Source organism: Roseomonas chloroacetimidivorans, assembly GCF_049629625.1.
In the GTDB taxonomy this organism is placed as follows: Bacteria; Pseudomonadota; Alphaproteobacteria; order Acetobacterales; family Acetobacteraceae; genus Roseomonas; species Roseomonas chloroacetimidivorans.
Genome location: NZ_JBNBZS010000001.1, coordinates 1 through 113786, shown reverse-complemented (window position 1 = coordinate 113786; position 113786 = coordinate 1). Strand labels below are relative to the sequence as shown.

Annotated in this window: 104 protein-coding genes (1 of these 104 running past the window's edge); 62 read left to right on the top strand and 42 right to left on the bottom strand. The window is 67.4% G+C overall.

Features of this window, described 5'->3' with window-relative positions:
* On the bottom strand, positions 1 to 621 hold the 5' portion of the coding sequence (locus ACO1BU_RS00520; protein ID WP_424133935.1) for a nitroreductase family protein. Its footprint begins 213 nt before the window's first position; only the first 621 of its 834 coding nucleotides appear in the window; the start codon lies at positions 619 to 621; the stop codon falls past the left edge of the window.
* 165 nt (positions 622 to 786) lie between these two features.
* Between ACO1BU_RS00520 and ACO1BU_RS00515 the strand changes: the two genes are divergently transcribed.
* From ACO1BU_RS00515 to ACO1BU_RS00425, 19 genes are all read left to right on the top strand, one after another.
* Positions 787 to 1344 (top strand): hypothetical protein, encoded by a 558-nt coding sequence (locus ACO1BU_RS00515; protein WP_424133934.1) that lies wholly within the window; start codon positions 787 to 789, stop codon positions 1342 to 1344.
* A 231-nt stretch (positions 1345 to 1575) separates the two neighbouring features.
* On the top strand, positions 1576 to 2502 hold the full coding sequence (gene rpsB, locus ACO1BU_RS00510; protein WP_424133933.1) for a 30S ribosomal protein S2: 927 nt from the start codon (positions 1576 to 1578) through the stop codon (positions 2500 to 2502).
* Between the two features lie 159 nt (positions 2503 to 2661).
* Positions 2662 to 3576, top strand: a complete 915-nt coding sequence (gene tsf / locus ACO1BU_RS00505) for a translation elongation factor Ts (RefSeq protein ID WP_424133932.1) — start codon at positions 2662 to 2664, stop codon at positions 3574 to 3576.
* A gap of 225 nt (positions 3577 to 3801) precedes the next feature.
* Positions 3802 to 4521, top strand: coding sequence for a UMP kinase (gene pyrH, locus ACO1BU_RS00500; RefSeq protein WP_424133931.1), 720 nt, complete (start codon positions 3802 to 3804; stop codon positions 4519 to 4521).
* A gap of 10 nt (positions 4522 to 4531) precedes the next feature.
* Entirely contained in the window at positions 4532 to 5104 is a 573-nt protein-coding gene (gene frr / locus ACO1BU_RS00495; RefSeq protein WP_424133930.1) for a ribosome recycling factor, read from the top strand.
* Positions 5105 to 5117: 13 nt separating this feature from the next.
* Complete coding sequence (uppS, locus tag ACO1BU_RS00490) at positions 5118 to 5867, top strand: polyprenyl diphosphate synthase (RefSeq protein ID WP_424133929.1); 750 nt, start codon at positions 5118 to 5120, stop codon at positions 5865 to 5867.
* Between the two features lie 5 nt (positions 5868 to 5872).
* A complete protein-coding gene (locus ACO1BU_RS00485) occupies positions 5873 to 6730 on the top strand; it encodes a phosphatidate cytidylyltransferase (protein WP_424133928.1) in 858 nt (285 codons plus the stop codon).
* A gap of 16 nt (positions 6731 to 6746) precedes the next feature.
* Positions 6747 to 7916 carry a 1-deoxy-D-xylulose-5-phosphate reductoisomerase gene (gene dxr / locus ACO1BU_RS00480; RefSeq protein ID WP_424133927.1) on the top strand — a complete coding sequence of 390 codons (1170 nt, stop codon included), beginning with the start codon at positions 6747 to 6749 and terminating at the stop codon, positions 7914 to 7916.
* Positions 7917 to 7954: 38 nt separating this feature from the next.
* Positions 7955 to 9082 (top strand): RIP metalloprotease RseP, encoded by a 1128-nt coding sequence (gene rseP, locus ACO1BU_RS00475; protein WP_424133926.1) that lies wholly within the window; start codon positions 7955 to 7957, stop codon positions 9080 to 9082.
* Between the two features lie 114 nt (positions 9083 to 9196).
* A complete protein-coding gene (gene bamA, locus ACO1BU_RS00470; protein WP_424133925.1) occupies positions 9197 to 11545 on the top strand; it encodes an outer membrane protein assembly factor BamA in 2349 nt (782 codons plus the stop codon).
* Between the two features lie 26 nt (positions 11546 to 11571).
* Entirely contained in the window at positions 11572 to 12348 is a 777-nt protein-coding gene (locus ACO1BU_RS00465; protein ID WP_424133924.1) for an OmpH/Skp family outer membrane protein, read from the top strand.
* Positions 12349 to 12352: 4 nt separating this feature from the next.
* A complete protein-coding gene (lpxD, locus tag ACO1BU_RS00460; RefSeq protein WP_424133923.1) occupies positions 12353 to 13432 on the top strand; it encodes a UDP-3-O-(3-hydroxymyristoyl)glucosamine N-acyltransferase in 1080 nt (359 codons plus the stop codon).
* 2 nt (positions 13433 to 13434) lie between these two features.
* On the top strand, positions 13435 to 13935 hold the full coding sequence (gene fabZ, locus ACO1BU_RS00455) for a 3-hydroxyacyl-ACP dehydratase FabZ (RefSeq protein WP_424133922.1): 501 nt from the start codon (positions 13435 to 13437) through the stop codon (positions 13933 to 13935).
* Positions 13936 to 13937: 2 nt separating this feature from the next.
* Complete coding sequence (lpxA, locus tag ACO1BU_RS00450; protein WP_424133921.1) at positions 13938 to 14756, top strand: acyl-ACP--UDP-N-acetylglucosamine O-acyltransferase; 819 nt, start codon at positions 13938 to 13940, stop codon at positions 14754 to 14756.
* Positions 14757 to 14763: 7 nt separating this feature from the next.
* On the top strand, positions 14764 to 15630 hold the full coding sequence (locus tag ACO1BU_RS00445) for an LpxI family protein (protein WP_424133920.1): 867 nt from the start codon (positions 14764 to 14766) through the stop codon (positions 15628 to 15630).
* Positions 15627 to 16028 carry a lactoylglutathione lyase gene (gloA, locus tag ACO1BU_RS00440; protein WP_424133919.1) on the top strand — a complete coding sequence of 134 codons (402 nt, stop codon included), beginning with the start codon at positions 15627 to 15629 and terminating at the stop codon, positions 16026 to 16028. Before ACO1BU_RS00445 ends, gloA begins: the two co-directional genes overlap by 4 nt.
* Before the next feature lies 1 nt (position 16029).
* Positions 16030 to 17427 carry a YcjX family protein gene (locus tag ACO1BU_RS00435; RefSeq protein WP_424133918.1) on the top strand — a complete coding sequence of 466 codons (1398 nt, stop codon included), beginning with the start codon at positions 16030 to 16032 and terminating at the stop codon, positions 17425 to 17427.
* Positions 17428 to 17459: 32 nt separating this feature from the next.
* Positions 17460 to 18329: a DUF697 domain-containing protein gene (locus ACO1BU_RS00430; protein WP_424133917.1), complete on the top strand. Its 870-nt coding sequence runs from the start codon at positions 17460 to 17462 to the stop codon at positions 18327 to 18329.
* A 79-nt stretch (positions 18330 to 18408) separates the two neighbouring features.
* Positions 18409 to 20475: a methyl-accepting chemotaxis protein gene (locus tag ACO1BU_RS00425; RefSeq protein ID WP_424133916.1), complete on the top strand. Its 2067-nt coding sequence runs from the start codon at positions 18409 to 18411 to the stop codon at positions 20473 to 20475.
* Positions 20476 to 20487: 12 nt separating this feature from the next.
* Here ACO1BU_RS00425 and gltX read toward each other — a convergent pair whose 3' ends face one another.
* Entirely contained in the window at positions 20488 to 21894 is a 1407-nt protein-coding gene (gene gltX, locus ACO1BU_RS00420; RefSeq protein ID WP_424133915.1) for a glutamate--tRNA ligase, read from the bottom strand.
* A gap of 81 nt (positions 21895 to 21975) precedes the next feature.
* On the opposite strand from gltX, the gene ACO1BU_RS00415 reads away from it, so the two are divergent.
* Positions 21976 to 24165, top strand: a complete 2190-nt coding sequence (locus ACO1BU_RS00415; protein WP_424133914.1) for a ComEC/Rec2 family competence protein — start codon at positions 21976 to 21978, stop codon at positions 24163 to 24165.
* A 56-nt stretch (positions 24166 to 24221) separates the two neighbouring features.
* Here the strand turns inward: ACO1BU_RS00415 and lexA are convergent, their stop codons facing one another.
* The 9 genes from lexA to ACO1BU_RS00370 all read right to left on the bottom strand — a co-directional run bounded on the left by lexA (position 24222) and on the right by ACO1BU_RS00370 (position 33673).
* Positions 24222 to 24956, bottom strand: a complete 735-nt coding sequence (gene lexA, locus ACO1BU_RS00410; RefSeq protein ID WP_424133913.1) for a transcriptional repressor LexA — start codon at positions 24954 to 24956, stop codon at positions 24222 to 24224.
* 106 nt (positions 24957 to 25062) lie between these two features.
* Positions 25063 to 26268 (bottom strand): molybdopterin molybdotransferase MoeA, encoded by a 1206-nt coding sequence (locus ACO1BU_RS00405; RefSeq protein WP_424133912.1) that lies wholly within the window; start codon positions 26266 to 26268, stop codon positions 25063 to 25065.
* Positions 26268 to 26744, bottom strand: a complete 477-nt coding sequence (gene moaC, locus ACO1BU_RS00400; protein WP_424133911.1) for a cyclic pyranopterin monophosphate synthase MoaC — start codon at positions 26742 to 26744, stop codon at positions 26268 to 26270. Before moaC ends, ACO1BU_RS00405 begins: the two co-directional genes overlap by 1 nt.
* Positions 26741 to 27568, bottom strand: a complete 828-nt coding sequence (gene trpC, locus ACO1BU_RS00395; protein ID WP_424133910.1) for an indole-3-glycerol phosphate synthase TrpC — start codon at positions 27566 to 27568, stop codon at positions 26741 to 26743. The genes moaC and trpC overlap by 4 nt, the downstream gene beginning before the upstream one ends.
* Before the next feature lie 239 nt (positions 27569 to 27807).
* Positions 27808 to 28812, bottom strand: a complete 1005-nt coding sequence (gene trpD / locus ACO1BU_RS00390) for an anthranilate phosphoribosyltransferase (RefSeq protein WP_424133909.1) — start codon at positions 28810 to 28812, stop codon at positions 27808 to 27810.
* A gap of 2 nt (positions 28813 to 28814) precedes the next feature.
* The gene (locus tag ACO1BU_RS00385) at positions 28815 to 29441 is read right to left on the bottom strand and encodes an anthranilate synthase component II (RefSeq protein WP_424133908.1); all 627 of its coding nucleotides are present in this window, start codon (positions 29439 to 29441) and stop codon (positions 28815 to 28817) included.
* 77 nt (positions 29442 to 29518) lie between these two features.
* Positions 29519 to 30247, bottom strand: coding sequence for an FkbM family methyltransferase (locus ACO1BU_RS00380; protein WP_424133907.1), 729 nt, complete (start codon positions 30245 to 30247; stop codon positions 29519 to 29521).
* A gap of 10 nt (positions 30248 to 30257) precedes the next feature.
* A complete protein-coding gene (gene trpE, locus ACO1BU_RS00375) occupies positions 30258 to 31778 on the bottom strand; it encodes an anthranilate synthase component I (protein WP_424133906.1) in 1521 nt (506 codons plus the stop codon).
* The gene (locus ACO1BU_RS00370; RefSeq protein WP_424133905.1) at positions 31775 to 33673 is read right to left on the bottom strand and encodes a peptidylprolyl isomerase; all 1899 of its coding nucleotides are present in this window, start codon (positions 33671 to 33673) and stop codon (positions 31775 to 31777) included. The genes trpE and ACO1BU_RS00370 overlap by 4 nt, the downstream gene beginning before the upstream one ends.
* Positions 33674 to 33804: 131 nt before the next feature.
* Here ACO1BU_RS00370 and tpiA point away from each other — a divergent pair, with 131 nt between their 5' ends.
* The 16 genes from tpiA to ACO1BU_RS00290 all read left to right on the top strand — a co-directional run bounded on the left by tpiA (position 33805) and on the right by ACO1BU_RS00290 (position 51845).
* Positions 33805 to 34563, top strand: a complete 759-nt coding sequence (gene tpiA / locus ACO1BU_RS00365) for a triose-phosphate isomerase (RefSeq protein WP_424133904.1) — start codon at positions 33805 to 33807, stop codon at positions 34561 to 34563.
* 86 nt (positions 34564 to 34649) lie between these two features.
* Positions 34650 to 35030 carry a preprotein translocase subunit SecG gene (gene secG, locus ACO1BU_RS00360; RefSeq protein ID WP_424133903.1) on the top strand — a complete coding sequence of 127 codons (381 nt, stop codon included), beginning with the start codon at positions 34650 to 34652 and terminating at the stop codon, positions 35028 to 35030.
* 106 nt (positions 35031 to 35136) lie between these two features.
* Entirely contained in the window at positions 35137 to 36768 is a 1632-nt protein-coding gene (locus tag ACO1BU_RS00355; protein ID WP_424133902.1) for a CTP synthase, read from the top strand.
* Positions 36765 to 37586 carry a 3-deoxy-8-phosphooctulonate synthase gene (gene kdsA / locus ACO1BU_RS00350; protein WP_424133901.1) on the top strand — a complete coding sequence of 274 codons (822 nt, stop codon included), beginning with the start codon at positions 36765 to 36767 and terminating at the stop codon, positions 37584 to 37586. Before ACO1BU_RS00355 ends, kdsA begins: the two co-directional genes overlap by 4 nt.
* A 137-nt stretch (positions 37587 to 37723) precedes the next feature.
* The gene (gene wrbA / locus ACO1BU_RS00345; protein WP_424133900.1) at positions 37724 to 38326 is read left to right on the top strand and encodes an NAD(P)H:quinone oxidoreductase; all 603 of its coding nucleotides are present in this window, start codon (positions 37724 to 37726) and stop codon (positions 38324 to 38326) included.
* A 184-nt stretch (positions 38327 to 38510) separates the two neighbouring features.
* A complete protein-coding gene (locus tag ACO1BU_RS00340; protein WP_424133899.1) occupies positions 38511 to 40454 on the top strand; it encodes a hybrid sensor histidine kinase/response regulator in 1944 nt (647 codons plus the stop codon).
* Between the two features lie 157 nt (positions 40455 to 40611).
* On the top strand, positions 40612 to 41895 hold the full coding sequence (gene eno / locus ACO1BU_RS00335; RefSeq protein ID WP_424133898.1) for a phosphopyruvate hydratase: 1284 nt from the start codon (positions 40612 to 40614) through the stop codon (positions 41893 to 41895).
* Positions 41896 to 42050: 155 nt separating this feature from the next.
* Positions 42051 to 42380: an FtsB family cell division protein gene (locus tag ACO1BU_RS00330; protein ID WP_424133897.1), complete on the top strand. Its 330-nt coding sequence runs from the start codon at positions 42051 to 42053 to the stop codon at positions 42378 to 42380.
* A 770-nt stretch (positions 42381 to 43150) separates the two neighbouring features.
* Positions 43151 to 44185 (top strand): pyruvate dehydrogenase (acetyl-transferring) E1 component subunit alpha, encoded by a 1035-nt coding sequence (gene pdhA, locus ACO1BU_RS00325; protein ID WP_424133896.1) that lies wholly within the window; start codon positions 43151 to 43153, stop codon positions 44183 to 44185.
* Positions 44186 to 44187: 2 nt separating this feature from the next.
* Positions 44188 to 45642 carry a pyruvate dehydrogenase complex E1 component subunit beta gene (locus ACO1BU_RS00320; RefSeq protein WP_424133895.1) on the top strand — a complete coding sequence of 485 codons (1455 nt, stop codon included), beginning with the start codon at positions 44188 to 44190 and terminating at the stop codon, positions 45640 to 45642.
* Positions 45643 to 45654: 12 nt separating this feature from the next.
* On the top strand, positions 45655 to 47034 hold the full coding sequence (locus tag ACO1BU_RS00315) for a pyruvate dehydrogenase complex dihydrolipoamide acetyltransferase (protein WP_424133894.1): 1380 nt from the start codon (positions 45655 to 45657) through the stop codon (positions 47032 to 47034).
* Positions 47031 to 47522, top strand: a complete 492-nt coding sequence (locus ACO1BU_RS00310) for a GNAT family N-acetyltransferase (RefSeq protein ID WP_424133893.1) — start codon at positions 47031 to 47033, stop codon at positions 47520 to 47522. Before ACO1BU_RS00315 ends, ACO1BU_RS00310 begins: the two co-directional genes overlap by 4 nt.
* Positions 47523 to 47657: 135 nt before the next feature.
* Entirely contained in the window at positions 47658 to 49052 is a 1395-nt protein-coding gene (gene lpdA / locus ACO1BU_RS00305) for a dihydrolipoyl dehydrogenase (RefSeq protein ID WP_424133892.1), read from the top strand.
* Positions 49053 to 49116: 64 nt separating this feature from the next.
* On the top strand, positions 49117 to 50196 hold the full coding sequence (gene lipA / locus ACO1BU_RS00300; RefSeq protein WP_424133891.1) for a lipoyl synthase: 1080 nt from the start codon (positions 49117 to 49119) through the stop codon (positions 50194 to 50196).
* A 10-nt stretch (positions 50197 to 50206) separates the two neighbouring features.
* Entirely contained in the window at positions 50207 to 50698 is a 492-nt protein-coding gene (locus ACO1BU_RS00295; RefSeq protein WP_424133890.1) for a type II toxin-antitoxin system RatA family toxin, read from the top strand.
* Between the two features lie 82 nt (positions 50699 to 50780).
* Complete coding sequence (locus ACO1BU_RS00290) at positions 50781 to 51845, top strand: threonine aldolase family protein (RefSeq protein ID WP_424133889.1); 1065 nt, start codon at positions 50781 to 50783, stop codon at positions 51843 to 51845.
* Between the two features lie 52 nt (positions 51846 to 51897).
* On the opposite strand, the gene ACO1BU_RS00285 is transcribed toward ACO1BU_RS00290, so the two are convergent.
* Genes ACO1BU_RS00285 through ACO1BU_RS00270 form a run of 4 tightly spaced genes read right to left on the bottom strand, consistent with a single transcriptional unit; the run spans position 51898 to position 55656 of the window.
* Positions 51898 to 52392, bottom strand: a complete 495-nt coding sequence (locus ACO1BU_RS00285) for a CinA family protein (RefSeq protein WP_424133888.1) — start codon at positions 52390 to 52392, stop codon at positions 51898 to 51900.
* Entirely contained in the window at positions 52392 to 52826 is a 435-nt protein-coding gene (locus ACO1BU_RS00280) for a phosphatidylglycerophosphatase A family protein (RefSeq protein WP_424133887.1), read from the bottom strand. Before ACO1BU_RS00280 ends, ACO1BU_RS00285 begins: the two co-directional genes overlap by 1 nt.
* Entirely contained in the window at positions 52826 to 53686 is an 861-nt protein-coding gene (locus ACO1BU_RS00275; RefSeq protein WP_424133886.1) for an alpha/beta fold hydrolase, read from the bottom strand. Before ACO1BU_RS00275 ends, ACO1BU_RS00280 begins: the two co-directional genes overlap by 1 nt.
* Positions 53683 to 55656, bottom strand: coding sequence for a lytic transglycosylase domain-containing protein (locus ACO1BU_RS00270; RefSeq protein ID WP_424133885.1), 1974 nt, complete (start codon positions 55654 to 55656; stop codon positions 53683 to 53685). Before ACO1BU_RS00270 ends, ACO1BU_RS00275 begins: the two co-directional genes overlap by 4 nt.
* Before the next feature lie 148 nt (positions 55657 to 55804).
* Here ACO1BU_RS00270 and dapA point away from each other — a divergent pair, with 148 nt between their 5' ends.
* Both dapA and smpB read left to right on the top strand, forming a co-directional pair.
* Entirely contained in the window at positions 55805 to 56683 is an 879-nt protein-coding gene (gene dapA, locus ACO1BU_RS00265) for a 4-hydroxy-tetrahydrodipicolinate synthase (protein WP_424133884.1), read from the top strand.
* A gap of 7 nt (positions 56684 to 56690) precedes the next feature.
* Entirely contained in the window at positions 56691 to 57176 is a 486-nt protein-coding gene (gene smpB / locus ACO1BU_RS00260) for an SsrA-binding protein SmpB (protein WP_424133883.1), read from the top strand.
* Between the two features lie 16 nt (positions 57177 to 57192).
* Here smpB and ACO1BU_RS00255 read toward each other — a convergent pair whose 3' ends face one another.
* The 5 genes from ACO1BU_RS00255 to ACO1BU_RS00235 all read right to left on the bottom strand — a co-directional run bounded on the left by ACO1BU_RS00255 (position 57193) and on the right by ACO1BU_RS00235 (position 67001).
* Positions 57193 to 57957: a hypothetical protein gene (locus ACO1BU_RS00255; RefSeq protein ID WP_424133882.1), complete on the bottom strand. Its 765-nt coding sequence runs from the start codon at positions 57955 to 57957 to the stop codon at positions 57193 to 57195.
* Between the two features lie 62 nt (positions 57958 to 58019).
* Entirely contained in the window at positions 58020 to 61112 is a 3093-nt protein-coding gene (locus tag ACO1BU_RS00250) for an efflux RND transporter permease subunit (protein ID WP_424133881.1), read from the bottom strand.
* A complete protein-coding gene (locus ACO1BU_RS00245; RefSeq protein WP_424133880.1) occupies positions 61109 to 64213 on the bottom strand; it encodes an efflux RND transporter permease subunit in 3105 nt (1034 codons plus the stop codon). The genes ACO1BU_RS00250 and ACO1BU_RS00245 overlap by 4 nt, the downstream gene beginning before the upstream one ends.
* Positions 64210 to 65520, bottom strand: coding sequence for an efflux RND transporter periplasmic adaptor subunit (locus ACO1BU_RS00240; RefSeq protein WP_424133879.1), 1311 nt, complete (start codon positions 65518 to 65520; stop codon positions 64210 to 64212). The genes ACO1BU_RS00245 and ACO1BU_RS00240 overlap by 4 nt, the downstream gene beginning before the upstream one ends.
* Positions 65517 to 67001, bottom strand: a complete 1485-nt coding sequence (locus ACO1BU_RS00235) for an efflux transporter outer membrane subunit (protein ID WP_424134184.1) — start codon at positions 66999 to 67001, stop codon at positions 65517 to 65519. Before ACO1BU_RS00235 ends, ACO1BU_RS00240 begins: the two co-directional genes overlap by 4 nt.
* A 176-nt stretch (positions 67002 to 67177) precedes the next feature.
* Here ACO1BU_RS00235 and ACO1BU_RS00230 point away from each other — a divergent pair, with 176 nt between their 5' ends.
* The 10 genes from ACO1BU_RS00230 to recO all read left to right on the top strand — a co-directional run bounded on the left by ACO1BU_RS00230 (position 67178) and on the right by recO (position 75932).
* A complete protein-coding gene (locus ACO1BU_RS00230) occupies positions 67178 to 68098 on the top strand; it encodes an alpha/beta hydrolase family protein (protein ID WP_424133878.1) in 921 nt (306 codons plus the stop codon).
* A gap of 42 nt (positions 68099 to 68140) precedes the next feature.
* Positions 68141 to 68803 carry a sulfite oxidase-like oxidoreductase gene (locus ACO1BU_RS00225; protein ID WP_424133877.1) on the top strand — a complete coding sequence of 221 codons (663 nt, stop codon included), beginning with the start codon at positions 68141 to 68143 and terminating at the stop codon, positions 68801 to 68803.
* Positions 68763 to 69314 carry a 2-amino-4-hydroxy-6-hydroxymethyldihydropteridine diphosphokinase gene (folK, locus tag ACO1BU_RS00220; RefSeq protein ID WP_424133876.1) on the top strand — a complete coding sequence of 184 codons (552 nt, stop codon included), beginning with the start codon at positions 68763 to 68765 and terminating at the stop codon, positions 69312 to 69314. The genes ACO1BU_RS00225 and folK overlap by 41 nt, the downstream gene beginning before the upstream one ends.
* Positions 69315 to 69396: 82 nt before the next feature.
* Positions 69397 to 69795, top strand: coding sequence for a DNA-directed RNA polymerase subunit omega (gene rpoZ / locus ACO1BU_RS00215; RefSeq protein ID WP_424133875.1), 399 nt, complete (start codon positions 69397 to 69399; stop codon positions 69793 to 69795).
* Positions 69796 to 69814: 19 nt separating this feature from the next.
* Positions 69815 to 72148: a RelA/SpoT family protein gene (locus ACO1BU_RS00210; RefSeq protein WP_424133874.1), complete on the top strand. Its 2334-nt coding sequence runs from the start codon at positions 69815 to 69817 to the stop codon at positions 72146 to 72148.
* The gene (acpS, locus tag ACO1BU_RS00205) at positions 72145 to 72564 is read left to right on the top strand and encodes a holo-ACP synthase (protein WP_424133873.1); all 420 of its coding nucleotides are present in this window, start codon (positions 72145 to 72147) and stop codon (positions 72562 to 72564) included. The genes ACO1BU_RS00210 and acpS overlap by 4 nt, the downstream gene beginning before the upstream one ends.
* A 112-nt stretch (positions 72565 to 72676) precedes the next feature.
* Positions 72677 to 73429, top strand: coding sequence for a signal peptidase I (gene lepB, locus ACO1BU_RS00200; RefSeq protein ID WP_424133872.1), 753 nt, complete (start codon positions 72677 to 72679; stop codon positions 73427 to 73429).
* Between the two features lie 36 nt (positions 73430 to 73465).
* Positions 73466 to 74149 carry a ribonuclease III gene (gene rnc, locus ACO1BU_RS00195; protein WP_424133871.1) on the top strand — a complete coding sequence of 228 codons (684 nt, stop codon included), beginning with the start codon at positions 73466 to 73468 and terminating at the stop codon, positions 74147 to 74149.
* Positions 74150 to 74210: 61 nt separating this feature from the next.
* A complete protein-coding gene (era, locus tag ACO1BU_RS00190; RefSeq protein ID WP_424134183.1) occupies positions 74211 to 75113 on the top strand; it encodes a GTPase Era in 903 nt (300 codons plus the stop codon).
* Between the two features lie 30 nt (positions 75114 to 75143).
* Positions 75144 to 75932, top strand: coding sequence for a DNA repair protein RecO (gene recO / locus ACO1BU_RS00185; protein WP_424133870.1), 789 nt, complete (start codon positions 75144 to 75146; stop codon positions 75930 to 75932).
* A 12-nt stretch (positions 75933 to 75944) separates the two neighbouring features.
* On the opposite strand, the gene ACO1BU_RS00180 is transcribed toward recO, so the two are convergent.
* Entirely contained in the window at positions 75945 to 77573 is a 1629-nt protein-coding gene (locus tag ACO1BU_RS00180; RefSeq protein ID WP_424133869.1) for a hypothetical protein, read from the bottom strand.
* 157 nt (positions 77574 to 77730) lie between these two features.
* On the opposite strand from ACO1BU_RS00180, the gene parC reads away from it, so the two are divergent.
* Positions 77731 to 79962, top strand: coding sequence for a DNA topoisomerase IV subunit A (parC, locus tag ACO1BU_RS00175; protein ID WP_424133868.1), 2232 nt, complete (start codon positions 77731 to 77733; stop codon positions 79960 to 79962).
* A gap of 25 nt (positions 79963 to 79987) precedes the next feature.
* Here parC and ACO1BU_RS00170 read toward each other — a convergent pair whose 3' ends face one another.
* The 4 genes from ACO1BU_RS00170 to ACO1BU_RS00155 form a co-directional block, all read right to left on the bottom strand.
* Complete coding sequence (locus tag ACO1BU_RS00170; RefSeq protein ID WP_424134182.1) at positions 79988 to 80752, bottom strand: arginyltransferase; 765 nt, start codon at positions 80750 to 80752, stop codon at positions 79988 to 79990.
* Between the two features lie 111 nt (positions 80753 to 80863).
* Positions 80864 to 83200 (bottom strand): penicillin acylase family protein, encoded by a 2337-nt coding sequence (locus tag ACO1BU_RS00165; RefSeq protein WP_424133867.1) that lies wholly within the window; start codon positions 83198 to 83200, stop codon positions 80864 to 80866.
* 60 nt (positions 83201 to 83260) lie between these two features.
* Positions 83261 to 85141 (bottom strand): ATP-binding protein, encoded by a 1881-nt coding sequence (locus tag ACO1BU_RS00160; RefSeq protein ID WP_424133866.1) that lies wholly within the window; start codon positions 85139 to 85141, stop codon positions 83261 to 83263.
* A 78-nt stretch (positions 85142 to 85219) separates the two neighbouring features.
* Entirely contained in the window at positions 85220 to 86020 is an 801-nt protein-coding gene (locus tag ACO1BU_RS00155) for an IclR family transcriptional regulator domain-containing protein (RefSeq protein ID WP_424133865.1), read from the bottom strand.
* A 108-nt stretch (positions 86021 to 86128) separates the two neighbouring features.
* Here ACO1BU_RS00155 and ACO1BU_RS00150 point away from each other — a divergent pair, with 108 nt between their 5' ends.
* The 8 genes from ACO1BU_RS00150 (at position 86129) to ACO1BU_RS00115 (ending at position 94728) form a co-directional block, all read left to right on the top strand.
* Positions 86129 to 87454, top strand: coding sequence for a Rieske 2Fe-2S domain-containing protein (locus ACO1BU_RS00150; protein ID WP_424133864.1), 1326 nt, complete (start codon positions 86129 to 86131; stop codon positions 87452 to 87454).
* A 13-nt stretch (positions 87455 to 87467) separates the two neighbouring features.
* On the top strand, positions 87468 to 88901 hold the full coding sequence (locus ACO1BU_RS00145; RefSeq protein ID WP_424133863.1) for a glutamine synthetase family protein: 1434 nt from the start codon (positions 87468 to 87470) through the stop codon (positions 88899 to 88901).
* 22 nt (positions 88902 to 88923) lie between these two features.
* Entirely contained in the window at positions 88924 to 89709 is a 786-nt protein-coding gene (locus ACO1BU_RS00140; RefSeq protein ID WP_424133862.1) for an ABC transporter ATP-binding protein, read from the top strand.
* On the top strand, positions 89699 to 90463 hold the full coding sequence (locus ACO1BU_RS00135) for an ABC transporter permease (protein WP_424133861.1): 765 nt from the start codon (positions 89699 to 89701) through the stop codon (positions 90461 to 90463). The genes ACO1BU_RS00140 and ACO1BU_RS00135 overlap by 11 nt, the downstream gene beginning before the upstream one ends.
* 28 nt (positions 90464 to 90491) lie before the next feature.
* A complete protein-coding gene (locus ACO1BU_RS00130) occupies positions 90492 to 91460 on the top strand; it encodes an ABC transporter substrate-binding protein (protein ID WP_424133860.1) in 969 nt (322 codons plus the stop codon).
* Positions 91461 to 91476: 16 nt separating this feature from the next.
* Complete coding sequence (locus ACO1BU_RS00125) at positions 91477 to 92301, top strand: ABC transporter permease (RefSeq protein WP_424133859.1); 825 nt, start codon at positions 91477 to 91479, stop codon at positions 92299 to 92301.
* Between the two features lie 153 nt (positions 92302 to 92454).
* Positions 92455 to 93702: an NAD(P)/FAD-dependent oxidoreductase gene (locus ACO1BU_RS00120; RefSeq protein ID WP_424133858.1), complete on the top strand. Its 1248-nt coding sequence runs from the start codon at positions 92455 to 92457 to the stop codon at positions 93700 to 93702.
* 48 nt (positions 93703 to 93750) lie between these two features.
* Positions 93751 to 94728 (top strand): Bug family tripartite tricarboxylate transporter substrate binding protein, encoded by a 978-nt coding sequence (locus ACO1BU_RS00115; RefSeq protein WP_424133857.1) that lies wholly within the window; start codon positions 93751 to 93753, stop codon positions 94726 to 94728.
* 28 nt (positions 94729 to 94756) lie between these two features.
* Here ACO1BU_RS00115 and ACO1BU_RS00110 read toward each other — a convergent pair whose 3' ends face one another.
* Positions 94757 to 95530: an enoyl-CoA hydratase/isomerase family protein gene (locus ACO1BU_RS00110; RefSeq protein ID WP_424133856.1), complete on the bottom strand. Its 774-nt coding sequence runs from the start codon at positions 95528 to 95530 to the stop codon at positions 94757 to 94759.
* Positions 95531 to 95924: 394 nt separating this feature from the next.
* On the opposite strand from ACO1BU_RS00110, the gene ACO1BU_RS00105 reads away from it, so the two are divergent.
* Positions 95925 to 97163 (top strand): hypothetical protein, encoded by a 1239-nt coding sequence (locus ACO1BU_RS00105; protein ID WP_424133855.1) that lies wholly within the window; start codon positions 95925 to 95927, stop codon positions 97161 to 97163.
* Here the strand turns inward: ACO1BU_RS00105 and ACO1BU_RS00100 are convergent.
* Positions 97130 to 97393: a hypothetical protein gene (locus tag ACO1BU_RS00100; RefSeq protein ID WP_424133854.1), complete on the bottom strand. Its 264-nt coding sequence runs from the start codon at positions 97391 to 97393 to the stop codon at positions 97130 to 97132. The two genes, ACO1BU_RS00105 and ACO1BU_RS00100, sit on opposite strands and share 34 nt — an antisense overlap.
* A gap of 48 nt (positions 97394 to 97441) precedes the next feature.
* Here ACO1BU_RS00100 and ACO1BU_RS00095 point away from each other — a divergent pair, with 48 nt between their 5' ends.
* Positions 97442 to 98065, top strand: coding sequence for a hypothetical protein (locus ACO1BU_RS00095; protein ID WP_424133853.1), 624 nt, complete (start codon positions 97442 to 97444; stop codon positions 98063 to 98065).
* 55 nt (positions 98066 to 98120) lie between these two features.
* Here the strand turns inward: ACO1BU_RS00095 and ACO1BU_RS00090 are convergent, their stop codons facing one another.
* The gene (locus ACO1BU_RS00090; protein ID WP_424133852.1) at positions 98121 to 98591 is read right to left on the bottom strand and encodes a hypothetical protein; all 471 of its coding nucleotides are present in this window, start codon (positions 98589 to 98591) and stop codon (positions 98121 to 98123) included.
* Between the two features lie 159 nt (positions 98592 to 98750).
* On the opposite strand from ACO1BU_RS00090, the gene ACO1BU_RS00085 reads away from it, so the two are divergent.
* Positions 98751 to 98906 (top strand): hypothetical protein, encoded by a 156-nt coding sequence (locus ACO1BU_RS00085; RefSeq protein ID WP_424133851.1) that lies wholly within the window; start codon positions 98751 to 98753, stop codon positions 98904 to 98906.
* Positions 98907 to 99030: 124 nt separating this feature from the next.
* Here ACO1BU_RS00085 and ACO1BU_RS00080 read toward each other — a convergent pair whose 3' ends face one another.
* The 3 genes from ACO1BU_RS00080 to ACO1BU_RS00070 form a co-directional block, all read right to left on the bottom strand.
* Positions 99031 to 99660, bottom strand: coding sequence for a hypothetical protein (locus tag ACO1BU_RS00080; RefSeq protein WP_424133850.1), 630 nt, complete (start codon positions 99658 to 99660; stop codon positions 99031 to 99033).
* 72 nt (positions 99661 to 99732) lie between these two features.
* A complete protein-coding gene (locus ACO1BU_RS00075; RefSeq protein WP_424133849.1) occupies positions 99733 to 100083 on the bottom strand; it encodes a hypothetical protein in 351 nt (116 codons plus the stop codon).
* The gene (locus tag ACO1BU_RS00070; RefSeq protein WP_424133848.1) at positions 100076 to 100264 is read right to left on the bottom strand and encodes a hypothetical protein; all 189 of its coding nucleotides are present in this window, start codon (positions 100262 to 100264) and stop codon (positions 100076 to 100078) included. Before ACO1BU_RS00070 ends, ACO1BU_RS00075 begins: the two co-directional genes overlap by 8 nt.
* A gap of 121 nt (positions 100265 to 100385) precedes the next feature.
* Here ACO1BU_RS00070 and ACO1BU_RS00065 point away from each other — a divergent pair, with 121 nt between their 5' ends.
* Together ACO1BU_RS00065 and ACO1BU_RS00060 are read left to right on the top strand one after the other, a co-directional pair.
* Entirely contained in the window at positions 100386 to 100742 is a 357-nt protein-coding gene (locus ACO1BU_RS00065) for a hypothetical protein (RefSeq protein ID WP_424133847.1), read from the top strand.
* Positions 100743 to 100763: 21 nt separating this feature from the next.
* Complete coding sequence (locus ACO1BU_RS00060; RefSeq protein ID WP_424133846.1) at positions 100764 to 101984, top strand: hypothetical protein; 1221 nt, start codon at positions 100764 to 100766, stop codon at positions 101982 to 101984.
* Positions 101985 to 101988: 4 nt separating this feature from the next.
* On the opposite strand, the gene ACO1BU_RS00055 is transcribed toward ACO1BU_RS00060, so the two are convergent.
* The 11 genes from ACO1BU_RS00055 to ACO1BU_RS00005 all read right to left on the bottom strand — a co-directional run bounded on the left by ACO1BU_RS00055 (position 101989) and on the right by ACO1BU_RS00005 (position 113432).
* A complete protein-coding gene (locus ACO1BU_RS00055; protein WP_424133845.1) occupies positions 101989 to 103992 on the bottom strand; it encodes a tail fiber domain-containing protein in 2004 nt (667 codons plus the stop codon).
* Between the two features lies 1 nt (position 103993).
* Positions 103994 to 104602 (bottom strand): phage adaptor protein, encoded by a 609-nt coding sequence (locus tag ACO1BU_RS00050; protein WP_424133844.1) that lies wholly within the window; start codon positions 104600 to 104602, stop codon positions 103994 to 103996.
* A gap of 15 nt (positions 104603 to 104617) precedes the next feature.
* The gene (locus ACO1BU_RS00045) at positions 104618 to 104908 is read right to left on the bottom strand and encodes a hypothetical protein (protein WP_424133843.1); all 291 of its coding nucleotides are present in this window, start codon (positions 104906 to 104908) and stop codon (positions 104618 to 104620) included.
* Positions 104909 to 104982: 74 nt separating this feature from the next.
* Positions 104983 to 105870, bottom strand: coding sequence for an SU10 major capsid protein (locus ACO1BU_RS00040; RefSeq protein ID WP_424133842.1), 888 nt, complete (start codon positions 105868 to 105870; stop codon positions 104983 to 104985).
* 29 nt (positions 105871 to 105899) lie between these two features.
* Entirely contained in the window at positions 105900 to 106913 is a 1014-nt protein-coding gene (locus ACO1BU_RS00035) for a hypothetical protein (RefSeq protein WP_424133841.1), read from the bottom strand.
* Positions 106914 to 106951: 38 nt separating this feature from the next.
* Positions 106952 to 107224, bottom strand: coding sequence for a hypothetical protein (locus tag ACO1BU_RS00030; RefSeq protein WP_424133840.1), 273 nt, complete (start codon positions 107222 to 107224; stop codon positions 106952 to 106954).
* A gap of 3 nt (positions 107225 to 107227) precedes the next feature.
* Positions 107228 to 109291 (bottom strand): portal protein, encoded by a 2064-nt coding sequence (locus ACO1BU_RS00025; protein WP_424133839.1) that lies wholly within the window; start codon positions 109289 to 109291, stop codon positions 107228 to 107230.
* Between the two features lie 8 nt (positions 109292 to 109299).
* Positions 109300 to 110883, bottom strand: coding sequence for a phage terminase large subunit family protein (locus ACO1BU_RS00020; protein ID WP_424133838.1), 1584 nt, complete (start codon positions 110881 to 110883; stop codon positions 109300 to 109302).
* Positions 110883 to 111428 (bottom strand): hypothetical protein, encoded by a 546-nt coding sequence (locus tag ACO1BU_RS00015; protein ID WP_424133837.1) that lies wholly within the window; start codon positions 111426 to 111428, stop codon positions 110883 to 110885. The genes ACO1BU_RS00020 and ACO1BU_RS00015 overlap by 1 nt, the downstream gene beginning before the upstream one ends.
* Complete coding sequence (locus ACO1BU_RS00010) at positions 111421 to 113154, bottom strand: hypothetical protein (protein ID WP_424133836.1); 1734 nt, start codon at positions 113152 to 113154, stop codon at positions 111421 to 111423. Before ACO1BU_RS00010 ends, ACO1BU_RS00015 begins: the two co-directional genes overlap by 8 nt.
* Positions 113154 to 113432 carry a hypothetical protein gene (locus ACO1BU_RS00005; protein WP_424133835.1) on the bottom strand — a complete coding sequence of 93 codons (279 nt, stop codon included), beginning with the start codon at positions 113430 to 113432 and terminating at the stop codon, positions 113154 to 113156. Before ACO1BU_RS00005 ends, ACO1BU_RS00010 begins: the two co-directional genes overlap by 1 nt.
* Between the last annotated feature and the right edge of the window lie 354 nt (positions 113433 to 113786).

Genomic DNA, 113786 nt, shown 5'->3' with positions numbered 1-113786 from the left:
TGACTGTGGCAGGCGGGGCTTCACTTCAGCCCGGGCAGCGGGGTCGGGCCAGCCAATTGCCAGCCCGAAGGCCGCGAAGGCGTTGGGCGGGAGCTTCAACTCCGCCGCCACCTCCAGCGGGCGGTTACGCAGCCCGCCGACATAGACGCCGCCCAGCCCGATTGATTCCGCCGCCACCAGCGCGTTCTGGGCCGCCAGCGCGGCATCCACGAGCGCCACCATGTAGCATTCGAGATAGGCGATACCTTCCAGCTTCTGCTGATGCGCCTCGCCCAGCCGCTCCAGGCGCGAGAGGTCGGCGATCCAGCAAAGAAAGAGCGGCGCCTGACGGATGAATCCCTGGTTACCCGAGAGGACGGAGAGCCGGGCCTTCCGCTCGGGATCCTCCACCGCGACCACGCTCCAGGTCTGCATATTGGAGGAGGAGGGGGCGGAGGAGGCCGCGGCGACCAGGGTCTCGAGCGTGCCGGGCTCCAGCTTCCGGTCAAGGAAGTTCCGGTAGGAGCGGTGGGCGAGGATGCTCTCGACAACCGTATTGGTCGGACCGGCGGGCAGGCCGGGCACGCCGTAACGCAGGTCGAGGGCGGTGGCAGGGGCATTCATCGGGGCGGGCATGGTCATGCAGCGTGGTCCTGTCTGGACGGGTTGCGGCGCAGACTGCCATCGTGGCGCATGGCAGCCCAGGCGTGCCTGCGGGCTGGCGAGTTGGAAGGGCGGACGGGCAGTCCCAACCTCTCCCTTGTCAAGGGCGCGCGACCAGAGCGCCTGTCACAGTGGGAGAATTCAATGAGCAAGGATTTCCTCGACGAACGCCGGCGGGCGCTGGAGGAGGCGTTCTTCGCCCGGCACAATGAGGAGCTGATCCGGCGCCTGCGTGCCGCCGATCCTGCCCGCCCGGAGCGGGAGCGGCTGGCGGAGGCCTCGGGCCTGCGGGACGAAGCGCTGCTGGAGCGGCTGATCGCCCTGGGTATCAGCCCCCATACTGTCGCCGCCCTGTCCATCGTACCGCTGGTGATCGTCGCCTGGGCCGATGGGGTGATGGGTGAGAAGGAGCGGAAAGCCGTGCTGGACGCGGCCCATGGGGTGGGGCTGGATGCCGAGAGCGACGGTCGCGCCCTGCTGGCGCAGTGGCTGGCCAAGCCGCCACCCCCGAGCCTGCTGGCTGCCTGGACCGACTATGTTCATGCCCTGGCACCCGAAGCGCGCGTCGCGCTGCGCCGGCGCGTGATGGACCGGGCAGTGCAACTGGCTGAGATAAAGGGCGGCTTCCTCGGGCTGCTGACTGGGATCTCGCCGCCGGAAAGGGCTGCCCTGGAGAAGCTGGACGCCGCGCTGGCCGCCTGACGGCCTCCGGATCGGGGCGGAGTGGGGAAACTCTTGCCCCGCCCCCGCCCACATGCCATATCGCGCCGGCCGGACGCGGACCCCCGCGCCTGGCAAATCCGCACGCGGCGCGCCCTTCCGAGATACGCGGCAGGGTCCGGTCCCCAGGTTTTTCCCGCAGGGAAAGGGCCATATGGGGTTCAGCGCCGCGGAGGCCCAACCGGATCTGATCGGAAGGAAGGAACCGCCACCATGGCGATGCCCGAGGTTACCCTGCGCGGCCTGCTCGAGGCCGGCGTACATTTCGGCCACCATACCCGCCGCTGGAACCCGAAGATGGCTCCGTACATCTTCGGCGTGCGCAACCAGGTGCACATCCTGGACCTGCAGCAGACCGTGCCCCTGATGGACCGCGCGCTGCGCGCCGTCCGTGACATCGTGGCCGGCGGCGGCCGCGTGCTCTTCGTGGGCACCAAGAAGGCGGCGGCCGACTATGTGGCCGAGGCGGCGACCCGCTGCGGCCAGTACTACGTGAACCACCGTTGGCTGGGCGGCATGCTCACCAACTGGAAGACCATCACCGGCTCCATCAAGCGCCTGAAGCAGATGGACGAGCAGCTGGCCGGCAACACCCAGGGTCTCACCAAGAAGGAGATCCTGATGCTGACCCGCGAGCGCGAGAAGCTGAACCGCGCGCTGGGCGGCATCCGTGAGATGGGCGGCCTGCCGGACATCATCTTCGTGATCGACACGATCAAGGAGAAGCTGGCGATCGAGGAGGCCAACAAGCTCGGCATCCCCGTGATCGCCGTCTGCGACTCCAACGCCGATCCCTCGGGCGTCGCCTTCCCGATCCCGGGCAATGACGACGCAATCCGCGCCATCAACCTGTATTGCGACATGATGGCTGGCGCCGTGTTCGACGGCATCTCCGCCGAGCTGCAGGCCTCCGGCGTCGATATCGGCGCGCAGTCCGACCTGCCGACCGACGCGCTGCCGGACGAGGACATTGTCCTGCCTGGCGCCGGGGCGATCCCCGAGACGCTCGGCGGCGCCGAGGTGGCGGACGGCCCGGCTCTGGGCGGTGGCGCCCAGTCCAGCCCGGATGTGGGTGTGGACACGGAAAGCCTGGAGCAGATGGTCCAGAACAACCGCGACGACGGCAACCGCGCCGGCTGATCGCCCGCGGGCCGGGGCGGGGCCTGACCCCGCCGGGCTCGCAATGACCTGAACGCGCCGGGGTGGCATCGCTGCCCCGGCGTGTCGCATACACGGCACCGCGTGCCCGCCGGCCCCGAACCGGAGGGCCTGGTGCGCCAGAAGACGGGAAGACGAGAGATGGCCGAGATCACGGCAGCCATGGTCCGCGACCTGCGCGAGAAGACCGGCGCGGGCATGATGGACGTCAAGAAGGCCCTGGTTGAGAGCAACGGCGACGCGGAGGCCGCGATTGACTGGCTGCGCAAGAAGGGCTTGGCCGCCGCTGCCAAGAAGTCCGGCCGCGTGGCCGCTGAGGGCCTGATCGGCGTCGCCTCCTCCGGCACCAAGGCCGCCATGGTCGAGGTGAATGCCGAAACCGACTTCGTGGCCCGCAACGAGCAGTTCCAGGGCTTTGTCGAGACGGTCGCCAAGATCGCGCTCGATGCCGGTGAGGATGTGGAGGCCCTGAAGGCCGCCCAGTACCCCGGCGCCGGCCACTCGGTGGCCGAGGAGCTGACGCGCATGATCGCCACCATCGGCGAGAACATGACGATCCGCCGTGCCAAGGTGCTATCGGTCGGCTCCGGCGTCGTCGCCACCTATGTCCACAGCGCGGTGAAGCCGGGCCTGGGCAAGATCGGTGTGCTGGCCGCCCTGGAAGCCCCGAACGGCGACGACGCGATCCTGACGCTGGGCCGGCAGATCGGCATGCATGTTGCCGCTGCCCGCCCGGAGGCGCTGGACATCTCCGTTGTCGACAACGCGGCGCTGGAGCGCGAGCGCAACGTGCTGACCGAGCAGGCCCAGGCCTCCGGCAAGCCGCCGGCGGTGATCGAGAAGATGGTCGAGGGCCGCATCCGCAAGTACTACGAGGAAGTGGTGCTGCTGGAGCAGGTCTGGGTGCATGACGGCGAGAGCCGCGTGAAGGCCGTGGTCCAGAAGGCCGGCGCCAAGCTGACGGGCTTCGCTCGCTTCCAGCTGGGCGAGGGCATCGAGAAGGAGACCTCGGACTTCGCGGCCGAGGTGGCCGCCGCCGCCGGCACGGGCGGCTGATCTGCCATCCCCGGTGGCTCTGCCCCGGGTGGCACTGCCGTCTCTGAAGGCCTGGCCGGGCGTCATCGCGCGCCCGGCAAGCCCTCGCCTCCCACGGAGGCCTCGACTGTCGCCGGACGCCTGCCGCCCGGCTACGCCTGCAGAACCTGCGCCTCCGGGGCCGGCGCCTTGCCGGAACCGGCGGGTGCGTTTACCCTCGCCAGCCTTCCCGGACCGCCGCACAGAATGACCTCCCTCCGCTACAAGCGTGTCCTGCTCAAGGTGTCGGGGGAAGCCCTGATGGGTAACGGGTCCTATGGCCTGGACGGCACCACGGTGAACGCAATCGCCGAGGATGTCGCCGCTGTCACCCGGCTCGGCATCCAGGTCTCCCTCGTGATCGGCGGCGGCAACATCTTCCGCGGCGTCTCGGGCGCCGCTGCAGGAATGGACCGTGCCCAGGCCGACGGCATGGGCATGCTGGCCACGGTCATCAACGCCCTGGCCATGCAGAACGCGCTGGAAAAGGCCGGCGTGCCGGTCCGCGTGCAATCCGCCATTCCCATGGCCAGCCTGTGCGAGCCCTTCATCCGCCGCCGTGCCGAACGCCATATGGAGAAGGGCCGGGTGGTGATCTTCGCCGCCGGCACGGGCAATCCCTTCTTCACCACGGACACTGCCGCCGCCCTCCGCGCCGCGGAGATGGGCTGCGATGCGTTGCTCAAGGGCACGCAGGTCGATGGCGTCTACACGGCCGACCCGCGCAAGGACCCGACGGCCGAGCGCTATGAGGTCCTGACCTATCTGGACATGCTGGCGCGCGACCTCGCGGTGATGGATGCCGCCGCCATCTCGCTGGCGCGTGAGAACAAGTTGCCCATCATCGTCTTCAACATCCACGAGCCGGGTGCCTTCACCGCCGTCATGAAGGGCGAGGGGAAGTTCACCACGGTCCACGAGAGCTGAGGGACACCCCATGGCCGCCCCGCCGAACTTCCCCGACCTGCGCAAGGACCTGGTGCGCCGCATGGACGGCGCCATGGAGACGTTGCGCAAGGAGTTTTCCGGCCTCCGCACTGGTCGGGCGAGCCCGGCGCTGCTGGAGCCGATCCGCGTTGAGGCCTATGGCACGAACCAGCCGCTGAGCCAGGTCGCGAACATCTCCGTTGCCGGCCCGGGGCTGCTCTCCGTCCAGGTCTGGGACAAGTCGGTCACCAAGGCCGTGGAGGTCGCCATCCGCGACGCCAATCTCGGCCTGAATCCGCAAGCCGAGGGCCAGGTGATCCGCGTGCCCCTGCCGCCGCTGACGCAGGAGCGCCGCAACGACCTGGCCAAGCAGGCCGCTAAATATGCCGAGGCGACGAAGGTCGCGGTCCGCGGCGTGCGCCGCGACGGCATGGAGACGATCAAGGGCTGGGAGACCAAGTCCGAGATCTCGAAGGACGACGCGAAGCGCTGGTCGGACGACGTGCAGAAGCTGACGGACGAGTACGTCAAGAAGGTGGATGCCGCGCTGGCCGAGAAGGAAAAGGACATCAAGGCCGTCTAAGGCCGTCTGCCCGATGAGCGCCGTAACCCAGCCGATTCGGAAGACGGGGGACCTGACTCCGCCCGCTCCCGTCCATGTCGGGATCATCATGGATGGCAACGGACGCTGGGCGGCCGCCCGGGGTCTGCCGCGCGCGCTTGGCCACAAGGCCGGTGCGGAGGCAACGCGTCGCGTCATCGAGGCTGCTGGCGAACTGGGCGTCTCCTGGCTTACCCTTTTCGCCTTCAGCAGCGAGAACTGGCGCCGACCCGCTGATGAGGTGCGCGACCTGACCGGCCTGATGCGCCACTATCTCCGCCACGAGGTCGGGCAGTTGGTCGAGCGGGGTGTCTGCCTGCGTGTTATCGGCGACCGCTCGGCCTTCGGGGCCAGCATGCAGGCCGAGATCGAGCGGGCCGAGGCCGCGACCGCAGGAAATCAGCGGCTGAATCTCAACGTCGCCCTCTCCTATGGCGGGCGGGCGGAGATCGCGAAGGCAGCCCGCGCCCTGGCGCGCCGGGCGGCCGCCGGGGAGATCGATCCCTCCGCGATCGACGAAGCCATGCTGGCCGGCGATCTCGACACGGCAGGGATGCCGGACCCGGACCTCATCATCCGGACCTCAGGCGAGCATCGCATCTCGAACTTCCTGCTCTGGCAGAGTGCTTACGCCGAGCTCGTTTTTCAGTCCGTGCTCTGGCCCGATTACGACGCGCACCATTTCGCTGAGGCGGTCGCCGAGTTCCAACGCCGCGACCGCCGTTTCGGCGCCCGGGCCGGCTGACCGCGGTGCCGGACGCCCTGGCCGCCCCGAAGCCCGGCAAGAACTGGCGGGACCTCCGTAAGCGGGCGCTCTCTGCCATCCTGCTCGCCCCCGCCGCCCTGCTCTGCGTCTGGCTGGGCGCCGATGCCTACACGGCGCTGCTGGCCCTGGGGGCGGCCATCCTGACCTGGGAGTGGGTGCATCTCTGTGGCTTGCGGACGGCGAAGCTGCCCGGGGCCGGAGTGCCCGTGGCGGTGTTCCTCGCCGGCACCCTGGCAGTGCTGGAGCATCCGTTCGCCTCCTGGGCCCTGCTGATCCTCGGTTTCCTGCTCACCTGGGCCTGGGCGGAGCGGCTGCGCGGGCGGGACCGGCCAGATCAGCCGGCGCTCCGGCTGGCCCTGGGCGTGCTTTATATTGGCGTGGCCATGCTCTGCCTGATCGAGTTGCGGCATGAGAACGCGGCCGGGCGGGCGAACCTGATCTTCCTGCTCATCGTGGTCTGGGCCAGCGATATCGGCGCCTATCTGGCAGGCCGTGCCTTCGGCGGGCCATTGCTCTGGCCGCAGGTCTCGCCGGCCAAGACCTGGTCAGGGGCAGCGGGTGGGTTGCTGCTCGCCATGGGAATTGGCGCGGCCGTCGCCCCCCAGCTCGCCACCGGCAGCCCGTGGCGGGCCGCCGCGGTGGCGGCCGTCCTCGCGGTGGCCACCCAGGCTGGCGACCTGCTTGAGTCCGCCATCAAGCGGCATTTCAAGGTGAAGGACACGTCCAGCCTCATCCCGGGGCATGGCGGGCTGCTGGACCGGCTGGACGGGCTGCTCGCCGCCGCCCCGGCCGCAATGCTCCTCGCCCTGATGATTGGTTATGGCGGCGCGCTCTGGCGCTAGGAATACTGATTTCAAGATGACCCGCAGCATCACCATCCTTGGCGCCACCGGTTCGGTGGGGCGCAGCACCATGGCCCTGCTGGAGGCCGCGCCGGAGGGTGCCTTCGCGGTGGAGGCGCTGGTCGCCGGCCGGGATGCCGTGGCCCTGGCCGGGGCTGCCCGGCGCCTGCGGGCTCGCGTGGCCGTCCTCGCCGATCCCGCGGGCTTGCCGGCCCTGCGCGACGCCCTTGCCGGCACCGGCATCGAGGCGGCGGCGGGGGAGGCGGCGGTGATCGAGGCGGCGTCCCGTCCGGCTGACTGGACCATGGCCGCGATTGTTGGCGCGGCCGGGCTGAAGCCCACCCTGGCCGCCCTTGGCCGTGGCGGCACCCTGGCCCTGGCGAACAAGGAGGCGCTGGTCTGCGCCGGCGACATTGTGCTGCGGGCCGTGAAGGCGGCCGGCGCCACGCTTCTGCCCGTGGACTCCGAGCATAACGCGATCTTTCAGGCGCTCGATGCCCGCGACCCCGCCATGATCGAGCGGATCATCCTGACGGCCTCAGGCGGGCCTTTCCGCCGGGCGAGCGAGGCTGAGATGCGGGCCGCCACGCCGGAGAAGGCGCTACGGCACCCCGTTTGGTCCATGGGCGCGAAGATCAGCATCGACAGTGCCACCATGTTCAACAAGGGGCTGGAGCTCATCGAGGCGGCACGACTCTTCCCCGTGCCTGAGGCGCGGATCGAGGTGCTGATCCACCCGCAATCGACCGTGCATGGCCTGGTCCAATATGCGGACGGCTCGTTGCTGGCCCAACTCGGTACGCCGGACATGCGGACTCCGATCGCTCATGCCCTGGCCTGGCCGAACCGGATGCAGGCCGATGTGCCGCGGCTGGATCTGGCGGCTCTGTCCCGCCTGGACTTCGCCGCGCCGGATGAAGCGCGCTTTCCCGCGCTGCGGCTGGCGCGGGAGGCCTTGCGGGCGGGGCAGGGGGCCACCACCATCCTCAATGCGGCGAACGAGGTTGCCGTTGAGCGCTTCCTGGCGCGCCGCCTCGGCTTCCTGGATATCGCCGGGGTGGTGGAGGCGACGATGGAGCGCCTCGGCACCCCCGACGTCCCGGATCTGGACGGGGTGCTGGATCTCGACTCGGCGGCCCGTTCCGAGGCGGCACGTGTAGCGGACCGTCTTCACGCAGCGGCCTGAACCTGGGCGGCCCAAGCCGCCCTATCTGAGAGATCAAGGTGGAATTCCTCCCCGAACCCTTCCGCACCGTGCTGGCCTTCGTGGTCGTGCTGGGCGTGCTCGTCTTCTTCCATGAGCTCGGCCACTACGCCGCAGCCCGCTGGCGCGGCATTTTCGTGGAGAAATTCGCCATCGGATTCGGCCGCCCCCTGTTCGCCTGGACCGACAAGCGCGGCACGGACTGGCAGGTCGGTTGGCTGCCGCTGGGCGGCTATGTGAAGCTCTATGGCCAGGAGGGGCCGGGGGACGTGACCGATTCGGCCGACGCTCCTTCCGGCCATGACCCGCGCGGGCCCCGCTTCCACGACAAGTCCGTGAAGGACCGGGCCATCGTCGTGGCCGCCGGCCCCATCGCGAATTTCATCCTGGCCGCTGTGCTCTTCTCAGCCCTGTTCATCGCCGTCGGGCGGCCGATCGGCAACACGACCGTGGCCTCGGTTGTGGAAGGCAGTGCGGCCCAGCAGGCCGGGCTGGTGACGGGTGATCGCATCCTGGCGCTGGACGACCAACCCGTGAGTCGCTTCGAGCAGGTGCAGACCCATGTTCAGCCCCGGGCCGGGCAGCCGGTCCGGGTACGAGTGCTGCGCGACGGGCAGGAGCTGACCCTGACTGCGACTCCAGCGGCCCGCCCCGGCAAGGGAGAGGGCGCGGCCCCGGTCGGCGTGCTGGGAATCGGGGGCGGTGTGCCGTCCTACGAGCGGACGGACCCGGTTTCCGCCATCTGGAGTGGGATTGCCTATACGGGCGAGGTGACGGTCCAGACGCTCTCCGGGATCTGGCAGATGATTGCCGGTCATCGCGGAACAGAGGAGATCGGCGGTCCGCTGCGGATCGCCCAGCTCTCCGGACAGGTGGCCAGCCTCGGCCTCTCCAGCCTGATCTCCTTCATGGCGATTCTCTCGGTGAACCTGGCCCTGATTAATCTCTTCCCCATCCCCGTGCTGGATGGGGGGCATCTCGTCTTCTACGCGCTTGAGGCGATCCGCGGCCGCCCGCTGCCGCCGCGCGCGGTGGAGTACGGCTTCCGGGCCGGGCTGGCCGTTCTGGCGACTCTGTTCATCTTCGCGACCTGGAACGACCTGTCCAGCTTCGGCCTGTTTCGCTGGGTGAACGGTCTTTTCGGCTGATAAGCACCGGATTTCCGACACCTGCGCCTGAAACCTTCGTGGGGGTGGCAACACACGGCCCTTGCCGCTAGGTTGCGCCCCCGCGAACCGGAACCGCCGGCACAGGATCACGCCTTGCACGCACCGCCTTTTTCCCGGGCCATTCTGCTGGCCGCCACCTGCCTGGTGCCGGTGCTCGCCGCTCCCGCCGCGGAGGCGCAGCCGCGCCGCGCGGCGCCGCAACGACCGACGGCCGCGCGCCCAGCCGCCGGCGTCGTTCAGGGCATTGACGTACGCGGCAACCAGCGCATCGAGGCGGACACGATCCGGTCCTATATGCTGCTCCAGCCCGGCGACGCCTTCGAGGAGGACCGGCTCGACCGCTCCCTTCGCACTCTCTACGCCACGGGCCTGTTCCGCGACGTGCGGGTGGGGCGCCAAGGCGACCGCATCCTTGTGACGGTCGAGGAAAACCCGATCGTCAACCGCGTTGCCTTCGAGGGAAACAGCAAGCTCAACGACGACACGCTGCGAAACGAGGTACAGCTCCGCGCGCGTTCGGTTTTCACACCGCAATCCGCCCAGGCGGACCGGGCCCGCATCCTTGAGCTTTATGCTCGTCGCGGGCGACTCTCCGCGACTGTCGAGCCGAAGATCATCAATCTCGACCAGAACCGCGTGGACGTGGTTTTCGAGATCAATGAGGGCAATGTTGCCCTCGTCAGCCGGATCAACTTCGTCGGGAACCGCTCGGTGTCCGACAGCCGCCTGAAGGAGATCGTGGCAACCCGCGAGGCCGCCTGGTACCGCCCCTTCAGCAGCAGCGACACCTATGAGCCCGAGCGGCTGAACTTCGACCGCGAGCTGCTGCGCCGCTTCTACCTGCGCCAGGGCTATGCCGATGTGAACGTCACGAGCGCGACGGCGGAACTGTCGCCTGACCGCTCCGGCTTCTTCATCACCTACACGATCGATGAAGGCCGCCGGTATCGGTTGGGCAAGGTGGACACCACCTCCACTCTCCGTAACGTCTCGGCCGACGAGCTTCGCCGCGTGGTCGATGTCTCCTCCGGCGACTGGTATGACGGTGAGGCAATCGAGCGCATCTCGGAGGCCATGTCGGACCGGGCGAACCAGCTCGGCGCCCCCTTCGTGGAGATGACGCCCCGGATTGTGCGTAACTCCGAGGCCGGGACGGTCGACATCACCTTCGAGGCGAAGGAGGGCAACCGGTTGTATGTCGAGCGTATCGACATCACCGGTAATGTCCGCACCCAGGACCGCGTGATTCGCCGTGAGTTCCGCCTTGCCGAGGGTGACGCCTTCAACGCCGCCCTGGTTCGGCGTTCCCGCCAGCGCATCCGGGACCTCGGCTATTTCAACGACGCCACGATCTCCACCACCCCGGGCTCGGCCCCGGACCGCGTCGTGCTGAACACCAATGTCTCCGAAAGGGCGACAGGCGAGGTGTCCATCGGTGGCGGCTATTCAACGGACGCCGGCGCGCTGGCCGATCTCGGCCTGCGCGAGCGCAACCTTCTGGGCACCGGCATCGACGCGCGCATCAACGGCGTGATCGCTCAGCGGCGTAGCCAGCTGGACCTGTCCGTGACGGATCCGTCCTTCCTTGACCGCAACCTCGCGGTTGGTGCGGACGTGTTCTACATCACGCGCGATCTGCTGGACTACTCGGGCTATGAGGAGCGCCGCTACGGCTTCTCGCTGCGCGCCGGCTACGAGTTCAACGAGTACCTGCGCCAGTCCTGGAACTACACGCTTTCGCGGCGCAATATCTTCAACGTCGACACCAACGCGTCCCGCTACATCCAGGAGCAGAGGGGCGAGACGCTGCTCTCCCAGGTCGGGCAGACCCTGGTCTATGACCGCCGGGACAGCCGTCTTGATCCGCGTAGCGGTTATCTCGTGCGCCTCGGCACAGACGTGGCCGGCCTTGGCGGCGATGTGAGCTATGTCCGTGGCCGCCTGGACGGCGCCTACTACATCCCCTTCGAGCGGCTGTTGGGTGACCCGAACTATGTCCTCGCGATCCAGGGCTCGGTCGGCTACCTCGAACCCTTCGGCGGCAAGGATGAGCGGATCGTGGACCGCTTCTTCCTCGGTGGCGAGAACCTCCGTGGCTTCGAAGTGGCCGGCGCCGGCCCGCGTGACCTCACCCCTGGCGGCAACCGCGACAGCCTTGGCGGCCGCTTCCTCTATACCCAGACGACCGAGTTCCGCTTCCCGCTGCCCATTCCCGAGGAAATCGGCATCACCGGCCGCGCCTTCGTCGATGTTGGCGGCTTGAGCGGCTCCTCCTCGGGACCCAATGTCGCGGACGATTCCTCCCCCCGCGTCGGCGCTGGCGTCGGCGTGTCCTGGCGTAGCCCGTTCGGGCTGATCAATCTCGACTTCGCGCAGGCGGTGGTGAAGAAGTCCTACGACGAGACGCAGGTCTTCCGCTTCGGCTTCGGCACGCGGTTCTGAGAACGAAGAAGACTGGAGTTCGCATAATGCCCGCGCGCCCCGCGCTCGCCGCTCTCGCGGCCCTCCTCATCCCCGTCGGTGCGCTCGCGCAATCCGATCCCGGCTATTTCATTCCGCCGCAGGGCGGCGGAGGCGGCAATGCTCGCCCGGCACAGGCGCAGCCACGCCCGGCGCAGCAGCCGCAGCGCCCGCCGCAGCAGGCCCAGCGCCCGCCGCAGCCCAACCCCGCCCCGCTGCCCCCCGGCCAGCCGCCGCCAGCCGCGGTGATCGGCATCGTGGACGTGCCGGAGATCCAGCGGAACTCCACGGCCTTCAACAGCGTCCGCGAGGAAATCGAGAAGCGTCGCCAGAAGCTGAACGACGATCTGCAGCGCGAGCAGACCCGCTGGCGTGAGGAGCAGCAGGCTCTGGCCGCCCAGCGCGCGACGATGAACCCCGAGCAGCTTCGCCAGAAGGAGCGGGAGCTGCAGGAGCGCATCACGGACAGCCAGCGTATCTTCCGCGACCGGTCGCGGGCCATCGAGCAGGTGGCCCAGGGGGCGCTGCAGGAGATCGAGCAGGCCATGGCGGTGGTGATCCGCCAGGTCGCCGCCAGCCGGAACGTGAACCTGGTCCTGCCGCGGCCGCTGGTGATCTTCAACGACGCGCCCTTCGACCTGACGGACGAGATCAGCCAGCAGATCAACCGCGTGCTGCGCAACGTGACGCTGCCGCCCGAGGGACAGGCGCCGGCGGCTGCGCAGGCCCCTGCGGCGCGGCCTGCCCAACAGGCCCCGGCGCAGCCCGCGCAGCAGCGCCGGTAGGATCGTGGCGGCGGATCCCCGCTTTCACCGGTCGGCCGGTCCGCTGCCGCTCGCGCAGCTTGCGCAGGCGGCCGGGGTGGCGGTGCCGGAGGGGGCGGGCGAACGCCTCTTTTCCGGCGTTGCGACACTCCAGTCCGCCGGGCCGGAGGATGTCTCCTTCCTAGAGGCGCGGCGCTGGTTGCCGAGCCTTCGCGAGACCCGCGCCGGTGCGGTGGTGCTGACTGCCGAGAATGCGGCTTCGGTGCCGACGGGCACGCTGGCGCTGATCGCGCCCTCGCCGGTGCTGGCCTTCGCCCGGATTGCGGCGCAGCTTCACCCCGCGCCAGTGGCCAGCGGCAAGTGCCACCCCACGGCTGTGATCGGGGAGGGGGCGCAGATCGGCGAAGGTTGCGAGATCGGCCCCTATGCCGTGATCGAGGACGGCGCTGTGCTGGGCCCGCGCTGTATCGTAGGCCCGCATGCGCATATTGGCCGGAACTGCGTTTTCGGCGCGGAGTGCCGGATCCTCTCTCATGTCACCGTGACCCATTGCATCGCAGGCGACCGCGTGACGTTGAACCCGGGTGCCCGGATCGGGAGCGAGGGCTTCGGCTTCGCAACCAGCGAGCGGGGCGAGCACGTGACCGTGCCGCAGCTCGGCCGCGTGTTGCTGGGCGACGGGGTGGAGGTAGGCGCGAATGCATGCATCGACCGTGGATCGGGCAATGATACGGTGATCGGGCCGGGCACCCGGCTGGATAATCTGGTGATGCTCGGGCACAACGTGCAGGCAGGGCGCGGCTGCGTCATCGTGGCGCAGGCGGGCATTTCCGGCTCCTCGACGCTCGGCGATTTCGTCGTCGTGGCAGGGCAGGCAGGGATCGCGGGTCATCTGTCGATCGGCGCGAAGGCGCGGATCGGCGCGCAGGCCGGCGTGATGGCCGATGTACCGGCGGGCGCGGATGTCGTGGGCAGCCCGGCGCTGCCGGTGCGCGATGCGATGCGAGGCTTCAATGTCCTGCGCAAGCTGGGGCAGGCAAAGGCCGCCACGCGGAGCGCCGAGGGCAAGCAGACAGAGCCGGCGCATAAGAAAACGGGCAATTGAGAATGGCGGATAACGAAGGACAAGCGCCGGAAGGCGCGGCGGCGGAGGGTGCGGGCGAGACGCGCACGACCCTCGATATCGCCCGGATCATGGAGGCGATTCCCCACCGCTTTCCCTTCCTGCTGGTAGACCGCGTGGTGGACCTGATTCCGAATGTCAGCGCGGTGGGGATCAAGAACGTCTCGATCAACGAGCATGTCTTCCAGGGCCACTTCCCGCGCCACCCTGTCTTCCCCGGCGTGATGATCATCGAGAGCATGGCCCAAACTGCGGGCGTGCTGGTCGTGGAGACGCTGGGGCCGGAAAGCCGTGGCAAGCTCGTCTATTTCATGTCGGTCGACAATGCGAAGTTCCGCAAGCCCGTCGTTCCCGGCGACCAGATGCGCGTGCATGTCACCAAGGAACGGCAGCGCGGCAATGTCTGGAAGTTTTCTGCCGAAGCCAAGGTCGACGGCGTCGTGGTCGCCGAAGCGACCTATGCCGCGATGATCCTGGACAGCTGATCTTGCCCAATATCCATCCCACAGCCATCGTCGCAGAGGGTGCGACCATCGCGGACAGCGTGACCATCGGGCCCTATGCCATGGTTGGCGCGCAAGTCGTGCTGGGCGAAGGCGTGCAGGTCGGTGCGCATGCGGTGCTGGACGGCATCACGCAGCTGGCCGAGGGCGTGCAGGTGCTGCCCTTCGCCTCGGTAGGCCTTCCGCCGCAGGACCTGAAATATCGTGGTGAGCCGACGCGCGTGGAGGTCGGCCCCCGTACCATCATCCGCGAGCATGCGACGGTGCACCGGGGCAGCGTGGGCGGGGAGGGCGTGACGCGCCTCGGCGCCGAGTGCCTGATCATGTGCGTCGCCCATGTGGGCCATGACTGCCAGCTCGCCGACAGGGTCATTCTGGCGAATAACGTCATGCTCGGCGGGCATGTGCATATCGGCGACAATGTCTTTGTCGGCGGTGGCACGGCGATTCATCAGTCCGTCCGCATCGGACGGCAGGCGGTGGTCGGTGGCATGAGCGGGGTGGAGCGGGACGTGATCCCGTTCGGCTCCTGCATGGGCAACCGCGCCCGCCTGATTGGCCTGAACCTGATCGGGCTGAAGCGTCGCGGCTTTGGGCGGGAAGCCATCAACGCCCTGCGCCTGGCCTATCGCAGCCTCTTCCTGGGGCGTGGCACCTTCGAGGCCCGCATGGCGCTGGTGGCGCAGGACCAGGGGACGCAGCCCCAGGTTGCCGAGATTCTGGCCTTCATTGAGGGCTCCAGCCGCCGTGGCCTGATGCGGGCTGGCCGGCAGACCGACGACGCCGAGGCGGAAGCGGCCTGAGCGCCTGATGACCAATCCTGAGCCGCCCATTGCGATCGTCGCCGGAGGTGGCGCCATGCCGCTTCGCGTGGCGTCCGCCTGCAAGGCGATGGGCCGTCCCTTTGTGGCCGTGCTGTTGGAGGGCTTCGCCCGACCTCAGGACTGGGTGGGGGAGCGCACCCTGACCATCCGGCTGGGTGCGGCGGGGCAGGCGCTGGACTGGCTGCGGGCCAGCGGCGCAAAGCAGATCGTGCTGGTGGGCGATGTCCGGCGTCCCTCCATTCTTTCGCTGCGGCCGGATGCGGGGGCGGCGAGGCTCATCGCCCGTATCGGCATGCGGGCCTTCGGCGGCGATGACAGCCTGCTGACTGCAATCCGGCAGGTATTGCGGGACGAGGGCTTCGACCCCTGCGGCCCGAACCGCTTCCTCAAGGAGGCCCAGTCCCCGCCGGGGCTGCTGACGCGCACGGCACCTGATGGCATGGCCCTGGCCGATATTCGCCGCGGCATCGAGGTGGTGCGCGCGCTGGGATCGGCGGATGTGGGTCAGGGCGCGGTGGTGCAGCAGGGCCTTGTCCTCGGCGTCGAGGCGATCGAGGGAACGGACGCCATGCTGGCCCGCGTGCGCGACCTGCGGCGCGAAGGACCGGGGGGCGTTTTGGTGAAGCTGGTGAAGCCCGGCCAGGACCGGGAACTGGACCTGCCCGCCCTCGGCCCACGCACTGTGGCCGGCGCGATCGCTGCCGGGCTCGCCGGGATTGCCTTCGAGGCGGAGGGCGCGCTTCTGGTCGATCGTGGCCGGATGGTCGAGCAGGCAGATTCGGCCGGTCTCTTCCTTCTCGCCATCCGCCCGGATGACCATGTGCGGGCGGCAAGCACAGGAGCCGCATCATGAGCGACACCCCGAAGGGCAAGTTCCTCCACACCATGATCCGGGTGGGGAATCTGGAGCGCAGCATCGAGTTCTACACGAAGATGTTCGGCATGAAGGAACTGCGCCGGAACGACGTGCCCGCGGGCCAGTATACCCTGGCCTTCCTCGGCTATGGCGGCAACGCGGCCGGCGAGGGCGAGATCGAGCTGACCTACAATTACGGCGTTGAGAAGTATGAACTCGGCACCGCCTTCGGCCACCTCGCCATCGGCGTGCCCGATGTTTACGCCGCCTGCGAGCGCATTAAGGCCGAGGGCGGGAAGGTGGTGCGGGAGGCCGGGCCGCTGAAGCACGGCACGACCATCATCGCCTTCGTCGAGGATCCGGACGGCTACAAGATCGAGCTGATCCAGCGCTGAGGTGGTTCCCGATCCACTCCGCCTGATCACCGATACCGCCACCCGTACCGGGGAGGCGGCGCTGGCACTGGCGGGGCGGGAGCGCGTGCGGCTGGCCGTGACGGGCCTGTCGCGCGCAGGGAAGACCGTGTTCCTCACCTCGCTCGTCGCCAATCTGGTGGCGGCGGGGGCGGGGCGGCGGACCCTTCCGGCGCTGGAGGCCACCACCGGCCGGTTGCGGGGTGCCCGGACCATCCCGCCCGGCGTGGAGGCGACCCCGCGTTTCGACGCGGAAGCGCATCTCGCGGCCCTGGCCGCCCATCCGCCGGAATGGCCGGCCCGGACCGATGATCTCTCCACCCTGTCGCTTTCGCTGACGCTGCGACGGCACGGGGTATATGGCCAGTTCCTGCCGGATCGCACGGTCACGCTGGATCTGATCGACTATCCCGGCGAGTGGCTGCTCGACCTGCCGATGTTCGCGCAGGATTTCGATCGTTGGTCGGACGAGACGCTTGTGCGGCTCGCGACCGGGATCCGTGCCGCTCCGGCGGCCGAGTTCCTTGCCTTCGCCGGGACGCTTCCGGCCAATGCCCCGGCCGAGGACTCGCTGGCCCGCCGTGGGCATTCCCTGTATCGCCGCTTCCTGCTGACCGCCCGCGACCAGCTCGGCCTGCGGTTTCTCCAGCCCGGCCGCTTCCTGAACCCCGGACCGTCTGGCGATGCGCCGCTCCTCTGGTTCTTTCCGCTGCCGGAGTCCGCACGGAACTCGCCGCTTGGGGAACTGATGGCCCGGCGCTACGAGGCCTATCTGCGCGACCAGCGCGACCGCTTTCTCGATCCCGTGTTCCGCCGCTTCGACCGGCAGGTGGTGCTGGTGGATGTGCTCGGCGCCCTTCATGCAGGACAGGAGGCCTTCGAGGACACGGCCGAGGCGCTGGCCGCGATTTCCGCCACCTTGCGCTACGGGCGTGGCTGGCTGGACCTGCTGACCGGGGCCGGAATCTCCCGCGTCGCCTTCGCCGCCACCAAGGCCGACCATGTGCCGGAGGTGAGCCGGGACAGCCTGTCCTCCCTTCTCTCGGACCTCGTCGATGCCCCGCGGCGCCGGGCGGAGATCGCGGGTGCTGCCGTTTCCGTCCATCCCGTCGCCGCGATCCGCTGTACCCAGGAAGCAACCGCGACGCATGAGGGCCGGCCCGCGCCGGCCGTGCGCGGCATCCTGCTGGAGAACGGGCGTTGGGCGACGGTGGATCCCGGCCTGGTGCCCGCCCGCAAGCCGCCGCAGAGCTTCTGGAACGCGGCCTATTTCCAGATGCCCGTCTTTCGCCCGCCGGAGTTGGAGCCGGGGGGGCATGGTGGCGTCCCGCATCTGGGGCTGGACAAGCTGCTCGCCGCCTTGCTCGGGGACGCTCTGTAATCCGGCCCCGGCCGGGCCATATGCAGGGGACCATGAGCGAGACCGTCCCCCGACCGCCCCGCATCCTTCTAGAGGAAGAAGCCGGCAACGCGCGGCTGGACCATGGCTGGGAGGCTGGCACCGACCCGGTGAGCCTCCCTTCGGGAGGGCTGTCCACGCTGTCCCTCCTGGCAATCGGGATTTCGGCGCTGCTCCTCGGCTTCGCCGCGCTGGCGGCTGGCAATTACGTGGCGGAGCAGTTCGCGCGCGCCCTCTGGCTGGGCTGGCTCACCCTGGCTGTGGCCCTGGCCGGGTTTGGGACGATCCTTTGGGCTGTGGTCAGGGAATTCCGCGCGCTCTTCCTGCTTCGGAAGGTAGATGCTGCCCGCGCCGCCTTCGCGCGGGGCGACCTGCAGGCCGCCAAGGCGCATGTGCTGGCCTGGGCTGCGCCGATTCCGCTGGCTGCCCCGGCACTTCCCGCCTTGCGCGAGGCGCCGGACCTGCCAGCCCTGCGGGCTTTGCTGGAAACAGGTCCCCTGGCGGCGCTGGAGGCAGAGGCCCGGGCGCTCGGCCGGGTGGCGGCGCTGCAGGGCTTTGCGGCCACCGCGATCAGCCCATCCCCGGCTTTGGACGGCCTGGTGGTGGGGTGGCGGGGGCTGCGGCTGGTGCGACAGGTCGCGGCGCTGCATGGAATGCGGCCTGGCATCGCTGCCACTGCGGCGCTGCTGCGACGGGCGGCCTTTGATGCGGCCACGGTGGCCGCGACGGAAGTGGCGACCGACACCGCCGTCCGGGCCATCGTCACCAACCCGCTGGTCGGTCATGTGGTGGGAGAGGCGGCAACGGGAGCCGTGGCCGCGCGGCGCCTGATTACCTTGGCCCGGGCGACGGCGGCAGCCTGCCGGATCATCCCGCGCGGCTGAGAGGCGCCGGAGAGGGGCGGCCGTTCACCAGAGGGTAAGGCCCGGCTGCGACACTGCACGCGCATCAGAGGAAGCCCTTATGCGCGTTCGCACGCTCCTGCTCGCCGGATTCACGGCCGTCGCTCTCCCTGGTCTGGCCGGAATCGGCTGGAGCTCCTGGCAGGCCTGGAACAATTGGGCCAGGGCCGAGCGGGCCACGATTTCCACCCGCGTCCTGAATGAAACGGTGCGGGGCATCACTGCCTTCGCCGTTGAAAGCGGAATACTCAGCGCCGCAGCGCGCAGCGGCAGAGGGGACGCGGCCGCACTACAGGCGGCCAGCCGGGACACTGACTCGCTGCTGAACGCCGCGCGAAGCAGTCTCGTCGCCGAAGGCATCGACGCCGGCCCGGTCGAGGAGGCTCTGCAGAAGGTGACGGCGATGCGTCGGAACGTGGCCGAACTTGTCGCGCGCGGGGGACGGGAGGGTGATCCGAAGCTGGTGTCGGACCTCATGGCCGGCCGCCAGCAGGTGACAGGCACACTTGAGACGGTGGTGCAGAGCGCGGAACGGCGCATCCGGCAGGCGGCGCCCGAAGTCGCTCTCCTGGCCGAGATTTCACGCCAGGTGATGGCCGCTCGCACCGATCTGGGCGTCCGTAGCCTGATCATCAACGCATGGCTGGCGGGCCGCCCGGTGACTGCCGGCGATGTCGCCGAGGGCCTGCAGGTGGGGGGACGGATCGAGATGGCCCTCGACAATGCGCGCCGCATGGTGGCCGCACAGGGTAACCCGGCGCTGCAGCGGGCTCTGGATAAGGTGGAGGCGGATATCACCCGCAACGCCGAGCCGCGCTACCGCAGCTATGTGTCGGCGGCGCTGGCCAGTCTTGGGCAGCCCGGCGCGCCTGCCTGGCCGAGTAGCGGCCCGGAATACGCGCAATGGACCCCGCCAGCTCTTGCCCGGATTCTTCCGCTCCGTGACGCGGCGCTGGAGGCCGCGCTGGAAACCGGTGATGCGAGCGCTGCCATGGCGCGGGCGCGCTTCCTGACCAGCCTCGCCCTGGCCACCCTGGCTGTGTTGCTTGCGGTGGGCGGGATCATCTTGCTGCTGCGCAGGCTGGTCGCGCCGCTGCGGCAGTTGACCGGCGGTGTTGGCCGGATCGCGGCGGGCGAGTTGGAGATTTCCGTTCCGCATAGGGGCCGGAACGACGAGGTGGGAGAGATGGCCTCGGCGATCGAGATCCTCCGTAGCAACTCCGTCGAGCAGCGTCGGCTCGAGGTGGAGGCGGCCAGTGAGCGCGCGGCCCGCGAGAAACGGGCGGCCCACCTCGAAGGGCTGGTGCGCGGCTTCGAAGGACGGGTGGGCGAAATGGTCGGCATGCTCTCCGCCGCCTCCACGGAGTTGGAGGCCACTGCCCGCTCGATGAACGCGACGGCTGCCAGCACCAATGAGCAGGCCGGGACGGTGGTGGGCGCAGCGGCGGAGGCGAGCGGTGGCGTGCAAACCGCAGCGGCCGCGGCCGAGCAACTGGGCGCCTCCATCGCCGAGATCAGCCGGCAGGTTTCGCAGGCTACTGCCGTGGCCGGGCGCGCGGTGGAGGATGCGCGGCGCACGGACGCCACGGTGCAGACCCTGACTGAGGGCGCGGCCCGGATCGGGGATGTGGTGCGGCTGATCAGCGACATCGCCGGGCAGACCAACCTGCTGGCCCTGAACGCAACCATTGAGGCGGCCCGCGCCGGCGAGGCAGGGCGCGGCTTCGCCGTTGTTGCCAGCGAGGTGAAGGCGCTGGCCGCCCAGACGGCCAAGGCAACCGAGGAGATCGGCACCCAGATCACTCAGATCCAGGCAGCGACCGATCAGGCCGTGGTGGCGATCAGTGGCATCACCCAGACGATCGAGGAGGTGAGTGGCATCGCCGTCGCGATCGCTGCCGCGGTGGAGGAGCAGAGCGCCGCGACGGGCGAAATCGCGCGGACCGTGCAGGAGACGGCGCGCGCGACTGAGGCTGTGACAGTGAATATCGGCCGGGTCAGTGAGGGTTCGACCGAGACCGGCGCGGCGGCGGGGCAGGTGCTCTCCGCTGCCTCGGAACTGGCACAGCAGGCGGAGCGGCTGAGCGGAACGGTGAGCAGCTTTGTCGGCGAGGTCAGGGCGGCTTAACGCCGCCCCGTCTCACCCGCCGACGAGGGTGACGCCCTCGGCGGCGTCCCCAATGCGGGCAAGGCTTTCCTCCTTGCCCAGCGCGGCCAGCACCGCGTCGATCGGCGGCGATTGCAGGCTGCCGGTCAGGGCGGCGCGCAGCGGCTGGGCCACTTGGCCGAGCTTCACGCCCTCGGCTTCCGCGAAGGCCCGCAGGGCGGCGTCCAGCGCGGCGCGCTCCCAGGTCACGTCGCGCAGGGCCTTCGACAGTGCGGCGAGGCGGGCGCGCACATCCGGATGGTCCAGCGTGACCGAGGCCTTGGGCTCGTATTTGAGGGGGCGCGAAGCCAGGGCGAAGCGGGCGCCGTCCGCCATCTCGATCAGGGTGCGGGCGCGGGGTTGCAGGTCGGGGATCAGGGCCTCCACGCGGGCCCTCTGTATCTCGTTCAACTCGCCCAGCCAGGGTGCAAGACGCGGCAGCAGGGAAGCGGGATCGGCGGCGCGGATATACATCCCGTTCAGGTGCGACAGCTTCGCGTAGTCCATGCGCGAGGCTGCGCGGCCGACATCCTTCAGGTCGAACAGCTCGATCGCGCGCTCGCGCGGCACGAACTCTTCGTCCCCATGGCCCCAGCCCAGGCGCAGCAGGTAATTGCAGACGGCCTCGGGCAGCAGGCCCTGGTCGCGGAACTCCAGCGCGCCGACCGCGCCGTGGCGCTTGGAGAGCTTCGCGCCATCGGCGCCATGGATCAGCGGGATATGGGCGAATTCGGGCCGCTCCCAGCCCATGGCGTCATAGACCATGATCTGGCGAAAGGTATTGGTCAGGTGGTCGTCGCCACGGATGACATGGGTGATCTCCATGTCGTGGTCGTCCACCACCACGGCATGCAGATAGGTCGGCGTGCCGTCGGAGCGGAGGATGATCATGTCATCCAACTCGCTGTTCTGGACGCGCACCTCCCCCTGGACGAGGTCGCGGACGACCGTCTCGCCCTCGCGCGGGGCCTTGATGCGGATCACCGGCGGAATGCCGGCCGGCGCCTCAGAAGGGTCGCGGTCGCGCCAATTGCCGTCATAGCGGGGCGGGCGCCCCTCGGCCTGGGCGCGCTCGCGCATCGCGACCAGCTCCTCCGCCGTGTCATAGGCGAGATAGGCCTTGCCCTTCGCCAGCAACTCCTTCGCCACCTCGGCATGGCGTGCCTCGCGGGAGGTCTGCATGACCGGCGGCTCGTCCGGGGACAGGCCCAGCCATTCCAGGCTGTCCAGGATCTGCTGAACGGCCTCGGGTGTGCTGCGGGCGCGGTCCGTGTCTTCGATGCGCAGCAGGTACTGGCCGCCATGGTGGCGGGCGAAAAGGTAGTTGAAGAGCGCGGTGCGCGCTCCCCCGATATGGAGGTAGCCGGTGGGGGAGGGGGCGAAGCGCGTGCGGACGGTCATGGCGACCCTCTAACACCGCGTGACCGGGCTGTTGACCCCCTCACACCTCCGTGATCCGCCGGTCTAGCATTGGCTCAGCCCATGTCCGTCCATGTCTCCCCCGTTCCGGTCACCGCGCTGCCCATTCCGCTTTCCGAGCGGGCGATGGGCTGGGTGGCGGCTGAATGGGCGCGCTGGCCGCTCTGGCTGCCGGTTGCCTTGGGGGTTGGGGTGCTCGCTTACTTCGGGCTGCGAGCGGAGCCGGCGCTCGGCTGGCTGGCTCTGCCCTGGCCATTGCTGGCCTTTGCGATGCTCCTGCGATCACGTTGGCTCCTGACATCGGCAGTTCTGGCCCTTCTCGGTGCTGGCGCCCTGGGCTTTGCCGCGGCCCTGTTCCATGCCTGGATCGCGGCGCCCCTTCCAGAGCTTCCACGCACCGCGAGCATTGTCTCGGGCAAGGTCGCCTCGGTGGACCTGCTCCCCGAGGGCCGGCGGGTGGTGCTGGACACCCCACGCCTGGGCGATGGCCCCCCGCTGGAGCGGCAGATCCGCATCCGACTGCGCGCGGATGATCCGGCGCGCCCCGCCCCAGGTGACGTCGTCGCCGTCCGGGCGCTGGTGCGCCCGCCGATGCCGCCCGCCTATCCAGGGGGCTTCGATTTCCAGCGCAGCGCCTATTTCGGCGGGTTGGCAGGGTCGGGCTTCGCGCTGAATCCCGCACAGATCCTCGTGCAGGGAGACGCGCCGCTCTTTGCCGGTCTCCGCGCGGCCATCGAGGCCCGCATCACCGCCGCGCTGCCCGGCGCCACGGGCACCGTCGCGACGGCGCTGCTTACCGGGTCGCAATCCGGTATCCCCGCCGCCGCGCTGACGGATCTGCGCGATGCTGGCCTGGCGCATCTGCTTTCCGTCTCCGGCCTGCATGTGGCGGTCGTCATCGGAATTGGCTTCGTACTGCTGCGCGCGGCCATCGCCGCCATTCCCTGGCTGGCGCTGCGGATCGATTCCAAAGGAGGCGCGGCACTGGCGGGGCTCGTGTTGGGGGGCGCTTATACGCTGCTCACCGGGGCGGGGGTGCCAATGGTGCGCTCCTTTGTGATGGCGGCGCTGGTGACCCTTGCGGTGCTGACGGGGCGGCGGGCGCTTTCACCACGGGCCCTCGCCCTGGCGGCGGGGCTGGTCCTGCTCGCCAACCCCGCCGCGCTGACCGGGCCCTCCTTTCAGATGTCCTTCGCCGCCGTGCTGGCGCTGATCGCGGCGGCGGAGGCGCTGCGTGGGCCGAGCCGGACCTTGCGGGCGCGAGGCTGGCACGGAAGGGCGGCGCTGGTGGTGCTGGGGCTGGTCACCACTTCGCTGGTCGCAGGTGCGGCCACCACGCCCTTCGGCCTGCACCATTTCGGGCGGCTGCAGCTCTATGGCGTGGTGGCGAATGGCATCGCCGTGCCGCTGACCACCTTTGTCGTCATGCCGGCGGGGATGCTGGCCCTGTTCCTGATGCCCCTCGGGCTCGAAGGACCGGCCCTGTCCGTCATGGGTTGGGGAGTGGACGCAACGCTGCTGACCGGACGTGTCGTGGCGTCCTGGCCCGGCGCCGCATTGGCCGCGCCACCTATTCCGGGCTGGGGGCTGGGGGTCTTCGCTCTGGGCTTGTGCTGGCTTTGCCTCTGGCGCCTTCCCTGGCGCTGGGCGGGCGTGCCGGTCATGGCGCTGGGGCTGCTTTCCGGCCTGCTGGTCGTGCCGCCCGATATTCTGGTTGCGGCCGATGGGCGGATGCTCGCCCTGGCCACTCCATCCGGCGTGCTGTCCGAGCGGAGCTCCGGCGCCAACCGCCTGATCCGCGAATCCTGGTTGCGGAGCTGGGGGGAGGAGGGCGGCCTGCCCCTTCCCCGTGATGGTGAAGCGGCGCATGGCGCGGCGACCTGCACCATGTTGGCCTGCCTCCTTCGTCCGCGCCCGGAGGCGCAGGCGGCCATCCTGCTGCGCCAACCCCCGCGCGAGGCGCCCCGGCCGCGGCGTGGCCCGGCTCCGCCGCCCCCGCCGGTTCTGGTGGAGACGGGATGCGGGCAGGCGGCCATCATGATCTCGCTGGAGCCCATCCGGGGACGCTGCCGGCAGACGCCGCATGTCGACCGCATCAGCGTCTGGCGGGACGGTGCCCATGCGATCTGGCTGACCCCGGCGGGCGTGACCATCCTTTCGGACCGGGCAGCGCGGGGGCGGCGGCCCTGGGTGCCGCCAGAGCCCGTCCCGCGGACGCAGCCCCAGGCCGAGCCGCCGGCCGAGACGGAATGAAAGAAGCCCGGGGAGAATGCCTTCCCCCGGGACTCGTCATGCTTCTCTGAGGCTTTTCAGTGATAACGGCGGACCAGGCCGACAAGGCGGCCCTGCACCTTCACGCGGTCCGGGCCGAAGATGCGCGTCTCGTAGCGCGGGTTGGCCGCCTCCAGCGCGATCGAGTTGCCGCGGCGGCGCAGGCGCTTCAGCGTCACCTCGTTCTCATCCACCAGCGCGACCACGATGGCACCGTTCTCGGCGGTGTCGCCTCGGCGGATGATCACCGTGTCGCCGTCCAGGATGCCGGCTTCGATCATCGAATCGCCGGCCACCTCCAGCGCGTAATGCTCGCCGCCCCCCAGCAGCGCGGCCGGAACCTCGACGCTCTCGCCCCCGTCGCGCAGCGCCTCGATCGGCAGACCGGCGGCGATCCGGCCATAAAGCGGCAAATGCACCGCTGCGGCATCGTTCGCCGTACGCACGGCGCCGGGAAGGTTCGGCGCGAAATTTCCGCGGATAACGTTCGGCGCGAAGGCCGGGGCGGGGGCCGGGGCAGCAGCGGCCACGGCGGCCTGGGCGGCGCGGGGCGCCAGGCTGTCGGGCATACGCAGCACCTCAAGCGCACGGGCGCGATGGGCGCGGCGCTTCAGGAAGCCGCGCTCCTCCAGCGCCGTGATCAGGCGATGGATGCCGGACTTCGACTTGAGGTTCAGCGCCTCCTTCATCTCCTCGAAGGACGGAGAGAACCCGGTGTTCCGGAGGTGCTTATCAATGAAGGTGAGCAGCTCGTGCTGCTTCCGGGTGAGCATGGGCCGGCATCTCCCTGGGGGCGAGGGGGGCAGTCTTATGCACGAACAAACGGGCAACCGACACGGAAGTTCTATGAAAGTTCTCCCGCGTCGGTCAATGCCGCCTTCACACGCCCAGAGAGGAAAGTTCCACAACTTGTACGCTTGCCCCCGCCTCCAGGGCTGGCGCGTGGGGCTCCCGCAGGATCAGCGCATCCGCCCGGGCCAGGGTGGCCAGCATGGAGCTGTCCTGCACCGGGAAGGGAGTGGCCACCAGGCCGCCCGTGGGATCGCGCGAAAGGGATGCGCGGACAAAGTCCTGGCGGCGGTCATTCGCCGCCATGGGCTGCCCCAGAGCGGCGCTGCGCGTCTCGACCGGGCCGGAGCACAGGCCGGAGAGACGCCGCAAGGCCGGGATGAGAAAGACCACGGCACAGACCATGGCCGAAACCGGGTTCCCGGGCAGGCCGAGCAATGGAGTGCCGCGCAGGTCGCCCCAGATCAACGGCTTGCCCGGCCGCATCGCGATCTTCCAGAAATCCAGGGAGAAGCCCTGAGGGCCAAGTGCGGCCTGGACGAGGTCATGCTCGCCGACACTGGCGCCGCCGGTGGTCACCAGCAGGTCGCATCGTCGACCGGCTTCTGCGGCAGCGGCGATGGCGTCACGGTCGTCAGCGGCGATCGGCAGGACCAGCGGATCGGCCCCGGCCCCGCGCACCAGCCCGGCCAGGGCATGGGCGTTGGAGGAGACAATGCCGCCGGCGGGAATGGCCTCGCCGGGCAGCACGATCTCGTCGCCGGTGGCGAGGATGCCGATGCGGGGGCGGCGATGGACCTGCAGCCAAGGGTGGTTGGCAGCAGCCGCCAACCCGATGTCGCGCGCCGTCAAACGTCGGCCAGGGGACAGCAATTCGTCGCCAGCCGCGAAATCAAGGCCGGCGCGGCGTATATGGCGGCCGGCACGGGCCGCCTCGTTTACGACAACATGCCCGTCCTCAGCCGTCGCGTCCTCCTGAAGCAGGATCGCGTCGGCCCCGGGCGGCACGGTGCCACCGGTGAAGATCCGCACCGCCTCGCCCGGCTCGACCGGACCGGCGAAGGGATGCCCGGCCGGAGATGCGCCGGTCACGCGCAGCCGCGCGCCCAGCGTGGCGTCCGCGGCGCGCAGGGCATAGCCATCCATCGCCGAGACATCAGTCGGCGGCTGGGTCAGCCGCGCGAGGACGGGGCGCGCCAGCACGCGGCCCCAGGCCTCGGGGAGGGGAACAGTCTCGGGGCCGGTGGGCGACACGCCCGCGAGGATGCGCTGCAGTGCCTCCGCCACCGGGATCATCAGGGCGCCTCGTAGAGACCGGATTTTCCGCCGGATTTCCGCGTGAGGCGGACGGCCTCGATCCGCATGCCGCGATCCACAGCCTTCACCATGTCATAGATGGTCAGCGCGGCGACGGTGACGGCTGTCATCGCCTCCATCTCGACGCCAGTGCGGCCGGCCGTGCGGGCCGTGGCGGCGATCTCCACCGCATCCGGCGCGGCGAGCTCCAGGTCGATCGAGACGGAGGAGAGGGGCAGGGGGTGGCAGAGCGGGATCAGCTCGGCCGTGCGCTTGGCGGCCATGATCCCCGCCAGGCGGGCCACGCCCAGAACGTCGCCCTTCCCCGCCCGGCCTTCGGCGATGAGGGCCAGGGTCTCGGGCTGCATGGTGATGCGGCCCTTGGCCGTGGCCTCGCGCACCGTCTCGGCCTTGGCCGAGACATCCACCATCGCTGCCCGTCCGGCAGCGTCGAAATGGGTGAGGGGGCCGCTCAAGCGGCCTGCACCAGGATGCGGGCCGCCTCGCCCGGGTCCGGCTGACGTAGCAGGTGCTCGCCGACCAGCAGGCAGCGGGCCCCGGCATTCACCATGCGGCGCACATCCTGGGGCGTGCGGATGCCGCTCTCGGCCACGGGGATGCGGTCGGCGGGGATGAGTGGCGCGAGGCGCTCGGTGACGGCGATGTCGGTCTTCAGGGTACGGAGGTCACGGTTGTTGATGCCGATCAGCCTGGTCTCCAGCCCTAAGGCTCGATGCAGCTCGGCCTCGTTATGGACCTCGACCAGCACGCTCATATCGAGGCTGCGCGCCACGTCCTCGATGGCCTCGGCCTCGTCATCGGTCAGCGCGGCCATGATGATGAGGATGGCGTCGGCCCCTGCCGCCCGGGCCTCGAAGACCTGCCAGGGGTCGATCATGAAGTCCTTGCGCAACACGGGCAGCTTCGTTGCCTCCCGGGCCAGGCGCAGATGCTCCAGCGTACCCTGGAAATAGGGCTCGTCCGTCAGGACGGAGAGGCAGGTGGCGCCGGCCGCCTCATAGGCCTGGGCGATTCCGGCGGGGTCAAAGGGTTCACGGATCAGCCCGCCTGAAGGGGAGGCGCGCTTCACCTCGGCGATCAGGCCGATCCGCATCTCGGCCACCGCATTGCAGAGAGCGCCGGTGAAGGGCCGAGGCTTGTCGGAGTCGCGCGCCCGCCGCTCCATCTCCTGCAGCGAGGTTTCCTGCTGCCGGGTCTGCACCTCGGCGCGCTTGTCCTCGATGATCTGACGGAGCGTGTCCGAGAGGGGCGCGTCCGTAACCGGGAAGGTCTGGTCCATGATGGGCGGTTCCTGGCGCCGATGCGCGGGGCGCGTCAAGCGGGGAGGAGATCGGTCGACGCCCGCCGGAGCGCGTTGTTGCGGCGGGTGCGAGGACCAGCGCCAGCTGAGATGTCGGCCGAACATTCCGCTTCAACGCCCTGGCCGTCTTTTCGGCCATGGCACATGATTTCAAACGATCGGGTGATTTTAGAGGACCGGTTGCCCGGCCCCCGGGAAGAGGGCGCCGGACGGGCCGGTCAGGCCGTGGCGGCCCGCAGCGTCTCCAGGGCCCGCATGGCGGCGCCCGAGGCGATCGACTCCGCCGCTATTTGCGCTCCGTCCCGCAGATCCGCGGTCCGGCCAGCCACGATCAGCGCGGCAGCGGCGTTAAGCAGGACGCAGTCCCGGTAGCCGCTCTCCTCCCCGCGAAGCACACCGAGCAGCGCCTCCGCATTCTCCGCAGGCTCGCCGCCACGCAGCGATTCGGCGGGGTGGCGGGGCAGGCCAGCCTCCTCGGGCGTCACCTCGAATTCCCGGATCACGCCGTTCTTCAGTTCGACGACATGGGAAGGGCCGGCGATGGTCAGCTCGTCCATGCCCTGGCCATGAACGAGCCAGGCATGCTCCGTGCCGATGCGGGCGAGTGTCTCGGCCATCGGGCGCAGCCACTGGGGCGAGAAGGCCCCTGTCATCTGGCGGCGGACCCGGGCGGGATTGGTCAGCGGACCCAGCAGGTTGAAGATAGTTCGGGTCGCCAGCTCCATGCGCGGGCCCGCGGCGTGGCGCAGGGCGGCGTGGTGGCGGGGGGCCATCAGGAAGCAGATGCCGGCTTCCTGAAGCACCTCGGGGATGCGTTCGAAGGGCACATCCGTGTTGACACCCAGGGCCGACAGCACGTCCGAAGCGCCGGAGCGGGAAGAAAGGGCGCGGTTGCCATGCTTGGCCACCGGCACCCCGGCGCCGGCCACGACGAGGGCGGCGGCGGTAGAGATGTTGAGCGATTTCGCGCCGTCTCCCCCTGTGCCCACCAGGTCGATGGCGCCTTCCGGGGCTTCCACCGCGATCATCCGGGCGCGCATGGCCCGCACGGCGCCGGTCATCTCCGCCACGGTTTCCCCGCGGACGCGCATGGCCATCAGCATGCCCGCGATCTGCGCGGGCGTGGCCTCGCCGGCCATGACGGTGTCGAAGGCTGCCTCTGCCTCGCTCTCAGCGAGGCGCTCCCCGGCGGCGAGCCGGGCCAGAACAGGTTTGAGCGACATGGTCAGGCGGCCCGGGAGAGGGTCTCGGGGCCCATGCCTGAGCGGGGCGGCAGGTTGATCCCGGCCATCCGCATGACATTGGCCAGCATGTCGTGCCCGTGCTGGGAGGCGATGCTCTCCGGGTGGAACTGCACGCCCCAGACCGGCAGGTCCCGGTGGGCGAGGCCCATGATGAGGCCGTCCGAGGTTTCGGCCGTCACCGTGAGCTGTTCCGGAAGGTCGTCCCGGCGGACGACGAGCGAGTGGTAGCGCGTGGCGCGGAACGGGGAGGGAAGGCCGGCGAAGACATCCTTCCCGCCATGATGCATGTCATGCACCTTGCCGTGCACCGGCGTCGGGGCGCGCACCACCGTGCCGCCGAAGGCCTGGCCGATGGACTGGTGGCCCAGGCAGACGCCGAAGAGCGGCACGCCCTTCTTCGCCGCCGCGCCGATCAGGTCCAGGCAGATCCCCGCCTCATTGGGCGTGCAGGGGCCGGGCGAGAGCACGATCGCGGACGGCTTCATCTCCAGGGCCTGCTCGACCGACAGCGTGTCATTACGCCAGACCGCCACCTCCGCGCCCAGTTCCCCAAGGAAGTGGACGAGGTTGAAGGTGAAGCTGTCGTAGTTGTCGATGAGCAGGATCATGGCGCCCTCACTTCGGCCCAGGCGCCCCCGGCGGTCAAGCGTCCGACTCGACGCCCGGCCCTGCGGCAGGCGGTTGCCTACCAGGCGCCTTCGAGGTCGGCCTCGTGTCCTTCCCGATAGAGGTGCAGCACCTCGCTGCCCGAATTGCGGAGGTTGATGCGGAAGCCCCGGTCGTAGAGGCGCTTCACCATGGCATCCGTCGCCGCAATTCCGGCCTTGCGGTAGTGCGTTTCCATGATGATTCCGGTGATCGGGTCCAGCTCGGCCGTGCCGAGAAGGTCCACCTCGCCGCCCTCGATATCCATGATCAGGAAGTTGGCCTGGTGGCGCGCCACCTCCTCCTCGAACACCGCTACCGGCACGGGCACGGTTTCCCGCCGCGGGATCGGAAGGAGGGAGGAGGAGACGAGGGAGGGCGAGACGAAGAGGTCGGTGGTCGTCCTCCCGGCCGCGCTCCGGCGGGAGAGGACGGCGGCATTCGAGAGAGCGATGGGCAGCCCGTTCAAGGAAAAGTGGTGCAGCGCAAGGACAGCGTTCTCGCGGCTCGCCTCGTAGCACCAGACGCGATCGGGGCCGATGATGCGGGCCACCTGCATGGCCAGGAAGCCGGTGCAGGTGCCCAGCTCGATGACGCGGTGATGTGGGCGGATTACCTGATGGACCAGCCGCGCTTCCCGGCCTTCGTAGATATTGCGCCGGAAATCCTCCGCCACCGGCGCGACGCGCGGGTGCGAGATGTCGATTTTGACGCCGTTGGTCTCGAAGAGGTCCATCGCCATGCCTTGCTGAGGGGACTCGCCCGCCATTTTCGGTATTTCAGCCGATCTGGCGGCGGGGCGCGACGGCCGCGAAGCGCACAGCCTCCTCGGCCGCACGGAACAGGGCGCGGGCCTTCTGGCGGGTCTCTTCGTACTCCGCCTCCGGGTCGCTGTCCGCCACGACGCCGGCGCCGGCCTGGACCGACATGACCCCGTCCTTCACCAGGGCCATGCGGAGGCCGATGCAGGTATCCATGCCGCCATCGGCGCCGAAATAGCCGAAGCAGCCGGCATAGACCCCGCGGCGGGACGGCTCGAGCTCCTCGATGATCTCCATGGCCCGCACCTTGGGGGCGCCCGAGAGGGTGCCGGCTGGGAAGCCCGCCATGAGGGCATCCAGTGCCGTAAGCCCGGGGCGAAGCAGGCCCTGGACCTCGCTGCTGATATGCATGACCTGGCTGTAGCGCTCGATCCCGAACTGGGCGGTGACGCGGACCGTGCCGGTCTGCGCCACCCGGCCCACATCGTTGCGGCCGAGATCGACCAGCATCAGGTGCTCGGCCCGCTCCTTCGGATCGGCCAGCAGCTCGCGCTCAAGCGCTAGATCCTCCTCCGGCGTTGCACCGCGGCGGCGGGTGCCGGCGAGGGGGCGGACAGTGACCGTGCCGTGCCGCAGGCGGACCAGGATCTCAGGGCTGGCGCCGACGGCCGCGAAGCCGCCGAAGTCGAAATGGAAAAGGAAGGGCGCCGGGTTCAGCCGCCGCAGGGCTCGGTAGAGCGCGAAGGGCGGCAGGGCGAAGGGCGCCTGGAAACGCTGGCTGGGCACGACCTGGAAGCAATCGCCCGCCGCGATGTACTCCTTCGCGCGCTCCACCGCGGCGATGAAGCCCTCCTTGGTGAAGTTGGAAGAAGGGGCGCCAGGGGCGGGCAGGGAAGCCGGAGGCGCGGGACGGGGCACGGGCCGGTCCAGCGCCGCCTCGGCCTCATCGAGCCGGGCCTGGGCGGCCTCATAGGCTTCGCGCGCTGTCTCGGCCCGGTCGGGATAGACCGGCGCGCAAAGCGTCAGAATGTCCCGGACATGGTCGAAGACGGCCATCACGGTCGGCCGGCCAAGGATGGCATCCGGGATGCCCATCACATCCGGGTTCTTGTCCGGCAGGCGCTCCATCTGCCGGACCATGTCATAGCCGAGATAGCCGAAGAGGCCGGCTGCGCAGGGCGGCAGGCCAGCGGGCAGCTCCATGCGGCAGGATTCGATCAGGGCGCGCAGGCTATCGAGCGGCGCCGCCTGCTCCGGCACGAAGGCATGGGGGGCCGAAAGAGCGTGACGGTTGATTTCGGCGCGCCCGTCCCGGCAGCGCCAGATCAGGTCGGGGGCGAGGCCAATGGCGGAGTAGCGGCCGCGGCTCTGCCCGCCCTCCACGCTTTCCAGCAGGAAGGTATTCGGCCGGCCCTCGGCGAGCTTGAGAAATGCGCCGACCGGCGTGTCGAGATCCGCGACGCGTTCGCGGAACAGAACCTGGCCGCGGCCGGCCTCATGGGCGGCGGCGAAGGCGGCGTAGCTTTCAGCGACGGTCATCGGGCGGCCACCTGATCCATCATGGACTGGTTGATCGTGACATTGCCGCGGGCGCGCAGGGCGGCGGCGTATTGCGCCTCCAGGTCATCCTGCATGGTTTGCTCCACCTCCGCCTTCACCCGGGCCAGGCCCTCGGTGTCCGCCGAGACATCGGCGGGGACGATCTCCGCCAGGCGCGCGACGGCATAGCCGGCTGAGGTCTGGGCCATGGTCACATCCCCGACCTTGGCGCCGAAGATCGCGGGCAGCAGCTCCCGCGGGATACCGCCGGGGATGGCCTGCTGCGGGTCGCGCAGGGAGGGGCCCATGCGAACCGGCTCTACCCCGGCCTCGCGCGCGGCCTCCGCGAAGTCCTTGCCGGCCTGGGCGGCGGCGAGCAGCGCCGCGGCGCGCTCCTCCTGCGCCCGGCGGCGGGCGTCGAGCGTCCAGGCGCGGCGTACCTCCTCCTCCACGCTCGCGAAGGGCTTCAGGGCGGCGGGGATGGTCTTGGTCACGTCCAGGGCGACGAAGCCGCCTCCGGCCTCGGCCACACGCGGACCGGAGCCGGAGGGATTGGCGAAGATGGCCTCCAGGATTGCGCTCCGGGCCAGCGGGCCGCCGGGCAGCTCCACGCGCTGGCCATCCGGGCCATTGCCCTGCCGGTCCAGGGTAACGCGGGTGGGGGTGAGGTGGAACTGCTGCGCCGCCTCCTCCACCGTGGCGCCGCCGGCCAGGGCGTCCTCCAGCCGATTGGCCTCCTCATAGGTGAGGTCGGCGGCCCGCTCCTGGGCCAGAGCCTGGCGAGTTTCGGCACGCAGCTCGTCCAGGGGCTTCTCGGCAGCGGCCTGGATGGCGGTGACCTTCATCACATGCCAGCCGAAGGGGCTCTGGAGCGGCTCGGTGACGCCGCCCTCGGGCAGGGAGAAGACGGCGGCCGCGACATTCTCCACGGGCATGTCGGCGCGGGAGACCTGGCCCATGTCGAGCGCGGTGCCGCCGGCTGCCTCGGCCTGCGTCTTGATGGCTTCGAGATCGGCCCCGCCGACCCATGCGGCGCGGATGGCGTCGGCGGCCTCCTTGGTGGTCACCAGAGCCTGCTCCACGCTGCGGCGCTCTGGCGTGCCGGTGCGCTCGCGCTGTGCGTCCAGCCCGGCCTCGACTTCGGCATCGGTGACGGTCACGCGGGGCAGCAAGGTCTCGGCATTGAGCAGGGCGAGGGAGGCCTCCCGGTATTCGGGGGAGGAGAACTGGGCCGGGTTGTTCTCGTGGAATCGGGTGAGCTGGGCTTCAGTTGGGGCCGGCGTCTCCGGGGCGTTCAGCAAGGGGAACTCTGCCACCTCCGCGACCCGCCGTTCATTGGCGAAGGCCAGGAGCTGCCTGGTCAGGGTCTCAGGGGCGCGGGCGCTCGCGCGTACGGCGCCAACGAGTTGCTGCCGTTCCAGGTCGCTGACGATGAGGCGGGTGAAATCGGCCTCGGTCAGGTCATTCTGGCGGAGGAATTGCTGCAGGATCAGCGGGTTGAACTGGCCGTCCGCCCCATGGAAAGCGGGGATGGCGAAGGTATAGGCGCGCACCGCTTCCACCGAGGCGCCGACGCCCATGCGGCGGGCCTCGTGGCTCTGCGCACGGGTGGCGATCAGGCTGTCCAGCGCCTGGCGGGCGACGGCAGCCCGGAACTGGTCATTTGGCTCAAAGCGCGGGCCGAGCTGGCGCTGAAGGCGCTGGGTCTCGCGCCGGGCGGCATTCTGGGCCTCGGCCAGGTCGATCGGCTCTCCATCCACGCGGGCCACGGCGCTGTCATGGCCGAAATTGCGGACCACATCCTCGATTCCCCAGATGCCGAAGGACAGGACCAGGAGCAGGAACAGGCCCTTGGCGAACCAGGTGCCGGTAAGGCGGCGGAACGCGGTGATCATAATGTCGTGGCCTTGTGGGAGGCGGAGAGAGCGCCAGCCCGTAGCGCACCCCGGCCCCGTTGCCAAACGGACAGGTGGCCGATACGCGGCCTGATACGCTTCGATCCATCGCCGTTACCGCAGGAGAGCCCATGACCCCCGGAGTCCGCCCCCTCATCGCCGGCAACTGGAAGATGAACGGCACGCTGCGTGAGGCCGCCACCCTGGCCGAGGGCGTGCGCGCCGGGCTGGACCGGGTGCCGAATGCCGACCTGCTGATCTGCCCACCCTTCCTGCACTTGCATGTCGCCGCGGCCTCCATGGGCTGGAAGCCGGTGGCGATCGGTGGGCAGGACTGCTCGGCCGAGAAGAATGGCGCCCATACCGGCGATATCTCCGCCGCCATGCTGGCGGATGCAGGCTGTGGCTATGTCATCCTCGGCCATTCCGAGCGCCGGGCGGACCATGGCGAGACGGACGCGCTGGTGCAGGCCAAGGCGCGTGCGGCGATCGAGGCCGGGCTGATTCCGGTGGTCTGCGTGGGCGAGACGGAGGCCCAGCGCGACGCGGGGGAAGCGGAGGCGGTGGTGGCCGCGCAGATCGCCGGCTCCCTGCCGCCGGATTTCGCCGGGGCGAAGGGCGTGGTGGCCTATGAGCCGGTCTGGGCGATCGGCACTGGCCGGACCCCGACAGAGGCCGACATCGCCGCGATGCATGACCGGATGCGGGCCGAGGTGGTGGCGCGCTTCCCCGGGCAGGGCGAGACGATCCGCCTTCTTTATGGTGGTTCGGTGAAGCCTTCCAACGCGGTCGCCATCCTGGCTCTGCCGAATGTTGACGGGGCGCTGGTGGGTGGCGCCAGCCTGAAGGCGGAGGATTTCCTGGCGATCGCCGCCGCGGTTCCGGCCTGAAAGCCTGCACCCCGCAGGGAAACACAGCCTTCCCCGGGGGAAACGGTGTTTCCCCCGGCCCCGAAGGGCGCTAGAAGCCCGCTACCATGACCACCGTCCTCCTCGTCCTGCACTTCTTCGTGGCCGCCGCCCTGATCGGGGTGGTGCTGCTACAGCGCAGCGAGGGTGGCGGGCTGGGCATCGGCTCCTCCCAGGGCATGGGCAGCTTCATGACCGGGCGGGGCACGGCGAATCTGCTGACCCGGGCGACCGCCGTCCTGGCGACCCTGTTCATGGCGCTCGCCCTGGCCCTCGGGCTGCTGAACCAGGGGACGGGGCGGCAGCGCTCCCTCTTCGACTCGCCGCCGCCTTCCGCCACGCCGAGCGCCCCGGGCGCGGGTTCGACCGCGCCGGGCAGCCTGCCCGCCACCCCGGCCGCGCCTGCGGCACCGGCCGCCCCCGCTGCGCCGAGCGTTCCGACCAACTAACGCCTTCGTTACGGCAGCGGCGCCCTTCAACCGGGCGTCGCGCATGGCTTCCCCGCGTCCGTTGCCTCTGGCAGCGGCGTTTACACGCACGCTATAAGGGCCTCCCATGACGCGGTACGTATTCATCACCGGCGGCGTGGTCTCTTCCCTCGGAAAAGGCATTGCCGCCGCATCCCTTGCGGCGCTCCTGCAGGCGCGCGGCTACAAGGTCCGGCTCCGGAAGCTTGACCCCTATCTCAATGTCGATCCGGGCACGATGAGCCCGTATCAGCATGGTGAGGTCTTCGTGACCGATGACGGGGCGGAAACCGACCTCGACCTCGGCCATTACGAGCGCTTCACCGGCGTGCATGCGAACCAGGCCGATGCCTGGACGACGGGGCGCATCTATTCCGACGTGATCGCGAAGGAGCGGCGCGGCGAATATCTGGGCGGCACCGTGCAGGTGATTCCGCATATCACCGACGCCATCAAGGAAGGCATCACCTCCGGCGTCGAGGATTACGACTTCGTTCTCGTCGAGGTCGGCGGCACCGTGGGCGACATCGAGAGCCTTCCTTTCCTGGAGGCCATGCGGCAGCTCGCCAACGAGCTGGGGCCGCGCAACTCGCTCTTCGTGCATCTGACCCTGGTGCCCTGGATCGCCTCGGCCGGTGAGCTGAAGACCAAGCCCACGCAGCACAGCGTGAAGGAACTTCTGGGCCTCGGCATCCAGCCCCAGATCCTGCTATGCCGGTGCGATCGTCCGATCCCTGAGAATGAGCGGCGCAAGATCGCCAATTTTTGCAACGTGCGGCCGGAGAGCGTGATCCCGGCGCTTGATGCCACCTCGATCTATGCCGTGCCGCTGCAGTACCATGCGGAGGGGCTGGACCGCGAAGTGCTGCGTCACTTCGACATGTCCGTTTACGGCGAGCCCGACCTGACCCGCTGGCAGCGCATCGTCAACTCGCTGCAACATCCGGAGGGCGAGGTCACGGTTGCCGTGGTCGGCAAGTACATGTCGCTGCTTGACGCCTATAAGTCGCTCGGCGAGGCGCTGACCCATGGCGGCATCGCGCATAATGTGCGCGTGAAGCTGGACTGGGTGGACAGCTCTATCTTCGAGGGCGAGGGCGCCATCCAGCGTCTGGATGGCGTGCATGGCATCCTTGTGCCCGGCGGCTTCGGCGAGCGCGGGAGCGAGGGCAAGATCCGCGCCGTGCAGTTCGCGCGGGAGCGGAACGTGCCCTTCCTCGGCATTTGCTTCGGTATGCAGATGGCGGTGGTTGAGGCCGCCCGGAACCAGGCGGGGCTGCCCGGCGCCTCCTCCACCGAGTTCGGTCCCTGCGAGGATCCGGTGGTTGGCCTTCTGACGGAGTGGAAGCGCGGCAACCAGGTGGAGCGGCGGTCGGAGGGCGGTGACCTCGGCGGCACGATGCGGCTGGGTTCCTATCCCTCCTTGCTCGCGGAGGATTCGCTGGTGCGTGCGATCTATGGCGGCAGGGCCGAGATCATGGAGCGGCACCGGCACCGCTACGAGGTGAATGTGAACTACCGGGAGAAGCTGGAGGCGGTCGGCCTGCGCTTCTCCGGCATGTCGCCCGATGGCGTGCTGCCGGAGATCGTGGAGCGGCCGGACCATCCCTGGTTCCTTGGCGTGCAGTTCCATCCGGAGCTGAAGTCCAAGCCCTTCGATCCGCATCCGGTCTTCGCGGGCTTCATCGGCGCGGCTGTCCGCCAGGCGCGGCTGGTATGAGCCGCGTCGCGATCGGTAGCCTGGAGGTCGGCAACGACCTCCCGCTCGCCTTCATCTGCGGGCCCTGCCAGATCGAGTCCCGCGCCCATGCGCTGGAATGCGCCGAGGCGATCGCCGCCATGGCGCGCGATGCCGGCGTCGGGATGGTCTTCAAGTCCAGCTACGACAAGGCGAATCGCACCAGCGCGAATGCCGCGCGCGGGGTAGGAATGAGCGAGGGACTTTCCATCCTCGCGGAGGTGCGGGAGCGTACCGGGCTCCCCGTGCTGACGGATGTGCATGATGCCTCGCAATGCGCTCCGGTGGGCGAGGTGGTGGACTGCCTGCAGATCCCGGCCTTCCTCTGCCGGCAGACCGACCTGCTGCTGGCCGCGGGCGCGACGGGCAAGGCGATCAACGTGAAGAAGGGGCAGTTCCTCGCGCCCTGGGACATGGTGAATGTGGCGGCGAAGATCGCTTCCACGGGGAACGAGAAGATCCTGCTTTGCGATCGCGGGACCTCCTTCGGCTACAACACGCTGGTTTCCGATCTGCGCGGGCTCCCGATCATGGCGCGCACGGGTTACCCCGTGGTGTTCGATGCCACCCACTCCGTGCAGCAGCCCGGTGGGTTGGGTGGCAGCAGCGGCGGGCAGCGGGAATTCGCCCCGGTGCTGGCCCGGGCAGCCGTGGCTGTGGGTGTGGCGATGGTTTTCATTGAAACCCACCCAGACCCGGACCAAGCGCCCAGCGACGGGCCCAACATGATTCCGATTCGCGAGATGCCGGCACTGATTGCGCGGCTGAAGGGTTTCGACGCCCTGGCCAAGGCGGGCTGAAGGCAGAGCTGACGCGATTGTCACCGCCGTCGCGTGAATGACGGCCATTTGCCAGTGAGGTTGTCCGGGTATCCGCCGGTCCCCTAATCCGGGACCGGCCCGCCGATCCGGCGGAAAGAGATAAAGGTTACCCGGCAATGACGAAGGTTCTGGTTCTCTACTACTCCAGCTACGGCCATATCGAGGCCATGGCTCATGCGGTTGCCGAGGGTGCCCGCTCGGTGCCCGGCACCATGGTGGATGTGAAGCGCGTGCCGGAGCTGGTGCCCGAGGAAGTGGCACGGCGGTCCCATTACAAGCTGGATCAGGCGGCTCCAATCGCGGCACCGGCCGAGCTGGCCAATTACGACGCGATCATCATCGGCACCCCGACGCGTTTCGGGAATATGGCTGCCCAGATGAAGAACTTCCTGGATCAAGCCGGCGGGCTCTGGGCCAGCAACGCATTGGTGGGCAAGGTCGGATCGTCCTTCACCTCCACCGCCAGCACCCATGGCGGGCAGGAGAGCACGATCCTGGCAACCAACAACGTGCTCTATCATTTCGGCATGGTGATCGTGGGCCTGCCCTACACCTATGCCCCGCTGGTGGACGTGACCAAGGTGCAGGGCGGCACGCCCTATGGTGCCAGCACGATCGCAGGTGCTGACGGAAGCGTTCAGCCGACGCAGGACGACCTTGGCGCGGCCCGTTTCCAGGGCGAGCACGTCGCGCGGATCGCAGCCAAGCTGGCAGCGTGAGGCGTGCTGCGCTGCGGGGCGGCTTGCCGCCCCGCCAGGAGGTGGCTGACCTGGGAAGGAGGTGTGTTCTGGCACGCGGAATGGTGTGATAAAGGCCACAAAGCTTGAGGCTGGGGCCGATCGGTGCTTAGACCGTTCGGTAGGAAGCTAACACAAGAGTGGGCAGGCCTCGAACAGTGCTCCAATGATCAGCGCAAAGCCGAACCTCGCCTCGCAAGCTGCCGAGATGCTCATCCAGGCGGTGGTGGACTACGCCATCTATATGCTGGACCCACGCGGATACGTGGTGAGCTGGAATCCCGGGGCGCGGCGCATCAAAGGGTACGACGCCGAGGAAATCATCGGGTCACACTTCTCCCGCTTCTATACGGAGGAAGATCGCGCCGTGGGGGTGCCGGAGCACGCGCTGCGGACGGCCGCCGAAACGGGCCGCTTCGCCGCCGAGGCCTGGCGGGTGCGCAAGGATGGAACCCGCTTCTGGGCGATGGTGGTCATCGACCCCATCCGCATCGATGGCGAGTTGGTCGGCTTCGCCAAGATCACTCGGGACATGACGGAGCAGCGCGCGGCCCATCTGGCGGCCCTGGAGAGCGAGCGCCGGTTCCGGCTGCTCGTGCAGGGCGTGCACGATTACGCGATTTTCATGCTCGACACTGAAGGCCGGGTCAGTAACTGGAACACCGGGGCCCAGCGTATCAAGGGCTACACCGCAGACGAGATCGTAGGTCAGCACTTCTCCCGCTTCTACACGCCGGAAGACGTTGCGGCCGGCGTGCCCGCCCGCGCACTGGCAACGGCCCGCCGTGAGGGCCGCTACGAGGCTGAGGGCTGGCGCCGCCGGAAGGATGGCAGCCGCTTTTGGGCCAGCGTGGTGATCGATCCCATCCGGGACGACGACGGGGAGCTGATTGGCTTCGGTAAGGTCACCCGTGACCTGACGGAACGCCGGGAGGCGCAGCTGCAGCTGGAGCAATCCCGCGAGCAGCTTTTCCAGGCGCAGAAGATGGAGGCGCTGGGGCAGCTGACGGGAGGGCTGGCCCATGACTTCAACAACCTGCTGACCGGCATTTCCGGCAGCCTGGACCTGTTGAGGACACGGGTGGCACAGGGGCGGGTCGGGGAGCTGGATCGCTATATCGGCGCGGCCCAGGGAGCGGCGAGCCGGGCGGCGGCGCTGACGCACCGGTTGCTGGCCTTCGCGCGGCGGCAGACGCTCGACCCCAAGGCGACCGACGCGAACCGGCTCATCGAGGATATGGGGGAGTTGGTCCGGCGGACCACGGGTCCCGCCGTTCAGGTCAGAACGCTGCTCCACCCGCATCTCTGGCCGACGCTATGTGATGCGAACCAGCTTGAGAACGCGCTGCTCAATCTCTGCATCAACGCCCGCGACGCGATGCCCGAGGGCGGTCAGCTGACGATCGAGACCGACAATCTGGTGATGGAGGCGCACCACACGACGGAGCTGCCGCCGGGCGACTATGTGGCGGTCACGGTCTCTGACACTGGCGTGGGGATGTCGCCGGACGTGCTGGAACGGGCCTTCGAACCCTTCTTCACGACCAAGCCGCTCGGTCAGGGTACCGGGCTGGGGCTCTCCATGGTCTATGGTTTCGCGCGACAGTCGGACGGGCTGGTGCGGATCCGTTCGGAGCTGGGCAAGGGCACGGCGATCAGCATCCTGCTGCCCCGGCATCAGGGATCGGCCGAGGCCGGCGAGGAACTGCCGGAATCAGCCGAGGCGCCGCGCACAGGGGCGGGCGAGACGGTGCTGGTTGTCGATGACGAACCGACGATCCGGATGCTTGTGACCGAGGTGCTGGAGGATCTCGGCTACTCGGCCATTCAGGCGGAGGAGGGCCCCTCCGCCCTGAAGGCCTTACAGGCTGCTCGCCGTGTCGATCTGCTGGTCACGGATGTCGGCCTTCCCGGCGGCATGAATGGGCGCCAGCTCGCTGAGGCCGCCCGGATGATCCAGCCGAAGCTGCGGGTGCTGTTCATCACCGGCTATGCCGAAACCGTGGCTCTCAATCCCGATCACCTGGAACCCGGCATGCATGTGCTGACCAAGCCCTTCGCGATGGCTGTGCTGGGTGAGCGGATCAAGGCGATCATCGAGGAAGAGTAAGGCGGCTCATCCTCCCGGCACTGCCTCTTGCCGGGCCTCGCGGACCATGCCGATCCCGACAGGTGGGATGGCGAGGGCAAACGGAATTCCCCCTCTTGCGGCGCCCGGCCCGCGGCCCTATCGCCGCGGCAACGTCCTGAAGCCGGAGGCCCCCCAAGTGTCCGCTATTTCCGACATCATCGCCCGCGAGGTCCTGGATAGCCGCGGCAATCCGACGGTTGAGGTGGAGGTGGTGCTGGATAGCGGCGCCATCGGCCGCGCGATCGTCCCGTCTGGCGCCTCCACCGGCGCCCATGAGGCGGTGGAACTGCGTGACGGCGACAAGTCCCGCTACGGTGGGAAGGGCGTCCGCAAGGCGGTCGCGAATGTCGAGGGCGAGATCTTCGACGCCCTGTCCGGTCTTGACGCCACCGACCAGGTGAAGATCGACGAGGCGATGATCGAGCTGGACGGCACCCCGAACAAGGGCCGCCTGGGCGCCAATGCGATCCTCGCCGTCTCCCTTGCCACGGCCAAGGCGGCGGCGGAGCATTACGGGTTGCCTCTCTACCGCTATGTCGGTGGCACCTTCGCCCGCACCCTGCCCGTGCCGATGATGAACATCATCAACGGCGGCCAGCACGCCGATAACCCCATCGACATCCAGGAATTCATGATCATGCCGGTTGCCGCCGGCACCATGGCGGATGCGGTGCGGATCGGCTCCGAAGTGTTCCAGGCGTTGAAGAAGAAGCTGCACGATGCGGGACACGCCACGAATGTGGGCGACGAGGGCGGCTTCGCGCCGAATCTGAACAGCGCCGAGGAAGCGCTGGACTTCATCTCGCAGGCTTGCGAGGCGGCCGGCCATCGCGTCGGGGAGGACATCATGTTCGCCCTCGACTGCGCCTCCACCGAGTTCTTCAAGAACGGCACCTACGACATGGAGGGCGAGGGCAAGAAGTTCGACGCCGCCGGCATGGTGGATTACCTGGCCGCACTCTGCGGGAAGTACCCCATCGTCTCCATCGAGGATGGCTGCGCGGAGGACGACTGGGCTGGCTGGAAGCTGCTGACGGACCGGCTGGGTAAGACGGTGAACCTGGTCGGTGACGACCTGTTCGTGACCAACCCGGAGCGCCTGCGCGAGGGCATCGAGAAGGGCGTGGGCAACGCCATCCTGGTGAAGGTGAATCAGATCGGCACGCTGACCGAGACGCTGGAAGCGGTGGAGACCGCGCATCGCGCCGGCTACAAGGCGGTGATGTCGCACCGGTCCGGCGAATCGGAGGATGCGACGATCTCCGATCTCGCCGTCGCTACCAATTGCGGGCAGATCAAGACGGGCTCGCTGTCGCGTTCTGACCGACTCGCGAAGTACAACCAGCTCATCCGCATCGAGCAGAATCTCGGCCCTGCCGCGCGTTATGCGGGCCGGACGGTGCTGCCGCGCGGGCGTTGACGGAGCGTGCGCGCGCCGCAGGCGCGGCGCGCGCGCAACGTCCACAGCTATTTCGGTCGCGCGGCTGTGAAACGCCTTGCGCGACCGGAGCTCCCCGATTTTACTGCGCGCAGGGGATCATTCCGATCGGCCTAAGTCCTTCGGGGGAGGGGCAGTTGGCTTTCGTTAGGGGGGTGAAGCGCCGGGCCCAGGCCCTGGTGCTTCCGACGATTTTTTTCGGCTTGTGTGGATATTTTGCGCACCACTCGATCCATGGCACGCGTGGGCTGATCGCGCGTGACGCCCGTCATGCCGAGATCACGGCGGCGCGGGTTGTGCTCGCCGAGGCGGAGGCGGAGCGTGACGCGATGGAGCGCAAGGTGGCCGGCCTGCGGGCCGAGCATCTGGACCGCGACATGCTGGAGGAGCGCGCCCGTGCGCTGCTGAACGTCGTGGCCCGGGACGAAATCATCGTTCCCTATGCCGCGAACCGGCGCCTCTTCTAGAACATCGCGCCTCGCGGCTTGGACGCTCGGCGTCTTGGCATATCGTGCGGTTGCTAACGCCGGAGGCATGGCCCCCGAGCGATGCCCGTCTCTGAGGCTTGCGAGGCAACCTGGCTCTCGACGATCTTCGGCACCGGCGATTTGACTCCCATACTCGGCGGTGCCTCTCCGGAGGCGGCTTCCTGGGCGGTGGGGGATGACCATCCTCTCCGCGATGAAGTCGGCACTGACCGATTGGCCGGCGGCGCCAGTGCGGATCACCTGGTCCTCGCCAGCGGGGATGGCGACGCTTCCAGCGAGGAAGCGTGAGTCCGCTTCCATTTGCCAACAGGGTCCTGGCGGAATCGGCTTGGCCGACGGGCTAAGCCTTGTCGGCCAGACGCTCGACCAGGGCTGATGCCGGGGCGACGCAGCTTTCGTCACCCTGCTCCGGGTCACCGGTGGTCGCGAGACCTCCTGTTGCTCCGGGACATCGTGAATGTTGGCTCGACGGGCTTCTCCTGGCCTGACCAACTGATTTCCCAGCCAGCCGAAGGGCCGTGGCACCCGGGCGAGGGGCCTGTTCCAGCTTGGGTCATATCGGGCCGCAACTGATCCGCCGAGCTTTCTCAAAGCCGCAGCCATTCTTAACCGCTTTCTGGTTAATTGGTATGTTGCAATGCAACATCAATGACTTAGCTGAGTCCTATAACTTGCTGATCGCTGACGGCGACCGTATCTGCGCTAGGTAGGCCACCCCTCGGCCGACTGAAATACAGGAGCATCCTCCCATGGCCCTCGGCTCGGAGAGCGCGGCGAAGCGCCGCGGCGGACGCGGCAAGGAATCCCCGCCGGGGGCTGGCCACAACCAGGATATCCTCTCCAAGGCCTATCGGGAGATGCTCCTGATCCGCCGCTTCGAGGAGAAGGCTGGCCAGCTTTATGGCATGGGGCTGATCGGCGGCTTCTGCCATCTCTATATCGGCCAGGAAGCCGTGGTGGTCGGTATGCAGATGACGCTGGAGGAGGGCGATCAGGTCATCACCTCCTACCGCGACCACGGCCATATGCTGGCGACCGGCATGGAGGCCCGCGGTGTGATGGCGGAGCTGACCGGGCGGATCGGCGGTTACTCCAAGGGCAAGGGCGGGAGCATGCACATGTTCTCCCGCGAGAAGGGCTTCTATGGTGGCCACGGCATCGTGGGCGCGCAGGTTTCCCTGGGCACGGGCCTCGGCTTCGCCAACTGGTACCGGCAGAACGGACAGGTGAGCCTGACCTATTTCGGCGACGGCGCCGCGAACCAGGGCCAGGTCTATGAGAGCTTCAACCTAGCGGCGCTGCTGAAGCTGCCGGTGGTTTTCATCATCGAGAACAACAAATACGGCATGGGCACGAGTGTCGAACGTGCTTCGGCATCCCGCGACCTCTCCAAGAACGGTGCCCCATGGGGCATCCCGGGGGAGCAGGTGAACGGCATGGATGTGCTGGCCGTGAAGGAAGCCGGCGAGCGTGCCGTTGCGCACTGCCGGGAGGGTCATGGGCCCTATCTGCTGGAGATGCAGACCTATCGCTATCGCGGCCACTCCATGTCCGACCCCGCCAAGTACCGGACGCGCGAGGAGGTGCAGCGCATGCGTGAGCAGAACGATCCGATCGAGTTGGTACGCAAGCTGCTGATCGAGGGTGGCCAGACCGAGGCGGATCTGAAGGCTGTCGACGACGAGGTGAAGGCAATCGTGCAGGACGCGGCCGAGTTCGCGCAGACCAGCCCCGAACCCGACGAATCCGAACTCTGGACTGACGTTCTGGTGGAGAGCCGCTGAAGATGGGCGCGACAATCCTGATGCCTGCGCTCTCCCCGACCATGACGGAGGGCAAGCTCAGCCGGTGGCTGAAGAAGGAAGGCGATGAGGTGAAGTCCGGCGACGTGCTCGCCGAGATCGAGACCGACAAGGCCACCATGGAGGTGGAGGCCGTGGATGAGGGGCGGATCACGAAGATCCTGGTCCCCGAGGGCACGGAAGGCGTGCAGGTGAACGCGGCCATCGCGGAGCTGGATGGTGGCGATGGCAATGCGGCGCCGGCAGGCGATGCGGGCACGCCTGCCGCCGAGCAGGGCAGCAAGGTGGCCGGGCCGACGCAGCCGGAGTCCAACGCAACCCAGCAGGGCGGCGAGATCGGCAAGACCGCGAAGCAGGCCGAGGATTACGGCCAGGTCTCCGCGCGGGGTGCCGAGCGGCGCGAGGGCATCGCGGCCGAGCCGAAATCCACCGCTCAGCCCGAGAAGGACTGGGGCGAGACCAAGCCGACCACGGTGCGCGAGGCGCTGCGCGACGCCATGGCGCTGGAGATGCGTGCCGACGGCGATGTGTTCCTGATGGGCGAGGAAGTCGCCCAGTACCAGGGCGCCTATAAGATCTCCCAGGGGCTGCTGGACGAGTTCGGGCCGCGGCGCGTGCTCGACATGCCGATCACCGAGCACGGATTCACAGGCATGGCGGTGGGCGCGGCGCTCACCGGGCTGAAGCCGATTGTCGAGTTCATGACCTTCAACTTCGCCATGCAGGCGATCGACCAGATCATCAACTCGGCGGCGAAGACGCTGTACATGTCCGGCGGCCAGCTTGGCTGTCCGATCGTCTTCCGCGGGCCGAACGGCGCTGCGGCGCGTGTGGCGGCTCAGCACAGCCAGGATTTCACTTCCTGGTACGCGCATGTGCCCGGCCTGAAGGTGATCGCACCCTGGTCGGCGGCGGACGCGAAGGGGCTGCTGCGCGCGGCCATCCGCGACCCGAACCCGGTGATCTTCCTCGAGAACGAGATCCTCTACGGCCAGACTTTCGACTGCCCAGTGGACGAGGACTTCGTCCTGCCGATCGGCAAGGCGAAGGTGGAGCGCGTGGGCACGGACGTGACCATCGTCTCCTATTCGATCACCGTGGGCATGGCGATGCAGGCGGCGGAGGAACTGGCCAAGGCGGGGATCTCCGCCGAGGTGATTAACCTCCGCACCATCCGTCCGCTGGACATCGAGACGGTGCTCGCCTCGGTTCGCAAGACCAACCGCCTCGTCACGTTGGAGGAAGGCTGGGCCTTCGCCAATGTGGGCGGCGAGGTCGCGATGCAGGTGGTCGAGCAGGCCTTCGACTATCTCGACGCGCCGCCCGTCCGTGTGGCCGGTGCCGATGTGCCGATGCCTTACGCCGCCAATCTCGAGAAGCTGGCGCTGCCGACGGTCGCGCAGGTGGTCGAGGCGGCGCACAAAGTGACCTACAAGTAAGGGGCGCGGCAGATGGCCACCAACATCCTGATGCCCGCCCTGTCCCCGACCATGACGGAGGGGACTCTTGCCCGCTGGCTCAAGAAGGAGGGCGACACCGTCAAGTCTGGCGACGTGATCGCCGAGATCGAGACCGACAAGGCCACGATGGAATTCGAGGCCGTGGATGAGGGCGTTCTCGGCAAGATCCTGGTGCCGGACGGGACCGAGGGAGTGAAGGTCAACGAACCTATCGGCATCATGGTCGAGGCAGGGGAGGAGGTTCCCTCCAGCCCCGCCGGCGGCGGCGGGAAGGGCGCAGGCGGGGACAAGGGCCCGGCACCGTCGCCCTCCGGCAGCCCCGCGCTGGAAGCGGTACAGGCGGCCGGCGGCAAGGTGGCTGGCGCGGCGGAGCAGCCGGTGCAGCCGGACATGCCGAAATCCAACGCCCCGGCTTCGGCTGCGGCCCCGGCGTCCAACGGGGCAGGGGGGCGCATTTTTGCCTCGCCGCTCGCGCGCCGCTTGGCGCAGCAGGCCGGGATTGATCTGGGTGCGGTAAAGGGCTCTGGCCCAAACGGGCGCATTGTAAAGGCGGACATTGAGGCCGCCCAGGCCGCGCCGAAGCCGGCCGCGGCGCCCCAGCCCGCCGCCGCGCAGCCGGCACCGGCTGCCGCCCCGGCGCCTGCACCGAAGGCCCCGGCACCTGTCATCACGGCGCCGCACAAGCTCGTGCCGCATTCCAGCATGCGGAAGGTCATCGCCCGCCGTTTGAGCGAGGCGAAGCAGACCATCCCGCATTTCTACGTTTCGATTGACGTGGAGCTGGATGCCCTGATGAAGCTACGCGCGGACCTGAACGCGCGTTCGCCGAAGGAAGGGGCGGGCGCCTACAAGCTTTCGGTCAATGACCTGGTCATCAAGGCGACTGCAGCCACGCTGCGGAAGCTGCCCCAGACCAATGCCTCCTGGACCGATGAGGGCATGGTCATCTACGACGATGTGGATATCAGCATCGCCGTCTCCATTCCCGATGGGCTGATCACGCCGATCATCCGCAAGGCCGACCAGAAGGGCCTGGCCACCATCTCCAACGAGATGAAGGACCTGGCTTCCCGCGCCAAGTCCGGCAAGCTGAAGCCGGAGGAGTTCCAGGGCGGCGGCTTCTCCATCTCGAACATGGGCATGTTCGGGGTGAAGGAGTTCTCGGCCATCATCAACCCGCCGCAGGCCGGCATCCTCGCCGTTTCCGCGGGTGAGAAGCGGCCGGTGGTGAAGGATGGGCAGCTCGCGATTGCCACGGTGATGACGGTGACACTTTCGGTCGATCACCGCGTTATTGACGGCGCGCTCGCGGCGGAGTGGGTCTCGACCTTCAAGTCCATCGTTGAGGACCCGCTGAGCCTGATGCTGTGAGTGCAGTGACCACCGCCTTCACGCTGCGCGACGCCACCCCGGCCGATCTGCCGGAGGTGGTGCGCCTCGTCCGCGAGCTCGCGGAATACGAGAAGCTGCTGCATGAGGCGGTGGGCACGGAGGAGGATTTCCGCGTCCTTCTTTTCGGCGAAAAGCCGCTCCTTCACGCCGTGCTGGCGGAAGTGCAGGGGCGCGTCGTCGGCCAGGCGTTGTGGTTCAACAATGTCAGCACCTTTACCGGCAAGCCGGGCATCTATCTCGAAGACATCTTCGTGCAGCCTGCGCATCGCGGCCTGGGCATTGGCAAGGCCTTCTTCCGCTATCTCGCGCAGCGCGCGGTGGCGGAGGGATGGACCCGGCTGGACTGGCAGGTGCTGGACTGGAATGAGCCCTCCATTGCCTTCTATCGCGGACTTGGGGCGCAATCCGGCAAGCAATGGATCAACCAGCGCCTGAGTGGCGAGGCATTGCGGCGGTTAGCCGCATAAGGACGTTGCGGCGGTTAGCCGCATAGGAATGTTGCGGCGGTGGCCGCATGTACGACCGGTAACGGCTGGCGGCCTGAGGGCCGCCCCGGCAGAGCATCACGCGGTGCCGCTCGCGCCCGCATGGAGGAGGCCAGCATGGCCGATCAGTTCGACCTGGTGGTGGTGGGCGGTGGCCCCGGTGGCTACGTCGCGGCGATCCGCGCCGCGCAGTTGAAGATGAAGGTCGCCCTTGTTGAACGCGAGAATCTCGGCGGCATCTGCCTCAACTGGGGCTGCATCCCGACCAAGGCATTGCTGCGTGCGAGTGAGATCAACCACCTGCTGCACACGCTGGACGCCTATGGCTTCGCGGCTGACAACATCCGCTTCGACTTCCAGAAGGTGGTGAAGCGCTCCCGCGCCGTAGCCAATCAGCTTTCTTCCGGCGTGAAGGGGTTGATGAAGAAGAACAAGGTCACGGTCTATGACGGCAGTGCGAAGCTCGCCGGGCCGGGTAAGCTCTCCGTTACCAAGGACGGCAAGCCGGTTGCTGACCTCCAGGCCAAGAACATCATCCTGGCCACCGGCGCCCGCGCCCGCGTGCTGCCGGGGCTGGAGCCGGACGGGAAGCTGATCTGGTCGTATCGCGAGGCGCTGGTGCCGGACGCCATGCCGAAGTCGCTGATCGTGATCGGTTCCGGTGCGATCGGCAGCGAATTCGCCAGCTTCTACCTGAACATGGGCGCGCAGGTGACCCTGATCGAGGTGATGGACCGCATCCTGCCGGTGGAGGACGCGGAGATCAGCGCCTTCGTGCAGAAGTCCTTCACCAAGCAGAAGATGAATGTCCTGACCTCCGCCAAGATCGGTAAGGTGACGAAGAACGGCGATTCCGTGACGGTCAGCGTCGAGGCGGGTGGAAAGACCCAGGAGATCACGGCGGACCGGCTGATCTCCGCCGTTGGCATTGTCGGCAATGTCGAGGATCTGGGCCTTGAGGGCACCAAGGTGAAGGTCGAGCGGACCCATATCGTCATCGATGAGATGTGCCGCACGGGCGAGCCGGGCCTCTACGCCATCGGCGACGTGGCCGGCCCGCCCTGGCTGGCGCACAAGGCCAGCCATGAGGCGATCATCTGCGTGGAGCACATCGCCGGGCTGCATCCGCACCCGCTGGAGGCGCTGAACATCCCGGGCTGCACCTATTGCCGTCCGCAGGTGGCCAGCGTCGGCCTGACCGAGGCGAAAGCCAAGGAGGCCGGGCATGAGGTCCGGGTCGGCCGCTTCCCCTTCATCGGCAATGGCAAGGCCATCGCGCTGGGTGAGCCGGAAGGGCTGATCAAAACGGTGTTCGACGCGAAGACCGGGGAGCTGCTGGGGGCCCATATGGTCGGGCCGGAGGTGACCGAGATGATTCAGGGCTACACCATCGCCCGGACCCTGGAGACCACCGAGGTCGAGCTGATGCATACGGTCTTCCCCCACCCAACGGTCTCGGAAGCCATGCATGAGGCCGTGCTTGATGCCTATGGCCGGGTGATCCACATCTAAGCGCCAGACCCGCGACCAACCCCATCGCCGCGCCCCTGCCGGGGCGCGGCCGAGGATGAAGCCCATGGCCACCCGAATCCTGGTGGATCACCGCGCCGGCGGCGCCACCGCCGCGGCCGAGAGTGCCCCGGCGACCCTCGCCGCCGAGGGACCGGCCCTGCCGGCCCATATTGCCCGGATCGTGCCTAGCGCCGCGCCTGCCCCGCTCCGCCATCCGGAGAAGGCCAACCGGCCGGACAACCCGATCAAACGCAAGCCGGACTGGATCCGGGTGAAGGCCCCGACCCACCCCGTCTATCACGAGACCCGCAATCTCATGCGGGATAACAAGCTCGTCACGGTGTGCGAGGAGGCAGCCTGCCCGAATATCGGGGAGTGCTGGTCTCAGCGCCACGCGACCATGATGATCATGGGCGAGATCTGCACGCGGGCCTGTTCCTTCTGCAATATCACCACCGGCATGCCGAAGGCGCTGGACGAGGATGAGCCGCGCCGGGTGGGCGATGCCGTGGCGAAGCTCGGGCTGCGCCATGTTGTCATCACCTCGGTCGACCGTGATGACCTGAAGGATGGCGGCGCGGAACACTTCGCCCGGACCATCGCCGCGATCCGGACCGCGGCCCCCGGCACCACGATCGAGATCCTGACCCCCGACTTCCTTCGCAAGCCCGGCGCGCTGGAGGTTGTGGTGGCGGCCCGCCCGGACGTCTTCAACCACAATCTGGAGACCGTTCCGCGCCTTTATCCGACGATCCGCCCCGGCGCGCGTTACTACCACTCGCTCCGGCTGCTCGACGAGGTGAAGCGGCTGGATCCCGGCATCTTCACCAAGTCCGGCGTGATGGTCGGGCTGGGTGAGTCACGCATGGAGGTGCTGCAGGTCATGGACGACATGCGCTCCGCCGAGATCGATTTCCTGACCATCGGCCAGTACCTGCAGCCCACGGTGAAGCACGCCGCCGTGGACCGCTTCGTGGAGCCGGCAGAGTTCGAGGATTATGCTCGCATGGCCCGCGCCAAGGGGTTCCTGGTGGTCTCCGCCACGCCGCTGACCCGGTCCTCCTACCATGCGGATCAGGACTTCGCGGCGCTGCGCGCGGCACGCGACGCCTCGCTCGGCCGCACCACCGCGACCGCCGCCTGAGCCGCGCCGGATGCCGACCCACGCGGAGAAGAAACGGCTTCCCTACACGCCCGAGCAGATGTTCGACCTGGTGGCGGATGTGCGCCGCTACCCGGAGTTCCTGCCCTGGTGCGTCGGCGCTCAGGTGATATCGCGCACCGAGTCGGAGTTGATCGCGGACCTGACGATCGGCTTCAAGATGTTCCGGGAGACCTTCCGCAGCCGCGTCACGCTGGAGCGGCCGCACCACGTGCATGTGGAGTACCTCACCGGTCCCTTCCGCTACCTGAACAACCACTGGCGCTTCACGCCCGTGCCAAAGGAGCAGGGAACCGGGACCGAGGTGAATTTCTTTGTTGATTTCGAGTTCAAGTCCCGCCTGCTGCAGGCTGTCATTGGTACCGTGTTCAACGAGGCCGTGCGGCTGATGGTCCGCGCCTTCGAGCGGCGGGCCATGATGCTCTATGGTCGTGAGAGACTGGGCGCCGGTCTCACGGCGAGGCCCCAACCCGGCCAGGGCTGACCGGCCAGTCCGGGGGGCACCCCTGGTCCCGCGCCCCGGCCCCTGGCAGAAGGTTCCCGACACGCTGCGGAGAGCCCCTGCCATGGTCCATGCCCCCGTCCGCCCCGCCCCAAACGCCCCGCCGGTCCGGATCAACCTCTACTCCGATACCCAGACCCGCCCGACCGCGGCCATGAAGGCTGCCATGATGGAGGCGGAGGTCGGCGACGAGCAGCATGGCGACGACCCGACGGTCCACGCGCTGTGTGACCGAATGGCGGCGCTGCTGGGCAAGGAGGCCGCGATGTTCCTGCCCTCCGGCACCATGTGCAACGTGATCGCCCTCAACACCCATTGCCGCAACGGCGATGAGGTGCTGGCCCATGAATCCGCGCATATCCTGACCAGTGAGGGCGGCAGCCATGCCGCCATTGCCGGCGTGCAGATCAACCCGCTGCGCGGCCCGCGCGGCATGTTCGACGCGGACACGTTGCGCGCCGCCATCCGCGCCCGCACGCGCTACGCCCCGCCCCAGACCCTGCTGGAAATCGAACAGACCGCCAATATCGGCGGGGGGGTCGTCTGGCCTTTGAATACGTTGAATGAACTGACGGGCATCGCCCATGAGCAAGGCTGGTCCACCCATATGGACGGCGCCCGGCTGATGAATGCCTGCGTGGCGGCCAATGTGCCGGCCAGCGAGATGTGCGCGGGCTTCGACAGCGTGTGGCTGGACTTCACCAAGGGCCTGGGTGCCCCGCTCGGCGCCGTGCTGGCCGGGTCCAGCGAGTTCATCGGCCGGGCCTGGCGCTGGAAGCAGCGCCTGGGCGGGTCCATGCGCCAGGCCGGCATCTGCGCGGCCGCCTGCATCTACGCGCTGGATCATCATATCGACCGGCTGGCCGATGACCACGCGAATGCCCGTGCCCTGGCGGCTGGCCTTCGCCAGATCGAGGGCGTGACGGTGCAGGAGCCTGACACCAACCTCGTCTATTTCGATCCTGCGGGCGCCGGGCTTTCGGCCGAAGCCCTCCAGGCTGGGCTGCGCGCGCAGGGGATCGCGATTAGCGTGCTTGGCGGGCGCGTGCGCGCCTGCACCCATCTGGACGTGACCGCGCGCATGATCGGTGAAGCGCTGGAGGCGATCCGGACCCTGCTGCGGCATTGATGCGAGTGTGGCCTGGGAGGCGGCGCCTCCCAGGCGCGGCCGTCCCGGCAGTTCAGACGGGGCGCGCCAACTTCATGGCCATTCGGAGGGCCACCTCCACGGTCGCCGCCCGGATCGCGGCGCGGTCCCCTGGGAAGACGTGCCGCTCGACGCGCGCCTCGCCGCCCTGGCGCGCGACACCGATATAGACCAGCCCCACCGGCTTCTCCGCGCTGCCGCCGCCCGGGCCGGCGATGCCGGTGGTGGAAATCCCGAGCGCCGCGCCCGTGGCCTCGGTCGTGCCAAGGGCCATCTGCCGCGCACAGGCGTCGGATACCGCGCCGACGCTGGAGAGGACTTCGGCCGGCACGCCCAGATGGCGCATCTTCATGTCGTTGGAATAGGTCACCAGCCCGCCGAGCACGCAGTCCGACGAGCCGGGCACCGCGGTCAGCGCGGCGGAGACGAGGCCGCCCGTGCAGGATTCCGCCGTGGCGACGGTCAGGCCGCGTTCCCGCAGCATGGCGAGGAGGGCGGCAGCGGATTCGAGGGTGGTGGGGCTGAGCATCAGGCCAGCACCGCCCGGGCAGCCAGCAACACGGCGCCGGCCAACAGGCCCGCCAGGATGTCATCCAGCATCACGCCCAGGCTCCCTTCCATCCGGTCGGCCCAACCGATCGGGCCGGGTTTCAGGATATCCGCCACGCGGAACAACGCGAAGCCCGCCAGGATCCACCAGAACGAGGCGCCGGCGGGCAGGGCCGCCAGGGCCAGGCACTGGCCGGCGGCCTCGTCGGCCACGACCCAGCCCGGATCCTCCCGCGCCTCGGGCAGGCGGGAGACGGCCCAGAGGCCTGCGAGGGAGAAGGCTATGCCGAAGGCCAGGCACCACCAGGGCCCGAGCAACGCGGCCGGAAGCACGACAAGGGAGGCCCAGGTTCCGGGCGCAGGCCGCAGGCGCCCCACGCCGCAGAGGCTTGCGACCGCAAAGGCGGAGGTCATCAGGGAACGCGGTCCAGGAATTCGTCGAGCGGGCGCGCCACCTCGGGTTCCTCCAGCGTCGGGGCGTGGCCGGCGCCGGGGAGGGTGATCAGTTCGAGATCGGGCTTTTCACGCACCATGGCGCGGACGGTATCGGCGGCCAGGAACTCGCTGGCCTCACCCCAGACGAGCATGGTGGGAATGGGCCGCAGGCCGCGGAAGGCGGGGCCGAGATCGGGCGCTCCGCCCCCCGCCGCTTCCATGGCCTGCTGGATGCGCGTGTCCCAGCGCGGGTGGAGCAGCCCGTCCTGCCCCGGCTTGTAGGTCAGCGCGGCGAATTGGCGCCATGCCGCATCATCCGGCAGCGGGACGCGCGGCATGACAGTGCGGAGATAGGCGACGGCGTCATCGAGCGTGGCGAAGCCCGGGTCATGCCCGGCGAAATCCTTGACCATCGCCAGGCCACGAGGGTCGATCCGCGGCCCGATATCGTTCAGCACGGCGCCGCGCAGCAGGGTGGGGCGAAGGACGGACAGCACCATCGTCATAAGCCCGCCAAACGAGGTGCCCACCGCCACCACCCGCGGCAGGTGCAGCGCGGCGCAGGCATCGAGGATGTCGCCCGCCGCACGTTCCGGCCGATAGCGGGACAACTCCGTGGCACGGTCGCTCTCACCATGGCCCATATATTCAAGCACCACGACGCGGCGCTTGCCGGCATGGCGCCCGGCCAGCAGCGCGTAATCCTGGGCGGTGCGGCAGATGCCGGTCAGGCAGAGCAGTGGCGTGCGGGATTCGTCGCCGGGCCAGTCAAGCGCGTGGAGCATCAGCCCATCCCGCGCGGCCACCCGGCGGATGGCCGGCGTCACGGCGCGGCTCACTGGGCCGTCATCCAGGGTTTCAGCGGATAGGGCAGGGAGGCTGCCGCCGCGTTCCGTGCCCGGTAGACCACCACATTCTCCACGACCCGCTGCACGTAGTTCCGTGTCTCCGAAAAGGGGATCAGCTCGATCCAGTCGATCACGTCGATGCCGCCCTCGCCGGGCGTGCCATAGGTGGCCAGCCAGTCCTGCACGCGGTTCGGGCCGGCGTTATAGGCGGCGGCAGCAAGGGCGATGTTGCCGCCGAAGCGCGCCATCTGGTCGGACAGGTATTGCGAGCCGAGCCGCATGTTGTGGGCGGGGTCGCTGGTCAGCATCCCGGCCTGGTGGGGCACGCCGATCCGGCGCGCCACCCCGGCCGCCGTGGCGGGAAGAAGCTGCATGAGCCCGCGGGCGTTGGCGCCGGAGACGGCCTCAGGATCGAAATTGCTCTCCTGGCGGGCAATGGCGTTCACGATGGCTGGTTCGAGATCGCCGGAAGGGGCGGGGTAGGGGGTAGGCCAGCCCTCCGGCAGCAGCATCACCCCATCGGCCCCGGCGCGGCGGGCGATCCAGACCGCGAAGTCCGGCCGGCCCAGCGCCACGCCCAGCCGCGCCACCAGCACGCGATCGGCTGGATCGGGGGAGAGCTCCTCCATCCGCAGCAGGAACATCCGGGCACGACGATAGTCGCCCAGATCGGCCAGGGCCGAGACCGCCGCGGTCAATTCGCGGGCCAGAAAAAGCTGTGAGGCTTCGGTAGTCGGCTGGGGCGGAGCGATGGCGCGGATGCGGGCGGAAAGGCGTGCCTCGTCCTCCCCGAGCGCCAGGGCGGCGAGTTGGCCGTAGAAAGCAGTGCCGAGCAGCGCCGCCTCCCCGAATTTTGCGCGGGCGCGGGCGGCGTCGCTGGCGGCCAGGGCGCGGCCTTGCCAATAGGCGGACCGGGCGCGGGTGATGATGCTGGCGCTGTTGTCGCCGAGCAGGGTGAAGTGGCGGGCTGCCAGGGAGGGCTGGTTCAGCCGGCGCAGGGCGATCCAGCCGGCCAGGAACTCGGCCTCGGAGCGCGGCTCGCCCTCCCGCTGCCCGTGCTGGGAGGCGACCTGGTAGGCGAGCTGGTCCTGGCCCAGGCGCAGCAGCTTGCGGGCGAGAATCTGGCGCTCGGCCCAGATCGCGCGCGCGGCGGGAAGCGGCAGGTCGCGTTGCAGGGGGGCAGCGGCACTCCAGGCGGCCGCAGCCTCCGCATCACGGTCCTGCTGGCGGAGGGCGCGGGCGCCAGCGGCCAGCAAGCCGAGATCCTCGCCCTGCGTGACCGGGGCCAGCCCTCCCGCCGCCATGGCCAGCCGTGCATCGGCCAGGGCGCGGCGGGATGGATTCAGCCAGACGGCGGCCCGGGCGGCGTCGTTGATGTCGCGGGAGAGAAAGAGGCGGTCGAAGCGGCGCCAACGGTCATCATCGGTCAGGATCGCCGCGTTGCGCTCGGCGAAGCCTGCCTCCGCCGCGGCGTCCCCGAAGCCATTGCTCCAGGCCTGGCGCAGGAGGGTGGTGGCACGGGTCGTGTCCCCGGCGCGGATCAGCGCATCGGCGTGGCGCTGGGCGCCGTCCAGCGTCATGGCCGGGTTCACGGTGAAATAGGCGAGGGCCCGCGCATCATCCGGGTCGGCGGCCAGCGCCTCCTCGGTCCGCTGGCGCATGGTGTTGGGCAGGGGCCAGTCGGGATTGTCCGCCATCCAGGCCGCCAGCTCGGCGCCGGTGCCCTGGCCGCGTGCGGCCAGCCGGATCCAGAGCACGATCTTGCGGACCAGCGGGTCGGCTTGGGCGGCGGCGGCCTCGGCATCGGCGTAGCGGCCGGCATTGGCCAGGGCGAGGGCGGCCCGGCCGGCGGATCGTTGTGATTCCACTGCCCAGGGCTGGGCCATGGCCGGTTGGGCCATGGCCGGCAGGGCGAGGGCGAAAAATAAACCGGCCAGTGCCGGCTGAGCCAGGAACCGCATCACGATCGCTTCTAGCCTGCCCTGGCATGGCTGTCGCGCCTGGTTGCCCTTGTTCACACCGGAGGCAACGCGGTATCCGGTTGTGGCTGGCGCGCGGGGCGCCGGCACCCCACATCCCGCTTTCCCCGCCCCCGTCAGGACACACCATATGTTCAAGGGATCGCTCGTCGCCCTCATCACGCCCATGACCCGGGACGGCAAACTGGACGAGCGTGCCTTCCAGGACTTTGTCGCCTGGCAGGTGGCCGAGGGCACGCAGGGGCTGATCCCCGTCGGCACGACCGGCGAGAGCCCGACTCTCTCCCATGAGGAGCATGAGCGGGTGGTGGAGCTCTGCATCGAGGCGGCGGGGGGCAAGGTGCCGGTGATCGCCGGCGCCGGGTCCAACAGCACGGCGGAGGCGGTCCGGCTGACGCAGCACGCGAAGAAGGCTGGAGCCGACGGTGTGCTGGTGGTGACGCCCTACTACAACAAGCCGACGCAGGAGGGGATGTACCTGCATTTCAAGGCGGTGGCCGATGCGACCGATATCCCCATCATCATCTACAACATACCACCCCGCAGCGTGATCGACATGAGCGTCGAGACCATGGCGCGGCTGGCGAAGCACCCGAACATCGTGGGCGTGAAGGACGCGACGGCGAATCTGACCCGGCCACTGCACACCCGTGCGGCCTGCGGCGAGGATTTCTGCCAGCTCTCGGGCGAGGACCATACGGCCCTGGCCTTCAACGCCGCCGGGGGCGTGGGCTGCATCAGCGTCACCGCGAACATCGCCCCGCGGATGCTGCGCGAGATGCAGGATGCCTGGGCCGAGGGACGGGTGAAGGAGGCTCAGGCCATCCAGAACCGGCTGACTCCCGTGCACGACGCGATGTTCTGCGAAACCTCCCCTGGCCCTGTGAAGTTTGCGGCCAGCCTGCTCGGCAAGAGCACCGATTTCTGCCGCCTGCCCATGGCGCCGATCGCCGAGACGTCGAAGGAGCGGGTGCGCGCCGCCATGGCCGGCGCGGGGCTGCTGAACTGAGGAGAGAATGGCCGAACCCCGCAAGAAGAGCCTGATCAGCCACGGCGTCGCCGCGCAGAACCGCAAGGCGCGCTTCGACTACAAGATCCTGGATACCTATGAGGCCGGCATCGTGCTCGTCGGGCCGGAGGTGAAGAGCCTGCGGGCCGGCCGCGCGACGCTGACCGAGGCCTGGGCCGGCGAGCGCGATGGCGAGATGTGGATCTTCAATCTCTACATCCCGGAATGGCAGGCCGGCAGCGTGGTGGCGAAGTTCGAGCCCCGCCGGCCGCGCAAGCTGCTGCTGCACCGCAAGCAGGCCGAAACCCTGGCCGGCGCGATTACGCGGGAGGGCCAGACGCTCGTGCCGCTGGACATTCACTTCAACGACCGCGGCGTGGCCAAGCTTACCCTGGGTCTGGCGGAGGGCAAGTCCAAGGCCGACAAGCGTCAGGCCATCGCCGAGCGCGATTGGAAGCGCGACAAGGCACGCGTGATGCGCGACCGGGGCTGAGCCCGGTCGCGAGGCTTCAAATCACGGGCGCGACCGTGCAGCGGATCATCTCCAGCCCATCGATCTGACCGATATAGCTCGCCCCCTCTGTGGGAATGGGCGGCATGCCGGACAGGCTGCCGAAGGTGACGACCTCGCCCGCGGCGATGCCGCCGCCCTCGCGCCGGCGCCGGGCGATCCAGGCCTCGATCAACGGCAGGACCGGCGCGGCGACATGCGGGCCAGCCTCGCGCCGCGCGATCACGGTGCCGTCCTGGATCAGTGTGACGGCGGGTGGCGAGTCAAGCATGTCGAGGGTCCATGGCGTTAGTGTGGTCCGCACCATGGCGCCCTCATTCGCCACGCAATCGGCAATGCGGTCCAGCGGCCCGGTTTCGGCCGATGGCTGGAAGCGGGAGCGAACGAATTCGAAGAGGGTCGCCAGCTCGGCCGCACCGGTCAGGTCGCCCGGGGCCATGCTGGAGAGATCGGCGGCGGCGATGGCGGTGTGGAACCGAATCGCCAGTTCCAGCTCGATGAAGCGGTCCGCCGGCAAGGCGACTGAATCGCTGCCCGGATCGGCGAAGAGGTGGGAGGCCGGAATGGGGGCGGAGAAGACCATCCCGCCATGACGCCCGAGCTTCCAGCCGCCGCAGTGCTCGCCCATGGCGACGAGGGTGGCGTGCTGGATGGCCTCCGCCTCCTCCAGGCTGCTTGGCCGCACCGTCCCTGGCAGGCCGGCCAGGGCAGGGCCGGTGCGGGCCCGGGCGAGAAAATCGGCGGCGGCCGCGATGGCGTTCAACGGGATGCTCCCTGACGGTTCGGTGCAGGAGGCTCCTGATCCCGGCGCCCGGCAAGTCCTCCCTATTCGGCCGGGGCAGGGGCGGGCCGCGGCGCCTCCCGCCAGCGCAGGCGGTCGAGCGCGAGATAGACCACCGGCGTCGTGTAGAGTGTCAGCACCTGGGAGACGATCAGCCCCCCGATAATGGCGATGCCCAGCGGTGCGCGGAGCTCCGCCCCCGTTCCAGTGCCCAGCGCCAGGGGGACGGCGCCAAGCAGCGCGGCGAGGGTGGTCATCAGGATCGGACGGAAACGCTCCTTGCAGGCCACCAGGATCGCCTCCTCGCTGCTCGCGCCGTGGCTGCGCTCATGCTCCAGGGCGAAGTCCACCATCATGATGGCGTTCTTCTTCACGATCCCCAGAAGCAGGATCACGCCGATCAATGCGATCACCGTCAGTGGCGTGTTCGTGACCAGCAGCGCCAGCAGCGCACCCAGGCCGGCGGTGGGTAGGGTGGAGATGATGGTCAGCGGGTGGATGTAGCTTTCATAGAGTACGCCGAGCACGACATAGATCGCCAGGAAGGCGCCGAGGATCAGCATCGGCATGTCACTTGTGAAGGACTGCGCCGCCGCCGCATTGCCACCGAACTGCGCGCGGATGGTGCTGGGCAGCCCCACCTGGCGCTGCACCTCCTCGATTTTCGCCTGGATCTCCTGCACCTGAAGCCCCTCATCGGGGTTGAAGGAAATGGAAGCGGCGGGGAAGCCGCCCTGATGCGTCACCGAGAGCGGCGCCGCGGCGGGCACCACCTTCGCGACGGCGGAGAGCGGCACCTGCGTATCCCCGGCGCCCGGCAGCCAGATATGAGACAGGTCGGTGGGGCTCTGCTGCAGTGAGGGATCTATCTCGAGAACCACGCGGTACTGGTTGCGGGAACGGTAGATGGTGGAGACCTGGCGCTGGGCGAAGGCGTTGTTCAGCGCCGCGTTGATCTCGGTTTGCTGTACGCCAAGCCGTGCGGCGGTGGCGCGGTCCACCTCCACGCGGGTGACCAGGCCCGCGCGGTCCTGGTCGCTGGTCACGTCATTGATGCCGGGCACGCGCCGGAGCGCCTGGACCATGGTCTGGGTCCATTCGCGCAACTCCTCGATGCTGTTGCCAAGCAGCACATAGGAGAAGCGGCCGGAATCCTGACGGCCGCCGATCCGCACATCCTCGAAGGCGCGCAGGAAGACGCCGGCGCCGGGGATGCGGCCGAGCGGGGCGCGGAGCCGAGCAATCACCTGCTCGGCCGTAACGTCTCGCTCCTCGCGCGGCTTGAGGGTGACGTAGAGGTTGCCGCGGTTGGAGGAGCTGAAGGCACTGCCGCTTCCGACCGTGCCGCCGACGCTTTCCACCGCCGGGTCGGCGGCGATGATCCCGATCGCGCGGTCCTGAAGCTCCCGCATAGCGGCAAAGGAGATGTCAGGCGCCGCCTGCACGCTGCCCTGGAGTAGCCCGGTGTCCTGGGTCGGCAGGAAGCCCTTGGGCACGATCACATAGAGCCAGACCGTCAGGCCCATCAGGCCGAAGGTTGCCAGCAGCATCAGCCAGCGGAAGCGCAGCAGGAAGGCGAGGCTGCGGATATAGCCGCGTGCCGTGGCGCCCAGCGCGCCCTCGAAAAACCGGGCGAAGAAACCGGGCGGCTTCTCCGCGCCACCCCGCTCCATCCATCCCGCCATCATCGGCGTGAGGGTGAGGGAGAGGATACCGGAGATGCCGACGGCCACGGCCAGGGTGACCGAGAACTCGCGGAAGATGCGGCCGATGATCCCGCCCATCGCGAGCAGGGGGATGAAAACGGCGATGAGCGAGAGGGTGATGGAGAGGACGGTGAAGCCGATCTCCCTTGCGCCGATGAGCGCGGCCTCCAGTGGAGGCAGGCCGCGTTCGCGGTGCCGGGCCATGTTCTCGATCATGACGATCGCGTCGTCCACGACGAAGCCCACACAGATCGTCAGCGCCATGAGGGAGAGATTGTTCAGCGAGTAGCCGATCCACCACATGACGGCGACCGTGCCGAGCAGGGAGAGCGGCACCGCGGCACTGGCGGCCAGGATCGGTGCCCAGCGCCGCAGGAAGATCGCCACCACGCCGACGACCAGGCCGATGGTGATGGCCAGCGTGATCCGCACTTCCTCCACCGAGGCACGAATCGTGGTGGAGCGGTCGCTCATCACCTCCAGCCGCACGCCGGCGGGCACCCAGGATTCCACCTGGGGGATCATGGCCTTCACGCCGTCGATCACATCGATGACATTCGCCTCGGCCTGCTTGCGGACGATCAGCAGGATGGCGGGCCGGCCGTTGAACTGGCCAGCCTGGCGGCGGCTGCGCGTGCCGTCCTCAACCCGCGCGATATCAGACAGCCGCACGATGGCGCCGCCCTGGGCCTTCACCACGATGTCGCTATAAGCATCGGCCTTGTCGATGCGGTCATTGGTCCGGACGGCGGCGGACTGGTCCGGGCCCTCGATGAAGCCGGTGGCCTGGGTGACATTGGCGCGGGTGATGGCGGTGCGGATCGTCTCCAGGGAGACGCCGGCGGCGGCGGCGGCGGCCGGGTCCACCGCCACGCGCACGGCCGGCTGGTCGCCGCCGCTCACATCCACCTGTGCCACACCCGGCACTTGCGCCAGGCGCTGCGCCACCAGGCTGTCCGCGATGTCATAGATCGCGGGGCCGGCGAGTGTTTCCGAGCTCATCGCCAGGATCATGATCGGCGCGTCGGCCGGGTTGATCTTGCGGATGGTGGGCGGGTTCGGCAGTCCCGAGGGCAGGTCCTGCCGCGCGCTGTTCACGGCCGCCTGCACGTCCTGCGCTGCTTCCCGCTGGGTGCGGGCTAGGTCGAACTGGATGATAATGACCGCGCTGCCGAGGGAGGAGATGGAGGTCATCTCCGTCACCCCCGGGATCGTTCCAATCCGCCGTTCCAGCGGCGCGGCCACGGTGCTGGCCATGGTCTCCGGCGCGGCGCCGGGCTGGCTGGTGGTCACGACGATGGTCGGAATGTCCACCCGCGGCATGGAGGCGACCGGCAGCCGGAACAGCGCGGCCAGCCCGACCAGCGCGATGCCGACGGCCAGCAGGGCGGTCGCGATGGGCCGCGCGATGAAGGGCGCGGAGAGGTTCATTCGGCGGGCGCCGGGGCAGGGGCCGGATGCCGCTGCAGACGCGACCGCAGCCATTCCAGCGCGATGTAGATCGAAGGCGTGGTGAAGAGTGTCACGAGCTGGGAGAGCAGCAGGCCGCCAACGATGGAGACGCCGAGCGGCAGGCGCAGTTCGGACCCCGCGCCATGGCCGAGCACGAGCGGCAAGGCGCCCAGCAGCGCCGCCAGGGTGGTCATGGTGATCGGGCGGAACCGGAGCATGGCCGCCTCCACGATCGCGTCATGGGGCGCCATGCCGCGATCGCGCTGCGCCTCCAGTGCGAAGTCGATCATCATGATCGCGTTCTTCTTCACGATGCCCATCAGCAGCAGGATGCCGATGATTCCGACCACCGAGAGGTCGAGGCCGAACAGGTCCAGCGCCAGCAGCGCGCCGATGCCGGCCGAAGGCAGGGTGGAGAGGATGGTCAGCGGGTGAACGAGGCTCTCATAGAGCACGCCCAGCGTGATGTAGATCACGACCACCGCCGCCAGGATCAGCCAAGGCTGGCTCTGGAGGGAGGAGCTGAACTCCGCTGCGTCGCCCGCGAAGCGGCCGGTGATGGTGGAGGGAACGCCGAGCTGCCGTATCACCCCCTCGATGGCTGCCACGCCCTGGCCCAGCGAGACGCCGCTGGGCAGGTTGAACGAGTAGGTGACGGCCGAGAACTGGTTCTCCCGCGTTACCTGGAGCGGGCCGCTGGCGCGGCTGATCCGGGCAATTTCCGAGAGCGGCACCACCGTGGTGGTTCCATCGGTGCTGCCGGAGACCCGCAGCAGGCCGAGCTTGGTGGGATCGGCCAGGAAGTCCTCGGACGCCTCCAGGATCACGCGGTACTGGTTGTTCTGCGCGTAGATGGTGGAGATCTGGCGCTGGCCGAAGGCGTCGTAGAGCGCGTCGTCGATGGTCTGCATCGTCACGCCCAGCCGGCCGGCGCGGGCGCGATCCACATCCACGCTGATGCGCAGCCCCTCCTGCTGCTGGTCACTGGAGAGATCGAGCAACTCGGGTTGGTTCCGCAGGGCTTCGAGGATACGCGGTGCCCAGCTCGCCAGCTCCGCGGCGTCGGCATCCACGATGGTGAACTGGTACTGGGTGGTGCTGGCCCGTGCGCCGATCTGGATGTCCTGCACGGCCTGGGGATAGCTGACGATCCCCGCGATTCCCGCCAGCCGCGGGGAGAGCCGCGCGATGATCTCCTGGGCGGAGGCGGAGCGGTCCTCCCGCGGCCGCAGCACAGCCGTGACACGGCCGCCATTCAGCGTCGGGTTCACCGTGCCGGCGCCGACCACGGAGGTCACGGCCTCCACATCCGGATCGGCACGGACGATATCCGCCACTTGGCGCTGCAACGCGGACATGCGGGCGAAGGAGACGTCGCCGGGTGCCTCCGTCGCGATCTGAATCAGGCCGGTATCCTGCGCCGGCAGGAAGCCCTTGGGGATGATGATGTAGAACCAGATGGTCAGGCCGAGCGTTCCGAGCGCGACCAGCAGGGTCAGGGCCTGGAAGCGCAGCGTCACCTCCAGCGCCCGGCGATAGGCCTGCAGCAGCCCGTCGAAGACACGGTCGGAGGCGCGGGCAATCCAGTTGCGATGGCCCGTGGTGGGCCGCAGCAGCAGGGCGCACATCATCGGGGTCAGGGTCAGCGAGACGACCATCGACACCAGGACCGTTGCCGTCAGTGTCTGGGCAAACTCCCGGAACAGGCGGCCGACCACCCCCTCCATGAAGAGGAGCGGGATGAAGACTGCGATCAGGGAGACCGTGAGGGAGATGATGGTGAAGGCGATGCCGCGCGCGCCCTCATAGGCGGCGGGCAGCGGCTTCATGCCCTCTTCCATCAGGCGGACGATGTTCTCGATCATCACGATGGCGTCGTCCACGACGAAGCCCGTCGCGATCACCAGCGCCATGAGGGAGAGGTTATCGAGCGAGAAGCCGAGCCAGTGCATCACGGCGAAGGTGCCGATGAGGGACAGGGGCAGGGAGACCGCTGGCACGATCATGGCCCGGCCCGAATGCAGGAACAGCCAGATCACGCCCACCACCAGCACGGTGGAGAGGACCAGGGTCAGTTCCACCTCCCGGACCGAGGCCTTGATCGTCTCGGTACGGTCGGACACCACCGCCATCTTGATGCCGGCGGGCAGGCCGCGCTCCAGGTCGGGAAGCTGGCGGCGGATCCGCGTTACCGTGTCCACAATATTGGCGCCGGGCTGGCGCTGCACGTCCAGGATCACGGCCGGGGTGCCGTTGAACCAGGCGGCGTTGCGGTCGTTCTCCAGCCCTTCCTGCGCCACGCCGATGTCGCGCAGGCGAATGGGAGCCTCGTTCCGATAGGCCACGATGATGTCGGCGAATTCGGCGGGCGCGTTGATCTGGTCATTCGCCATGATGGTCGAGGACTGCCGCGCCCCGTCCAACGAGCCCTTTGGCGTGTTGGCGTTGGCGCCCGCCACCGCGGTGCGCACATCGGCCATGGAAAGGCCGTAGGCGGCCAGCCGGGCCGGGTCGATCCGCAGCCGCACGGCCGGGCGCATATTGCCTTGCACGGTCACGCGGCCCACGCCCGCGGATTGCGACAGCTTCTGCGCCAGAAGCGTGTCCGCCGTGTCCGAGAGCCGCGCGATGGGCAGCGTGTCGGAGGTCAGGGCGAGGGTGATGATGGGCGGATCCGCCGGGTTCACCTTGGCATAGGTGGGCGGGTAGGGAAGGGTGCTTGGCAGGGTGCCGCGCGCGGCGTCCAGCGCCGACTGCACGTCCTGCGCCGCCTCGTCGATGTCCTTGTCCAGCGCGAATTGCAGCGCGATGCGGCTGGTGCCCGGGCCGGAGGTGGAGGTCATCACGCTGATGCCGGCGATCTGGCCGAGCTGCCGCTCCAGCGGCGCCGTAACCAGCAGCGCCACGGTGTCGGGCGATGCGCCGGGAAGCTGGGTGGAGACCTCGATGGTCGGGAAGTCCACTTCCGGCAGCGAGGACACGGGCAGGCGCCAGTAGCCCCAAAGCCCGACGAGCAGGACGGCGACGGACAGGAGCGTCGTCGCGACCGGCCGCGAGATGAAGGGGGCTGAGATATTCAATTCGGAACCCCTTGGGCATCCGCCGTGCGACGCGGCCGGTTGCCAGGCTGGCGGGTGGGCGCTTCGTCATCAGCCAGCGCCACGGCGGCGCCGTTGCTCAGCCGCAGCCCGCCTGAGGTCACCACCCGCTCCCCCGGCTGTAGCCCGGCCTGGATCACGGCATCGGTCTGCGTCATCTGCCCGACGGTCACGGCGCGCTGCTCCACCGTGCGGTCCTGCTTCATCACGAAGGCGTAGGGACCTTCCGGCCCGCGTTGGATCGAAACCAGCGGCACCACTGTTGCCTGCGGCACCACCTCGATCTGCAGGCGTAGATTCACAAAGGCGCCAGGCCAGAGGGCGCGGTCCTCGTTCTGGAAGACGGCCTTCGCCTTAATCGTGCCAGTGGTGGGGTCCACCGCATTGTCCACGGTCAGCAGCGTGCCGCGCACCACCGGCTGGTTGCCGGGGCCAGGCAGGGTCTCCACCGGTACCGGGCCGCTGGCCAGGGCGCGGTTGAGCCGCGGCAGCTCCTGCTGCGGCAGGGTGAAGGTGACGCCGATCGGCGCCATTTGCGTGACGGTCACGATGCCATTGGTGTCCGAGCCGCGCACGATGTTGCCCGGATCCACCTGCCGGATGCCAACTCGCCCTGAGATGGGTGACCGAATGGTGGCAAAGCTGAGCTGCGTGCGGGCCGCGTCGATGGCCGCCTCGTCCTGCCGGACCTGGGCTTCCTGCATCGCGACCGTGGCGCGCTGCGTGTCCACCTGCTGGCGTGTCACGCCGTTGTTCTGCGCCAGGCTCTGGTAGCGCTGCAGGTCCACCCGGGCATTGGCGAGCTGCGCGGCGTCGAGCGCCCGCTTCGCCTCGGCCTGCTCCAGGGCGGCAGCGACGGCACGGTCGTCAATCCGGGCCAGAATGTCGCCCTTCTTGACCTCCTGCCCCTCCTGGAAATTCACCTCAACGAGCTGGCCGTCGAGCTGGGTGCGGACCACCACGCTGGCGAGCGGCGCGACGGTGCCCAGCGCATCCACCGTCAGTGCCACGTCGCGGCGTGCGGCCTCGGCCACTGTCACGGGAACGGCCATGCCGCCGCCCGGGCCCCCGGCGCGCCGGGGGCGACTGCCGCCCGCCCCGCCGGGCGGGCCGCTGGCGGCGCCGGGGCCCTGGCCGGTTGCCTGGCCTTGGGGCCCCTGGGCCTGCCGCTGGTCGCGGGCGGCCGAAGGGTCCTGCACGCCCTGGCGCTGCTGCCACCACCACCAGCCTGCGCCGCCGGCGCCAACCACCAGGACGAGGACCAGCAGCCACCCGAAAAGCCGCCTCATCGCCTGGCCTCCGCCACCACCACCTGCGCGTCCGGGCCCCAGCCGCCGCCCAGGGCGCGGAACAGGCCGACCGCTGCCTGGAAACGCGCGAGGCGCGCGCTCGACAGGTTCCGGCGTGCGCTGAAGAGCGTGTTCTGGACGTTCAACAGGGTGATCAGGTTGATGATCCCGCCCCGGAGCTGCCCTTCCGCGATGGAATAGGCGCGCGCCGCCAGCCTTTCGGCTTCAGCGAGGCGGCGCTCCTGCTCGGTCGTCTCGCGCAGCGCGGCCAGGGCCTGCTCGACATCGGAAAGTGCGGAAAGGATGACCTGGCGATAGGTCGCCAGCAGCTCCTCCTGCTGGCCGCGCGCCAGCTCCACCTGCCCGCGCAGGGCGCCGCCGTCGAAGACGGTCTGCGCCAGGCTAGCGGCCAGGGAGTAGAACTGCGCCTCAGGCCGTAGCAGCGTGCCGACGAGGAGGGAGCCGAACCCGCCCTGGGCCGTGAGGTTGATGGAGGGAAAGAGCGCGGCCCGAGCCGCGGCCACATTCGCATTGGCCGCGGCAAGGTCGGCTTCCGCCGCCAGCACGTCCGGCCGCCGCGCCAGAAGCTCGGAGGGAAGGCCAGGTGCGGGGGAGGGAACATCCATCCCCTCGAAGCTCTGTCCGGTCACCTCGAACTCGGACGGCGCAGCACCCAGCAGCACGGCCAGCGCGGCCGTATTCTGGGCCACGGTCTGGCGCAGGGGCGGTATCGTCGCCTCCTGCTGGGCGACGACCGTTTCCTGCTGCGCCAGGTCCAGGCCGGCCGCCGTGCCGGCCATCACCTGCTGGCGAATCACGGCGAGGACCCTTCGCGCGGATTCCAGGTTCTGCTCCGCGATGCGGAGCGCCTCCCGGGCCTCAACAATCGCGAAATAGGTGTTCGCGACCGAGGCCTGCGTGGTGATCAGCGTGGTGCCGAGGCTGTAGCGGGCCGCCCGGGCCGTGAGCCGCGCGGCCTCATAGTTGTTGCGGTTCAGCCCCCAGACATCCAGCTCATAGGACGCCGCGAGGTCGATGCTGTAGCGGGTGGTGGTCGTGCTGCGACTGCCGGAGCCGAAGGCCGACGCGGCGCTGCTTGAGCTGCCGCTGCCGCCCCCGCCGCCGCTGTAGCTCCGTGTCGCGCTGGCGCCGGCCGTGACCAGGGGCAGCAGGGCCGAACCGGCGATGCGCGCCGAGGCGTCCGCCTGCCTTACCCGCGCCGCTGCGGCGGCGAGGTCGAGGTTCTGCGACGCGATCTGGGCCATGAGCCCGTCCAGTTCCGCAGAGCGGAAGCCGCGCCACCAGGTTGGGTCGGGCCAGGCCGCTGTGCCTGAGGCTTCGCGGAACCGATTGGGGCCGAAGGCGCGCGGTGGGACGGGATCGGCCAGGAGACCGCAACCGGCGAGAGGAAGGAATCCGAGCAACCCGCCGAGCAGGAGCCGACGCGTGCTTCGTCGCTTGGGGACAGGATGGAGAGGCATGAGATCCATGGTTCGCACAGGGGCAGTGTAGAGTGTAACGGGCCGGTACCCCATGGCCCGTTACCCTTCGGCATGTGGCGTCGCAGAGCGCATTCCAGGTCGTTCCGAAGAACGGCTCGGCTTGCGGGGTGCGATTCGCGACGGTAGCCCGCTCGCATTCTACGGCGGGGGTGGCCATGGGCCTGGGCACGGAATTCCGGGAAGGGCCGACGCGGCGGCCCGGTGGCCGGCGCGGGGCCGGGTGGGCCCGGCTCGTAAGCCTGTTGCTGCTTGTGCCACTTTTCGGCTGTGCCGTCGCGTCTGACTTGCGGAACCAGGTGCTCACGGCTCTGGTGGCGGGCGGGGATGGCTCGGTCCGGCCGATACAGCTCCGGCTGTGCCTGCCGGATGGGCCGGCCCCGGCCCGGTTGGTCGTCGTGAATCACGGTTCTCCGGGCGAGGGGCGGGCGGGGCGGGCCAATTACGGCCTGCTACCCTGCCATTCCGAAGTTGCGCGCCATTTCCTCGAACGCGGCGAGGCGGTGCTTGCGCCGCTCCGGCGTGGCTATGGCGGGGATGCCGGGCCGTGGAGCGAGAGTTTCGGCCGTTGCGACAATCCGGATTACGCGGCAGGCGCCCGCGAGACCGCGCGGGACATACGGGCCGCCATCACCCGGGTGCAGGCCCTGCCTGGTATCGCGCCGGATGGGATCGTGGTGATTGGCCAGTCAGCCGGTGGCTGGGCCATGCTGGCACTGGCCGCCGATCCGCCGCCGGGCGTTTCGGCCATCATCGCCGTAGCGCCGGGGCGCGGCGGCCATCGCAACAACCAGCCCGGCGAGAACTGCCGTCCGGACCGGCTGATCGCTGATGCTGCCGGCCTGGCGCGGGGCCGGGGAGGGCCGGCGCCCCTTCTCTGGCTGGCCACGGAGAACGATAGCTTTTTCCCCCCGCCGCTGGCCCGGGCGATGCAGGCGGCCCATGCCGCCGCGGGCGGCCGCTCCACCTTCCTGATGCTGCCGGCCTGGGGAACGGATGGGCATGACCTTTTCTTTGGCCGCGGCGGCTCCACCGTCTGGGGGCCGCCGATTGATGCCTGGATCGATTCGCACCGCTAAAACCCCGTTGCATCCCGTCGCCGGCGCGCGCACCTCTTTGGCATGACCGACAAAGCCACGCCCGAGGGCACTCGCGAGAAGCTCGTCCGCACCAAGCAGCGATGGGCAGAGGAGGGACGCCTTCTGACCGGAGCCAGCGGCGATCCGAGCCGTGATCGCCTGCCGCCGGGCCAGAGGCTCGTGACAGACTGGCCCGTGCTGGACCTGGGTATCCAGCCCTCTGTGTCCGAGGCGCAGGCGCGGCTGGATCTGGACGGGTTGGTGGAAAACCCGCTCTCCCTTTCCTGGGCGGAGCTGATGGCCCTTCCGCAGGAGGAGCGGCACAACGACATCCACTGCGTCACCCAGTGGTCCCGTTATGACAATGACTGGCGGGGGATCTCCGTCACCGACCTGCTGGCGCGGGCTCGGCCGAAGCCGGAGGCGCGCTTCGTGACCATGGAGTCGCATGACGGCTACACGACCAACCTGCCGCTGGCCGATCTGGACCGGCCGGAGAACCTGCTTGCCACGCATTGGGAGGGCAAGCCGCTGACCCGCCAGCACGGGGGGCCGCTGCGGCTGGTCGTGCCGCACCTCTATTTCTGGAAGAGCCCGAAATGGATCCGGCGGATCACGCTGATCGCCCAGGACCGCCCGGGCTTCTGGGAGGTGCGCGGCTATCATGACCGCGGCGATCCCTGGCTGGAGGAGCGGTATTCCTGAGATGGACGGGGGCGGCGACACGGTCGTCGCCATCGGGGCCAACCTGCCCGGGCGGGACGGCGCCGCGCCGCTCGCCACCTGCCGGGCGGCCGCGGCGGCGCTGGACGGGGTCTGCGGCCTTGCCCTGGTTGCCACCTCCCGCTGGTGGGAAACGGCACCCGAGCCGCCTGATCCGGGCAGCCCCTGGTATGTAAACGGGGTCGTCCGGCTGCACGGGGCGGCCGATCCGCTGGCCCTGCTGACCGCCCTGCAGGCGATCGAGGCCGAGGCGGGACGGGAGCGCCCCTATCCGAACGCCCCGCGAACCCTGGACCTGGACATCATCGCCGTGGGGGACCTGATCCGGGCGGCGCCGGATCCGGTGATCCCCCATCCGCGGGCCCATCTGCGCCGCTTCGTGCTGGAGCCGCTGCGGGAGGTCTGGCCGGGCTGGACCCATCCCGTGACGGGCGATACGGTTGAGGCTCTGCTTTCCGCCCTCCCGGCCGCCCCCATGCGGCCGGCCGGGTAAGCTTGTCCCTGCGCGGGGTTGCTTTGTGGCGCCGGGCTGTCTATCTGACCTATTCGCCCGCACACAAATTTCGAGGTTCGGCATGGCCCGCGTCACGGTCGAGGACTGCATCCTCCAGGTTCCCAACCGCTTCGACCTCGTCCTGCTCGCTGCCCAGCGCGCCCGCGCCATCTCGCGCGGGGAGGAGCTGACGGTCGATCGCGACAATGACAAGAACCCCGTTATTGCCCTCCGCGAGATCGCCGAGCAGACCGTTGAGCTGGACGGCCTGAAGGAAGACATCGTCAAGTCCCTGCTGCGCGCTCCGGAGCCGGAGCCGGTGGAGGAAGAGGTGATCGACCTCATCGCCACCGACGAGAACATCTTCGGCGTGATGGATGTGAACGAGGAAACCGCCGGCGACGCCGGTATGCAGGTCGAGGACATGTCCGGCGACGACCTCGAGGCCGCCATCGCGGCCGAGCTCGGCGGCCGTCGCTGACCGCGAAACGTAGAACCCCATGACAGAAGGCACCGGGACCCCGTCTATTCCCGGTGCCATCATGGGCCCCGTCTGGGCGCCCGAGGGCATGACGACTCGTGCCCCCGACAGCCTGGGCAGCGACAGCCTGGGCGATGCGGGGCTTGGCCCCGATCCTGGCGCTGCGCTCGCTGCCCTCGTTACCGGCTACGACCCGCGCGCCGACGGCGCGATGATTGAGCGGGCCTACCGCGTGGCGGAGCGGGCGCATCGCGACCAGCGCCGCGACAATGGCGACCCCTATATCGGCCACCCTGTCGCGGTGGCGCAGATCCTGGCCGGCTACCGGCTGGATGCGGCCACCATCGCGACCGCCTTGCTGCACGACACGGTGGAGGACACCGGTGTCACTCTTCAGGACCTGTCCCGGGAGTTCGGGGCTGATGTCGCGCGGCTGGTGGATGGCGTCACGAAGCTGACGCGGCTGGAAATCCAGTCCGAGCGCACCAAGCAGGCCGAGAACTTCCGCAAGCTGGTGCTGGCAATGAGCGAGGACATTCGTGTCCTGCTCGTGAAGCTCGCCGACCGCACCCACAATATGCGGACCCTACATTTCGTCCCGCAGCAGCAGCGCCGCATGAAGACGGCGCGCGAGACGATGGAGATCTACGCGCCGCTGGCCGAACGCATCGGCATGCAGGCGGTGAAGGACGAGCTGGAGGACCGGGCCTTCCGGGAGCTGCAACCGGATGCCTGGCAGACGATCAATGCCCGTCTTGCCTTCCTCCGTGGCCAGGGTGCCGACCTGATCGCCGAGATTTCGGAGGATATCCGCCGCCGGCTGCGCGATGCCGAGGTGCCGGTGATCGACATCCAGGGGCGCGAGAAGTCCGCCTATGGCATCTGGCTGAAGATGCACTCGAAGAAGGTAGAGTTCGAGCAGCTCTCAGACATCATGGCCTTCCGCGTCATCACCGACGACAAGGCGAATTGCTACGCCGCGCTGGGGGCGATCCACTCCGCCTACCGCGTCGTTCCCGGGCGCTTCAAAGATTACATTTCCACGCCCAAGCCGAATGGCTACCAGTCGCTGCACACCGGCGTGACAGTGCCGGAGCGGCGCAACGCCAAGATTGAGGTGCAGATCCGCACGCCGGAGATGCATGAGGTGGCGGAGTTCGGCGTCGCCGCCCACTGGATCTACAAGCAGGGCCCGGATGGCGTGGTGAATGCCGCCCGCGACCGCAAGCGCTATCCCTGGGTCAAGGACCTTTTGGAGATCCTGGAGAATGCCGGCGAGGCGCAGGACTTCCTGGAGAACACCAAGCTAGCGCTTCACCAGGACCAGGTCTTCTGCTTCACGCCCAAGGGCGATCTGATCGCGCTGCCACGCGGCGCAACGCCGGTGGACTTCGCCTATCAGGTTCATTCCCAGGTGGGCGATTCCTGCGTCGGTGCGAAGATCAATGGCCGCATCGTGCCGCTGCGCCACCAGCTGGAGAACGGCGACCAGGTCGAGATCATCACGGCGCGCGGCGGCACGCCCAACCCGGCCTGGGAACGCTTCGTCGTCACCGGCAAGGCGCGCGCCCGCATCCGCCGCACCATCCTGGCCCGCCAGCGCGAGGAGAGCCGCGAGAATGGCCGCCACGCCATTGCCCGCGCCTTCCGGCAGGAAGGGCTCGACTTCTCCGAGAAGATCGCGGAGCCGGCGGTCAAGGTCCTCAAGCAGGCGGGGTTCGAGGAGCTCTGCATAGCCGTCGGCAACGGCAACATCACCGCGCGGGACGTGCTCCACGCCGCGGTGCCGGAGCTGCGCGGCCCGCCGCGCCCCGCTGTCAGCCCGCTGGAAGCCCTCGCGCTCACCCGCGCGCGCGGCAAGCCAGGTTCCACCGTGCCCCGCGGGCCGCGGGAGCGGGAGGTGGCGCATGGCATCACCGGCCTGGTTTCCGGCATGGCGGTCAGCTTCGCGGGGTGCTGCCATCCGGTGCCCGGGGACCGCATCGTGGGGATCGTCTCCACCGGGCGTGGCGTGACCATCCACAAACAGGAATGCCACACGCTGGAGGCCTTCGCGGCCACGCCGGAGCGCTTCATCGATGTGGACTGGGATACCCAGCCCGGCGCTGCGGGGGAGCATGTGGCGCGGCTCTCGGTGGTGACCTCCAATGAGGGACCGGCGGTCGCCGGGCTCACCACGACCATCGCCAGGCAGGAGGCGCGTATCCAGTCGCTACGCTTCATCCACCGCGCGGCGGATTTCGCGGAACTGAATGTGGATCTTGAGGTGAAGGACCTGCGCCACCTCTCCAATGTGATCGCCGCGCTGCGCGCGTTACCGGGAATCGAGCAGGTGGAGCGGGCGAAGGCGTGATTATCGGTCTTGGAAACGACATGGTGGATATCCGCCGGATCGAGCAGGTGATCGGGCGGCATGGCGATCGTTTCCTGTCCCGCATCTTTACGGACACGGAGCGCGCCAAGGCGGAGCGGCGCGGCGAGCGCACGCGGATTGCCACCTATGCCAAACGCTTCGCGGCGAAGGAGGCCGCGTCAAAGGCGCTCGGCACGGGCTTCCGCGCGGGGGTGTTCTGGCGGGACCTGGGCGTGGTGAACCTGCCCTCTGGCCAGCCCACCTTGCGCATGACCGGCGGTGCGGCGGAGCGGCTGGCGAAGATCACGCCGCCCGGCCACACCGCCCAGGTCACGCTGACCATGACGGATGAATATCCCTATGCGGAGGCGGTGGTGATTATCTCCGCTGTGCCCATTCCCGCCCCGCTTCCTTGACACGGGAACCCATCTGGCGCACCCACCGGCCTTGCGGCGGCCCGACCCGAGCCCCCTTCGCGGGCATTCGGGGGCGTTCGGCCGACCGGTTGGGGCCGCGAGCAAACAGACGATGAGCAAAAAGTCCTCCGGCGGCTGGCTGGAGAGCCTGAAGACGATCCTCTACGCGGGCCTGATTGCCATCGGCATCCGCACTATCGCCTTCGAGCCTTTCAACATTCCATCGGGCAGCATGATCCCCACCTTGCTGGTGGGCGACTACCTGTTCGTCTCGAAATACTCCTACGGGTATTCCAGGGCCTCGCTGCCCTTCAGCCCTAACCTGTTCAGCGGGCGCATCTTCGGCAGCCTGCCGGCGCGGGGCGATGTGGCGGTGTTCAAGCTGCCGCGCGATGGCCAGACCGACTACATCAAGCGAATCGTCGGCCTGCCCGGGGACCGCATTCAGGTGCGGGGCGGCATCCTGCAGGTGAACGGCCAGCCCGTCACCCGCGCCGCCGTTGGCCCCTATACGGTGGAGGGCGACGGCCCGCGCCTGACGGTCCGCCTTTACCGCGAAACGCTGCCGCCCAGCCCGAATGGGCCCGCCCGCACGCATGAAATTCTCGAGCAGACGGATGACGGTCCGTACGACAACACCCAGGAATTCGTGGTGCCGGCGAATCATGTCTTTGCCATGGGCGACAACCGCGACAACTCCCTGGACAGCCGCGCGACCAATTATGTCGGCTTCGTGCCGGTCGAGAATCTCGTCGGCCGAGCGGAGTTCATCTTCTTCTCCTGGGACAGCTCGGCGAACTGGTATGAATTCTGGGCCTGGCCCTTCGCCGTGCGCTGGTCCCGTATCCTCTCGGGCGTGCGGTGATGCCCGGCCGGAAGATGCAACTGTGAGGGCCTTGCCTTGAAGCCCCCTGTCGCCGCCCTGACCGGGCGGCTTGGGCATGAGTTCCGGGATCCCGCGCTGCTGGAGCAGGCTCTCACCCACCGCTCTGCCGCCGACCCGAAGCGCCGCCAGCTCGACTCGAATGAGCGCCTGGAATTTCTGGGCGACCGCGTGCTCGCGCTCTGCATGGCGGAATGGCTGTCCGAGCGCTTTCCCCAGGAGCGGGAAGGGGAGCTGGGCAAGCGGCTGGCCGTGCTGGTCTCAGCCGACACCTTGGCCAAGGTGGGCGATGCCATTGGCCTGCCCGCCGCCCTCCGCATTCCGCCTGCCGAGGGTCGCACCGGACTGCGTCAGCGCCTGACCGTCGTCGCTGACGCAACCGAGGCGCTGATCGGTGCGCTTTATCTCGATGCCGGGCTGGATGTGGCACGGCAATTCATCCGTCGGGAATGGACCGCCGCCATGGAGGCCGACGCGACGCCGCCCATGTCGGCCAAGAGCCGGCTGCAGGAATGGTCGCTTGGCCGCGGCCAAGGCCTGCCGGAATATGCGCTGCTGGGCACCGAGGGCCCGTCCCATGCGCCGGTCTTCACCGTCTCTGTGACGGTCGGCGGCAAGACGGCCGAGGCGAGTGGCGACAGCAAGCGCGCGGCGGAGCAACTCGCGGCCGAGGCCCTGTTGGTGGAGCTCTCCCGTGGCTGAGGACGACACCCCACCCGGAAAGCCCGAGGACACTGCGCCCGCGCCGCAGGGCACGGATGCCATGGCTGAGGGCCCGACCCGCGCGGGCATTGCCGCCGTGCTGGGCGCGCCGAATGCCGGCAAATCCACGCTGGTGAACCGGCTGGCCGGCGCCAAGGTCTCGATCGTCTCGAACAAACCACAGACCACGCGTTTCCGGATTCGCGCCATCTTCACGGAAGGCCGGTCGCAGGTGGTGCTGACCGACACGCCCGGGATCTTCTCCCCGCGCCGGCGGCTGGACCGCGCGATGGTGGCCGCCGCCTGGGGCGGGGCGCAGGATGCGGATCTGGCTCTGCTGGTGGTGGATGCGCGGGCCGGGCTGACCGAACCGCTGCGGGCCATCATCAAGAAGCTGGCCAAGGGGGCGCCGCCGCTCTGGCTGGTGCTGAACAAGACAGACCTGTTCGACACGAAGCGCCTTCTGCCGCTGACGGCGGAGCTGACCGGCCTGCTGAACTTCGCTGAAACCTTCATGATCTCGGCCGAGACCGGGGACGGGGTGGACCGCCTGCGCACCCTGCTTTGCGAGGCCATGCCTGAGGGCCCCTGGCTCTTCCCCGAGGACGAGCTGTCGGATGTGACCGACCGCATGCTCGCCGCCGAGATCGTGCGTGAGCAGATCCTGCGCCAGACCCATGAGGAGGTGCCCCACCACGCCACGGTGGAGACCGAGGCCTGGCAGGAGCGGAAGGATGGCTCCGTCCGGATCGACTGCACCATCTATGTCGGCCGTGCCTCCCAGAAGGCGATCCTGATCGGAGATCGGGGGTCCCGCATCCGGGAGATTGGGCAGCGCGCCCGCACGGAGCTGACCAAGCTGCTGGAGCGGCCCGTGCACCTGTTCCTGAACGTCAAGGACCGGCCGGGCTGGGACGAGGAGCGCGGAAGGCTACGGGCTCTGGGCCTGGAAGACCTGGACTAACCACTCCCCGGAGTGGCGCGGGGCAGGGGGATGCCCCATCTTTCCTCGATGGAATGGACCGCGCCTGGAATCGTGCTGGATGCCCGCCCGTTGGGGGAGGGCGGGGCGGTTGTCACCCTGCTGACCGAGCAGCATGGCCGTCATGCCGGGCTGGTGAAGGGCGGCGCATCGCGCGGCCAGGCCGCGACCTGGCTGCCGGGCAATCTGGTGGAGGCGCGTTGGGTGGCGCGGCTGGCCGACCAGCTCGGTGCTTTGAGCGGGGAACTGGTGCACCCGACAGCGGCCCTTGCCATGGAGGATCCGATGGCGCTGGCGCTGCTCTCCTCTGCCTGCGTCGTGGCCGCCGAGGCGCTGCCGGAGCGCGAGGCGCATCCCGCCGTCTTCCGCGCGCTATTGCCGATCATCGCCCATCTCCAGCGCGGCGCGGAGGAGGTGATCCCGGACTATATCCACTGGGAGATCCTGCTCCTGGCGGAGCTTGGCTATGGGCTGGACCTGTCGCGCTGCGCCATGACTGGAGACACGGCTGATCTCACCCATGTATCCCCGAAATCCGGCCGCGCGGTGCGGTCGGACATCGCGGCGCCCTATGGCGACCGCATGCTGCCGCTGCCGTCCTTTTTGCGGAAGCCGGTCCTGCCGAGCGGCCCGAAGGACTGGTCCGACGCGCTGCGACTGACCGGTCATTTCCTGGCCCGCGACGCCTTCGGCACGCATCACCGGCCGATGCCCGCGGCGCGCCAGGCCCTGGCGGACCGGGTGGCTGCGCTGACGGAGGCCCAGGCCCCCGTCGCGCCAGACGCGACCGCTGGTTTCTGACCGGGCCTTCGTTCAGCGGGCCGGCCGGATCAGCACCAGGCTGAAATCCCCGGCGCTGTCATCCACCAGCTTCACCCGGAGGAAAACCGGACGCGGCTGAGCCGGAACATTGAGCCGCGAGGCCAGCCCCTCCGCGTCATCATTCTCGTCCAGCACCGTCCCGCCCGCATCGACCAGGGCGAGCACCGTGTCCACCTCCCGGCCGAGGTCGAAGGTCATGGCCAGGGAAGCCTGGCCATCATCTGGCAGGGCGACAAAGCCTTCAGCGCCGGGCGCCAGATGGACCCGCATCACCTCGCCCAAAACGAGTCCGGGGCGGCTGGCCGCTTCCTCCGGGGTCCCGGCCAGTTCGGCCCCTCGCGGCACGGGAATTGCGGCCTGGACGGCCAGATCGAAGCCACCGCGCTGGCCGTTGAGCAAGGTGGCCCGCACGAAGGCCGCCCGACCCTCCGCATCATTTGTGGTGACGCGGGAGGCGAGACCGTCCCCCCCATCATCATCCTCCAGGATCACCTTCCCCTCCGCGTCCAGCAGGGCGAGGCTCGTATCGGCGTCATCGCGCAGGTTGCGGGTGATGACCGTCACCGGCTGGCCCTCGGGCAGGGCGAAGATGGCGCGGCTGTTGCGCCCCATCTCGATCCGCATGGTCTGCCCTGGCGCCAGCGGGCCACGCGCCCGCGCCTGCTCCAGGCTCGTCGGGTAGTCGGGCGGGGGGCTCGGGGCCTCGCGCTCCAGCACCAGGTCGAATTCGCCCGCGGCGCCATCGACCAGGGCAGCACGCAGGGTCAGGCCGGGCGCGTCCTCCGCGATGGAGAGAAGGGAGGCAAGGCCATCCCCGGAGTCATCATTTTCGGCCACGACGCGGCCGTCCTGGTCCAGGAGGGCCAGGGCCGTGTCGGCATTGCGGGACAGGTTGCGGGTGCGGGCGATGACGTCGCGACGGTCTGCCGGAAGGGCGAAGAAGGCCGCCTGGTTCCGCCGCAGCCGGACATGCACGGGCTGGCCCAGCGTGAGCGGCGGGCGCGAGGCCGCCTGGGCCTGGGTCGTCGCGAAATCCGGCGGCGGCAGGACCGGGTCGCGGGTCAGGACGAGTTCGAAGCGGCCGCCGGCATCGTCCAGCACACTGGCGCGGATCAGCCGGCCTCCATCGCCGGGCTGGTGCTCCAGGCGGGAGGCGAGGTCCTCGTCGCCGCCGTCATCATCCTCGGCCACCACCTGGCCGCGCTCGTTCAGGGTGGCCAGCACGGTGTCGGTGCCGCGGCCCAGCCGGCGCGTGACGACCGTCCAGGCCTCCCCGGCTTCCGGGGCGACGCGGAAGAAGGCGGTTTGACCGCGCTGCAGGGTGACACGGACGGGCTGGTCGGCCTGGAGGGGCGGCGTGCGCGCGGCATCGGCCGCGTTCAGCGCGAAAGCGGGGCGCTGCTGGGAGGGGGGACGTTGCCCGTTCCCCGGGGGCGGGGAGGGAAGCTTGGTCGGACCGCCCTGCACGGGGATCAGCAGCTCCGCCGGGGTGGCATGGGGAAGCCCGGTGGCAGAGACGGGCGGCGCACCGGCCAGCGTCGCGGCCAGGCCAAGGGCGAGGATCGGCACTCGCCTGGGCGACGGCCTGTGTTCCGGGCCCGCTGATCCGCGCTTCGCCATGCGGCGTTCTCCTGTTCCGTGTTGCACCCGGAACTAGCGCCAGAAGGCAGTCGGCGGCAATCAACGGCACCGTGCCCTGGCGCGGCGCCGCACGGCCTGCTAGAACGGATAACCCTGAACGAACATAGAACAACTGCACCTCAAGGGGCCGCCGACCATGCCCGATGACCTGAAAACGCTCCCCGAGGGCGGCCGGATCAACGAGACCCCGCTCGCGGGCGCCCTGTCCGAGCGGTATCTCGCCTATGCCATGTCCACCATCATGGCGCGGTCGCTGCCGGATGTACGCGATGGTCTTAAGCCCGTGCATCGCCGGTTGCTCTGGGCCATGCAGCAGCTGCGGCTGGACCCTGCGGGCGGATTCAAGAAATGCGCACGCGTCGTGGGCGACGTGATCGGCAAGTATCATCCACATGGCGATGCCTCCGTCTATGAGGCGTTGGTGCGGCTCGCCCAGGATTTCGCCGCGCGCTACCCGCTGGTCGAGGGCCAGGGGAATTTCGGCAATATCGACGGCGATAACGCCGCGGCCATGCGTTACACCGAGGCGAAGCTCACCGAGGTGGCGAAGGCCCTTCTGGAGGGCATCGATGAGGACGCGGTCGATTTCCGCCCGACTTACGATGGGGAGGAGCAGGAGCCGGTGGTGCTGCCGGCCGCCTTCCCGAACCTGCTGGCAAATGGCGCGAACGGAATCGCGGTTGGCATGGCCACCAGCATCCCGCCCCATAATGCCGGTGAGCTCTGCTCGGCCGCGCTGGAGCTGATCCGCAATCCCGAGGCGACCACCGCCCAGCTTCTCGTCCACATGCCCGGCCCGGACTTCCCGACGGGCGGCGTGATGGTGGAGCCGGCCGACAGTATCCTGAATGCCTACGAAACCGGCCGCGGTGGCTTCCGCCTGCGCGCGAAATGGGAGGTGGAGAAGGTCAAGAACGGTACCTGGCACATTGTCGTCACGGAAATTCCGTACCAGGTGCAGAAGTCGCGCCTGATCGAGCAGATCGCGGAGTTGCTGGAGGCGAAGAAGCTGCCTCTGCTCGCGGATGTGCGGGACGAGAGCACGGACAAGGTGCGGATGGTGCTGGAGCCGAAGAGCCGCACCATCGAGCCCGCCATGCTGATGGAAAGCCTGTTCCGCGCGACGCCGCTGGAAAGCCGCATTCCCCTGAACATGAACGTGCTGGATGCCGAGCGCACGCCCCGCGTCATGGGGCTGCGGGAGGTGCTGCGCTCCTGGCTGGACCACCGGCAGGTGGTGCTGGTGCGCCGTTCGCGGCACCGGCTGGCCGCGATCGAGCGGCGGCTGGAGATCCTGGACGGCTATCTCATCGTCTATCTGAACCTCGATGAGGTGATCCGCATTGTCCGCGAGGAGGATCATCCGAAGGAGGTCCTGATCCGGACCTTCAGCCTGACTGACACCCAGGCCGAGGCCGTCCTCAACATGCGCCTGCGCGCCCTGCGCAAGCTGGAGGAAATGGAGATCCGCCGCGAGCATCAGCGCCTGACCAAGGAGCTGAAGGGGCTGCAGAAGCTGCTCTCCAGCGAGAAGGCGCAGTGGACGAGGATCGGAGAGGAGATCGAAGCGGCGCGCGACAAGTTCGGCAGCGGCGCGCTGGGCGACCGCCGCACGGTGCAGACCGAGGCGGTGGCGGTGGCCTTCGACGAATCCCAGTTCGTCGAGCGCGAGCCAATCACCATTATTCTTTCGGAGAAGGGCTGGCTGCGGGCGCAGAAGGGCCACCTCGAACCCACGGCGGAGCTGCGCTTCAAGGAGGGCGACAGCCTCGCCCTGCTGCTGCATGCCGAGACGACGGACCGGATCGGCTTCATGGCCTCGAACGGGCGTGCCTACACCATCAAGGCCGATGCCATTCCGCGCGGGCGCGGAGACGGGCAGCCGGTGCGGCTGATGGTGGAGCTTGGGAACGAGGACACCATCCTTTCCGCCTTTGTGTGGAAGGAGGGGCTGAAGTTCCTCCTGGCCTCCTCGGCGGGCCGCGGCTTTGTCGTGAAGTCGGAAGACCTGCTGGCTGAGAAGCGCACGGGCAAGCAGATCCTGGTGGTGGACGCGCCGGACATGCTGACCGCCTGCGCGCCGGTGGAGGGCGACACGGTGGCGGTGATCGGCGACAACCGGAAGATGCTGGTCTTTCCGCTGGAGCAGGTGCCGGAGATGTCGCGCGGCCGCGGCGTGGCTTTGCAGGGCTATCGCGATGGCGGGCTGTCCGACGTGAAGGTCTTCGCGAAGAGCGATGGCCTGACCTGGGTGCTCGGCGGGCGCGTGCGGACGGAGACGGCGCTGGCCCCATGGCGCGGCAATCGCGGCGGTGCCGGGAAGATGCCGCCGAACGGCTTCCCGCGGTCCAACCGCTTCGACGGGTGAGGTGGCAGGGGGTAAGGCGGCCGCCTTACCCCACGCTCTCCGGTACCAGCGTCGCGGCCGGCACCACGCCATCCCGCAGCGGGTGCCAGACGCCGTTGGTCAGGATTTCACTGGGCTTGAAGCTGGCCTTGTAGGCCATCTTGGCGCTCTGCGGCACCCAGTAGCCGAGATAGACATAGGGCAGGCCCAGCTCCCGCGCCCGTTCCACCAGATGCAGGATCGCCAGCGTGCCGAGGGACCGCCCGGCATAGTCTGGTTCGAAAAAGGAATAGACGGCGGAGAGCCCGTCCTTCAGCCAATCGGTCAGGCAGGCGCCCACCAGCCGGTCCGGCGCCTCCCGGAACTCGATCAGCATGGTGGTAATCGGCGTATCCTCCACCATGGCGCGGTAATCGTAGAAGCCCATGGCGGCCATGTCGCCATCCCGGTGGCGGGCGCGTTGATAGCGCTGGAACAGGGCGAATTGCTCAGCCGTGGCGCGCGCCGGCACTTCCTGCGCGATCACTCCGGCATTGTTGCGGAGGACGCGGCGATGGGTACGGCCGGGCTGGAAATCCTCCACCACGATGCGGATCGGGATGCAGGACTGGCAGCCCGGGCAGACCGGCGCATAGGCGATGTTATGGCTGCGGCGGAAGCCGGCGCGGGAAAGACGGTCATGCAGTGCTTCGCCTTCCGGCCCCGAAAGCTCGGTAACCACCTTCCGTTCCGTCCGCCCGGCCAGATAGGGGCAGGGCAGGGGGGCGGTGGTGTAGAAGAACTGCGGTCGGCGTTGGGCGCGGTGCAGCATGAGAAGCCTAGTTTCGGCGGAATACGCGCCGCCGTCCATGGTGTGACAGTAAACAGTCTGTTGGAGCGTAGCGCGGCAGCGCCGGGTTTCACACCATTCCGCGCAAGATACTCACGGTTCCAGCCGAAGTCGCGCCACCGCAGGGGCCCCCGCGGGCAAAGCTTCCAGCCGGCCGGCTGCCCAGCCGGCGTTCAGGTCGCTCCAATGGCGAGAGAAGGGATTGCCCGACTGGCCCGTGGCGATCGCCGCCGCCACCCCGTCGGGCGAGGCGAGATCCATGACGATCCGCAGGCCGGGCCCATGGATGTGCGAGAAGTCCCGCCCCATCCCGCCCCGGTTCACGGTCTGTCCATCGCCTGGTGTCGGAGCCTCGATCCGCAGCCAGTCGGCCAACCAGGGGACGAGGCGCAGCAGCGGGTGTTCCAGCTTCACGCGATGAGCGTCGCCCCAGCGCCAGCCGGCGGGTTCGGGGCCGAAGCGGGAGGCCAGAGACGCCACCGCCGCCTCCAGTGCCTGGATGGAGAGCGCCTCGCAGCCGCCGGGGCCACACCAGTCCGCGCCCTCGGGTGTACGGAGGAGCCGCAGGAATTCGGGTCCGGCCACCCAGGCGCCGTCCGGCACCCCGCCAGCAGCCAGGGCGAGCTGGGCCAGTTCACGCAGCCAGGCATTGAAGATCAGTGGTTGCGGCAGGTCGGTCTGCATGGCGCCATCCCAGCCGACCAGCAGGTCCCGCGCCGCGCCAGCCGCGCCTGAGGGCCGGGGCGGGGCGAGGAGCAAGGGCAGCATCTCCCGCGCCAGCAGGCTGACTGCATCCGCCTGCATAGCCGCGAAGTCGCCCGGGGCATGGCGGGGGCGTTGGCGCAGCAATTCGCCAATGCGGCGAAAGCGCCAGTCTCCGAACCAGTCGCGGCCCAGGAAGATGTCGCTGTCCGGCGGCTGCACGCGGTTGTTCGCGTTCACCAGCACCCCGCTGGCGGGTGCCTGCACATGCGGCATCGCGTCGAAGGGGATCCAGCCCGTCCAGTCATGCGCGCCGTCCCAGCCCGGCACGGGCAGCGTGCCGTCACCGGCGGCGCGGACGGGGGTGCGGCCGGTCAGGAACATCGCGATTCCGCCAGCCGTATCCGCCACCATCAGGTTCTGCGCGGGGCTGGCGATCAGCGCCGCCGCGGCGCGCGCCTGGGCAATGCTGCCCGCGCGATTGAGCGCCAGCAGCCCCGCGAATTGCGTGTCGGCCGGGGCAAGGCTGGCCATGGAGACCGCCAGGACGCGATCGCCCTGCGGCTCCTCTTCCAGGTCGGAGATGACGGGGCCGTGCCGTGTCTCCCGCACGCGCAGCACCTCGCCGGGCTGGCCACGAATGGCGATGCGCTCCTCCCGTATCGTGAAGGGGCGCGGGCCGTCGGGCGTCTCATAGGTGTCGGAACCCCTCAGGCGCTCGACGAAGACGTCCTGCGTGTCGGAATGGGTGGTGGTGAAGCCCCAGGCCAGGCGCTCGTTGCGACCGATCACGATCATCGGCACAGCGGGCGCCGTGGCGCCCGCCAGGAAGCGCCCGCCCGGCAGTTCGATGCGTGCAAGATACCAGAGGGCCGGTGCCTGCAGCGCGAGATGCGGGTCGGCGGCCAGCAATGCGCCGCCTGTCACGGAGTGCGAGGGCGCGACGGCCCAGGCATTGGAGGCGGATTCCGGCAGGGGTGCGTCCTCGCCCCAGCGCGGGGTGGCGGCCAGCAGGCCCGCGAAGCGCGCCGCATCCGGCAGGGCGGCGAGGTCGGGGCGGCCTGCGCTGTCATCGGAGGGCCAGAGCTGCTGAAGCCGCTCGGGCGAGAGAAGGGTTGCCAGCCGCGCCCGCTCCGTCTCGGTGCGCCAGTTGCCAGAGAGCCAGAGGCCCATGACCTTGCCCCAGAGAAGGCTGTCCACCGGCTTCCATGGCTCGGGCGCACCGAGGATCAGGAATTCCGGCGCGGCGAAGCGGCCCCGCTCCGCGATCCAGGCATTCACCCCCGCGGCATAGGCCTCCAGGATGTCACGAGCATCGGCGGGCAGGGCGGCGAGGTCCGCCTCTGCGTGCTGGAGCAGGCCGAGGGTACGGACGAAGCGGTCCAGCCTCAGGGTGGAGGGACCGGCGACCTCGCTCAGCCGTCCTGCGCCGCCACGGCGCGTCATCTCCATCTGGAACAGGCGGTCGCGCGCATGCAGCACGCCAAGGGCCATGGCCGCGTCGCGTTCAGTCGCGGCGCGGATGCGGGGGATCCCTCGGGCATCGAATTCGATCTCGACAGGGGCGGAAAGCCCGGCCAGGCGAAGCGCCGCTTCTGTGCCGGGCAGTGTCAGCCAGACGGCGCCCGCGACGAGCGCCAGCGCCAGGACCGGCAGGAGCACCAGCAGCAGGATCGCGCGGCGAAGCCAGCGCCAGGGGGAACGGACATGCCGGAGAGCAAGAGCCATGGCGCCATATGAACCCGCCGGCTTTGCGCCGTCCAAGGGCGGACCGATGACGGTGCCGTGTCAGCGCTGTGCGGCGGCGGCCAAAGCCTCGCGCAAGGTGCCCAGGCTGTAGGGCTTCCGCAGCAAGGGAAGCCCCACTTCCGCCACCCTGGCGGGCGCGCCGCCATAGCCGCTGGTCAGCAGCACCGGCAGGTCAGGCCGCAGGCGCCGCAGCGCCTGGGCCAGATCCAGCCCGTCCATCCCGCCGGGCATCAGCACGTCGGTGAAGACGATGTCCACCTCCAGCCCGTCCTCCAGCTTGGCGAGGGCGTCGGCCGGGCCGGTGGCACGTACAGCCGAGTGGCCAAGATGCCGCATCATATCCAGCACCAGCGCAGCAACCGCTTCGTCATCTTCTACCACCAGCACCCGCAATGGCCGGTCCTCTGCACCCGCGCGCGGCATGTCGTTGCTTCGTGGCGCGTCGGCCGCCCGTGGAAGCAGCAATGTTACGCAGGTACCCATGCCCGGTTGGCTGGACACGCGCGCCGCGCCGCCGCTCTGCCGCGCGAAGCCATAGACCTGCGCCAGCCCCAACCCGCTGCCGCCGGACTTGGTTGTGAAGAAGGGCTCGAAGACGCGGGCGAGGACCTCGGGCGTCATCCCGGTGCCCGTATCCTGCACGTCCAGCCGCAGGAACTCACCGCAGAGCCCTTCCGTCTCTTCCGAGCCCTCCAGCACGAGATTGCGGGCAGTGATGTGCAGCACTCCACCATGCGGCATGGCGTCCTGCCCGTTCAGGGCGAGGTTCATCACCGCCAGTTCCATCTCGGATGGGTCCGCGAGCACGGGCCAGATGTCGTGGGGCGCCTCGACCTCCACCGCGATATTGGCCCGCAGCGTGCGGGCGAGCAGGCCGCCGATGTCCCGCAACCAGTGGGCGAGGGGGATCGGCTCCGGCCGAAGCGCCTGGCGGCGGGCGAAGGTCAGCAGCCGGCGGGTGAGGTCTGCTCCGCGCTGGGCAGCCTGGGTGATGCTGGAGAGCAGCTTCTCTCGCCGTGCCGGGTCCTCGGTGCGGCGGAGGAGAGAGATTCCGGCCGTGACAACCGCGAGGAGATTGTTGAAGTCATGCGCGACGCCGCCGGTCAGCTGCCCCAGCGCCTCCAGTTTCAAGGTCTGCGTCAGACGTGCCTGGGCGGCCTCCCGTGCCGCCACCTCGCGCTCGACCTCCCGCTGGAGGTTCGCATTGGCGTCCCGCAACGCGAGTTCGGCGCGCTTGCGGGCGGTAATGTCGATGCAGAGAGCACTCACCCGCATCGGCCGGCCATCCCCGCCCCGGTGCAACCTTCCGCGCGTGGCCAGCCATAGGATACCGCGCCGTGGATGCTCGATGCGGTATTCCAACTCGAACTCCGGCGTGCCGTCATCAAGGCTGCGCCGCACGGCGCCTTCGGCTTCGGCGCGGTCTTCCGCCAGGATGCCCTCAATCCAGGCCCCATAGGAGGCCGGGGTCTCGGGGCTGAGACCCAGCAACTCGCGGTATTCCTGGGACCAGGTCATGCGACCGGTCGGGACGTCCCATTCCCAGGCGCCGGCACCGGCGTAGCGATGCGCGAAGCGAAGACGCTCCTCGCTCTCGCGCAGGGCGGCGTCCACGGCGAGGAGTTCGGCGCGGCGCTCGGCCACCTCCTGTGCGAGCGCCGCATTGGCCTCCTCCAACTCGGCCGCGAGCGAGCCGAGATCCTCCAGCGCCTCCCCCAGCATGGGGTCGTCATCCTCGACGGCGGCCAGCCGGGCAGAAGCCAGTGCGCGATTGGCCGCGAGCTGGCGCTCCGCCACCCGGAGGCGCTCCCGCAATTGGGCCGCCTCCGCCTGGGCTTCAGACAGAGCGATCCGCAGGTCGCGGGCTTCGGCCGGGGACGTCCCGCCGATTGCCTCCCCAATTGGCGCCTCCCTCCGCACCGGCTCTCCATTGTCCCTGTTCCCGCACGTAAGAACGGCCGAGTTGGCAATGGGTTGGACGCCTCGGCGCGGAGCGGATCAGACCAACTGCGCCGACAGTTCCTCTGCTTCTGACCGCAGCAGAGGCAGAAGGCGCGCAACCATGTCGCCCTCAGGAGCCAGGGCGAGCGATGTACCGATATTGAGCGCGGCCACGACCTTGCCGTCGTAGCGCCGCAGCGGCACGGCGAGGGAGCGGAAGCCCAGCTCCATCTCCTCCTCCACATAGGCATAGCCGGCCTCGCGCGCTGCGAGGATGGCAGCACGCACCCGGGCAGGCTTGGTTTCCGTCCGTGGCGTCATCGCGCGCGGCGGCGAGGCCGCCAGCAGCGCATCCAGTGCCGCATCCGGCAGGGCGGCAAGGAGGACGCGGCCAAGTGCCGTGCAGTGGGCGGGAAGCCGCGTGCCGATCATGGTGTTCACGGGCACGAGCCGCGCCGGGATGCCATAGGCGACGAAGACGATGTCCGCGCCGTCCAGCATCGCGACGGAGCAGGCCGAGACGGTGGTGGCGGCCAGGCGCTCGCAGAGCGGCTGCAGGACCGAGGAAACGCCATTCGCGCCGAGATAGCCGGAGGCCAGGCGCAGGACGCGCGGCGTAAGCCGGAAGAGGCGCCCGTCGCTCTCCACCAGGCCGAGATGAACCAGGGTGAGCAGGGCGCGGCGTGCCGTGGCGCGCGGCAGATCCACCGCGCGCGCCACCTCGGCGAGTGTCATCTGGCGCCGGTCAGGGCCGAAGGCGCCAAGGATGGCCAGGCCGCGGGCCAGGGCTTCCGAGTGTTCGGGCCCATGGGCAGCTTGCTCCCTCCGCTTGGTCGCCTCGGCGCCGAGTTTTGGCATGATTCTGGTTCCACCTGTCCCGAACAGTCCTGCGTTGCGTGCCACGCCAGTGTAATTCTACAATCGTACAAGTGTTCGGTCATCGAACAACTGGAGGGCCCCGTTCCCATGATGACTGCGGAGCAGAATCGCCGTCTCACCCAGGTTGGCCCCGGCACGCCGGGTGGTGCCTTGCTGCGCCGTTACTGGCAGCCGGTCGCGCTGCTGGACGAGCTGAACGGTCCGCGGCCGGTCCGTCCCGTGCGCGCGCTCGGGCAGGATTTCGTGCTGTTCCGCGACGAGGCCGGGCAGATCGGGCTGATTGACCGGGACTGTCCGCATCGCGGCGTGGACCTGGCCTATGGGCGGCTGGAGGATGGCGGGTTGCGCTGCCCTTTTCATGGCTGGCTTTTCGCCACGGATGGGCGCTGCCTGGAAACGCCGGCGGAGCCCGAGGGAAGCACGCTTTGCCAGCGCATCCGCACGCGCTCCTATCCCGTGCAGGTCCGCTCCGGCATTGTCTTCGCCTATCTCGGCGAGGGGGAGGCGCCCGCGCTGCCGGCCTTCGACTGTTTCGTCGCGCCGGAGACGCATACCTTTGCCTTCAAGGGGCTGATCGAGTGCAACTGGCTGCAAGCGCTGGAGGTCGGGATCGACCCCGCGCACGCGTCCTTCCTGCACCGCTTCTTCGAGGACGGCGATTCGAAGGAGGCCTATGGCAAGCAGTTCCGCGGTGCCTCTGACGGTTCCGACCTGCCGATGACCTATGTGCTGCGTGAGTTCCCGCGCCCGCAGATTGAAGTCGACAACACCGATTACGGGCTGCGCGTCACCGCGCTCCGCAAGATTAACGACCAGACCACGCATGTGCGTGTGACGAACCTGTATTTCCCCCAGGCCTTCGTGATTCCGATGAGCGCGGAGATGACGATCACCCAGTGGCACATGCCCGTGGATGACACGCGCTGCTACTGGATCGCCATCTTCACCAGCTTCGGCGCGCCGGTGGACCACGCCACCATGCGCGCGCAGCGGCTGGAGACCTATGCCCTGCCGGACTACGTGGCGCGCCGCAATCGCCGCAACGAATACGGCTACGACCCCGCCGAGCAGGCCAGCCAGACCTATACGGGCATGGGTCACGACATCAACACGCATGACCAGTGGGCGGTGGAGAGCCAGGGCGCGATCCAGGACCGCACGCGGGAACATCTCGCCTCCACCGACAAGGCCATCGCGGCCAATCGCCGTCTGTTGCTGCGCGCGATGGCTGCGGTGGAGGAGGGCAGGGCGCCGCTCATGGCGATCGGTCCTTCCGAGGCAGCGAACATGACCGGCCCCGCGACCATCGACGGCATGGCGCCGAGCGACAATTGGCAGGCGCATTGGAAGGCCGCCGTGGCGCGCCGCCGGGCTGCGGCGCCCTGGTCCGCGCCCGCCCTGGCGGCAGAATGACCGCTTCGCTGGCATGAGCTTCGTGGAACGGCATGGGCTGCACGACGCGGCGGCCCGGGAGCGCGCGACCGAGATCCTGCATCGGATCGAGGCGGAAGGGATCGGCGTGCTTCGCCTGTCCTATCCAGACCAGCACGGCATCCTGCGCGGCAAAACGGTGGTAGCGGCCGATGCCGCGCGGGCGCTGCGCGAGGGCATCGCCATGACCACGACGATGCTGCTGAAGGACAGCGCGCATCGCACGGCCTGGCCGGTTTTCGCCGTCGGCGCTGGCATGGGCATGAAGGAGATGCAGGGGGCAGCGGATTTCCTGATCCTGCCCGATCCTGCCAGCTTCCGGGTACTGCCCTGGGCGCCGCATACGGGCTGGTTGCTCTGCGACGCCTATTACCACGACGGGAGGCCGGTGCCCCTTTCCCCGCGCCACCAGCTCCGCCGCGCGTTGGAGCGGGCGGCGGGGATGGGCTTCGGCTTCACCACCGGCATCGAGTTGGAATTCCACCTGTTCCGGCTGCTGGATCCGAAGCTGGCGCCGGAAGATGCCGGCCAGCCCGGCACGCCGCCCGAGGTCGCGCTGCTCACCCAGGGCTACAACTACCTGACGGAAGTCCGCTACGACGCGCTCGATCCGGTGCTGGAGATCCTGCGGAACGCGGTGGAATCACTCGAGTTGCCGCTGCGCTCCATGGAAGTGGAATACGGCCCGAGCCAGGTCGAGTTCACCTTTGACGCGCGGGAGGCCATGTCCTCGGCCGACAACGCGATCCTGTTCCGCTCCGCGGTGAAGCAGGTGGCGCGGCGGCATGGTTACCACGCCACCTTCATGTGCCGGCCGCGGATTCCGAACGTCATGTCCTCCGGCTGGCACCTGCATCAGTCGCTGACGGATCGCGCGACCGGGCGGAACGCCTTTGTCGGGGAGGGCGGTGCGCTGCTTTCGCCGACGGCGCTCAACTACCTCGGTGGGCTGCTGCACCATGCACGGGCGGCGGCCGCCTTTTCGACGCCGACCATCAATGGTTACCGGCGCTACCGGCCGCTCTCCCTGGCACCGGACCGGGCGGTCTGGGGCATCGACAACCGTGGCGTGATGGTGCGCGCCCTGGGCCAGCCGGGGGACCGCGCCACGCGGCTGGAGAACCGGGTCGGGGAGCCGGCGGCCAATCCCTATCTCTACATGGCCTCGCAGCTCCATTTCGGGCTGGACGGCATTACGAGGGGGCGCGACCCAGGCCCGCCTGCCGATACACCCTACGAGACCCAGGCCGATCCGCTTCCCCGCAGTCTGGCGGAGGCACTGGACGCGCTGGACAGGAGCGAAATGACGCGCGAGGCTTTCGGCGAGGACTTCGTCGACTGGTTCCTGCGGATCAAGCGCGCCGAGATCGCCCGCTTCGAGGCGGAGGTCTCGGAATGGGAGCAGCGGGAGTACTTCGAGATTTTCTAGAAACCGGTCCAAGAGGGTGGGGATGGCGATTCTCGAGTTGGAGGCGGTAGAGAAATCCTTCCCCGCGCGGGGCGGGCCGCCGACCCTGGCCATGGACAAGCTTTCCCTTTCTGTGCGGGAGGGTGAATTCCTGTCCATCCTCGGCCCCTCGGGCTGCGGGAAGTCCACGCTGCTGCAGATCGCCGCCGGGCTGATGTCGCCTTCGGCCGGATCGGTGCGCGTGGCCGGACGGGTTGTGAAAGGGCCGCCACCGGAGGCCGTCTATGTGTTCCAGCAATATGGCCGGTCCCTGCTGCCCTGGCGCAGCGTGCGGGACAATGTGGCCTTCGCGGTGGAGCACCGGCCCGGCATGTCGCGCGCAAAGGCACGTGGGGCGGCGGATGCTCAGCTTGAGGCGGTCGGGCTGACCGGCTTCGGGGACCATTTTCCCTGGCAGCTTTCCGGCGGCATGCAGCAGCGCGTGGCCCTGGCGCGCGCGCTGGCGGCGGAACCGAAGATCCTGCTCATGGATGAGCCGTTCAGCGCCGTGGATGCGCTGACGCGCCTCGATCTGCACCGGCTGATGCTCGACTTATGGGAGAAGCGAGGCCTGACGGTGGTGCTGGTGACGCATGACGTGGAGGAGGCGGTGGCGCTGTCCGACCGTGTCGCGCTGCTGACCAAGCGTCCCTCCACCATCGCCCGCGTGGTCGAGACCGAGCTGCCGCGCCCGCGCGATGCCGTGGAGGTACGCGAGACGCCCCGGTTCCTCGAATTGCGGCATGAATTGTTGGATGCCCTACTGACCCGGGGCGGCCATGCGGCCTGAACGCCTCCTCCGCCTGCTGCCCGGGCTCGCCTTTCTGGCGTTGCTGATCGCTGCGCTGGAGTGGCTGGTGCAGAACGGCTTCATTCGGCGCGCCCTGATGCCGCCGCCCTCCGCGATCTGGGAAGTGCTGAGTGACTTGCTGGCCTCGGGCGAGGTGCTGGGGCCGCTCTTCGCCACGCTGAAACTGGTCTTCGCGGGCTTTGCCATTGGGTCGGTCATCGGCATTGCGCTGGGCACGGCGATGGGATGGTGGGGCGCGGCCTACCGGCTGCTGGAGCCGCTGGTGGAGCTGATGCGGCCCATTCCGAAATCCGCGCTGGTGCCGCCGCTGATGCTGTTCCTGGGCATCGACAACACCATGAAGATCACCTCCGTCGCCCTGGCCGTGACCTTCCCTGTGCTGGTCAATACCTTGCAAGGTGTGCGCGGTGTGGATCGCGTGCTGCTGGACTCGGCGCGCACCCATGGTTGGGGCACGGCCCGCGCTCTTTGGTATGTCGTGCTCCCGGCATCGCTGCCCTTCATCCTGGCGGGGATGCGCACCAGTCTGGGCCTCGCGCTCATCATCGCCGTGCTGTCCGAGATGCTGACCGGGCAGGGGGGGCTCGGCTTCCTCATCCTGGACATGCAGCGCAGCTTCCTGATCCGGCAGATGTATGCCTGGCTCGTGATCCTGGCCGTCGTGGGGTTGCTTCTGAACGCAGCCTTCGCCTGGGCCGAAGCGCGCGCCCTGCATTGGCAGACCCGCAGCTGAACAGAACGATAGAGAGGAGACCACCGGAATGAACAGCATTACCCGTCGCGCCGCGCTCGGCGCCGGCCTCGCCCTGCCACTGGCCGCGCCAGCCATCAAGGCTCAGGCGCTCACCAAGCTGCGCGTCAGCGTGATCCCCGTGCTGGACGTGGCGCCGCTGCACGCCGCCATCGCGCAGGGCTACTTTGCGGCGGAAGGAATTGAGATCGACACCTCCACCACCGCCGGCGGCGCAACAGGCCTGCCGGGGCTGGTGGCGCAGCAGTTCCGCCTGGCCTTCTCCAACACCGTCTCAGGCCTGCTGGGTGTGCGGGAGGGGCTGGATTTCCGCATCGCCGCCGCTTCCGTGCGCGGGCAGCCGAACCCGCCGGACTGCATGGCGATCCTGGTCCGCAAGGGATCCGGCATCACCAGTGGTAAGCAGCTTGAAGGCAAGCGCATCGCATCCAACACGCGCAACAATGTCGTCTGGCTGCGCGGCATGGCCTGGATCGACAAGACCGGCGGCGACTGGAAGAAGGTGACCACGGTCGAGGTGCCCTTCCCTCAGATGGCCGATGCTCTGGCCGGCGGGCAGATCGATGCCGGCCTGTTCAGCGAGCCTTTCGTGACTGCGGCGCTGGAGACTCATGGCGACAAGCTGGAGCGCATCGGCTGGTTCATCCAGGAGACGGCGCCCTCCTCCTCCATCGCGCAATATTTCGCCATGAGGGAGGATGTGGAGAAGAACGGCGAGGTGTTCGAACGCTTCGCCCGCGGGCTCTACAAGGGCACGGACTGGGTGAATGAGCGCCTGGGCAAGCCCGAGCTGCTGCAACTCATCTCGAACTTCTCGCGCGTGCCGCTTGAACGGCTGAAGAACTGCGCCTTTACCGTCTACACGAAGCAGGTCACGGAGGCGGAGATCGCGGAGGTGATCGCGACCATGACGAAATATGGGCTGGGCGGGCGCTATCCCGCGCCTGCAGAGCTGATCTTCCGCACGGCGAAGGCCTGAGGTGGCAGGCCGGAGCTTGGCAAGTCCGGGCACCGCGCCGCGGGCAGCGTCCGGGGCAGCGGCGGGTGCGGCGCTGCTCCGGCTGCGGCCGAGCAGCGGCGTGTTGCTGGTCGCGGCGCTGCTCCTCCTCTGGGAGGTGTCGGCGCGGACGGGCATGGTGGACAGCCCGAACTGGCCGCCGCTGACGCGGGTGCTGATGGCGTTGGCGCGGGACACCGCCTCCGGCGAGATCCCGGCGCTGGTCGGATCGACCCTGGCGCGGATGTTCACCGGGCTGGCGGCGGGCGCTGTCGTGGGCATCGCGATGGGGCTGCTTTTCGGGGCCAGCCGCATCGCGCAGAGCATCCTCGGCCCGACTGTGGAGCTGTTCCGGCCCATTCCCATCCCGGCCATCATCCCCCCTCTGGTCCTGTTCCTGGGGCTGGACAACGGGATGAAGATCACCGTGGCGGCGGTCACCGCCTTCTTCCCGGTGCTGACCAACACGGCCCAGGGACTGCGCGCCGTGGAGGCGGACCAGATCGCGATGGCCCGCACCTTCGGCGTGTCGCCCTGGCGGCGCCTGTTCCGCGTCACCCTGCCGGCCATCCTGCCCTATGTGCTGGCCGGCCTTCGCGTGGCCCTGGCCCTGGCGCTGGTCACCACCGTGGTAGCCGAGATGCTCGCAGGCGAGCAGGGCGTCGGCCACTATCTTGTCCTCATGCAGTTCGCCGGGCGGGCGGAGGAGATGTACGCGGCCGTGCTCGTGCTCGCCGCGCTGGGCTACGGGCTGAACCGCGGCTTCCTCTGGCTGGAGCGACGGCTGATCGGCTGGTTCTTCGCGACGGGGCGGGATGGCTGAGGCGTCATCTCGGCCCGCCACGCGCGGAAGCGAAACAGCCGTGCCGGCCGGAGATGGCGCGTCAGGGCCCGTCCTTTGTCGCGAAGCCTTGCCGACGGCGGCGGGGCTGCTGCTCGGGGGCTTGCCGCTGCAGCGGATCGGATAAGGTTCACCATGCATATTGCGGTCATCGGCAACGGCATCGTCGGAAGCTGCTGCGCGGCCTGGCTGCAGCGGGATGGGCACCGCGTGACCTTCATCGACCCGCTGGGCCCCGCCGAGGCGACGAGCTTCGGCAATGCCGGCTCCCTTTCCCCTTCCGCCTGCCTGCCAGTGGGCATGCCGGGCATGTGGAAGAAGGTGCCACGCTGGCTGCTGGACCCGCTCGGCCCGCTTTCCATCCGCTGGCGCTACGCGCCGGTCGTCGCGCCCTGGCTGGCGCGCTTCCTGAGCGCGAGCAAGCCCGCCGAGGTGGTGCGTATCGCCACGGCCCTCCGCGGCCTGCTCGCGCCCATCTTCGAGTGCTACGAGCCCATCCTGCAACGCGCGGGCGCCACCGCGCTCATGACGCGCAGCGGCTGCCTCTATGTCTATTCCGGGCCGGAAGCGGCGCGTCAGTGGAAATGGGGCATGGACCTCCGCCGTTCCCTGGGCGTCGAGCTGCGCGACGTGGGGGAGGAGGAGCTTGTCTTCCTGGAGCCGGACCTGAAGGGACGGTTCCGCTTTGGCATCCTGGCGCCGGAGAACGCGTCCACCACTGATCCCGCCGCGCTGACCCGCGCCATCTTCGCGCGCTGCGAGTCCGATGGCGCGACCTCCGTTCGTGCGCGTGCGACGGGCTTTCGGATGAGGGGCGGTGATGTCGCTGCGGTGCGGCTGGAAGGCGGGCGCGAGGTGGAATGCGACGGGGTGGTGCTGGCGGGCGGTGCCTGGTCGGCCGGCCTCGCTCGGCAGCTCGGCCCCGCCATCCCGCTCGAGACGCAGCGCGGCTATCACGTGACGGTCGGAAGCAACAATCTGGCCCTGCGTCACACCGTGATGGCGGTGGAGCACAACATGATGGTGAACCCCATGGCCATGGGGTTGCGTCTGGCGGGATCGGTAGAGTTCGCGGGGCTGAAGGCGCCGCCGAACTATGCACGGGCGGAGGTGCTGCTCGCGCGCGGGAAGGAGATGTTCCCGCATCTCGACATCTCCCGCACCACGCAATGGATGGGGCATCGCCCCTGCCTGCCCGACAGCCTGCCGGTGATCGGCCCCGCGCCGCGCGCGGGCAATGCCTGGTTCGCTTTCGGCCACGGCCATGTCGGCATGTGCGGCGCCGCCAGCACGGGGCGGGAGGTGGCGAATCTCGTTGCCGGCCGCACGGCGCAGGTGGATCTCGCGCCCTTTGCGCCGACACGCTTTCGCCTGGGCGCCTGAGCGGCACGCGGGCTGCATGGGGCAGCCGGAATGGGAAGGGGATGGAGAATGAGCCTTCGCGTCACGCGCCGCATTTTCGCCGTGGGCGGGCTGGGTCTGGCAACGGCTTCCACCGCCCGGGCGCAGGCATGGCCGAGCAAGCCCGTTCGGATCATCGTGCCTTTCCCACCGGGCGGCAGCACGGATGTGCTTGCGCGGCGGCTGGCGGAGCGGATGGCGCCCGTCCTTGGGCAGACGGTGCTGGTGGAGAACCGTCCCGGCGCCGGCGGCACCACAGGGGCCGACTATGTCTCCAAATCCCCGCCGGATGGACACACGCTGCTGATGGGCGTGACGGGCAGCAACGCCATCGCGGCAAGCCTGTTTCCCAGTCTCCCCTATGATCCCGTGGCGGGCTTCGCTCCGGTCTCACGCGTCGTCTCGGCGCCGCTGGTCGTGGCGGTGAATCCCGCGCTGCCGGTCCCGGACCTGGCAGCCTATATCGCGGCGGCAAAGGCGGAGCCGGGCGGCATGACCTATGCAACGCCGGGCAATGGCACCTCCATGCACCTGACCGGCGTAATGTTCGGCCTCCAGGCGGGGGTGGAGCTGACGCATGTCCCCTATCGTGGATCGGCGCAGGCGATCACGGACCTGATCGCCGGGCGGGTGAGGTCCTCCTTCGCCGATGTGCTGGTGGTCCTGCCTCATCTCCGCGCCGGCACGGTGCGCGCCCTGGCCGTCACGGGGCTGGAGCGCCATCCACTCCTGCCGGAAGTGCCGACCGTGGCAGAACTGGCCCTGCCGCGCTTCCAGGCCGAGTCCTGGCAGGGCGTCTTCGCGCCGCCGGCCACGCCGCCTGCCATCCTTGCCCGGCTGCATGAGGAGGTGGCCAAGGCCATGCAGGCGCCGGAGATCAAGGACGCCTTTGCGCAACAGGGCTTTCGCGTGGAGGCGACGAATCCCGCCGATTTCGCTGCCTTTGTGAAGGCGGAAGTCGCGAAGTGGGGCGATGTGGTCCGGCGCGGGAAGGTTCGGCTGGACTGACCGCCGCACCGGGCACCGGGAGGGCGGGTCAGCGCCCCTTGAACTGCGGCGCGCGCTTCTCCAGCCACGCTGCCCGGCCTTCCCGGAGATCCTCCGAATGCCGGACGCGGCTCGCCGTCTCGGCGATGGCGGCCAGATCGGCATTGCCCCGCGCGATGTCGTTGAGCGCCTGCTTCATGCCCTGCACTGCGAGCGGCGCGTTGGCGGCGAGGGTCGCGGCCAGTTCCGCCGTGCGCCCGGCCAGCCCACCGGGCGCGACGAGATCAGTGAGGAAGCCGATGCGGAGTAGTTCCTCGGCCTCCAGCTTCTCGGCGGTCAGGAACAGGCGCTTGGCCGTGTTCAGCCCAAGGCGGCTGACATAACGCTGCATGCCGCTGGGATAGTAGTGCAGCCCCAGCCGCGCAGCCGGCATGAACATGGCCATCCCCGTCACGCCGATCCGAAAGTCGCAGGCCAGGGCCAGGTCGGTGGAGCCGCCATAGACGCCGCCGTTCAGCGCGCAGATCGTCGGCACGCGCAGGGCCTCAAGCTGATCAGCCACGCGCCCAAAGGACATCTCGTCATGCGGGCCGTCGCCGCTGAGCTCACCGATATGGAAGCCGGAGCTGAAGGAGCGCCCGCTGGCTGTCAGCACCGCAACCCGCACGGAGGAATGCGCCGCGATGCGCTCCAGGATGTCCCGGAGCGCCACGAGGTCGGCGGGCTCAATGCGGTTGTGCACCTCGGGCCGGTGGAGCCGGATGGTGGCGATCCCGCCCTCGACCGAGAGGGTCGGGACGCCTGTGGGCGTATTGGTGTCCATCCGGCGTTCCTCCTGGCCCGTGCTGGTCAGGCCATGTTGATCATGATGGTCTTCTTGTGGGTGCAGCGGGTTATGCTCGCTAAGTCTTTGAAACCACAGGAAACTGCCTGACCTACTTACGGGAACGTGATACAAAGAACCTGCAAGAACAAGAGAACAAAAGGTGATGCTTGCTTTTTAATTTCTGATTTCCGCAAGTAATGTGTTAAAAACATTCTACCAAAGCGGAAATGGGTTTGCAAGGAACCTGCAAGGTTATCTAACTGAGCGAGCGTAACTCTCCAGCAAGGCAGATCGGAAAAACAGCCTGGAGAGAAAACGAATGGCAAATGTAGTACCCCTTTTCCGAAAGGGGCCAGAAAATGACTTGGTGCTGCCCAAACCCGCAGCGCCCATGGCTCAACCCGAAAAGGTCAAGCTGCACGACGGTGAGCTGGTCCTGACCCGCAATCCCGGTGCGTCCAGCAAATGGCAGTACCGGCTAACCCTGCCGGGTGGCGGCTACGAGCGACTGACCACCGGCAAGCGCGACTTAACCGAAGCCAAGGCCGTAGCTGAGGCCCGCTACCAGGAGGTCAAATGGCGCGATCAACGCGGCCTCAGCCACGAGGTTCTGACCTTCCGAGAGGCCGCTGAGGACTTCATTGTCCACCTGACCAAGCAAGCTGAACTCACCGGCAGGGCTGGTAGGATTAAGCGAGCGAAGGAATGGGCCGACCGCATTACCAACTACCTCATCCCCTACTTCGGGGACATGAGCGTGGACCTAATCGACACCCCGCGCATTCAAGCCTTCCACGACCACTACGCTGAGACCTGGGAGGCCAATAAAAGCGCCTACCGGACCCAGACCCGCACGAAGAACAACCAGGGCGTGGCTTACAAGAAGCCACTCGTGGTCAAGATGCCGAACAGCTACACGGGCAAGCCCGGCGTGGCATCTCGTACCACCTACGAGAGCATGATCCGGCAGGCGATTGCCCTGGCTCTGGTCAACAAGAAGGTCACAGCGGCCGAGGTCAACACGTTCCAGGCCACGGAGCCTACCAAGAACAGGCGAGGGGGCTTTAGTGCGGCCGAGGAGGCGCGCTTGCTCAAGCACCTGGAAGAACGCATCACGCAGACGCCGAAGAAACACCACCAAGCTGCAAGGCGCCTGCTGTGGCTCTACGTGCGCTTCCAGCTGCTGACCGGCATGCGGCCCGGTGTGGAGCCCGGTAGCGTGCGGTGGTGCGACATCGAGGAGCGCCTGACCCCGAAGCGGCATTTCGTCGTGAAGGTCCGCAAGGGCAAAACGGGACCCCGCGCCGTGCTGGTGGATGCTGCCCTGGGCGACGTGCTGGACGAGCTACGCACCTTGGCTCCCAATACAGCCCTGACCGATCTCGTTTGGAAGCAGTGCCGGTTTGGTCACGGCTTCGACGAGACTCTGGCTGAACTCGGCATGGAAAAGGACGATCAGGATCGCGCTCGCACGCTCTACAGCCTGCGTCACACGACCATCACGCGTATGATTGAAAAGAGCGTGGACATCAACCTCATCGCGAAGAACTGCGGCACCAGCGTTGAGCAGATCTCCAACCACTATGATCACAGCATTCACACACTGCGTGTGGACGACATCCTGAAATAAAGGGCCAAAAGCTCGCTCGTCAGTTCGCCGAAGGTCAACCGTCCGATGTACTCGGGGTTGAAGAGGACTGTGTCTCCCTGGATTGAGAGTCCGTCGCCGCCGGCGGCCATCTTTACGGGGGCCAACCCTGCAATGATCTCCGGATAATCAGTCATGAGCCGGACTTTGCTCGCGACCATAGCCGCAAAATAAGGACAGTTAAAGCCGGTCTTGTCTGGATTCTTCCTCATGGCATCAAGTAACTCTGCTGCTCGGACGCCGCAACGCTAATTAGAGGTATGGAACAATCACCACGTAACAAGCTCACCCGCGCTGACCATATTCGCATCGCACAGGCAGCTGGCACGCCTGACGAAGTCGCAGCGCAGTTCGGCACGACAGTCCGACGAGTGATGAACTGCCGCTCTTGGTATCGGAGGCACGAGCGCAACGGCACCTTGCCCGTAGAGCGGCCGGCAGCCACGCCTAAGGTCAAGTTGGGTCGGCCACCGAAGTTCACAGCGGAGTTCAAGCTCAAGGTAGCCCAGACGTCAGGTACTCAAAAAGAGGTCGGCGAGATGTTCGGGGTTAGCCGCATGACCGTGTCGCTATGGCGTCGCCAACTCGGCGTGGTGACAGCGAGCCCTGCCAAGGCCAAGCGTGCTATCGAACCCAGGCCGCAATACTCCGAAGAATTCCGCCGCCAAGTTGCAAGCACACCAGGAAGTGACACGGCGGTGGCACGGCAGTTTGGCGTCAGCCCGTGGACGGTCAGGAGGTGGCGAAACGACGCCGCCTGCAGCACGCGCGAGCTGCCCGATCTACAAGCCAGCATGCTCACCCCGATCAAGCACCCACCCGCGCGTCAGCTGACCGTGTATGAGTGGCGGGACGAGATGCGAGCGGCACGGCGGGCTGCCTGACGACAGAAAACCCCGCCAGCTTGCGCCAGCGGGGCCTGTAGGGTTTGAGGGCGGACTAGGCTGCGCGAGTAGCTTTGCCCTTAGCGGGTGTGCTGGCGGGCTCCGCAGGGGCTTGCTTGCTGCCCTTACGCCCGCGTTTGGCGCTGGCTGCGGCCAGGGGCTTGTCCAACTCTCCAGCTTCCACGGCCTGCCGGATCACGTCGAACGTGGACAGCACGTCCTCCAGCTTGGGGCCGCACTCGATGCTGGTGTTGCCCTGGCCGAGATCGAGCGCAGCAACGCCATACCTGACCTCGGTGTGAAAAACATTGCCCTGCTTGAACCACCAAGCGCGGAATTTTTTATCAACCGCTTTTTCGCCCTTGCCGCGCTTGGCTTGGAATTTCTCGCCCTTAATCGCGGCCTCAACTGCTGCACGCTGTTCCGTGAGGGCTTTCAGCACATTTTGACGCGCCTTTTGCGCGGGATCGTTAGCGTCAGCTGTACGACGGGCGTTGGAAAGCTTGAGGGTGCTGAGAATGCTCATTTGCTAGCTCCAAATGCGCTCCATTGCGCCCCGGGACATAAAACGCCTTTCTCCTGATTGCTCAACCAAAGAAAGGCGATTTCTTCCTAAATCTTAGGTTGATTCTCCCATGGGGCAGCTTCGTGAATGGCTCGGGTTAAACAGGCCGGAGCTGGGAAAATGGTCACTTTCGCGGTCACACTTAATAACCAGACCAAGACCATCACGATGTCTAAAATCGAGGCAGAGGAGTTTTACGTTCAGTGGGAGCGCATTCAGCCCCTGTTGAGGGCACTCGACGTTCGGATTGAGGTCGTGGAAATTGACCGCACCTAGAACCCGCTCGCGATCCCTCTAAAGCGTTGCAGCCCCGCCTCCTGCGGGGCTTGATTTCACGGGATGTTCGAGAACAGCGAGCCTTCCTGGATCCGGCCAGCAATTCAGAATCCCGAGGTTTGGTCTATCCGAAATCTCTGTTCGGAATGTGCCGATCCAAAAGTTGTGTTACGGTCAATCCATCCGCGTTCGCCTGCTCCACCCTAGATCTCGCCACCTCGTAGTTCTCCAGAAAACTCAGGTACAGCTTCTTTGCTACCACGATTTGCGCATCGAACGGTAAATCACGAATTTGGTTCCGGATCGCTCTGAAGCGAGCGGCGCGCTCCTTGTTCTCGTCAGCTTCTGGAATGCCTAGCTCGTCAAAAGCGAGCTCTTCCATGCAATAATCGAACGCCATCATTTTGACAGTAAATTCACCCGCTATCCTGCGGTACAGAATTGTAGCAAGTCCAATCAGCGCCATGCCCTGCATCGGATGATGTGAGACCAGCAGGGCCTCCGGATCCTTGTCTGCATGCTTCAGGAAGTTAGCCACGCCCGACATCGACCTCCACCCCTCCTTTCCGATTATGCTGTCCAGCTTCGTGGCGAAGCCGTCGTCACTTCGGTGTGGATAAAGGTCGAAAAGCACCTTGAAAGCAGCCCAAGCCAGTGTATGCACTGAGAGGCTGTCCTGACTGTCGAAAAACAGATCGATGGCGGTTTCTAATTGCCGCTTGGCTCCATCCAGTTTGCTGACCTTGCCTGGCATGTTACATTCCATTCGAATACGACCTGAGCGGCATGTGAGCCCGAGCATTCTACTGGGTTCGGCCCATCTGTACTATAAACGCGACCCGCTTGGCTTCATGTCTTGGAGGGCGCGCCGGAAACTGTTGATCGCATCAGTCATGCTCACGCTCCCAAGCCGGTAGGCCTCCATGACCTGGAGCAGCTTGTCATCTTTGGCTAGCCCAGCTGCATTCAGCTTCTCGACCACTTCCGCATGCGCCAACGTCATTTCCCGGATCTGGTCGTTTGCCGCCTTTAGGGCATCACGCAGCTCCTTGGCTTCATCGCGCTTATCGGTCTTGCTGTCTTTCCAAGCCGAGTGAAGCCACTTCAATGCAGTGAGTGCCGCGGCCGCGTAGGCGCCCCAAGTGCCCATTGATGCGAGTGAGCTGAAATCATCCACGGCTCACCTCCTTCAGTTTGGCAATGAGAGCCGCAACCTCCAACTTAAAATCATGGACTTCGGCCAGAAGGCGTCGATGGGCTGCAAAAGCCTCATCCATTTTCAGCGTAATTGAGTCCTTGGGATCGCGTGGTGTTTTGCGCTTATCAGGTCCAGTGAAGAGTGTGAGAACTGTTTCCAATGTTGTGTCCCCAATCTGGCGGGGAAAAGGCTCCTCGCGTCGCGTATTTAGCCCTCTAGGGTAAATACGACTGAAAAGCGGTGAACGCCGCCAAGAACAAGAAAAGCGAGGTCAACCGCGTATGAGCATTTTTACCTATCCAACACTACTTTCGGCAACAATTGCCAATGGTGCTGCACTCAGCGGACCAGTCGATTTGGATGACAAGAGCCTTGTGGCCATCGTCATGCCCGGCGCCTGGACCGCAGCCCCACTGACATTCCAGTGCAGCGTGGACAATGGCGCGACCTGGAACAACGTCTTCGATGCCACGGGTAGTGAGGTCTCGATCAGCGCCGCAACCGGCACGCACATCCTGATCGAGCCCGCCAAGTTCGTGGGTGCCAAGCTCATCCGGCTCCGCAGTGGCACGAGTGCCGCCCCGGTCAACCAGGCTGCTGCTCGCACGATCACGCTGGTTACTCGTCAGGTAGACTAAGCCATGCCGCTACTTCTTGCCATGGCCAGCAGCACGTCCGCGATCAGGCTCGTGGGCAGTTCGTCGCTTGCGCCCTCAGTCTCATTCACTCGTGCGTCCGGCGCCATCTACACTGGCCAGGATAACACCACACTCTACCAGGTTGGTAACGACGTGCCTCGCTTCAACGGCCCGGCAAAGCGGCTGCTGATCGAAGGGCAGCGGACCAACTACATCCGTAATCCCCGTTTCGACGGCGCTACCGCACCTACGACAGGTCCGACCTACACGACCGGCTTCGTGGGCAACGCTTCCGGTGTGGCGCGCACGATCGTGGGCACCGGCACGGCATTTGGGCGCCCCTACATCGACGTGGCCTTCACCGGAACCAGTTCAGTCAACCAGTTGCATACAGTCAACTTCGAAAACGCCGGGGTGGCGGCTGCGGAGGGTCAGGTCTGGACGCTGTCCGGGGCCGTCATGCTGATCAGCGGGTCGTTTGCCGGATACAACACATGCAACCTCAATGTTCGGCCGCGCGATGCCTCCAATGTCGATACGAATGGGACCGGCTACTATAGCGCCCCGATTACACCGGAAACCGCCACGCCGGTTCTGGCCACAGTCACATCCGGCGCCCTCCCAGCAACCACTGCCTCAATCCAGACAGTGCTGCGGATGAACACACTGGCCGGTCAGGTCTGCAACGAGGTGTTCCGCATCTTTGCGCCTCAGCTGGAGCTTGCCCCGTTCGCGTCCTCGCTGATCCTTCCCCCGGTAGGTACTCCAGCGCTCACGACGCGGGCAAATGATCTGGCCACCTACCTGCTGACCGCAGCACATAGGCAGCGGGGAACACTGGTGGGGACATTCATGCTCCCGCAGGCCGCGGGAGCAGACATTCAGTGCCTGTTGTCGTTGGACCCCAACAACTCCGGCAATCGCCTTACGATTCAGAACAGCAGCAACGGGGCGCAACTTCGTGGAGTTCAGATCATCGCTGGCGCGACAGCCCAGACCAGCGTCTTGGCCACTTTCACGCCCAGTGTACCCTTCCGGGCCGCCATTGCCTGGGACGCGACAGGCGTGTCGTGGTGTGTCATGGGAAGCGCGGTCAGCACCCTTGCGGGTCTGCCTGAGATCGACAGGCTACGTCTTGGCAATGATGTGCTGGGACAGCGTGCCGCCTTCGGCGAGTTCGGCGTCCTCGACCTGTACCCTACGCGCCTTCCCGACCCAGTGCTTCAGGCCCTAACCTCGTGATCGCTCAGCCTTCCAATCCCGCCACCCGAGCCTCTAGGGCAGCGTTTTTGGCCACAAGCTCCTTCACCGCCTCGACCAGCAAAGCCGTCACGGCGTTGTAGTTGAGGCTGAGGAATCCCTCGCCATCTGGGTCTGTGACCGGGGCCTTGTCACCCACAAACACGGCTTCCGGCAGTACCCCTCGAACATCTTGGGCCAATAGACCTGCCTCACGTCGGAAACTGCCATCAATCTGCGGCAAGTCCACACGTTTGTAGGTATAGCCACTCAGGGTGACAACTTTGTCCAGCGCGCCGCTGATCTGAATCTTGTCTTCCTTAACGCGGCTGTCTGAACCATTGATCCAAGTTCCGTCGGTTGTCGCATTGCCCGCATTGTCGAAAAACCAGCCATGGCCAGCTGTCTGGATGATGAAGCCCGCGTTCACGCCGGTGATGTGTCGCCCAAAGAGCCGATAGTTGTAACCCACCATGTCACCGCCGCCGAACTGGCTGTAGTAGTTGTTCTGGCCGTCATTAAAGGCAGTGTTCTGCTGGTAGGCGTATTCGATTGTGCTGCACAGGAACCGCCCGCCAGTGATTACGTTGCCCGCAGTCATGTTGCCACCAGCGTTGACCGTGCCACATGAGATGGTGTTGCTCGTGCCGATGTTGCCTGCCGCATCAATGTTCCCGGAGGAGTAGAGATAGCTGCCGGACACTGAGCCCGTGGCGCTCACGTTCCCGCTGTTGGCGACGATGCTGGGTGCAGAGATGTTGCCCGTCGCAACGAAGTTGCCGTTGGTTGAGATTGTGGTGCCGTCGCTGTAGAGGTAACGCTGGCCGCTGGAGCCGAAGTTGATAGCGCCCGTGCTGGGCGTGCCGCTTCGGTAGAAAGTGCCATCAGAGCTGGAGGCGATCGTGCCGCCAACATTCAGGGCGTTGTTTACTGTCAGGCCACCTGCGATGGTGCCACCCGCCTTCGGCAGCAGCAGATCGGTAGCTGAGTCCACATAACCCTTTGTGGCGGCGTGTAAGCTTGCTGTTGGACTGCCAGTGAGAGTTAGGGCGCCGGTGAGCGTGCCTCCTGAGAGCTTGAGGTAGCGCGCATCTGGAGCGGCCTGGTTGCCGCTGTGCCAGAGCGAACTGCCGTTCACCGACGGCGTGCTGTTGAAGGTGATGGCGCCCGTAGCGCGCTGGACTGCCATGGGCACATCGATCACATCACCCGCATCGTCATATCGCTGGAGGTAGAAGTTGGAGCCGGTGTTGCTGCCGCTCTCGACTCCATTGTTGCTACCCAGGACCCAGCGGAGTTTGCCGTCAGTCAAGAGTCCAACTCGCTTCGCCGTGCCGCTACCGCCATCCACGAATAGGGCAGGATCGCCGCCCTGTCCCACGCGGCTGATGGTCAGCTTTTGAGAGACGGCAACCTGACCCGTGAAGGTCTCACCCGCTTTGTTGGCCGGGGTATAGCCGAGGGCCGTAACAACGGCTGGGTTGGTACTGGCACTCACGAGCGCAATCGCCTCATCACGTGCTGTGTTGACCTGTGCAATGCCGCTGTTCGTGGCGGCGATCACGCTAGACGAGCTGTTGCTTACGCTGGCAATCGCGCTGTCCTTGGCCGTGGTGATGGCCGTGACCGCACTGTCCTTGGTGCTGGTTATTGTCTCTATGACCTGACTGGCCGTGTTGGTCACGCCGGCTGTGGCATTGGCGGAGGCATTCTGGGCCGATGCTGTCGCAGTGCTGATGATGTTCGCCATCGCCGTGTTGGCGTAGCCGTCGATTGCAGCCGTGGTATTGGCCAGCACGTCGGCTGCATCTGCGGCCATCTGGTCACTCGTGGTCTGCACTGTAGCGATCTTCTCATCCACGGCATTTAGGGCGGTTTGAACCTCCTGCACCTTGCCATTAACTTCCGCGCTGATCGCGGCAGCCTGTTCAAGCTGGCTGTTTACGTCGATTGTGACGCTCGGTGCGATGCCTGTGCGGCTGTAGAAACTTCCTGGAACGTTGTCGGTCATTTTAGTAGTCGCAGCTTGGCGCCTCCACTGTCATCTGGCCTTCATAGGCTTCTTCGTCTGCTTGCAGCTGAAGGTCGTTTGCGCGTTCGCCGTAGCGCTGTTCCCAGAGCTGTCTGATTGCGTCGTCCGCCAACATGTCGGTGGCCGCCTCGACCAATGCCGCGTATATGAGCAGATCGGGCACCAGCTGCATGATTTCATTCTCGTCCGTGTCGAGCACGGGAGCTGGCATGGCCGCGTAGTAGATCAACACGACTTCCGACCCCGCTGCGGGCTTAGGCGTGATGAGGATCTTTTCGCGCAAATCAGTCCAGTATTCGGGCTTGATTCCGTGGCCTGCATCGAGCTTGAAGAAGCGGGCTAGGCCCACGCGGCTGAGGGGCAGTCCGTTCACGAGTATTTCGTGCAGACGGAGAAAGTCGCTGGGCTTTGCCACGTAACCGAAGTCATCGCCGGCAATCGTCACATTGACCTGGAGCATGAACGGCAACTTTAGGTCACGCTGGATGCGCGCGAGGCCTCGCATGATGTAGAGAGGGATTTGGTCATCTGGCACCGCGAGATTGTTGTTCACGAATGCGAATTGCTCTTTGATTTGTCCGTAATTCATCCGCTATCCCCGCACTCAGAAGCGCTTGTTTGTGGCGAGGAAGTGCTCAAGCCCCTCGCTAATCAGTTTCTTTTGAATCGCTTTTGGGTTTTCACGGTAAACGTCGAAACCCTCTCGCAGCCATTTTTCCACAAAGATGTTGGGAATGCTCGCCACTTTGCCCATTTCGCCAAAGCGTTGCTGGCTGGCTAGCGAACGCTCTTCGTGCAGCTGAGCTAGAAATCCCGGATCAATCCACTGGCTGTGATTGATGGCTTCTAATTCGTCGTCGCCCAATAGGTCGATTGTGGGATTGATGATCTTCATGCGGGTATTTAGTATTTCCGCATGGTTTGCTCATGAAAACGGCGGGAGGAAACTCCCGCCGCTTGTCAACCCGATTAGGTCAGGTTGGAAAGTAGTCCGTGTGCGAACTGGCTTCCGTTCTTTAGACCCACCTCACCCACAATCATCGTCTTGTTGCTGTCGCCGGTCTTGGCCAGGGTCTGCGTGGACCATGGGCGCAGCCATGCGGACTCGATCATGTCGGGGTCATAGATCAAGCAGTCGCTGGTGCGGAGATGGCGCGAAGCTTCAATTGCCAGGGAACCAAAGGGCGTCACGTAGATGTCCACTGCGCCGGTCAGCGTGGTGTTCTTATCATTGAGAACGCGAGTCTGGTTGGTCTGTGTAGCCCAGCTGGCGATAACCACCTTGTCAGCGGGCTTGCAGAGCACGCGGGAGGGGTCTCCACCGGCAGTCCAGGCCTTCTGATGCACCTCAAGGAACTTTACCTGTGTGATGGGGCCAGCAGTGCCGAGGGTTGTGGTGACGGAGCTGTCAATCTGTGCCTGGATGCTGGCCGTCTTGCTGGCCGTGCTGGAGCCATTGCCCTGCACCATCGTCTGGCCGGAGAGATAGGCGAACTCCTGGTCACGCTTCAGCTCCTTGCCCTTGTTGACCAGAAGTCGGGCGCTCTCCTTCTTGCGGCCGTAAACGTCCACGGCATCCGCAGTCTCGGAGACCTGGATGGTCTTGCTGAGGATCTGGGTGACGTTGGTGCGGAGAACGGTGGGGCTGGAGGTCTCAGCGGTGGCGTCAGCGCCTTCAACCTGAGCGTTGGGAGCAGCGGCAGCTAGGCTGTCCTCCTGCCACTGGAACAGGGTATTGCTGACCTTGCCGTTCTTGATGCTGGAGAGGAATGGCGTAGCTGTTGGGCTGACCATGTTGATTACGTCGGAAACGTCTTCCTTCTTTCCGACAATCTGTGTGCTGTTAAAAGTTGGCATCGCGTCCTTTCTGGATCGTCTTCTTTTGGTTAGTCTCCCATCCGGGCCATGAGAGCTTTCACGGCGTCGTCTGTAGAGCCGGATCGGCGTAGATCGCGCATAGCGTCATCGGCCTTAGTGGATCGCTGATTTGTCGAACTCGTCTGTGGCTTAAGAACCTTCTTGGGTTCGGCAACCACCTTCTTGATTTCCGGCTTACGTGCCTGGGCTTCGTCATACAGGCGAGCTTTGTTCATCAAGTCGAACAGCGCGGGGTGGAAAAACTGTCGGATTTCCGCCTGTGTTAGACCCTGTTCCGTGACATAGCGCTGCAATTTGGGTGCAAGCTCATCAACGTTGGGGTGCTTGGCGATGATCTGGGCCTTGACCCTTTCAAATCGCTCCTGTTCATCTCTGGTGCGCTCTGCCTCAACTGCATTCCGGAATTCGCTTCTTTCCTTGCGTGCAGCTTGCAGGTCGTCCCAGCGTTCAACCATTTCAGCTTTGAGGGCCTGATACTGTGCCTCGGACAGCCTGCCGGTAGCGAGGTCGGCGGCTGCGAGGTTGAGATCAATTCCCTCGTATTCCTTCCAACGCTTTTCAGCGCGCTCAAGACCAGCATCCAGTTTCTTGTCCAGAAATGCGGCTTTGCTCTCGTTGAACTTGCGTAGGTCGGCTACTGCTTCTGACTTCTTGTTCAGCGCATACTCTTGGCCGTGAAGGCGCTTGAGGTCCTTTACGGATAGCTTGAGGGTTTCGTCGCCTACCTTGACCTCTACCTCGTCGTCGTCAGCCGCGATGCGGCGTTCGCTCTTGGTCTCGGCCTGTTCGGCTTCCTCAGCGTCCTCGTGGACTTCATCGTTCTCGTCCGTGGTATCGCCGCTCTCGTGTTCATCCGAGGCAGTGTCTTCCTCGTCTGATCCACGCTCTCCGGTGTCGTCTGGGGTGGATGGCTCTTCAGCGTCCTGCCAGCGGTCTAGAAAGGCTTGCTCTGCCTGCTCATCGGTGAGAGCAGTTACGGTGTTGGTGGCGTCCTCTCGGATGGCCCCGGTAGTGTCACTCATTGGGGTGTCCCTCTGAAATTAGGTTCACACCTATTTATTCAGGAGGGGAAATCTCCCTCGTCTTCCTGGTTGCGAAGCTCAACGTTGAGCTTGGCCACCATCCAATCCTGTAGCTCGGCCGCATACTCCCGGTGAGCGTGGAATTTGCGGAACGCGGTTTCACGTCCTTCCACGTCCTCAAGCGTGCTGGCCATCAGCGTGTTGAGGTAGCGCAGTTCCACGATCTGCTGCACGGCTTGGAAAGCTTCGCTCTCTAGTAGCTGCTGAGCGGCTGTGCCGCGTTCGATAATCTTTAGTTCTTCTTCGGTCATGGTTTAGTTCTTGCTCTGTAGGCTGACCGCGGCGCTTACGAGGCCGTTGGCCTTTGCTAGTTCCAGGTTTGCCTTGTCCATCTCCACGTCGTGGTCGAATTCGGCACTCTTCAGCTCCAATTCCGCCTCGGCAATCTCTGCCTTGCGGTTGGCAACGGCGTTGTCCTGGGCGGCCTTGAGGGCCTTGATCTGCGCTTGCATCTGGGCTGCCTCAAACGTGGCCTGCGCCTTGGCGATAGATGCCTGGTGCTGGAGTGCATTGGCCTGCATCTGAGCCTGTAGAAGCTGCTGCTGTAGCTGGATGTTGGGGTCGGGCTGCGGCTGGAGGATCTTGGCCACGGGCAGCAGGACCTTATCCACGCTGGGAAGGCCCATGAGGCGTAGGTATCGGGCAGCCACGTAGCGCTTCTGCTCCGGTCCCATCATGTTGCCCAACACGGGGTCCTGGCTGAACATGGCAACCATGTTGGCCAGCTTGGTGGCCTCGCCCATCTTGGCTTCGGGACTCAGATTGATCTCAGCTGTGACATGACGGCGCTCGCGCCACGCCTCGGGCGTGACCGGCACGAAGTTGCCTGCCACCTCGACGATGACCTCCTTGCGCTCGTAGCGCAGTGCCAAGTCGTAGATTGCGAGGTAGAGGTCGGCCAGGAAGCGCGCGAGCCATGCGGCAACCTGCGTCATCTTCTGCTGGCTGGCACTCGTGACCTGATCCAAGAGCGCACCGCTGTTCTGCTTGCCAACCACGTCGTGGTTGAGGCCCATGGCTGTTCGGCTCACGCCACCGATGCTCTCGGCGTTGCTTTTCATCAGCTCCAGCGTGGTCATCACGTAGGGGTTGACCTGGGGCTGAGGCAGAAGCCCAATGCTGTTGGCATCCTTGACATTGACGAGGCCACCGAAGCGTAGGTCGGTCAGCTCAGAGGGATTAGATACACCGCCCTTGGTGACCATCCAGCGCGGGTAGCTGCTGATTACGGTCTGGTCCAGGATGCTGCGGGTGAGGGTGGTCGCAGCATTCTGCGTGTCCTTGAGTCGCACCGCGTAATTGCTGCCGTAGAAGCTGTGGCTGACGGGTAGGGGGCAGAAGTTCACGAAGTGAACCGTGTCGGCAACCTGCTTATCATAAATGTAGTCGCCTACCTTGGTGATCTGCCAGCGCTTGGTGAACGTTCCGTCCAGGTTGATGCGGATGTAGCATTCCTCGACTTCCACCTCACCAGCGCCGTAGCGGTCGTGGTATTCGTCGTCGTGCTGAAAGCCCTCGCCGCCGCCCTCTAGCGAACGAGTGACGCGCTCGGGGCTGCTGTCCAGGCTGTTGCTCTTGCTGGCAGCCTCTAGTCGATCCTCGTCCCATCCCTGACTCACAAGGTCTGCAATGCGGCGTTTGCTGCGGTGTGCGACGAACGTGGCGTCCTCGATGCAGCGTGCATCGGGACTGATGACAAACTCCTCGGGTGGGATGACATCGACGCGGATCTGGCCCTTATCCACCTTCTTCTGCATGATGCCGCTCATCTCGCCCGTCTCGGGGTCCACGAGGAACGTGGCGTCGGCGGGAAGCTCCAAAGTGTTTTCATTCTGGTCGGTCAGCATGAGGCCGATGGCATCTTCCATGCCCTTGACCTCGTAGTCCTCAGTCTGGATGTCTTGCTCCCACCAGACCTTCACGATGCCATTGCGGGCCAGGAGGCCGTTGTGCAGCGTGTCGTGCAGGATGCGGGGGCCATTGTTGAGGCGGTACAGGACGTGATCGCAGTAGGCGGTCGCGATGCGGGGCTCTTCCTCATCCCGGTCGTCCATGGGCGTGAACTCGATTGTGCCCTGGCCTCGGCTGACCGCGTTGAGGATGACAGCCTTGGTGCTGTCCACCGCGTCCGCCACGTCGCGGCTCACATACTGGCTTCGCTTCTGCGGCGGGGCAGGTAGCTCGCCATTGTAGAGCTTGAGCGCTTCTTCCCGCTCCTTGCTGAGGGTCGTGTCCCCGCGCTTGTCAGCCCGGTTTAGATGGTGGTCTAGGACGCTGACGATTTCCCTGTCCCCGAGTTTCTTTTTCTTATCTGCCATTCAGTCCCTTAAATGCCTTCAACATACCAGTGTTCCTGGTTCGTAATCGGCTCCCATCGTCGTTCGTGGATCCAATAGGCCAACGCCAAACTCATCACGCAGTCGTCGTGGTTTTTGCCTTCTGCGGCCATTCCGCCGTCTGGCTTTTCCACAAAGGTGCTGAGTTCAGCCAGCGTGGTCTTGTCTGGGATATTTAGCAGTCCTTCCCTTAAACCCTTCTTTAGCTTGTCGATCAGCTGGGGTTTGGTCCGCTTGTTGGTGTTGAAGCCGAGTTTGACAGTTTCTTCCTCGGTGGTTTTGTCGATCACCGTTTCCGTAAAGACGTTCGAATAGCCGAGGTGCTTGTAAAGCTCGTTCAACACCGTGCCGCCGTGATTGTTGTTTTCCACGATGATCTGAGCTTCATTGTAGTGGAGTCCGATCTGCTCCAGGTGCTGTGCGAACACGTCGGGCTGAACCTGTGCCCGATAGCGGGCGACCACCTGGCCGTCGCTGTTGAGCACGTGGCTGACGCTCCAGTCCTTGCCCTTGGCCGTGCTGCCGCTCGCCACGTCGCCAGAGACGAAATACTGCTCACCCGCACGGGGCTCCTGCCACATTGCGAGGGTACCCCTGGGGTTCGGGTGCAAGCCCTGGCTGTCCACGCTGTAGAGGGCGGTGGGAGGGGCTGTATGACGCTGCTGGGCTTCGATGTGCGCTGGGGGAAATACCGGGGCACCGGAAGTTAGGAACGCCTCGTCCGGGTTGCTGGGATACTCCTGGCGGAAGCGGTCGGGATCTGTCTCAGCGATCTTGAGCCTGCGGAACATCAGCTGCTCATCATCCAGGCCGAACAGGCGGATTAGGTCCTGCTCCTCAGGGCTGTGGACGAGGGGAGAGGGGCAAGGCTCGCGATACTCGGCCTCCGCGTGCCAGGGGATGAAGAGGGGAACGAAGTCGCTCTCACCGGCCACCGCCTTCTGCCATTCGCGGTAGAAGAGGTTGGAGACGCCGTTTGCGGTGCTCTCAATGACAACCACAGTGCCATCGGCCGGGCTCACGGCCTGCATGAGACCGTTGAAATTGTCCTCGGCGCTACTCACTGGCCAGAAGGCTAGCTCGGATAGATGGGCGTAGAAGTAGGTGTCGCCGCGGCCGATGCCCTCACCACCAGCTGTCGCCACCGCGTAACCGCTGTCCAATTTGTCGAAATGGAGCTGGCGTTGGCTGGCGTATTTGGTGCTGGGTTTAACGAACTTGTCCACGCCATCGTGGAACCGCTTTGTCATGTCAAAAAGATTGGCCGTGCTTTCGGCTTTATGGGTGACCACCACGGCCTTTTTGGCTGGGTTCTGACTGACTTTGAAATAGAGGTAGCCACCCGTGGCGGTGCTCATTCCCTGCTGGCGCGCTTTGAGAATGATCACTCGGGCGCGGCCGCGTTCGACCAGCAGCTTTTCGATTAGCTCAACCAGCCGCAACTGAGCGGGCTTGAGGACTAGGTTGGAGGTTTCACCCTTCTTGGTTTTGATCTTTAGCGGGGCTTTTTCGGCGTAGAACTTAAAGTCACGGTAAAGTCTGAGTCGAAGGGCCTTGATGGCCGCTTCGTCCATTAGCTCTCCTTCTTGTCCTCTTCCTCTGCCAGCAGGCTCTTGAGGAAGTCCTCGGCGCTGTTAACCGTGACCTCGCTTTTGGTCATGGGCTTGGCCTTGGTGAACTCCAGCAACTTGCTGGCCGCCTTGATCTCGTCGGAGGTGCTGACGGGCCTCTTGTTGGGATGCGCGTCAGGAACGCTGTCGTTCATGCTGATGATTTCGAGCAGCTTCAACATGGCCTTCTTGGCAATCTTGTCGTCTGTGTCGATTAGTCCATCGTCTGCCATCTTCTTAAACCTCTCTTCCGCCTTCTTCTGTGCGGTCTTTCTTGTTGCTGCTATGACGCTCGCGGGGAAGCCTGGTCGGCTTCCCGGTGTGCGTCCACTACTTAACCGGCCTGTTGCAGCCGCCTTTGCGCGCCATTCCGCATACAGCTCGGGATTGTCCCGTTTGGTGTCCGCGAAGACCGTATTTGGTGACCGGCGCTTCAAGTCCTTCATGGGGATGGGCTTGCCGAGCACTTCCTTAGGCCGGTCCGCGCGGAGCAAGCGTTTCTTACTCATCGCGCTGTCCTCGTAGTCGCGCGATGTCGGCCGCCATAACGCCCGGCAGGGCATTGCGTGCCCGGTAGTTGGCTGCCAGCTGGTTGGTCAGGTATCGGCGTGCCGTGCGGGTGTCGTAGGCCAGCTGAGCCAGCTTGGGCAGTGCAAGACCCGCAGTGCCGATGGCTGCCGCTGCGGGCAAGCTGGCCACCGTGGCGGCACCACCGCCGATTGCACCCGTGAGCGCGCTGCCTTTGAGCGTGTTCATCAACATCGTGCGCTGGGCCGTACCGCTGTTGCCGATGGGATCGCGCACGAACTGCTGACCCACTCGGGCGAGGTCGTTGAGGTCGCCACGTCCCATGGCAAAGCCACCGGCCGTGCTGTTCTTCACGGCCTGGGCCAGCGCGTTACCGCTGATGTTGCCGCTGGTCGCCGCGTTGGAACCCGTGTTCATCGCGTTCTCGACATTCTTCAGGTTGGCATAGCGGCGTGTGGTGTCTCGCCACTGCGCGGCATCCTCGGGGCGAATGCTGTCTTCCATGCCGTTCCTCACAGCATCCCTGAGGTCACGAATGCGATTGCGTAGCTCGCTGTTATGGCCGTTCTCACGGATGATGCGACTCAATCGGCTTTGGAAGTTCTGGTAGAACTCACCCGAGATCCGCATGGTCTGCGGGTCCGCTTTGTTCAGCAGCTCGTCCATGAGACCGCGCACGCGGGTCGCTACGTCACCGCTGGCATCGTCCAGTGAGCTGTCGAGGGCGGCTAGGTCATTGAGGAAGCGGGTGGAGCCGTTCGCGTCCAAACTGTTTCGGGCGCTGAGATCGGCAAACTCCTGTCCCAACGAGGCGCGTGCATCTGCCAGCACCTCGGGGGTAGCCAGATCGGCATCCACGCCAGCGCGGCGTAGAATAGCCCGGTTGTAAGCCTGCTGCTGCTCCGTGATCTGGGCGCGGCGGGGGCCTTGGGTAAAGGGCAGCTCGCCGAACACGCTCTCGGTGCCCTGGAGTGTGCGGCTACCCGTCAGCTGGCCAGGGGTCAGCTCCAAGCCCTCCTGGCGTGCCACATCGGCTAGGCGCTGCTGCTCGGCATTGAGGCCTTGACGGACAGGAGAGATGACTCGTCGCCCAGCTCCGGCTGCCACGGGGGCAACCATGCCCGCTGCCATGCCCAGCCAGGGACTATCGGTGGCCTCGGTGGTGGCACCCGCTATGGCGCTGCTGGCGCCCTGTAGAACGGGGTTAGCGGCCAGGGCTTCTGCTGTGCCCTGGAGCATCGTGCCCGCCCTAGCGCCCCTGGCGATCGCGCCAGCGGGTAGGGCAATCGAAGCGGCCTCACCCACGCCCTGGCCAGCGCCGTAGGCTAGGCGCTCCGGGGTGGTTATGGGGGCAGCTGGTGTGCCGAATGCGTCCGTGACAGCACGGATGCCCCTGCGGACGCTAGCGGACCCGCCTACGGGCTCGGCTGGAACAGGTAGACCCGCGTAGCGCATGCCAGCGGCAGCCAGGTCCACGGGCCCGCCAACTACGTCTGCGAGGGTGTCGTTGAAGCCCCGGCCGAACAGCCCGGCGCTGTTAGCGGCCACCTCTCCAGCGGACCGGGTGTCCTCGGCCGGGCGGGGTGGCTTTGCTGCGTCCGGGTTAGCCTTGATGTAGTCGGCCAGGGCCTTCTCCATGACGTCGTCAGGGGTGCCATCCGGAAACTCGACCTGCTCACCGTTCGGGAGGGCGATCAGCTGGGCCATCACTCGATCCTCCCAGTCTCAGGGTTGAAGCGCCGGAGCCCATTCGCATTGGCTCCGCGTGCCTGACCGGGGCGGCCAGTGCTTGTCGGAGCTGGTGCGGCCTGTGGCGCCACGGGGGCATCTGGGATGGAGAAGCCCGAGAAATCACGCTCAGGTAGGCCCAGCTCGCGGCGTCGGGTCTGGAAACTCTCTTGAGACTGCTGAACGGAGCGGGCCTGCATCTGCCGCAGTGTTAGGAGGCGCTGACGCACATAGGCCGTGTCGTTGATGTTCGACATGATCTCGTTACCGATGCGCTGAGCGTCACCTTCAGTCTGTGTGCCCTTCTGGGCAGCCAGAGCGGCGTTTACCAGGCGGCTAACGGTGTTCTGGTACTCCTCTATGGCGCGACAATCAGGATGCGATTGGCGCGACAATCTGGATGAGAGTCCTTGGTCGCGGCGCGGGGATGATTGTCGCGCCGCGGCATGGGTGCAAGGACTTTTCAGTGGTGCGCGACAATCAAGATGAGGTGTTGATTGTCGCGCGGGTCGGCGGGCGGCCGGGACCGCGCTTGCGCTCGACGGCAGCGCGCCTGCGATAGCTCTCGACGTTCATCTCGAAGATGGTGGCGTGGTGGACGAGGCGGTCCA

Bases quoted from the DNA above. Each gene is read 5' to 3' on its own strand.
- ACO1BU_RS00020 (WP_424133838.1), bottom strand. From the start codon at position 110,883: ATGGACGAAGCGGCCATCAAGGCCCTTCGACTCAGACTTTACCGTGAC.
- secG (WP_424133903.1), top strand. From the start codon at position 34,650: ATGACCACCGTCCTCCTCGTCCTGCACTTCTTCGTGGCCGCCGCCCTG.
- parC (WP_424133868.1), top strand. From the start codon at position 77,731: ATGCCCGATGACCTGAAAACGCTCCCCGAGGGCGGCCGGATCAACGAG.
- ACO1BU_RS00080 (WP_424133850.1), bottom strand. From the start codon at position 99,660: ATGCCAGGCAAGGTCAGCAAACTGGATGGAGCCAAGCGGCAATTAGAA.
- era (WP_424134183.1), top strand. From the start codon at position 74,211: ATGGCTGAGGGCCCGACCCGCGCGGGCATTGCCGCCGTGCTGGGCGCG.
- ACO1BU_RS00370 (WP_424133905.1), bottom strand. From the start codon at position 33,673: ATGATCACCGCGTTCCGCCGCCTTACCGGCACCTGGTTCGCCAAGGGC.
- dxr (WP_424133927.1), top strand. From the start codon at position 6,747: ATGACCCGCAGCATCACCATCCTTGGCGCCACCGGTTCGGTGGGGCGC.
- ACO1BU_RS00380 (WP_424133907.1), bottom strand. From the start codon at position 30,247: ATGGCGGGCGAGTCCCCTCAGCAAGGCATGGCGATGGACCTCTTCGAG.
- ACO1BU_RS00030 (WP_424133840.1), bottom strand. From the start codon at position 107,224: ATGACCGAAGAAGAACTAAAGATTATCGAACGCGGCACAGCCGCTCAG.
- ACO1BU_RS00280 (WP_424133887.1), bottom strand. From the start codon at position 52,826: ATGACCTCCGCCTTTGCGGTCGCAAGCCTCTGCGGCGTGGGGCGCCTG.
- trpD (WP_424133909.1), bottom strand. From the start codon at position 28,812: ATGTCGCTCAAACCTGTTCTGGCCCGGCTCGCCGCCGGGGAGCGCCTC.
- ACO1BU_RS00140 (WP_424133862.1), top strand. From the start codon at position 88,924: ATGGCGATTCTCGAGTTGGAGGCGGTAGAGAAATCCTTCCCCGCGCGG.
- ACO1BU_RS00085 (WP_424133851.1), top strand. From the start codon at position 98,751: ATGGTCACTTTCGCGGTCACACTTAATAACCAGACCAAGACCATCACG.
- ACO1BU_RS00115 (WP_424133857.1), top strand. From the start codon at position 93,751: ATGAGCCTTCGCGTCACGCGCCGCATTTTCGCCGTGGGCGGGCTGGGT.
- ACO1BU_RS00465 (WP_424133924.1), top strand. From the start codon at position 11,572: ATGCCCGCGCGCCCCGCGCTCGCCGCTCTCGCGGCCCTCCTCATCCCC.
- frr (WP_424133930.1), top strand. From the start codon at position 4,532: ATGGCCGCCCCGCCGAACTTCCCCGACCTGCGCAAGGACCTGGTGCGC.
- ACO1BU_RS00100 (WP_424133854.1), bottom strand. From the start codon at position 97,393: ATGAGGAAGAATCCAGACAAGACCGGCTTTAACTGTCCTTATTTTGCG.
- ACO1BU_RS00045 (WP_424133843.1), bottom strand. From the start codon at position 104,908: ATGAAGATCATCAATCCCACAATCGACCTATTGGGCGACGACGAATTA.
- lipA (WP_424133891.1), top strand. From the start codon at position 49,117: ATGGCCACCCGAATCCTGGTGGATCACCGCGCCGGCGGCGCCACCGCC.
- ACO1BU_RS00165 (WP_424133867.1), bottom strand. From the start codon at position 83,200: ATGGCTCTTGCTCTCCGGCATGTCCGTTCCCCCTGGCGCTGGCTTCGC.
- ACO1BU_RS00320 (WP_424133895.1), top strand. From the start codon at position 44,188: ATGGGCGCGACAATCCTGATGCCTGCGCTCTCCCCGACCATGACGGAG.
- ACO1BU_RS00235 (WP_424134184.1), bottom strand. From the start codon at position 67,001: ATGCCTCTCCATCCTGTCCCCAAGCGACGAAGCACGCGTCGGCTCCTG.
- fabZ (WP_424133922.1), top strand. From the start codon at position 13,435: ATGGCGGATAACGAAGGACAAGCGCCGGAAGGCGCGGCGGCGGAGGGT.
- ACO1BU_RS00270 (WP_424133885.1), bottom strand. From the start codon at position 55,656: ATGCGGTTCCTGGCTCAGCCGGCACTGGCCGGTTTATTTTTCGCCCTC.
- folK (WP_424133876.1), top strand. From the start codon at position 68,763: ATGACCGCGGCGATCCCTGGCTGGAGGAGCGGTATTCCTGAGATGGAC.
- tsf (WP_424133932.1), top strand. From the start codon at position 2,662: ATGGCCGAGATCACGGCAGCCATGGTCCGCGACCTGCGCGAGAAGACC.
- ACO1BU_RS00515 (WP_424133934.1), top strand. From the start codon at position 787: ATGAGCAAGGATTTCCTCGACGAACGCCGGCGGGCGCTGGAGGAGGCG.
- lpdA (WP_424133892.1), top strand. From the start codon at position 47,658: ATGGCCGATCAGTTCGACCTGGTGGTGGTGGGCGGTGGCCCCGGTGGC.
- ACO1BU_RS00425 (WP_424133916.1), top strand. From the start codon at position 18,409: ATGCGCGTTCGCACGCTCCTGCTCGCCGGATTCACGGCCGTCGCTCTC.
- ACO1BU_RS00060 (WP_424133846.1), top strand. From the start codon at position 100,764: ATGGCCAGCAGCACGTCCGCGATCAGGCTCGTGGGCAGTTCGTCGCTT.
- ACO1BU_RS00415 (WP_424133914.1), top strand. From the start codon at position 21,976: ATGTCCGTCCATGTCTCCCCCGTTCCGGTCACCGCGCTGCCCATTCCG.
- ACO1BU_RS00120 (WP_424133858.1), top strand. From the start codon at position 92,455: ATGCATATTGCGGTCATCGGCAACGGCATCGTCGGAAGCTGCTGCGCG.
- recO (WP_424133870.1), top strand. From the start codon at position 75,144: ATGCCCCATCTTTCCTCGATGGAATGGACCGCGCCTGGAATCGTGCTG.
- ACO1BU_RS00180 (WP_424133869.1), bottom strand. From the start codon at position 77,573: ATGGCGAAGCGCGGATCAGCGGGCCCGGAACACAGGCCGTCGCCCAGG.
- tpiA (WP_424133904.1), top strand. From the start codon at position 33,805: ATGACCCCCGGAGTCCGCCCCCTCATCGCCGGCAACTGGAAGATGAAC.
- smpB (WP_424133883.1), top strand. From the start codon at position 56,691: ATGGCCGAACCCCGCAAGAAGAGCCTGATCAGCCACGGCGTCGCCGCG.
- pyrH (WP_424133931.1), top strand. From the start codon at position 3,802: ATGACCTCCCTCCGCTACAAGCGTGTCCTGCTCAAGGTGTCGGGGGAA.
- rpoZ (WP_424133875.1), top strand. From the start codon at position 69,397: ATGGCCCGCGTCACGGTCGAGGACTGCATCCTCCAGGTTCCCAACCGC.
- uppS (WP_424133929.1), top strand. From the start codon at position 5,118: ATGAGCGCCGTAACCCAGCCGATTCGGAAGACGGGGGACCTGACTCCG.
- ACO1BU_RS00340 (WP_424133899.1), top strand. From the start codon at position 38,511: ATGATCAGCGCAAAGCCGAACCTCGCCTCGCAAGCTGCCGAGATGCTC.
- ACO1BU_RS00010 (WP_424133836.1), bottom strand. From the start codon at position 113,154: ATGGCCCAGCTGATCGCCCTCCCGAACGGTGAGCAGGTCGAGTTTCCG.
- ACO1BU_RS00005 (WP_424133835.1), bottom strand. From the start codon at position 113,432: ATGTCGAACATCAACGACACGGCCTATGTGCGTCAGCGCCTCCTAACA.
- ACO1BU_RS00105 (WP_424133855.1), top strand. From the start codon at position 95,925: ATGGCTCAACCCGAAAAGGTCAAGCTGCACGACGGTGAGCTGGTCCTG.
- rpsB (WP_424133933.1), top strand. From the start codon at position 1,576: ATGGCGATGCCCGAGGTTACCCTGCGCGGCCTGCTCGAGGCCGGCGTA.
- ACO1BU_RS00210 (WP_424133874.1), top strand. From the start codon at position 69,815: ATGACAGAAGGCACCGGGACCCCGTCTATTCCCGGTGCCATCATGGGC.
- ACO1BU_RS00285 (WP_424133888.1), bottom strand. From the start codon at position 52,392: ATGCTCAGCCCCACCACCCTCGAATCCGCTGCCGCCCTCCTCGCCATG.
- ACO1BU_RS00240 (WP_424133879.1), bottom strand. From the start codon at position 65,520: ATGAGGCGGCTTTTCGGGTGGCTGCTGGTCCTCGTCCTGGTGGTTGGC.
- ACO1BU_RS00170 (WP_424134182.1), bottom strand. From the start codon at position 80,752: ATGCTGCACCGCGCCCAACGCCGACCGCAGTTCTTCTACACCACCGCC.
- ACO1BU_RS00135 (WP_424133861.1), top strand. From the start codon at position 89,699: ATGCGGCCTGAACGCCTCCTCCGCCTGCTGCCCGGGCTCGCCTTTCTG.
- wrbA (WP_424133900.1), top strand. From the start codon at position 37,724: ATGACGAAGGTTCTGGTTCTCTACTACTCCAGCTACGGCCATATCGAG.
- ACO1BU_RS00355 (WP_424133902.1), top strand. From the start codon at position 35,137: ATGACGCGGTACGTATTCATCACCGGCGGCGTGGTCTCTTCCCTCGGA.
- ACO1BU_RS00050 (WP_424133844.1), bottom strand. From the start codon at position 104,602: ATGAATTACGGACAAATCAAAGAGCAATTCGCATTCGTGAACAACAAT.
- ACO1BU_RS00385 (WP_424133908.1), bottom strand. From the start codon at position 29,441: ATGATCCTGCTCATCGACAACTACGACAGCTTCACCTTCAACCTCGTC.
- pdhA (WP_424133896.1), top strand. From the start codon at position 43,151: ATGGCCCTCGGCTCGGAGAGCGCGGCGAAGCGCCGCGGCGGACGCGGC.
- ACO1BU_RS00290 (WP_424133889.1), top strand. From the start codon at position 50,781: ATGGTCCATGCCCCCGTCCGCCCCGCCCCAAACGCCCCGCCGGTCCGG.
- ACO1BU_RS00025 (WP_424133839.1), bottom strand. From the start codon at position 109,291: ATGGCAGATAAGAAAAAGAAACTCGGGGACAGGGAAATCGTCAGCGTC.
- ACO1BU_RS00095 (WP_424133853.1), top strand. From the start codon at position 97,442: ATGGAACAATCACCACGTAACAAGCTCACCCGCGCTGACCATATTCGC.
- ACO1BU_RS00250 (WP_424133881.1), bottom strand. From the start codon at position 61,112: ATGAACCTCTCCGCGCCCTTCATCGCGCGGCCCATCGCGACCGCCCTG.
- ACO1BU_RS00145 (WP_424133863.1), top strand. From the start codon at position 87,468: ATGAGCTTCGTGGAACGGCATGGGCTGCACGACGCGGCGGCCCGGGAG.
- ACO1BU_RS00150 (WP_424133864.1), top strand. From the start codon at position 86,129: ATGATGACTGCGGAGCAGAATCGCCGTCTCACCCAGGTTGGCCCCGGC.
- trpC (WP_424133910.1), bottom strand. From the start codon at position 27,568: ATGGACCAGACCTTCCCGGTTACGGACGCGCCCCTCTCGGACACGCTC.
- ACO1BU_RS00015 (WP_424133837.1), bottom strand. From the start codon at position 111,428: ATGAGTAAGAAACGCTTGCTCCGCGCGGACCGGCCTAAGGAAGTGCTC.
- gltX (WP_424133915.1), bottom strand. From the start codon at position 21,894: ATGACCGTCCGCACGCGCTTCGCCCCCTCCCCCACCGGCTACCTCCAT.
- dapA (WP_424133884.1), top strand. From the start codon at position 55,805: ATGTTCAAGGGATCGCTCGTCGCCCTCATCACGCCCATGACCCGGGAC.
- ACO1BU_RS00040 (WP_424133842.1), bottom strand. From the start codon at position 105,870: ATGCCAACTTTTAACAGCACACAGATTGTCGGAAAGAAGGAAGACGTT.
- gloA (WP_424133919.1), top strand. From the start codon at position 15,627: ATGAGCGACACCCCGAAGGGCAAGTTCCTCCACACCATGATCCGGGTG.
- ACO1BU_RS00155 (WP_424133865.1), bottom strand. From the start codon at position 86,020: ATGCCAAAACTCGGCGCCGAGGCGACCAAGCGGAGGGAGCAAGCTGCC.
- ACO1BU_RS00130 (WP_424133860.1), top strand. From the start codon at position 90,492: ATGAACAGCATTACCCGTCGCGCCGCGCTCGGCGCCGGCCTCGCCCTG.
- ACO1BU_RS00315 (WP_424133894.1), top strand. From the start codon at position 45,655: ATGGCCACCAACATCCTGATGCCCGCCCTGTCCCCGACCATGACGGAG.
- ACO1BU_RS00090 (WP_424133852.1), bottom strand. From the start codon at position 98,591: ATGAGCATTCTCAGCACCCTCAAGCTTTCCAACGCCCGTCGTACAGCT.
- ACO1BU_RS00065 (WP_424133847.1), top strand. From the start codon at position 100,386: ATGAGCATTTTTACCTATCCAACACTACTTTCGGCAACAATTGCCAAT.
- ACO1BU_RS00110 (WP_424133856.1), bottom strand. From the start codon at position 95,530: ATGGACACCAATACGCCCACAGGCGTCCCGACCCTCTCGGTCGAGGGC.
- kdsA (WP_424133901.1), top strand. From the start codon at position 36,765: ATGAGCCGCGTCGCGATCGGTAGCCTGGAGGTCGGCAACGACCTCCCG.
- ACO1BU_RS00295 (WP_424133890.1), top strand. From the start codon at position 50,207: ATGCCGACCCACGCGGAGAAGAAACGGCTTCCCTACACGCCCGAGCAG.
- ACO1BU_RS00055 (WP_424133845.1), bottom strand. From the start codon at position 103,992: ATGACCGACAACGTTCCAGGAAGTTTCTACAGCCGCACAGGCATCGCA.
- ACO1BU_RS00230 (WP_424133878.1), top strand. From the start codon at position 67,178: ATGGGCCTGGGCACGGAATTCCGGGAAGGGCCGACGCGGCGGCCCGGT.
- lexA (WP_424133913.1), bottom strand. From the start codon at position 24,956: ATGCTCACCCGGAAGCAGCACGAGCTGCTCACCTTCATTGATAAGCAC.
- ACO1BU_RS00430 (WP_424133917.1), top strand. From the start codon at position 17,460: ATGAGCGAGACCGTCCCCCGACCGCCCCGCATCCTTCTAGAGGAAGAA.
- ACO1BU_RS00405 (WP_424133912.1), bottom strand. From the start codon at position 26,268: ATGATCCCGGTGGCGGAGGCACTGCAGCGCATCCTCGCGGGCGTGTCG.
- lepB (WP_424133872.1), top strand. From the start codon at position 72,677: ATGAGCAAAAAGTCCTCCGGCGGCTGGCTGGAGAGCCTGAAGACGATC.
- trpE (WP_424133906.1), bottom strand. From the start codon at position 31,778: ATGACCGTCGCTGAAAGCTACGCCGCCTTCGCCGCCGCCCATGAGGCC.
- ACO1BU_RS00035 (WP_424133841.1), bottom strand. From the start codon at position 106,913: ATGAGTGACACTACCGGGGCCATCCGAGAGGACGCCACCAACACCGTA.
- ACO1BU_RS00225 (WP_424133877.1), top strand. From the start codon at position 68,141: ATGACCGACAAAGCCACGCCCGAGGGCACTCGCGAGAAGCTCGTCCGC.
- ACO1BU_RS00445 (WP_424133920.1), top strand. From the start codon at position 14,764: ATGACCAATCCTGAGCCGCCCATTGCGATCGTCGCCGGAGGTGGCGCC.